Origin of the sequence: Mariprofundus ferrooxydans PV-1 (assembly GCF_000153765.1) — a bacterium.
In the GTDB taxonomy this organism is placed as follows: Bacteria; Pseudomonadota; Zetaproteobacteria; order Mariprofundales; family Mariprofundaceae; genus Mariprofundus; species Mariprofundus ferrooxydans.
On record NZ_DS022294.1, the window covers coordinates 1 to 115,343 of the forward strand.

Consider the following 115,343-nt stretch of genomic DNA (forward strand, 5'->3'; position numbering starts at 1 on the left):
CAAACTCATGAACTATTTTTCAGCGCAAGTTTCCTGACAAGCGCTGATATATCCGCTCTGCCTGCTGTTTTAGCTCCATATCTATCATCCCCTCCATATTATTTTCTGACGGGTTACAGATAAACATCGTTGCATTCATTGCCTCCAACGGCAGATCTGCTACAGCAAATAAAGGGGCGAGAGTCTTCTCCGGATTTCTGCACAGTTCCTCATAGCAAACTGCAATGGCATTGATTGCATGTAAATGCTCCAGAATATAGCTGTAGGTACGCACCCATAGAGCCAGCCAGTAATTAATGTTATCCGTTTGATATCCAATGTTCAGGGGAAGGGTTGTATCACCTGAAAAACAGAAAGGTTTATGCGACGCACCGAATTCGTAGTGAGCTAACCAATCCATATAGCTACGGGAGAATCTGTCTTCGTTGTGCATGGCAAGGAATCGCCTGTGCTGGGTCAATAATGAGAATGCCTGAGCAAGTGGATTCCTGAAAGGAATGACGATCAGCGCATTTGGGAATGCGCTCCGAATAGCATGAAGCCGCAGGATATTGTTGTTGTTCTTTGATAAGTAACGCTGACCCGGGATATCGGAACTGGCCGTAACGCAGCTAATATATTTACGGAAACTGGTGATAATCTCCTCGCTCACTTCATGCGGGATTAAGCGATCCTTCAGAATATATTGGCTGCCACAGAAAGTGCGCCAGAAAACCTCCTCAAACGCTTCCGGGCTATCGAAATCAACGGACAGGCCATCACCGTGCGCCCTTTCCTGCGCCTGTTCGTGTAGATAAAAGCGACCTGAAAGCTTTTTCCACAGGTTCGGCATCAGCACAAACGGCATATTACGATAGGTCAGGGAGCAGAGTTTTCCGCTGTCGTAAAAACTCCGCATCAGTACCGTTGTACCGGCACGAGCCAAACCACAGATAAAGACATGCCTGTGATTAGTCTGGGATTCGCCACCAGAAGCAACGGATGTTTCCAGATCAAAAGAGGCCCGCCGTACCAGCGATGAGCCGAGAGCCAGGTGATGCAGTATCCTGGCGCTTACACTGTAATTATTGATCGACATACCATTTTCTGAAACAGATATAGGGAATCGATATGGCCACCATGAGAATCATGCCAGGCAGGCTGGAGATCACACTTATGGTCGTTGGCTCGACACCGGCAATCCGATCAGCAAGCCACGCAAAGCCGCCGATCATAAGCAGGCATCCGACAAGCATGAGCAACAGAATCATGCTGTTGTACATCAGTGCTCCGGCATAACGGAGCAACACTTTTTCCTTCCAATGATCGGAAATCACCGCCGATGGCAGGACGTGAGCAACTCTGTTCGATATTCGTATCACTGCCCGAATGCGGGGCAGGAACGGGAGCCGCAGAAAATACTCCATAGCCAGCAGGGTCAACAGGGCTGTAAAGATAAATGCCATCTAATCCGCAGCGTCGTTATTCCTGTCTTTTATCTTTTTGAACAGGCGTTTGATCGGATACCAGATAATAGCAACCAAAGCCAGAAATATGGAACCCAGAATACCCAGCACAGCGCCAATCGTCCCGACACCCAGGCCGGGGCCAATATATGCATATGCATTCGTGGGATATGTAAAAACTACCAGTACAGCGGCAGTCAGTATCCCACTGAAAACACACCAACGATCAGTTAGGGACATGTTGATCCCTCCAGAACCGGAATAACATTTCTGACCTGCTCTTTGGTCAAATATCGACTCCAGTGGGTCATGCTTACAAATTTGTCATTCACTTTCGATGCAAATTGCCAGACCACTTTGTCCTTAGACGCTCTCAGTATCCGCCCATAATTGGTCTCTTCAATAAACACATCGCCATTATCCAGGATTTCTCCTCGCCCTTCAGTCGATGTATGAACTTTCAAAGAGTCTAATGGTTTATTATATGGAGTTGAGACATGCCCGTCAGCAAAGTCAAAAATCATGATGTTATTATTGCCCACTTCAATATCTCCGCCTCTTTTCGATCGAAGCACATTATTATTAAAAACGCTGATTTCAGACTGCCCTACAAAATTCACATCGTGCTGATTAAGCCAGGGCCCCGTCTTTAGCCAGATAATCTTATTCGAGCTTGGCCTGTAAAGAAAAACAGTACTTCGATGCCTCAGACTAATCAGCAAATCTCCTTCTTTCCAATATTGAGTTGTATAAAGTGCGGGCTGAATGTCGTTCAAATGAATCATATCTTCGTATAAACTCACACCAAACAGCAGGCCTACGTAACCATTTTCCTCAAGGATTCTGGATACCGATTTCCTGAACAGCACCTTCCCATTGAGTGATACCTGTGTGATGGCATCATCCCGATACCTGCCCAGTTTATCCATATCATATGTAGATGGCTCGATTACCGAAGGAACCCATAAATTTCCACTTGAGTCCTGTTCGATAGAGTGATGAAAAACGCCATTGGTCACCCATTTAATGCGCGAGCATGCATCCACCTTAACCAGGGGCCCTTCCATTTTAAATACGATTGAACCATCATCCAGAAGCAGCGGATGCATAATCCGATACCTTAAGGGCTGAACATTATTGTTAGGATCATAATGTATATGCGTTTTTAACTCTTCAATACTCGGCACCCACTCATGCACTACATAATTGTCACTTATACGCACCAGCTTCACCACTGACTGACCTTTATTCTGATCATACACAGAGAGTAACAGGTACCCTTTATCGGTTGCTGCCCCCTGCTGCATTTCACCATTCTCATTGAAGTTGTCGATTTCAGGGAAGCGATTAATCAGGAGCAGCGGCGACTTTTTCTCTTTCAGCTCATCAAACGTCCTTTTCATCTGAGAAGGGAAATCGGCAATAGCTACAATCGCTGACCCATAAGATTCCAGTCGAGCATCCTGCTGTAAGGCCCTCTTAACGTACCAGCCAAACAAAACAGTAGAGCATAAGGCGAACAAAACCAACAGCAGCAACACCCAGAGAGGCACTTTTCTCATCATGAATGACTCAAGTTTCATAGATTACAAATCCTGTGCATATTAATTATGGTCAAGGTATTATTAATAAGTAGCGCATCGCAGCGATCACGCCACTTTTTCCAATCACAATGAAAATCTCTCCCCGGCTATTGAGGGTCGAATCACATATTTGAAAAACATCCGGATATGCCCTTCGCCTGGACATCGACCTTTCAGGATTTAGCATCTATGGAAGCAATCCATTGACCCACACCGGGGATTTTACCAAGTAATTTAAGCTCAATTTCAAGCCGACCAGTGGTTGCGAAAACAAACAGAATCGATATTGCACCCGACAAGTAAAGTACAGCTGCTGCCGGAGCCATATACCAGCGCGAAGAGATTACCCACGGCTCTATCAGCTGTTCCAGACCATAACACATGGCACATATGAATACTGCCGGCCACATCAGATGAAGCAATTTGTAACACGTCCCTGACATACTTCTATGATTCACGCTGTGAAAGTCATACAAATACATCAGCCCTGTAATCGATATAGCCAGAGCGGTGCCTGCTGCTGCACCCTCTTTCCCCCATATCTGGATCAATATAAGACTGAACACGACATTCATAATGATCGAAACTACCGCCAATCTCGCCATCACGGCAGTCCGGCCCATGGCCTGCACAAACAGATTCACCGGCATTGCTATCACACTGATGGCAATACCCGCTGCAAGCAGCATAAATACCCATCGGCCGTGATAACCAATCTGTCCAACCCAGGCAAACAAAAACAACGGTGAAACAGCCATGGGCAGCAGCAGCAGGAATACCGCCGACAGCGCCGCAACCCTGGTCAAGTCAAGATAGGCGGGCCAAAAGTCCTGCTTGCTTGAATATTTCTCCGTCGCAGTTGGAAGGAATGATCCCAGACCGAAACCCGGAATACTTCTCAGTGCCTGTCCTGCCCTGCTGGCGCATTCATAATGGGTAACCTGAGCCAGACCGACAAAGCCTGCGATGAGCATTTTATCAAATTGAAAATGTACGAAGTACATCATATCGCTGAACTGGAGGTTGAAGCCGTGCAAAAACATCTGCCGAATTGTCGCCCAACTGGTCAATCCGGGACGGTATGACCAGGGAACCGTCCGACGAACCCAGAGCCATGACAGGTACAGAATAATCAACTGGCTTACCCAGTAGCTTATCAGAATAAGATCGAGCCGCGGCCAGTTGTAGGCCACGATCCAGCTAACGATATTGGATATAAAAAATTGCAGCAGCGATATTAACGCATAGGCGTCATATCTTCTGACCGCACATAATGTCTGGAAACTGATCCTGAACAGCAGTGTGCCTATTACCGAAAAAAACAGGAATATAATTAGCCCACCCGGTGAAAGCAGCCGGGTATCAGGCAGGTTCAACCAGCCAGCCAAAGGCGCTGCGGCATACAAAACAGCCACACCCGCCAGAAGAAAAACAATGATAAGCAGTGAGGTGGCATTGCTGAGCACCTCACTTCGATGCAAATCACAATAACTGTCTTTTTCCGCCAGATATTTTATAACCGTGGTCGACATGCCGAATTCGAGGACATAAAATGCAAAGCTGCCGCCCAGAAGCACTGCCCAGCCACCATACATCTCGGAGCCAAGGCAACTGAGCAGGATAGGAATACCGAGCAACCCGACCATGATGCTCAAGACTCTCGATCCGATCATGATCAGTGCGGCATCAATGTGAGATACTTTTTTCATTAACGAATACCTTCGTCTTTTGACGGAAGCCCTGCAAACTTCAGGCTGTGTGCAAGTAACAGCCCCAGCAGAATATTCGCCGGAAAAAGCTCACTAACATTCATTGTCATGCTGCCCACCGAAACCAGTAGATAAAAAGGGGCAGAGTCGGGATCATGGAAGGCGGCATACGCCATGAGCCCGTAAAATAATAACAGGCCTGCCAACCCCATCTGCGCCATTAATGCAACAGGTGTCGAGTCTGAAATGAACAGTATACCGGCATCATTAGCACTCGCCAGTTGGGCAGGAAATAGTGAGAGCAGTGATATCGCTGAATTGGTGCCTGCGCCGAGCCCTTGTCCGAAAAGCAGTGTGGCCATATCCAGGTTGTTCAGATATTCCGTAAGCGGCAGGATTCTTCCCCACAACGAATCCATAATATCCCATCGACCGCTTAAAACCGGTAGCATCAAAATCAGCGGTACAACTCCGACCATTCCTGCAATTCTCACCCATGATCGATAAGCAGGATTTACATACCGATACAACTCGAAAACAGCGAAAACAAAAAGTAACAACATGGCCATTGCCGAAGCACTGAAGAATACAAGAATCGCCGTCATGATAGCCATCATGGCAACATAACGACGGTTCTCTGAAAACCTCATATAAAATGCGAGACTCAATACTGCCATGAGTCCCAAACTACTTGGCTGCAACATAGTGCCGACAATCCGGTCCCCAAAATCCTGACCAAAAAAATGGGCGCTGAACAACCTTAAGCCACGCTCAAATTCAATCGGAAACAGAATGAACTGAACAGACAGAAATACCATCAAACCTTTACCCAGAAATTGTAGTTGCCTGCCCCCTGCAGCCCAAGCCCCCAACAGGGCAATGAACAGGAAGAAAAAGAAACGTAGCCCAGCCAGAGGTAAAACAAGTCCGAACCTGAAACCGGAATACGCGAATGAAACAGTCACAACCAATAATGACAAAGCCAGCGGCCATATCGGCACCGGTAGTAACCCGCGACCGAGTCGCCAGAAAATTACTGCTGATATAAAGATGAAGAGAGTTAACCACACATCTTTTATTAACTTGAAAAAAACTTCTGCACCCTGGGTGTTGTAAAATCCAACCTTTAATGCATTTTCCCATGCAATACCCGCCGCTGTTGTAGGAGGCATCTTCATACTGCTCTCAATATAGGCTGCCGCAAAATGATAATGCTGAGGTTCCAGAAACCCTACGCGCTTCAACCAGAATGCCCCCCCGTTCAACACCGCGGCTACGATCAATAGCACAAAGAGCAATTTAACCAGCCGCTCCGGCGCACGTGAATCCAACCATGCATTACAGCCGTTTTCGCTCATTCTGATGTCGGTCAACACCCGTGTTACTCAACCAGGCCGTAATAGTCGCGATACCACTGTACAAAGCGTTTTACGCCCTCCTGCACACTCATTGACGGGCGATAACCGACATCCTTTGCCAGCTCATCAACGTCGGCCCAGGTTGCCGGCACATCGCCCGCCTGCAACGGCAAAAAGTTCTTCTCCGCTGTCATGCCAAGCGCCTCTTCCAGCGCTTCGATATACGCCATCAGGCCGACCGGCACACTGTTGCCTATATTGTACACCCGCCACGGCGCCCTGCTGCTGCAGGGGTCGGGATGCGCGCCATCCCACTGCGGGTTTCCTGTAGCCTGTTGATCCAGTACGCGCACAACCCCCTCTACGATATCATCGACATAGGTAAAGTCGCGCTTCATATCGCCGTGATTGAACACATCAATCGGCTTGCTTTCCAGAATCGCCTTTGTGAACAGGAACAGGGCCATGTCAGGCCGTCCCCATGGACCGTAAACGGTAAAGAAACGCAAACCTGTCGTCGGCAAGCCGTACAGATGGCTGTAGGTATGCGCCATCAGCTCATTGGCTTTCTTTGTCGCGGCATATAACGAAATCGGGTGATCGACGTTATCATGTACGGAAAACGGCATCGATTCATTGGCACCGTATACCGATGAGGATGAGGCATAAACAAGGTGCTTAACCCCGGTATGCCTGCACCCTTCGAGGATATTGGTGAAACCGACAATATTGCTGTCGATATAGGCATGCGGATTTTTCAGCGAGTAGCGCACGCCGGCCTGTGCCGCCAGATTCACCACCGCATCAAACGATGACTCGACAAACAGCTTCTCCATTCCCGCCCTGTCGGCCAGATCCATTTTGACAAAGCTGAAGCGGTCATAGCCGGACAATTGTGCCAGCCGCGCCTCTTTCAGGCTGACATCATAGTAGTCGTTCATATTATCCAGCCCGACTACCATATCACCACGCTGCAGCAGCCTTTTGGCCAGATGCATGCCGATAAAACCGGCAGCACCGGTAATAAGTACCTTGCACGACTTGGTACCGGCTTCGCCATTCACCTTGTCCCCCAAGGCACCCTCTCTGGCTTCGCCATTCACCTTGTCCCCCAGGGCACCCTCTCTGGCTTCGCCATTCACCTTGTCCCCCAGGGCACCCTCTCTGGCTTCGCCATTCACCTTGTCCCCCGGGGGATTCGCCTTATGGTTCGCGCCAGTCATTAGCTGCGTTTTTTCATCTGCCATGCTCAGACCCTTTTCCGTAAAACGCGTGCAGGTACCCCTGCAACCACACTGTTTTCTGCGACATCCCGCGTCACAACGGCGCCTGCACCGATAACCGCTCCGCGGCCGATATTCACGCCGGGAAGGATCACCGCACGGGCACCTATCCATACATCATCAGCAATACATACCGGGGCGGATGCACAGCCCTGGGCATCGATCAATATGCCGCTTTTGATATTATGGGTGTGATCGGTGATAAACACACCGGGTGCAATCAGTACATGATCGCCGATGCTCACCTGCTTACTGACATCAATTTCAACACCCCTGCCGATAAAGCCATATTGGCCGACCTCCAGCCGGGCCTTGCTGTCAACCAGCTTCAGCCATACATCCGACTCCAGTTGTGTTCTGCTGCCTATGCTGACCCCATGCGGATAATCAACCCTGACACCCGCTCCAACCAACCCCTTGTGCAGACCCGAGCAACCCAGGCCTCTGAGCAACCAGGCGCGCAATCGCGCCGTTGCGATACGCCCGAAATCCACGAGCTTGACGATCTGCATGCTCATCCTGCCGCCCTCTTCTGCTGTTTGCGCTCAATCAGTGCCTGATAAAATGCTACCGTTTCAGCTGCAACCCGCTCCCATGAATAGTGCATGGCACTCTCTCTGGCCGATGCCCCCATGCGGCGGACCTTGTCATCATCGGAGCAGAGCTCAGCGATAGCTGATTCAAGCTGGCCGGCATTGCCGGTCTCAAACAGTATCCCGTTACGCCCGCTGTTAATCAGATCCCGCATGCCGCCCGTATCCGATGCAATCACGCACAGCCCTCTGGCCATCGCCTCAAGCGGAGCCTTGCCGAACCCCTCAAACAGGGAGGGAAACAGAAAAATACCGTGCGAATCATACAAAGCCATTAATGCATCCTGCGCCAGCGGCTGAACACGGGATACCTTCTGTTTCGCTACAGGCGAGAACAGTGCTTCGGCCTCGGCCCAATCCTGATCTGAACATACCCAGGTCAGCTTCAGCGCATCGTGGGTCTCCACCAGCCTGTTCCAGGCTTCAGCCAGAATATGAACCCCTTTCCACAGTCTGGCAGGCCCAACCATCAACAGCCGTTGAGACCTTTCAATAGACATGGCTTTCGGATCTTGCAGGTAACTGTCGGGGGCGGCCTGTGCAATGCAGGCGATCTGCCCGGTCGGCACGGCAAAACGGTTGATGAGAAAATCGCGATCTTCAGTACAGCTGACAATATGGCCGTCGGCATAGCGTGCAGCCAGCCTGCACGAACGAGCAATACCTGCATCAATCAGGTGTCCGGGCAGTGAGCGGGGAAAGCTGCGCTGCTCAATGCCCAGCTTTTTTGACCAGTGTGCAAGCGTCTCAATCGCCCTGAGTTCAAAGCCGTGGCTGCGACAGACAAAAACAGCGCGGCTTTGCCGCTTTCGATGGTTCCGTGCGGCAAGGTATGCGGCAGACTGATTGACATGCAACACATCATAATCACAGGCGTCAATGCGCGATGCAATCGCACTCCGGTAAGCACGGGGCTGCTCCAGCAGGTAATGGAGATTTCCATGGCTGATTCTATGCGACAGATCGGATGACCAGAGAGCGTCCACCTCATGCCCCGCTGCCCGTAATGCCTGAATGGTCTGGTACTCTGTGCCTGCGGCACCCGAATCCGGATCCGGCAACACATCAGCGACAAACAGAATTTTCAAGTCCGGGACCTTTTGCCTGCAGAAAATTTAGACTGAATCAGTGAAGTCCACGCCCGGCCATGCCAGGGATTATTACGAATAGCCATCCATAAGTAACCGCTCGCCCGCTTATCCCCCCTTGCCAGCAGACAGCGACCGATAAAGTAGGCCGGATTGCCTGTCTCTGTGCTGGCGGATGCAGGCCTCTTTGTACTTCTGAGCGCTGTTGCCTCGGCAAGCAGCTCTGCCTCATCCTCGCCTGCCAGGCGTACCTGATGACATGCATGCGCCAGCCGGTCGTACTCGGACTGCAGGCCGCCTCTGGTGCCACTGATACTGGAGAATGATACCCTGTACTGATAGAGGCTCTGCTGCACATAGCTCAGCTGACCCACATAGCCGAGACGAAGCCAGAGGTCGACATCCTGAGCAAAATAAAATGGTGGCCGGTAACCACCGCAGGCATCGTAACTCTTTTTTCGGAACATCACGCTGCCGTGCGCAGCCGGTCCCTGTTTGTCGCTGAGCAGGTTTTTCGTCGCAGTCTCTGCATCATCCTCTACTTTTTGTACAAACAGCAGCTCACCCTTCGGTCCGATCCAGTCGGCCCATGAGGAGACAAAGGCTATATCGGCATTATCGCGCAACAGCGCCGCCTGCAGACTCAGTCGTTCGGGCAGGGAGATATCATCGGAATCCTGGCGGGCGATAAATTCGCCACGCGCTTCGCCACAGCCGCGCACAAGCGCCCGCGTCAGGCCCGTATTCTGTTGGTGAATCACCCGCACGCGGTTGTCGCGCGCTGCAAATTCGTCAAGCATCTCCGCAGAGCGGTCCGTTGATCCATCGTTGACGATAATGAATTCAAAGTCGGCATCACGCTGGGTCAGAATACTCTCGACCGACTCGGCCAGCTCCTTTTCACCGTTGTATACACCCATCACCACGGAAATCTCCGGTGTACGCTTCATCCGTTGTCACTCCATGATAATTCTTGGGTTTGCGCGCCCGGACCGCGCCCGAGCAGCCGCTCCAGCAAGCCGGTGATCCTGCCTGCCAGTCGCCAGCCGAGAAACCGGGCCATCAAACCGTACAGGCGAAGCGTCTTGTCAGGCGCCCCGGCCGCCCGCACGGCAATGTCGAAACAGGCTTTTGCCTCGCCGGCAAGACCGGCAACCCCTGCCCTGCGCGCCTCCAGGAAGGCCCAGCGAGAGAAATGTTTCATCTCGGGGCAGTCGATATCCACCCCTGCCTTCATTGCACCGACATAGAGCGATGCCACCAGTCGTGTCATATCGCGACAGTGCGCAAAGGTGGATGAACCGGCCGTAATCCGGTCTGCACTGTGCTGGCGGGTATCGGAGAGAAACTGCGGGCAATGAACCAGCTTCACCCCAAGAGCTGCAATACGCGCCTCATACTCCCAGTCCTCGGACATCCGCATACCGCTCCACGGGCCGACAGCATCGCAGACAGAGCGCCGGAACAACGGTGTATGGGTATTCCACCAGCGATCCACCAGCAGCGCCGGAAACAGCGTATCGAATGGGCGGTCCGTCCACTTGTACGGCGCTTTGAGTATATTGCCGTCGATATCGATCAGGCGGGTGTAGCCGTAAGCGATTCCGCATTCGGGATGTTCATTCAGGGCCGCGACCTGCACGCTGAACTTTTCAGGCAGCAGCAGATCATCGCTGTCGAGATACTGGATAAACTCGCCACGGGCAGCCTTTCGCCCTGCTTCACGGGCAAGACCCGCTCCGCCATTATCGATATGTAACACACGAATCTCATCCGGATGCTGGCCGGCCAGTTTGTCGGCCTCCGCTCCCGTGGCATCGGTCGAGCCGTCGTCGACAATAATAATCTCGATCGGCCTGTAGCTCTGCGCAAGCACCGACCCGACCGCCTGCCGCAGCATCTCTACCCTGTTATAAACAGGGATAATCGTCGAAACGAGACCGGAAATTACTGGCGATGTGGCACCTGTCGGCATATCAGTTTGATTTTGCATTTAATATATGCTCACAGTTGACTCGCTAGAGTCACTTGTGAATTTCGACTTTCGTTGAAGGATGGTTATCATGCTTTTGCCTTGAAGCGAACGCGAATTAACTCGACTTTTTTGGAAACCACAGTGTCGAGCATAAATGCAAAGACAATACATGCTGCAACAGTTGCCAGCATCGGAAAACCGCGACTGATAATATCTCTGTCAAACAAAGACCCCAAAACAAAAATCACCAGTACGTGACTGATATAGATCGGATAACTCAGGTCTCCTATTTTCCCATCTAGTTTATGCATGTTCTGAAAGGTGAAAAAGAATGGCAAAGCGAAAAAAAACAAAACAAATAACATACTTATTTTTGCAATATTACCAACTCCGGCGACGTTCGGTATATATGGAAAAATGAGCAAGTAAGCGACGAATGCTAGCGTCGAAACCATTGCCGCTTTTTTCAAACGCGATTCTTCAAACCATTGCGAATACAGCTTGCTTAGAAATTGATGACTCAGTGCACCTAAGATAAAGAACAGCAACTCTGTAGGGAAGAACCTGTAGGTCCACGGATCATTTAAACCTATACCTATAGAGATCAGGTATGCCCTTAAGCTTAGGGAAAGTAGCAATAAACCAATGAGAAGTTTTCGTGAATGAAGAATAAAAGGCGCTATTAAATAAAAACTGAGTTCAAGCCCAAGAGTCCAAGCCTGCGGAACAAGAAGGCCGGCCCAAAGACTGACCTCTGAATCTTGAAAATTGGAAGCAAAAACCAGAGCTCCATTCTTGATTGCCGAGAACATCACGTAGTCCTGACCGAATAGAAAAGTGTTTGATAAAATCAGCTCCGTAGATGCCTGCCATGGCAACGAGGCGTATAGCCCAAAATATGAACTATTAATCATAAGATATGTCAGCAGTGTCAATAACGCAACAACAAAATAGACCGGGTAAAGCCTTAAATATCTGGAGAAATAAAAGTCTGATATCTTCTCATATCTTTTATTTTCTACCAGTATATAGGAAATTAAATAACCTGAAATCATGTAAAACAACTGAACAGCAAACTGTCCCCCGACAAGGGCAGCCTGATATCCAGGCACATGCACCAGAACAACACTAAGGGCCAGTAAGGTTCTTATTAGTCCCATTCAACTTCACTATAAAACATATATTTAAATACGATTTCTCTATTTATTGTTCCGACAGTAGAATTCATTGCATCCGATATGATGGAAACGGTGATAGCCCTGCGATTCCATATAACGGGAAACGGGATAGTCCGAATGGCCCGTATTGTTTTCCAGCACAACAACCTTCGGTGCGAAGCGGGCAAGATCGAACCCCTTAAGCACATCCAGCTCTCCGCCTTCCACATCGATGGTGACAAAATCGATCTGCTCAGGCGCCAGTTCATCCAAAATGGAGTCCATGGTCCTGAACGGAACCTCGACTTTCCTGATACTTTTGCCTGCCCTCGTGCAGCGCTCAATATCGGCATCATCCGGATTCACGAAGGAGAGCATTTCATCCCCTTCATCACCGGAAACGGTATGAAAAACAATTGTATCAGCCTGACCGGGCGCACCGACTGCCGTATGTACCACCGTGCTTTCCGGTCGATTCTTCCGGCATAGTTCAGCCACATCCGGGTTGGCCTCAACCAGCAAGCCCTTCCAGCCAATCGTTTCAAATGCAAAGGTGTTGCTCAATGAAACACCATCGTGAGCCCCGACCTCGATAAAATAGCCATCGGCTTTACGGCCGAAGTAGTTCCACAGGAAAATATCCTCCCCATGCTGGGCATGGAAAGGCACCTTGCCGTCCCTTTTCATGATCAGCCCGGCCAGTTCCCCGTAGATTTGACGGTGATCCTGAATGTGCTGAAGCTGGAGGTTGCTCAACTGTTTTTTCAACTGCTCGTGAGCCTGCCAGATGCCCCGTACCGCATGTCGAAAACGAAATGCCAGCAGCATGATAGCAGCGGCAAGCGCAATAAAGACCAACGTTGTAATCATATCATATCCCTTTTGTTTGGTTTCTGAATCATTTCAATCAGTTCATGCTTAACAGTCGTCGGATTGACGCTTGCACATGACCCCTTGGCTTAACCGGAGCAAGGTCGTTCAACGGTATGTCTTTGACAAGCGCATCGGTTAAACGTGCATAAATCCCTTTCAGCGTGTGCCAGTCGTTCTGTATCGCAATATCCCTGTTTTTCCTGACATACGGCAACATCTCCCGATACCGCTCCATGCTGAGGCCGCGCAGTATATCTGCAAGCTCGTCCAGCGATTCGAACAGGATCATGCCGCGCTCATCAAACAGCTCCGTGATGGCAGGACAACCCCAGTAGATCGGTACCGTATCGGTCAGCAGGCAATCAATCAGTTTTTCGCTGAAATAGAAGTCTTCCCGCACATTCTCCATGGCAATGGAAAATGCATACTTGCCCAACCCGTCGAGCTTGCTGTCGATGGGGTTGATGCCCTTGCCGTAACAATCCACATGCGAAAGCCCTATACACATCCGGGCCACATCCATGCGCAACGAATAGCCGTGAGCCGCGTTGTGATCGATACTGCCGAGAAAAGAGACCAGGCTGGTTTTATCAAAGCGCTGCCCTTCCCATGCGCCTTCCAGCCAGCTGGTGCCGTAATAGAGCAAACCATAAGGCTCCCCTGTCTCAATCAATGTCTTTCTGAGCGTATAGGTTTTCCTGAACAACGGCCGCAGTTGCTCCGCATGTTCAAACACCATCGAAATCGGACTTTCCAGCATCACGCAGATGCGGCGATGCTTCGGATATCTGGCAACACCTTTACCAAGCGCTGCATTATCCAGATACATCGCCAGCGAGAACTGCTTGCCTGCCTTCTTTTCAGGGCTGAAAATAAAGCAGTAGTCACGTCCCTGATGTGAAACGCGTATCTCATCGACAAACGACTTGCCGTAGCAGTCGATCAGGACATCACTGCTCATCAGGGAGCTCCCTGCGGGGAGCGTTTGGGCCGCCCTGTACGCCCGACTCCCTGCTGTTCAATGCGGCAATTCGATCAACTACCGGCATGTTCATTTTCTCTGCCGAGAAGGCTTCCCGCGTTACCATGCCGCTGTGCTTCTCCTTCTGCGCCGGATGCCAGAGATGCACAAAGGGCATGTAGCCGCCCGGATAGAAGTCGAGCGTCTGTGCCCGTTGCAGTATTTCGTCATCCTCTCCGCCCCAGCCGTAAAAGGATTCATCGTGACCGCCAATACGCCAGTAGGCATCCCGGTCCATCATCAACGAAATGCCACGACAATTCTGCCGCACCTCGGCAATCTGCCGGACAGCGGACAGAGAGAGATCCGCCTGAACCGCTTCGGATGTTGCCCGATCGGGATAAAATACCAGCCGCGGTATCCGCGCTGCCTGATACCCCCTGCCAACCAGCTCGCAAACGCTGGCCGCATAACCGACAGGTGCCAGCATATCGCCGTCGTGAAATATCAATATATCTGCTCGCGCATGGCGCGCACCGACATTCATCGCCCATGACTTGTTGAACGGCATATCGGCCGATACCGAGCGGGCATGAATATGACGGACACCCGGCACGCTCTCGTCATCAAGCAGCCGCTCCCGGCTCTGTTCCACCAGAATAATCTCGCAGGTCACACCCTGCTGGGCCTTTAACGTAGCAAGGCAGGCCTGTAGCTGTGGCAGCCTTTCCGTACCGCGAAAGGCGATAATAATGCTGACATCGGGCTCGGCCGATATGGCTTCGCTATCGACGGAGAATGCAATCGGCCACTGGGCCAGACAGTGATTGAGCAGTCTTGCTCCTGTTTCGGGAAACAGGCGGCAGACGGTCAGCATCGATGTATCCCGCCAGTTGCACACCCTGGAACGCCCGCCATCGGCAACCGTAATCGACTCATGCCGGTTATGCAGGTCGAGCCAGGAGAAGCCCGGCACGTTTAACGCCAACTCCGTTCGCCAGCGCTCATGCGCCCAGCAGCCCAGCAGCTGTTTCAGCGATGCCTTGCTCACGCCCGCTCGCCTATTTTAACGGCCGGGACACCGGCCACGATGTCATAAGCCTGAACATCCTTCGTCACCACGGCATTGGCACCGACCACAGCACCTGTACCGATGTTTATCCCCGGCATCACCGTAACACCGGCCCCCAGCCAAACATCGTCGCCGATTACAATGCCCAGACGCGACAGATCCGGCCCCTGCTCAAGGATCGGCTTATCCCGCCCGATTTTATGATTCGATCCGACCAGCGTGCAGAACTGCGAGATCAGACAGTGGTTGCCGATATGGATATCGCCGTCGCCGCAGGCACGCAGGTTGTTATACTGGCCGATCCATGTCCCGTCGCCGATTGAGACGCGTCCATATCCATTACTCTCATCACCGAAGGCCAGCACCGTGCCGCTGCACAGCGAGACGTGCTCACCTAGACGCAGGCGTTCCGGCTGATAAGCGGTAATCACAAGGCCATCAGCCAGCTTCGCCGTCGGCCACTGCTTGCGGATGCTTTCAAGTTCGAGCAGTTCCAGCCGTTTTTCGCCCAGAAAGCGCAGAGTTTCCGGGAAGCGCAGCAACGCCAGAGCGCGCAGCCAGGTTTTCAGCCTTCCGGCGCTCATTCCGCCGCACCCTCCGCATCCCTGCGATCGAGCTGTTCTGTCTTCGTCCAGAATGATTCATTCCCGTACTCTGTTGTGCCATGCGAATGCGGCCACTCCCCGCCCGCACCGCCGTCCGGCCCCGTGCTGCCGATCAGCGAACGCAGTGATTCGGCCTTGCCGCCGCCCAGCAATCGATCGAGGCGTCCGCTTGCCTGCTGCGTACCGATGCGGGGGGCTGACGCCAGTGACGGCTGCTCCAGCAGTGCCTTCAGGTGACGATCCCAGTTGGCAACCGATACGGCAATGGTATAACGCTCTTCAATCAGTCTGTAAGCTGCCTGCCTGAGCCTTGCAATCAGGCTGGCCTCGCACCACAGCCGCTGCAGCTGCGCAGCCGCCTGCCCTGTATCTCCGACAGGAAACATCAGCGCGTTATCGTCATCATGCAGTGCCGACTCCAGTCCCGAACCGATATAGTTGGAGGAGACCACCGCCACGCCGCTTGCCATCGCTTCCCAGATCACAATCGGGCCGGTCTCCCAGCTCGATGTCAGCAACAACACATCCACCTCCGCCAGCACCTGCCGCTGCAACTCTTCCGGTGAGATAAACCCCAGGAAGGTTATCCTGCCATCATCGACACGGCTGCCGAATTCAGCGCGTAACTGTTTCTCATCCGGACCGTTGCCTGCGATCATTAATTCGTACGGCACTCCAAGCGTTTCGAGTGCTTCGATAATTGGCGGCAGATCGAAAATCTGTTTCTGGTCCTGCTCCAGTCTCCCTACATAGGCGATCTTCAGGCATTCACCCGGTTCCGAACGAGGCGCAGGTCCGTCAAATTCAACACCGTATGGCACATGCGAGATTCTGCCTGCATCCATATTCCCCATCACTTCAGCCAGTTTGCAAGCCAGCCGATTGGTGCAGAAAACGCGATCCAGCAGATCGCCATAAGCACCGATATCTTCGTAAAGATCAGGCTGGATACCGTGCACGGTCATGGCTACCTTCAACTCAGGCCTGCCATACTGCCTGCTGCGGACTGCCCCCAGAATGGCATCGGGCATATTGACCGTAGCCACGATATCCGGATTCACAACCGATATTGCTTTTTCAACTGCGCGCAGGCGTCCCTCTTGCGTGCCGCTCTTGCAACTGATCGGGTACCAGCTGCGATGCGCATGGCCTACGATGTACTTTTCAGGACGGTGATGTCGCGGCCCTTCAACCAGCCCGATCGTTACATCCCAGCCCAGGCTGCCAAGTCCCGGCTCCATATAGTCAAGCCAGGTAGCAAGCCCGCTCAACACATAGGCGGAGGGTGCAACAAACATAACGGATGGTTTTTTGTTATTCTGCATCAATTCATTTCACCTGTGATTTGTAACTTGTGATTTGTAACTTGGGAATGGGGAGCGGTGAATGGTGAATAAACCGACAGACTAATCCCTGGCCCCTGATCCCTTGAAACTTTTCACTTTTCACTTTTCACTTTCAACCTGAGACTTTGAACTTGTAACCGATTCACCTTTCACTGCTTCACTGTTCAGGGCCTGCTCCATACTCTGTATCAACCGGGAATCGTTGCATTTGAAATGCGGCCACTCCTCACCGGCACTGGCATGGGCAATGCGTCGGTTCAACACCCTGCGGCAACGCTCCCACAGCGGTCGAGGCACCCCGGCAGGCCCTTTTGCATCCAGGCTGACCGGACGGGCCGGCAGCGGTAATGCCGGCATCTGCATGCAGCCATCCAACGCATCCGACCAGCTCCGACCGAAGACAGGCAGTGAGAAACTGCCTGCAATATGTGTCGCGGCAGCTGCTGCCATCCTGCCCAGCCTCTCCCGGTCCTGATAAAGACCGGCAACCATATCGGCTGCACGAGTGATATCCCCTACAGGGAATATCAGCGCATTGCTGCCCTCAATAACCAGCCCATCCGTATCGACGCCGCGAAAAGCCGATGTAACCGGCACTACGCCGTGGCTCATCGCCTCTGCAATCGAATAGCCCCATGCTTCGGATGGAGAGAAGTGAACCAGCACGCTCAGGGCAGGATAAAAATCCTGCTCCAGCTGGGTAGCGCTCAACTCGCCGAAATATCTGAAGTGCTCAGGGAAGTTTCCGGCAAGCTCCGTCAGCTCATCCCCGCTCTCGCCCTTGCCGGCTACCCACATCTGCGCCTCGGGACAGCGCTGATGCAGAGCCGTGAAAAACGGCAGGATATCCTCGCCTCGCTTATCACCGTCCAGACGACCGGCATAACCGACCCGGAACGGATCTACCGGAGAGCGAACATGCTGCGCAGGCACGGCCACCGCATTGGCAATGTGTTTGAGTCGCTCAGGTATAAAACCGTCAGACTGTGCCGCCATGGCACGATAGCTCAGTTTGCTGACACACACAGCCAGGTCAATCACATCGCGATTCTGCAGCAGGCAGGCTGCCTGCCCCGGCAGGTTACCATGGTTAACTGCAATCAGCCTGAATGCATGCCCTCTGTAACGCAGGCGCCTGACCGCCTCAAATGCCGAGTCGAGCACATTCACGATCACCACATCCGGGGCCACGGTCGACACCGCTCGTTCGATCGACTGGATGCGGCCTTCTTCGGTGCCGGTACGTGCATCCATGCGTATGGTTTTCAGTGCAGGCCTGAATGCCTCAACCCTGGCCGGATCATGGAATTGCGCACCCCATGCCAGCCCCACCGTCACATCCCAGCCCTGCTGCTGCAAGCCAAGCGAGAGGGCATCCACCCATGTACCGATACCACAGGCTGCGATAGATGAAGGGTAGAGCACCAGGACAGTTTTACCCTGCATCACAGGCTCTTTGACTCGCCAGAAGTCATTGAGACCATATCCGCATCAGCAATCAGATGACTGGCCTCAATGCCGATCATGGTGGCAAAACGGGTCAGGAACACCTCTGTGCTGAGCTCCTCTTGCACAGCCTCGGCCGCAGCATCGACTGCCTGCCGATAAAACTGCTCATCACAGGCCAACTGCTTCAGGCAATCGACAATCGCCGCCGCGTCCAGCGAATGACAACAGACACCGGCAGGGAAACGTGCCATAAAGGCTGTCACCGACGCGTATTCAGGACCATGAAAAAGTACCGGCTTACCCGCACCCAGATAAGTCGACATTTTACCCGGGAAAGCCAGGCGAACCTCCTGCCTGCGTGCCGGCTCAAACCAGTAGGGTAGATAGCAAATATCGACATCGGCAAGCATCTCAACCGTCTGTTCACTTGTGCGCCAGCCCATATATTCCACATGCACCGGTGCATGCGTATTGAGTAGCAGGTGCGGTCCGAAAACCCGAATCACTACCGACCTGCCGTCGATATGCCAGTTGATCCCCTGCAAGCCATGCAGCAGTGCATCCCAGGCATCGCTGGCATAGAGGTTGCCGGCAAAGCCGATCACAAAGTGCTCCTGAGCATGCTCTCTGATGCTGCCTTGCAGTGTTGCCAGTGGATGAACCCCGTAGCGTATAACCACCGGATCTATACCGTATTCAGCACGGTATTCTTCAGCCATCGCTTCGGATATCACACCACAGCGCAGGGAGTTGCGCAGCACATGAGCGAACGATGCCATCAGCCGCTTCTGCTGCCAGGGGAGCACTGCGAATGTCTCGGAAAAATGCTCCGGCACATCCCATACATGCGACACCATTGGCAGCCCCAGTCGGCTATGCACGGCCTGGGCCAGATAGATCATGATCGGACTGTCCAGAACGGCCCATATCATCCCGACATCATGCTTCCGGGCGAAGGCAACGGCCTCATCCGCCATATTGCGCACATGTTTTCGCAGCAGATATTCGCTGGCCAGCAGTGCAATCAATCGACCGGTCTTCGCCGCCAGCGAGGCATAGACATGCTCACGACGGCCCTTGCGAATCATGATCGGCAAACCGTCGAGCTCAGCGGCCGGAGAGACGGCCATAGTGCCCGGAATCAACGCAAAGCAGCAGATCTCCCCCTGCGGATAGCGTTTGCACAAATCACGCAGGTAAATCTCACCGACGTTGCCCGTTCCCGGTGCAGTGCCGGAGAGCAGCATAACGCGCGGAATATCACCGCAAGGCTTATTCATTGGCAACCGCACCTAACATATTGACGGTAGATACACTTATATTCCGAACAGCGCAGTTTACAGATGTTTTTTCCAGACATTGCGGTTGATGTAGTCGGTGTAGCTGACAATAATCCGAACCACCTTCTCCGATACATTCAGTGGCGCATAGTCGGCCACCTGACGCAGGTTTCTCTGCTCGCCCCGCTGTTGAGTCTCCAGAATCGACAGCGCCTGCAATATCTGGGCCAGATCCAGCCCCACCATCATCACGCTGCCCTCTTCCATACCTTCCGGGCGTTCATGGGCCTCCCGTATATTCAGTGCAGGGAAGTTGAGGATGGATGACTCCTCGGTGATCGTACCACTATCCGAAAGCACGGCATATGCATGCATCTGCAGGTGCACATAATCAAAGAAGCCGAGCGGCTTTAGCAACGCAACATGGCTGTGCAACTCGACACCCAGGCTCTCCAGTCGCGCCCGCGTTCTCGGGTGGGTCGACACGATAATCTTTCTGTCATACTTTTCCGCCAGACTGTTGAGCACATGTACAAAACGACGGATATTGCTGTCGGAATCAACATTCTCTTCGCGATGACAACTGACGACGAAATAGTCACCCGGACTCAGCTGCAACTGTGACAACACGGATGAATTTTCGATATTACCGCTGTAGTGGTGCAGCACCTCATGCATCGGGCTGCCGGTCTTGATGATACGGTCTGCCGGCAATCCCTCCCGGAGCAGATACTCGCGCGCATGGCTGCTGTACGGCATATTGATATCGCTTAAATGGTCGACCAGCTTCCTGTTCGACTCTTCCGGTACACGCTGGTCGAAACAGCGGTTGCCCGCCTCCATATGGAAAATCGGTATTTTTCTTTTCTTGGCCGCGATCACAGCCAGACAGCTGTTTGTATCCCCCAGCAGCAGCATCGCATCTGGCGCCTCCTGCTCCAGTACCGGATCGATCGTCTCCAGTATCCGCCCGATGGTCTGCACAGGCGATGCACCGACTGCATTGAGAAAGTAATCGGGCTTCCTGATGCCCATCTCCTGAAAAAATATCTCATTGAGCTCGTAATCATAATTTTGCCCGGTATGAACCAGCTTGTGATCCACACTGCGATCCAGACAGGCAATCACGCGGGACAGCCTGATAATTTCAGGCCGCGTTCCCACCACGGTTACAACTTTCATTCTCTTTATATCGCTCATACAACTTCCATGAATGTATCGGGATGTGCAGGGTCAAAAATCTCGTGTGACCAGAAAATCGTGACAAGCTCTTCATCCCCGGTATTGGTAATATTATGCGTATAACAGGTTGGAATATCGATATATTGCGGCAGCCCGCCATCCACATCGAAGGTATGAATCTGGCTTGAAAACATTCTGCGCAAACGAATCGTGGCTCTGCCTTTGACCACCAGAAAACGCTCAACCTTACCTGTATGGTAATGGTTACCTCTGGTGATACCCGCTTTTGTCGTGGAGAAAAAGCACTGCCCGCCATGTCGTGTTTTGACCACCTCGGTCAGTGCACCTCTGGCATCCTCATGCATTTTTAACGTCACCGGATAATGGGTCGGAAACAGGTAGGATCGATAGGTATTAAACAGCCGGAAATCGGTAGTTTCGGACATGTCGGGGAGGATATGTTCCCGATAATCACCGGCAATTTTCTGCAATCGTGCCAAAAGCTCGCTGACCTTCATAGCAGAACCCTGCAACCGCTGATCACCCGATTTCGGGGTTTGCAGCAGTTGCCAGAGCATGGCGCTCAAATCCTGGGCATGCAACAGTGACAACTCGCCATCCTGCTTTATTTCCGGCACTTCACCGTTCGCCAGCTGGTAACAGAATGTGGAAACCACGGAATTATAAAAGGGCTTACCGCCCTCCCCGTAGATATGCGGCAGGATCAGGTTGGTGAAAACGGCACCACTCTGCTCCGCCCACCGCTGCAGTAGCTCCGAGCAGTGGCGCTTTGAGCGCCCGTAGGGACTCTGGCCTGTCGCGTGCGTCGATGACGAGAAGAGCAGATGCGGGCTCTTGCCCGCAGTGGTGCAGGCTGCAATCAACTGCTCCACCAGCCGGATATTCGTGCTCTCAATTTCAGCATCATCGCCTCTGTTCATTCCGGCAAGATGTACTATCGCATCACAACCGGAGACAAAGTCACGTAACTTTTCATCACTGCTGAAGGTAGTCCGGTCCGCCCCTGTTACCTCCACATCCGGCTGCGCATGCAAATACACCCGCAAATGCCAGCCAATCAGCCCGTCTATACCGGTAATCCCAACCCGGATCATATCAGCCACTACTGGTTCAACTCTGCGGCAACTTCGGGCAGCGAGAGCAACAGCTCCTCAACTTCCGCCACGCTCAGCTGGTAAGTATTATGCGATGTATAGTCCTGCAGTGAAGCATTACCGGAGTCTCCCTCGGTGAAATACTTGTTATAGTTCAGGTCGCGATCATCCATGGATATGCGGAAGTATTCACCCATATCATCGGCCTTGCTCAACTCCTCACGGGTCGCCAGCGTTTCGTAGATTTTCTCGCCATGACGCATGCCGATAATGCGTTCCTCCACATCGGAGTGAAACAAATTCTTTAATGCGGTAACAAGGTCGGCCACCGTGCATGCGGGAGCCTTGCGAATCAGGATATCCCCCTGGCGCGCATGTTCAAAAGCAAATGCAACCAGATCGATCGCCTCACGCAGCGGCAGCAGAAAGCGGGTCATGTCAGCCACGGTGATCGTGATCGGGCTCCCCTCCCTGATCTGCTTGATAAACAGCGGAATAACAGAACCGCGAGAGCACATCACATTCCCGTAGCGTACGCAGGAAACGACGGTCTCGCCCTCTGACAATTTGCGCGACGCTGCCTGTGCCGTTTTCTCCATCAGCGCCTTGGTAATACCCATGGCATTGACAGGATAAACAGCCTTGTCCGTGCTCAGGCAGATCAACTTGTCTACGCCGTTAGCGATCGCCGATTCAATGACATGGTGGCTGCCCATCACATTGGTCTGCACCGCCTGCATCGGGAAAAATTCGCAGGAGGGAACCTGTTTGAGTGCTGCGGCATGAAAAACATAATCAACACCTTTCATCGCATTATCGACACTTTCACGACTGCGCACATCGCCAATGTAAAACTTGACCCTGTCATTCTTCAGCGCGATTCGCATCTGTTCCTGTTTCATTTCATCACGGCTGAAAATGCGTACTTCCCGGAAGCCTTCATGCATGATCCTGTCCAGGAATGCATGGCCGAAAGAGCCGGTACCGCCGGTAATGAGAATAACTTTATCCCTGAAATCACTCACAAATAAACTCCACTTGTTAATCCATATAAGCAGGAAGCATTGTCACATCTGCTTATGATGCGGGCTCTTGCCCGCTCAAAATAGTTTTTCCTTCCAGCAAGCCCGAATAAACCTGTCGCTGCCGGAGTAAATACACTTATAGATGCCCTGCTTCCTTACTCCTGCCAAACAATAGCTTGTCCAGAAACAGCGGAAGGGCAATGAGCATCGAAAACTTCATAAAGACAGCGACACGACTCAACTCCCGCGGCAGCAGGTAGCGCCATACTTCCCGAGCCTCCGCCCTGACAACAGGATCATTTCTGTTCACCATGTAGTGGAATACCAGTTTTCCCCACAGCTGCTTCTGCTCACCCACGCCTTCATAATAGCGGATGTTTCTGGACATGAAATAACGCATGCGTGGCTCGTTGCCACTGCACATGCCTGTACCCGCCTGGTTCCACTGATAGATCTTCGCCGGGGTATGCATACCTCGAAAGCCACGATCAAGCGCGCGCATCCAGAAGTCACCATCCTGAAAGTCGTACGAATAACACTGGCGATATCCGTCGATAGCCCGCCAAAGTTTTTTTCTGCACGGGCTGTGGCCAAGCATAATCCAGTTTTCAACCAATCGCTTCGGAACAAGCCAGCCATTTTTATCGCATAGTACACTGGTATCGATGATATGTCGGTTGCCTGCATCAACATCAACCCAGATATAGTTGCCAAAGACAAAATCTGCCTCGGGGTGTTTTTCAAAGGCAGCGCGAATGTCCGCAATTGCAGTTTGGGGAAACTCGTCATCCTCGTCGAGCATGGCAACAATTTCACCTTTTGCAGCCTTGATCCCGGCATTGCGGCCTGCCGACAAGCCACCATTTTTCGCTCTCCAGATCACCCGGGCAACACCCTGCTCCTCAAAACGCCTGCAAACAGCATTCGTCGTTTCGCAAGGGGAGCAATCATTGACCACAATGGTTTCAAAACCACGATCGGTTTGCCCTGCCAGGCTATCAATCGCCCGCTGCAGTAGTTCACCGCCTTTGTAAGTGCTTATAATCACGCTGATTAGCTCTGTTGAACTGGAGGGCATAACTCTTACCAAACCAACATTATATTCTGACCCACGAGTCCGGAATCAGATCACTCGTGTCAGCTGAAAAATTATTAAACCAGGCTGCAGGTGCAACCACTACCTTATCCGGATTCATATTCAGCCATGCCCCCCACCAACTAAATGAGCTGTTGGCAATAATGTGATCACGGCAATGCCTCATCAGTTCCATATCCCATTCACAGCTGTCAGCACTGTTGCATGTAACATATGTCATTGGGAACCGGCACTTCAAATGATCACGCGTCCACTCCGGGTCATCTGAAAAAACAAAGAAATGTGGATCGTCTACTTTCGATCCAATTAACGCTATTGCCTTTTCGTAATACTCAAGTCCGCATGTACCATGTGAATGATTGGTCAGCGGGTTGCTGACATAGTCACCCCTGCGAACATGCAGACTGACTGAATGGCACTGGCGTATTTTTTCCAGCATGGCGCCATTTGCCTGATCCGCCTTATCAACAAGAGAAAAGTCATCCAGCAGCTTCTGCCGGATGGGCATAAAATACTTCTCGCTTTGCCAGTACCCCTGCACATAGGTGTTACGGGGTGCTTGTAGCACACGGCTGTTATAAACCATCAGCGCCTGCTTCCCCGGTGGCTCATCCGAAACAGAGACGATCCCCCGGTATAATCCCCAACGAACCAAACGGTCGAGCAGAGGCCGATCCAGTGCAAAAATCGGGGTGTTCGTATATGCCTCGATCTCTTTTTCTGTTGCCACCTGGCCATTAACCTGAAATCGATCCAACATAAAATCGCGCAAGATATCATGCTGATAAAATGACAGGTCGAACTTCAACTCGACGTCATGCAGCAACGACAGCCTTCTGCCGAGTGCATACTGGAACATCTGGTTACCAAGCCCGCCGGTAAACTGAACAATAATCATTCAGGAAGCCTCTCTGCCCTGGTTACCTGTTTTCCCAGGTGCTCTTCTTTACAAAGATCGTGTTAATCCCTGTATCCGCATAAACCATATAGCCTCTGGCAGTCAGAAAGTCGACGATCTCGCTGTTTTTTCCGGCTATCCCTTTCATTTCAAACACAACTGTCTCGCAACAGATCACTGTCGGCGACCATGTATCAAAGTCGATACTGCGAAAAATAGGCCCCTCAAAGCCTTCGACATCAATACTGAGAAAATCCGGCAAGTGGCCACCTGGCAGGTGACGCTCGAATACCTGCTGCACAGTGGTTACCGGAATTTTCTTTATCTCCCTGATAGCATAGCCGTATTCACGCTCGATACGCTTTGCTTCCGACTCGGAGAATGTACTCAATGACGGCGGATCTATGATAAAAAAGTCCATCTCGCCGGCTTCCTCCATGATGCCGACATTCAGGTTGACATCATGCTTTCTGTACTCGAGAAACGGCGCCATCAGTAAGGGATTCGCCTCGATATTAATTCCCCTGCTGCCATGCTCATAAAACCAGGCCGTGTTACTCAACTCAAACGGATGGTGCGCCCCGATATCAATATAGGACGGATTGGAGACGCCCAGCGCATTAAAGACATGACGGATAATCATATCCTCACCGGACTGGGAGTAGGAGGTTTTAGGCGAATGCAGCACCCGTTCCATCACGACAGACAACAGATACTTACGCATCCCCGCCTTGATACCTCTCAGGTTATTCAATAACTGTTTATGAATCATATCATTCCTTGGGAGCAAACCAATATGGCCCCCGAATACAGAGTTGTGTTATTACCTTTTCCGGAAAAACCGACTGCAGCTAAAGACCGGCCTTGCGTTTATACCTGCTGAGTCGCGTTCGAAGCTGTATATAGGCCCCATAACAGGATTTCTCAAACGGCTTGAAAACCATCCACTGCATTGACTCTTTCTGTTGCCCGGAAAGAATTTGATAAAGCTGTTTTTTCTGTTTCATATCCAGATCTTCACTGACCCTGATGGTCTTGCGAAACCCGTGATAATAATTCCTCAGCAACTTATAAAGCCTTAGCTTGTTACTCAGCGCCTTATCGATTTCCTGATTACCCACCGAGTCGGGCTGCTGCGAGGTATGCGTGAGAATCACTCTCTCGATTGCCAAATTGCCTCGGCTCAACAAATAAAACACAAACAGTATATCAATCGCCCATGGCATGATTTTCCCGCTTTGTTTTCCGATCACACTGCGCCATGCAGCGAGCGCCGTTTCCCTGCTCATCAGGCCGTAAATAATATTCGCCTTGCCGTGCTCGACAGGCTGAAGCAGAAACTGCTTCAGCCGCGTGTATAAATCGTCGGACGGAAGTTCGAGCAGATAGTCGTTATACCTGTCTGTCACATTTCCCGTAGCCGTATCGTGAACATCGAAGAAAGAGAATGCAACCGAGGCACTTTCATCCTTTTCAAGCAGTTCAAGCATGGCATGGATATACTCCGGCTCCCATGCATCATCGTCCGCCGCCCACATAAAATATGCGCCTGCAGACTGCTCAAGCAGGTAACCGAAATTATTCACCGCGCCGATATTTTTTTTCTGCCGGTAGTAGCGCACTCTCGGGTCTTTCCCGATAAACTCCCGCACCACCTGTTCCGTCGCATCACCGGGGCTACAATTATCCGAAACGATAATCTCAAGATGACGATAGGTCTGTCGGGTTATGCACTCCAGAGTTCGCCGCAACCCTTCCGGACGGCTATAGCTGGGGATACCGACCGAAACCAGCGGCTGTTGTTGCATAATGCTCACTTCAAATCTTCACTGAAACAATCCGGCGCTGCTGACCTCAGGCCACCCGTTTCAGGAAGCCATCAGGTGCTACGGTGATCAGCACCTTATTTTCGATAGCCTTGTCGATCTCGAATTCGGGATGGCTCTTCAGGTATTCCCATACAGCGGTTTTCGGGTTGTCACCCTTGCCCCAGGGGCGGTCGGACGGGCACTCCTCTGCCGTGTCCTCAACAATGGTATCGTAAACAACACAATAGCTGCCCGCCGTTACCAGACCGGCATAGGCATTCAACTCAGCCAGCACATGCTCGTGCGTATGGTTCGAATCAAGGAACACCAGCACCCGCTGCTTGCCGCTTGCCATTTCGTGAATGCGCCCGACAATTTCCGGCGCAACGCTGGAACCCTCGATCATCGTAATGCGCCTGAACATCGGATGCTCCTCGATCGCCTGCCTGTTATGCGGGCGAATATCGATATCGATGCCAACAACTGCTGCATCCGGGTTACCACCGCAGGCGGCGTTCAACTCCAGCATCGAGGCGGAAAAGATCAGCGAACCGCCGTGGGCTATACCCGTTTCAATTATCAGATCCGGCTGCACATTCCAGATAATCTCCTGCATTGCCGCCATATCCTGCGGATACTGGATGATCGGTCGACCCAACCAGCTGAAGTTGTAGGAGTACTGAGGCTTCAACGATGCACGCATAAAACCGGCTGCACTGGCCTTCAATTCCTCATTATGGCCGTTTTCCTCAACACGCACTTCGACCTCTTGCTTAAAACTCATGATGATCCACCTTGATATAATGGTATTTATTTTTCGACTGCCTGACGATTTCGTCGAAATAATTCGAGTTCATAACGAACATATTCGCCGACTCCGACAACGATTCCATGGCCGCCTCGGGCGACAACACCTGTAACCCGGTAACGGCAATGTATTTATTCTGTTTGGCCGGGTTGATATCGATGATCATATCCACCGGAGAACCTGCACGTTGCATGTACAGGGCAAAGGTCACCCCTTTGGAGGCTCCGCCCCATATTGCATGCTGCCTGCCCGGTTGCTGCAGAATACGGCCGGACCAGGCATCGATATCGGCAAGAAAATCAGCAGGAAACTCGAGCGATTCGCCCCTGCCCAACTGCGGTGTCCGTAACGTAGCCAGCTCGGCTACTACATAGAGATACTGACCGCCGAATATATGCCCTGCCTCAACTACATTACCGAACATACGATAAAAATCGTCCAGACGAAAATAGTTCACATGTTCATAAAACAGATCAAACCAGGCTCGCGAGCTACATATCCAGTCAAAGCACGGAACCTCAATATAAATCAGCCCCTGCCCGCCATTGGCTTCGGCCACCTGAGCCAGAAACTCGACAGGATTAACCATATGCTCGAGAACATGGCGCAGGATAATACCATCCCCTTTAATACCGACGCCGGGTTCAAAACAGACCGGTAACACATCGGGACTATCACCTTCATAGGCCGGGTCCACACCGGTCACGCGGTGCCCCTGATGTTTCAGGTGTTCAAGAAAATAGCCTTTGCCGCAACCTACCTCAATCAGCGATTTATCATGAAAGTGGCGACCAATAATCTCCGTTACATCCTGCAGGTGATACTGAAACACACCGGAGTGTGCCTGTTCATTCTGGTAGTCACTGTCATAGACCAGTAGCGACGGGTCAAACGCGGCATTGAATATCAAGCCACTATCCATGTCCTGTACCAGCACCAGGTCGCCCGTCGGGCATGACTGTGCGGCGGCAGCCGTTGCAAACATCTTGTTCTGAAAAACCGGCAGCTTTGCTGTTCGAAAAATCTCCCGTTGACTCAAAATATCTCCAGCAGTGTATCTGGGTTTCGGCGGCCGAAATTGAGCAACCGCAGTTCGAAATCGCTCATTCGCAAATCTGCAAATGCGGTACAGCCGTCACGAAGCGCCCACCCCACTGATTGACAGCCTTATTATGCTCCATCACCTCATCGGCTATATTCCACGGTAAAATCAGAATAAAGTCCGGCTTTTGATCATGGATATGTTCCGGCGCGAGAATAGGAATATGGCTGCCGGGCATAAATTTATTCTGCTTGGCGGCAGCTGCATCGCATACAAACGGCAGCAGGTCGGGCTTGACACCTGCATAATTAAGCAATGTATTACCCTTGGCCGCAGCACCATAAGCGGCAACCGTTTTCCCCGAGCGCTTCTGCTCAATCAAAAACGACAACAAATCGTTTTTCACACGATCTGCCTTGGGCTGGAAAGCCAGGTAGACATCCAGTCCTCGCATGCCGGCAGCAAGCTCTGCAGCCAGAACGGCATGCACGGCAGCACGGACCTCGAAACCGGCATCAGCATGGCAACCGTAAACCCGCAGACTGCCTCCGTGGGTAGGCAGCTGCTCCACATCATATACAACCAAACCTGCGCGTTCAAAAATGCGCTGTACGCTATACAGCGACAGATAGGAATAGTGTTCATGGTAAACCGTATCGAACTGGTTAAGCTGAATAAGGTTGAGCAGGTGTGGAAATTCCAGTGTGATTGTGCCGCCCGGCTTCAACGCAGTTTTTAGCCCCATGGTGAAATCATTGATGTCAGGGACATGGGCATAGACATTATTGCCCAGAATCAGGTCAGCCTGCTTATCTTCGGCAACAAGATTCTCAGCCAGTGACTGACCGAAAAACTCCCTCATCACAGGGATATTCAGTTGCTCTGCTGCATCGGCAGTACTGGCTGTCGGCTCAACCCCCAGACAGGGAACGCCCGCCTCGACAAAATTGCGCAGCAGGTAGCCATCGTTTGATGCCACTTCGATCACAAAGCTCTCTTCATCCAAATGCAGTCGGTCGCTGATCATATCGCAGTAGTCGGCGGCATGTTGCATCCAGCCGGATGAGGTCGATGAGAAATAGGCGTAGTCTTTAGTAAACAGCTCATCCGAACGCGCATAATCCTCGGTCTGAACCAGCCAGCAGCTATCACAAACATGCAGCTTCAACGGAAAATAGAGCTCAGGCGCATGCAAATCCGCCGGGTTTAGATAGGCATTGGATGGCGGCGCAAATCCCAGATCGAGAAAAACATGCTGCAGTGGCAACTTACAGTGACGGCATTTCATTATAAACTATTTCCTGAAGTTCAAGTATTGGTTAGCAGGTATCATCTATTGCAGGCGGGTATGATGGTAGCATTTATCTCGGCTAACACTCGCCATCATGGGAACTGAATGGACTGACAATGTTGCTCTGCAACCGCGAATTGGCCGCAAAGCAACCTCATCTCCACACCTTCCATGGCGCACTGCCGGAAGACCACAGCTCTTCAAGTTGCGTCTTGTCGCGCAGCGTATCCATGGGCTGCCAGAAACCGTGGTGCCGGAATGCTGCCAGCTCGCCCTCTGATGCCAGCCCCTTCAGCGGTTCGAGTTCCCATGAGGTCGCATCTCCTTCGATACGTTCAAGTACTTTTGGTGAAAGCACGAAGAAGCCGCCATTGATCCATCCGCCATCGCCATGCGGTTTCTCTTCGAAACAGCCTACCTTGAGCTCATGCGTGATCTCCATGGAACCGAAACGCCCGGGTGGTTGCACAGCTGTGACCGTAGCCTGACAGCCCTGCTCCTGGTGAAAACGGATCAATTCGCTGATATCGACATCGCTGACTCCGTCGCCGTAGGTGAAACAGAACGCTTCGTCATCCAGATACTCACCGACTCGTTTCAATCGACCACCGGTCATCGAATTATCGCCAGTGTCGACAAGCGTTACTTTCCAAGGCTCGACCGCATTCTGGTGCACTTGCATCGAGTTATCATTCATATCGAAGGTTACATCCGACATATGCAGGAAATAGTTGGCAAAATACTCTTTTACCATATAACCCTTGTAACCCAGGCAGATAATGAATTCATTGATACCGTGGGCACTGAATACCTTCATGATATGCCAAAGTATTGGCTTACCTCCAATCTCAATCATTGGCTTGGGCCTAAGGTGCGTCTCCTCACTGATTCGAGTTCCCAAGCCACCTGCAAGAATAACTGCTTTCATGCTAAGGCCTTTTTCCTTGACTTACAGATGTTTCCCAAACCAGTTGAGGACGAACCACACCGGGTAAGTCCCCATGATAATCGCCTCTTGCAGAGTCCCCTGATGCATTGTCCACTACTTCAAAGGCAACCACATCCTGCTCATAAAAATGTACGCACTGCGGTTCAAACGTGGTCAGAGCCACACCTACAAGCATCGTTCCTTCAGCCAACAAGTTCCCGGGGATCCACGCCGTGCTCTTATAGCGCCCAAGCTCCTTGGGCAGGTCACAGTGTTCAGATTTGTTATCTATTGAGATAAAAGCGTATACACCCTCACTGTTAAAAAAATGACAGTTTGGCTGAAGCACATGACCTGACTTCAACACTTCGTACTCTACCTCAATGCCAACTGGCTTATGAATATCGACCCGTTCGGAGGTAATGCCGTCCTCAGAACAGACCCTGACACTTAAAAGTCGAGCCACATCATCGCCCGGAGCCGTGGCAGAATCATCCCACCGGGCCCATGCCCCGGTCCCCGTACCCTCCTGCAAATAGCTTTTAATAACGTGGTGAACTGGGCCATCGGCAACAACACCGCCCTGATTCAACAGTATTGCCCGATTACATAAGCGACTGATGGTGCCCATATTATGGGAGACAAACAGTACCGTTCGCCCCTGCTTGCCAACTTCCTGCATCTTTCCCATACACTTCTTCTGGAAAGTTGCATCACCAACGGCGAGCACTTCATCAACAATCAATATTTCCGGTTCAAGGTGCGCAGCCACGGCAAATGCAAGACGCACATACATGCCTGATGAATATCGTTTCACCGGTGTGTCGAGAAACTTCTCCACCTCGGCAAATGCAACGATCTCATCGAATTTTGACTGAATCTCCTTACGCGACATACCGAGAATAGCGCCGTTGAGATATATATTCTCTCGTCCGGTCAGTTCCGGGTTGAAGCCTGTTCCTACCTCCAGCAGGCTGGAGACGCGTCCATTGAGCTCAATTCTGCCCGTACTCGGATCAGTAATACGGGATAGAATTTTGAGAAGCGTGGACTTGCCTGCACCGTTCTTACCGATAATTCCGACTACCTCACCCTGCTGAATATCAAAACTGACATTCCGTAGGGCCCAGAACTCCTCGGCCACTTCCTCTTGCATGGAGCGTCCCGTCAGACGCTGCAATCCCCGTTTGAACGGGTTGGTCAGATTTTTTGAGCTGACGATATGTCCAAGCTGGTATTTCTTCGAAACGCCTTCAACCTTAATCATAGACATAATGGCAGCCTCCGGCTGAGTGGAAAGTTGTAAGTTGCAGGTTGAATGTTTGCAGACAATTGCGATGAGCTTTCAACTTTCAACCTATAACTTTGAACTGACCTGCTAACTTTCAACTTGTAACTACCCCTACACCACATCTGCAAAATTCTTCTCGACACGCGTAAAATAGAAAAGCCCGACCACCAAAAAGAGAATGCTGAATCCAACCGAGTAGAACAGGCTTATCCAGTTCATGGGCTGCTCAAGAAGAATCGAACGAAAACAGTTAATGTATCCATACATCGGGTTGAAATCGAGCAGCCAGCGCCATTTTTCTGATACAACTTCAGCCGGATACATAACAGGCGTCAGGTACATCCAGAACGTAGTAATATAGCTCAGTACCATGCCGAAGTCGCGAACCTTGACTATGATGGCTGAGAAAATCATACCAATGCCAACACTCAGGCAGGCAATTCCGAGCATCACAACAGGAATTAACAGCGATGACACCGAAGGATAGAATCCGTAGTACATCATTAACAAAAACAGCACAAACAATGCGATTAGAAAATCAACCATGCCGCTGCCCAAACTTGAAAGGGGAATCCATAGCCGCGGAAAATACACCTTTGTAACAATGGATTGGTTGGCCACCAAGCTGTTACCTGCCCTGCCCAATGCACCCTGGAAAAAGCTCCATGGCAGAATCCCAGCCATGACAACCAGCTGATAAGGCACATCTCCGGTCAGCGAATCAAAACCAGCCAGCTTTCCGAATATGACAGTAAATACAACCATTGACATGATCGGTTGAAGTGCCGCCCAGGAAAAGCCGAGCAGCGTCTGCTTATATCGCACCTTGATATCCCGGGAGGTAAAAGCCCACAACAAACCACGATAGTGCCACAGCTCATGCCAGCGCACAGGAATCCAGCCCGTACGGGGCCTGATTACCGTTCTGTGTTTACGTAAATCTGTTGCTGAATCGTTCAAGGAATTCACTCCGTTCATAAGTTACAGGTAATGCGGTTGAAAGTTGAAAGTAAAATGCAGTAAAGGCTCTAACTTTCTACTTTCTCGCTTGAAACTTTCAACTTTTTCATATGCCATTTCCACGCGGTTTCTATGATGGTTTCCAGAGCGCCAAGGGTCGGCTGCCAGCCCAGCTCTCTCGATATCACCGCAGCATCGCCGGCTAAAGCAGGCGCATCACCCGGGCGCCGGGGACCGTATTGAACAGGTATCTCTTTACCCGTCACGCTAGCTGCAACCTCGATAAGCTCCCTGATGGAGTAACCCTTGCCATTGCCCAGATTGTAAGCCCGGCTTTGCTCACCGCGCAACAAAGCCTGCAACGCCAGCAGGTGCGCATTCGCCAGATCGGTCACATGTATATAATCCCGTATACAGGTGCCATCAGGCGTATCGTAGTCCGTACCGTTGATCATAATTGAATCCCTGACGCCTGCTGCGGCATCCAGAACCAGCGGTATCAGATGCGTTTCAGGTTCGTGATCCTCACCAATCTCGCCATCCGGATCTGCTCCGGCCGCATTGAAGTAGCGCAAGGCTACAAAACGGAGGCCGTAGGCAGAATCATAGTCCTTGAGGATACGCTCTACCATCAGTTTGGAGGCGCCATAAGGGTTGATCGGTTGCTGAGCATGCGTTTCCGGAATCGGGATGACTTCGGCTTCGCCATAGGTGGCGCAGGTGCTGGAAAACACGATTTTATTCACGCCGTGCCTGCGCATGGCATCCAGCAGATTCAACGTACCGGCAACATTGTTGCGATAATATTTGCCCGGCTCTCCGACCGATTCTCCGACATAGGCATAGGCGGCAAAGTGCATGACAGCGGCGAAATCGTACCGGGCAAACACTTCATTCAGCCGCGTTTCATCGGCCAGATCACCGCGCTCAAACGGGCCCCACTGCACCGCCCATTCATGGCCATAAACCAGATTATCAAACACCACCGGCGTATAGCCAGCTTTTGCCAACGCTTTGCAGGCATGACTGCCGATATATCCGGCTCCGCCGGTGACTAAGACATAAGACATCAGTTGTAAGTTCCAGGTTGAAAGTTGAAAGTTGGAAATTCCAGATTGAAAGTGGAAAGTTTCAAGTTGTTAAACATGGATATTTTTCCATTGGTTACCGACATTCAATTGTTTCCCCTGATTTGCTACTTTCAACATGCTACTTTCTACTTTCAACAGGACTCTTTATTACTGCGTAGGTATCTTATCAGAGAGGCGATCATCCGGCTGATTTCAGATACTTCGCTGATCAACTTTCCAGACTGCGCCATATCAAGATAACCCTGATCGGTTGCGATATAGAGCTGACATCTGAGTTCGCCGGCCGAACCTTTGGCGATAGTCAGAAAACGCGAAAACTCTTTAGCACCGCCACGCTCAAATCCCTCAGCGATATTGGACATGATGGATACGGATGAGCGACGAATCTGATCCTTCAAACCATAATCTCTGGAAAAGTCATCCAGCCTGGTCAGCGCATATACCTCATTGGTAAGCTCACGAGCCTTTTTCCATGCATCGATATCTTCAAAGCGTTCAAAGCTGCTCATTAACTAATATTCCAAAGTTCCAGGTTGAAAGTTGAAACCTGTAAACTTGTCACTTTCAACTTTCCAGCTCGTTACCATTAATTTGCTACTTGTAACTTTGAACTTTTCAACTCCGCCTCTACCAGGCGCCGGATCAACTCTGCGAAATGAACTTCCGCTTTCCAGCCCAGACGCTCAAACGCTCTGGAAGGATCGCCTTCGCTGAACATCAGGTCCGACGGACGATAGAGCGACTCATCCACCTCAACATGTTCACGCCAGTCGAGGTCCAGTGTCTGAAATACCAGTGCGACAAACTCTTCCAGCGAATGGCTCTCGCCAGTGGCAATAACGATGTCCTCCGGTGAATCCAGCTGCAACATGCGCCACATGGCATCGGCATACTCCGGTGCCCAGCCCCAGTCGCGACGGATAGCCATATTTCCCAGCCGTAGCTTATCTTTGCTGCCGCCGGCGATACTGCACGCTGTAGCGACAATCTTACGGGTTACAAATCGGGCGGGTCTGAGCGGAGACTCGTGATTAAACAGGATACCCGAGCAGGCATGCAAGCCGTAGGCCTCCCGGTAGTTGGCCGTAGCCCAGAAGGCTGCCGCTTTGGCTGCAGCATAGGGACTTCGCGGGTGAAATGGTGTGGCCTCGTGACTGGGAGCGCCTTCGCGGACAGCACCGAAACATTCGCTGGAGCCGGCATTGTAGAGCCGTATCGGAGCATTGAGATAGCGCATTACTTCCAGTACCTGCAAGCTGCCAAGGGCAATGCTCTCCATGGTCTCCATAGGCTGCGAAAAAGAGAGACCAACCGATGTCTGCCCGGCCAGATTATATATTTCATCCGGCTCAACCTGGGTAATCACCTGCAACAGATTCCTGAAGTCGACCAGCGAGGCCGAGTGCAGTGACACCTGATCAGCAATACCTAGTTTGCCAAGGTTAGTGAATGAACGACTGTCTACATCGCGTGATGTGCCATGCACCCGGTAACCTTTTTTCAACAGCAGGTCGGCCAGATAGCAGCCGTCCTGACCGGAGATACCGAGAATCAGAGCTGTTTTCATAAATACAGTTGAAAGCTGAAAGTTGAAAGTTGAAAGTCAGCCGACTTGCAACCTGTAACTTGTAACTTGCAACTATTAACTTTCATCTTTCTTCTCCGCATCTTCGCCGTAATCGTGACTGTAGTAGCCGTATTTGCTGCCATAGCCACCGTAGCCGCCATACGTGCCGCCATATCTGCCATACTTCTTATAGCCATAGCCGCCGTAAACAGATGAAACCTTGAAGCCGTTGAATATCACACCAACCGGCTTGATATGTACGGTATTAAGCTGGGTAATGGCACGCTGCACCGCATCAATCGGCGCATGATTCGCGCGCACAACAAGGAACAGGCCATCAACCTTCGGTCCGAGCAACACGGCATCGGTTACTACCAGCACCGGCGGCACGTCAAGCAGGATCATCTCGTACTCTTCCTTGATCTCTTCAAGGAAAGCGCTCATCGATTTGGAGCCGAGCAATTCGGACGGATTGGGCGGAATCGAGCCTGAGGAAATTACGCTTAGATTTTCGACCGTTGTCGGCATCGCCAGTTCATGCCAATCCTGGCTGTGAATCAGGATATCACTCAACCCAGAATGGCGCTCCAGTCCGAAATATTCATTCACACGCGGCTTGCGCATATCGCAATCGATCAGCAACGTCTTCAAGCCGGAATTAGCCATGGTGACAGCGATATTGCAGGTCGTTGTCGTTTTGCCCTCGCCCGGCACAGCACTGGTCATAATCAGTGTTTTGATCGTTTTCTCCAGGTTGGCAAACTGGATATTGGTTCTCAAACTTCGATAGGCCTCGCTCTCCGGCGAGCGGGGCTTGGACATCGTGATCAGGCTGTTACGGTTACCCGCCTCACTCGCACTGAACGGCAGTGTACCGAATACCGCCAGACCTGACTTGCTTTCCAGCTCCGCCAGACTCTTGATCGTGCGGTCCATATTCTCACGCAGGAATGCGACACCAAGGGCGAGGGCCAAAGCAGCCAGCAACGCCTTGATTGCATCATTAAAGCGGTTGGGCAGGATCGGCCTAAACGGCACCTCAGCCGGCTCAATGACACGCACATCGGAGAGCAGGATCGCCTGATCAATGCTATCCTGCTGCTTGCTCTCAAGCACTCGTTGCAGCAGTGCCGTCAGCGCAGTCGATTGCCCCTTGCGCTCCAACGCCCTTCTCAATGCCTCGGCATTGCCGGCCTTCTGCTCCCGCTTCGTCTCCAGTAGTTCCTGATTCATGCGCTGCTTAAGAAATGCAATTTTCTGTTCAAGTGACGAATTGACCCGCTTACGCAACTCCTTGACCTGCCCCTTGAGGATATCGATTTCACGGTCGAGCTTGACCACTTCGGGAAATTTATCGGTAACCCCCCGGCGCAACAGTGTGCGTTTGGCCTGCAACTTACTGATTTTTGAACTTAATTCGCTAAACGCAGCACTCATGCTTTCAGGCACATCAAGCACCTGCATGGCTGCCTCTAGCTTGTCATCGCTGATCCCGGCCAGATAATCCAAAATAAAACGGGTCTGCTTAATTTCTCCATACGCTTCGGCCCAGCGTTTGCTTAATCCCTCAACCTGACCGAGCAACACCTCACCCTGCATATCCTGCATCAGATTGGACGAGTTGGTATTGGCATGCAATTCGTTCAGGTCGCTCTGCACCCGCTGCTGGATCTTGTCGAGAAAGTCGATTTTTTTCTGCAAGCGACCGCCTTTGAACGCGATCTCCTCATCGCCGTAAACCGAGGCCAGGGCTTTGAGTACCGCTGCAGATCTGTAACGGTCATTATCGGTAAAAGTGACGTACAACATATCGCTACTACTCTGCGAAGCGCTCAAGCGCGCACGAATACCCTTGGCTATGGGCTCCGCCGGCCGATTGCCAATGCTGTAGACAGTTCCTACAGGACCATGCCAGCTACTGATCGAGAGCTTGAAACCATCGAGTTCCACCTCTCTGCCCTGAACCGTATCCAGAGCATGACCGGTCAGCGGGTTTTCAATGCGGAAATGCCCCTCATCAAGAAAAGTAATCACCAGAGAATCATAGGCTTTGTCTGCTGGCGGTAAAAATTCGCCCAAATCAACATGGGTCAGCGGCACATCCATGCCGATGACCCCCTTGATACGATCCCGGATCTTCATCCACAGTGAGCGCCCCGCCACCAGCGTGGTAACGCGGTCCAGCTTCAACTCTTTGACAATACGCACCGCCACCGGCAACGACTTGATGACTGCAATCTTTGAATCGAGTTTGTCCTGCTGCTGAAAGCCGGGGAAGCCGCCCCTGCCCATCTTCATGCCTGCATTATTGCTCATCGCCGTATCTTCACTCTGGAACTGCACCGTCATGGCGGACATGTAAACCGGGGTCTTGGAGAGCGACCACAACATGCCTGCAACAAACACAACCAGAGTGATCGCCAGAATAACCCAGCGCTGGCGTACCGCCATATCAAGGTAGTCTTCCAAACTGCGTTCGGTCTGTGCGGAGATCATTTCATTCATCATATTCATATCGTGATCACCACAACCTGCCCTTGCCGATCGAATAGATGGCCATGGTCTGCAGCAGCGTATTCAGACTCGGCGTAATCTCTGTCAGCACATCGTTAACCTTGCCAATAAACGAGTTCGGTACATAAATAATATCGCCTGCCTGCAGCACAATGTTCTGCCGCCCGTCACCCTCTTCCAGCGCAGCCAGATCGATGGTGCGCATCATCGGGTTATTCAAGCCACCGCGAATCACCTTGATCTGGTCTTTCAGGGCTGTATTGGTGACATATCCGGCCTGGGTCAGTGCATCAACAAGGCTCAACTGCCCCTTATAAAGCGGCACAATCGTCGGAGAACCAACCTCACCCAGCACGAACACTTTCTGATCGCGATTGCTCGGCAAATAGAGGATGTCGCGGTCGGTAAGCATCACATCGGTACGCCTGTCACCCACCTCCATCAGTCGGTGGAAGTTGACATCCATAAATTTCCCATCGCGGATCATGTAGGCACCCGACCAGTTTACATTGGCTGAGAGCACATCCAGTTGCAGCATCGCTTCAAACAACGAGACCTTGCCGCGAATCGGCACAACACGGGAGATCGACTCGCCTGTATCATTCTTTGCCGCAGCAGCCAGATTGTTCACCTTGTTTGATTTCCTGCTGCCGGTCGTACTACCAATAGAGCCGCCACCAACAATGCCACCCATGCCGTAGGCACCGGCAAGGGTGCTCATTGCCGAACTCAACTGCTGCTGCGCCTGGCTATTCGCACCGAAGGATTGCGCCTTGTTACCGCTGACCATGCCTGCGCGTTGAAAGATATCGAGATCACCGATCAGGAACAGCTTCTTGCTGGCATAATCGGCAATATTCAGATCCAGCTGCGGATTGCGGATATAGGTTGAATACTTCTCTGTCAGCACCTGCTGAGCCTCAACCAGCGTCATGCCGGCCAGTTTTACATTGCCAACATAAGGAGCGAAGATCGTACCGTTTTCCTTGATCGCTGCGGTACGGGAGAGCTTGTCATAGCCCCATATAGTTACCGTAACCTCATCGCCAGGACCCAGAAGATAAGAGCCACTCGGCAGATTGGCCTTGCCAAGCATACCCCCGATCTTTTCCATATCCAGAGAGGATGATTTCTTCTGGAAAGCATCCCCGCTACGCACCATCGAGCCGTCGGGACGCTCCCAAAGAGCGGTGTCATCATCCACCGGCTTCTGCGTAGAAGCAGCTGCCACCTTCCCTGGCTGCCAACCGGTAGACATCGCAGCGCACCCGCTCATCGTAAACAGCGCCACAACGCTAAAAACAATTGTCGCAAAGCTATGACGCACTCTGCAAGCAGTTACCGGTACTTTCTGCTGGTGATTATTATTCATTCTACAACCTCTTTAATCATCGGCGCGAGAACCTTGCTTGCCGCTTCGACATGCAATGCAATCTCTTGCGCACACACATTAAAATCCTGCTGACTCTTCCTGTAGGGATCGGCGACATCTTTTCCCTTCATCGCACCCTGTGAAAAATGACTGATGAGAAACACGCGCCCGTACATATGCGGATATTTCGTTTGCAAGTGTTCCTTTTGATTCTTCTCCATGACAAAAACCATATCCGCCGCCTCCAGCTGCGGACGAAACAGCTGCCTGCCCCGGTGAGCGGAGATGTCCACCCCGTATGCTTTCGCAGCCTGCTGCATCTCTTTTGCAGCAGGATCCCCGACCAGCGCGCCCAGCCCTGCAGAATCAATGGATGCTTTCGGCAGCGCCTTAGCCAGCAGAGCCTCCGCAAAAGGCGAACGGCAGATATTACCAACACACAAAACAAGAATACGGTTAATCAGAGATCTCCCTGCCAGCAACCACGCCGCTGTCTGTCACAAATGTATCAGAAAAATAACGGATTGTTTTTTCCAGGCCCTCTTTAAGCGCAACGTTGGGCTGCCACCCCAGGCTGCTACGAGCCAACGTGATATCAGGCTGACGCTGGGTAGGGTCATCCTGCGGCAGGGGTCTCAAAACAATCGTCGAAGTTGAACCTGTCATGGCGATGATCTGCTGTGCCAGCTCAAGGATTGTGAACTCCACCGGATTACCCAGATTGACCGGGCCGGTAAAATCATTATCTGTAGCCATCAGGCGGACGAAGCCGTCAACCAGGTCATCAACAAAACAGAAGGAGCGCGTCTGGCTGCCGTCACCGTAAATGGTAATCGGCAAGCCCTGAAGGGCCTGCATAATGAAATTGGAAACGACACGCCCGTCATTCGGATGCATGCGCGGACCGTAGGTGTTGAAAATGCGAGCCACCTTGATATTCAGCCCATGCTGTCGGTGGTAGTCGAAAAACAGCGTCTCGGCACAGCGTTTACCCTCATCGTAACAGGAACGAATGCCGACCGGGTTTACGTGACCCCAGTAGCCTTCGGTCTGGGGATGCACTTTCGGATCGCCGTAGACCTCGGAGGTCGAAGCCTGAAAAATCTTTGCCTTGGTTCGCTTGGCCAGTCCCAGCATGTTGATAGCGCCGTGTACGCTGGTTTTAGTCGTCTGTACCGGATCAAACTGATAATGCACCGGTGATGCAGGACAAGCCAGGTTATAGATCTCATCGACCTCCACATAGAGAGGAAACGTAACATCGTGTCGCATCATTTCGAAATGCGGGTTTTGCATCAGATGAACAATATTATCCTTGCTGCCGGTAAAAAAATTATCCACACACAATACGTCATGGCCGTCATTTAACAGCCTCTCACACAGATGTGAGCCTAGAAAACCGGCGCCGCCGGTTACCAAAATGCGTTTTCGAATCATATCAGGCATCGGTCAGAACCTCGTGAGTGGTGAATAGTAAAGCATAAGTAGCCATTGGCGAGAACTGATCAAGTTTCACTATTCCCGGTTAATGGCATGCTCCGTCCTATTGAATAATAGGTGATGCCGTGTTTCCGCATCCGTGACGGTTCATACAGATTACGTCCATCGAATATTACAGGCTCCGACATTGAATCTCCGATCAGATCAAAATCCATCGCCCGGAAATGCTGCCATTCGGTGACGATCACCAGCGCGTCGACATCACACAAGGCCGCTTCGGCCGTCTCCATCAGAGCAAGATCAGAGCGCGATCCATAGATACGCTGACACTCCTGCATGGCCTCCGGGTCGTAGGCCTGTACCTTTGCTCCTGCAGCCCAGAGCGACTCCATCAGCACACGCGACGGCGCCTCACGCATATCATCGGTATTCGGCTTAAAACTCAGCCCCCACAGGGCAAATGTTTTGCCCACCAGCTCACCGGAAAAGTGATCGCTGATCATAGCAAACAGTTTCTCTTTCTGGCGATAGTTGACCGCTTCGACCGACTTGAGCACTTCAGGCTGATACCCGATCGCATCGGCAGTACGGATCAATGCCTGAACATCCTTGGGAAAACAGGAGCCTCCGTAACCGCAACCGGGATAAATGAACTGGTAACCGATACGACTGTCCGAGCCAATGCCAAGACGTACCGCCTCGATATCCGCACCCAGCCGCTCTGCCAAATTGGCAATTTCGTTCATAAAGCTGATCTTGGTCGCCAGCATGCAATTGGCCGCATATTTTGTCAGCTCGGCACTCCGGATATCCATGACAATCAGGCGATCATGATTGCGGTTAAACGGTGCATACAATTCACGCAGTACGTCGGCAACCGTATCGCTGTCTGTACCGACGACTATACGATCCGGCCTCCGGCAGTCAGCAACCGCCGATCCTTCCTTGAGGAATTCCGGGTTGGATACCACATTGAATGCGTATGACACTCCGCGCGATGTAAGCACCTCAGCCACCCTGGCCGAGACCTTGTCGGCCGTACCAACCGGCACTGTACTTTTATCGATGATAATTTTCGGTCCCTGCATATGAGTGGCAATCATCTCCGCCACAGCCAATACATATTGCAGGTCGGCGGAACCATCTTCATCAGGAGGCGTCCCTACGGCGATAAACTGAATCTCGCCATGATTGACGCCCGACTTCGCATCTGTGGTGAAATTCAGACGACCATTCTGATAGTTTTCAATAACGATAGGCGTCAGATCAGGCTCATAAATCGGTATAATGCCTTTCTTCAGGTTATCCACCTTCTCCTGATCGACATCAACACAGACCACATGGTGGCCTACATCCGCCAGAATCGCGGCCTGCACCAGGCCAACATAGCCAACACCAAAAAATGTTACTTTCATAAATTCTCCCTCAGCAGAAATCGCAAGATGTTATAACACCGGCAAGGTAAATAGATAACCGAGCGACAACGACAACACTTTCGCCTTCATCGTACCCTTTGCTGCCTGCATCACGCCATAAGATGCCTGCACACTGAATGCATCCGACAACCGCCAGCCAATGCCAGCATCACTCTGCCAGACCAGTCCGCCTCCTACACCCAGTCCGCCTCCTCCGGCTGCGCCAACCAGCGCATCAGCCTCAACAAACAGAGGAGTTCCCGGCACCGGCAGGTGTAGCCCCGCCCCGACCAGGCCTGTCATATATCCGCCACCCATGCCGCGATAGGCGCCAATACCCTGACCGCTCAGATAAAACCAATCATTGATAAAATAGTCGAGCTGAAAACCGAGCAGGTCGACATTCAGGTTCGCATGATGCGCCCGCCAGTTCGGCGCACCCTTCAGATAACGCTGATTAACCAACCGGATTCGGAAATGGTGCGCCTGATACCCGGCCAGATCAGCCGCATCGACGCTATCTCCCTGTACGTCAGGCGAAAAAAAGTGATACCCCATAGAGGCTGAAACCGATCGGGCTCGAAAGCTCGCCCCCGGCGACACCACATAACCAAGGCCCGCCTGAGCAAACAGATGGTCGCTTAACTTCTGCTGGAAGGCAAGCTGACCATCCAGCAATAAGCCTCCACCGGTTGCCACCGCACCACCGCCGGCAGGGCCAAGCGCGCCGGAAAATTTCAGCCAGCCACCATCCCACAATGGCAGGCGTAAACCGGCGCCAATCAGGATTTGCATATAGCCATTGCTCTTCCCCTGCATGGCTCCCTCGGACTCCACCTTCATATAGAGGTGGTCGCCCAGATAACGGTCCCACTCCACTCCGGCAAGCCCCATAGAACGGTGCTGCGGGGCCCCATTGTCGGTCAGCACACCTGCCGGAATCGAGTAACGGCGATATACCACCGAAAATTCCTGCTCCGCAATGGGCAGATTTCCGCGCGTGCCGGATTCACCGCCAGAAAAGCTGACCCAACCGGGTAACACCAGCGCCTCAAATGGGTAGCTGTAGGAGATGTAGGGTTGAAAGCTGTGAATGGCTCCGTCAGGGAAGTCGACGTAGCTAATGCCGCCGCCGATACGCCCCAGACCGTTCGTCATCAACTCTGCCCCCATATGGTAGCGTAGCATAAGCCCGCCCCCCTGCAGGGTATAGCCGCCACGACCGCCGCCAGCCCCGACAAACAACCCGGTATTGACCCGGACATGCTCACCCAACTGGCGGTGCAGCTCGGCAGCGGCACCGATCGTGATAAAACCGCCTCGCTGACCGGCAAGGGCTCCGTAACCACCGCCACCGAGAGAAAGCCAGTTATTAATATCGTACAGAAAGGTGCCGCCCATCAGCCCCATTTTCTCACCTTGCGGCAACTTCAGGGATTCATACGTTGCGCGAAACTGCGCAGGAGCTGTGGGGTAGTGGTCCGGAGTCTTTGCATCCGCATGCACCTCAGATGCTGAAGCAGAGGAGACCGCACCCATGAGCAGATAACCGGCCAAAAGCAAGTATCTCAATCGGTTAACCACAATAAAACCTATGATCCCGTTGTTCCAGCAACTCGGCTATCTCCTGTTACCATATGTTACCATGTAAGACACATGGCTATATTATTTACAACAACTGACTCTCATACAGGCACGCTACCGCCATTCAGGTGCGATGCAGCTGAATAATCCATCCCTATAATAGCCGCCTCATGTCAGACAGACATAAAGACACGGGCTGATTGTTCCTTACGCTCCCGTCATTTATTTAACAGGAAGCATACATGGCACATATGACATATTGATGGCTATCCGCAACACCAGAGGCTTTTTCACTCTGAACAGGCGTAAAACCAATCAGCAGCCCCCCCCGTGCAGCGCGGAAATCAACATAAAGCAAGTCACAGGCCAAACATGGGCGAGTGCACACTACCGCAAAACAGGCACATTGGCAGCTGAAAGCGGACTACACAGCTATCAAACTGAACGCAGCCGGAACCTCCCATTCAACAGATCAGGAAACTACCGGTTTTTCATACTGGGTTACTCCCCTCCAGAACAATGATACGATGATGGCATGTTTGCGACTTAAAGCTGTAGACCCTGCGATTTTATAGCTGGGAAGTTATAGATGAAAACCCGCGAAGTGCAAGTGGCCCCGACCAGTCATCCTCCTCAATCAGGGTTCGACGCTGACCTTGTTCATCGTATCACCCTGACGGATCTGATCGACCACATCCATGCCTTCAACCACCTGGCCGAAGATGGTGTAGTGGTGGTCAAGATGTGGCTGCGGGCCGTAACAGATATAGAACTGGCTACCGGCTGAATCGGGATCGGATGAGCGGGCCATAGCTACCGTGCCGCGTTGATGCTTGCGATCATTGAACTCGGCCTTCACCTTGTAACCCGGGCCGCCGGTGCCGTTGCCTTTCGGATCGCCGCCCTGCGCCATGAAGCCGGTGATCACACGGTGAAAGGTGAGCCCGTCATAAAAACCCTTGGCCGCCAACACCTTGAAATTGGCCACGGTATTGGGAGCATCATCAGGGTAGAGCTCAATCAGAAACGAACCGTTTTTGGTCTCGATACGGACATGATTGCCCGCCGGAATATCCTTGTCGCCCGCTTTGGGGGCCTTGCTTAATAATCCCACACTACTCTCCTCTGCCGTTGATGACTGATTGGCATTGATCAGCCCTGCTACAGCTATCAATGCCAATGAAATCACGATAATGATTCCGTTTTTTTTCTTCAGTGATTTTATTTTATCCTGCTGCTCTGTCATATATACCTCTGCTGGGCTGTTGGAAGAATGCGTGAAGGATGCAGCACCGTGCGGTGATGTCCAGATTTGAGCATGCCGGTACCGAGCAGCAGTTCACCTGCAAACACACGAACAGGCAGCTGACCATCGCCCGGATCCGGGGCTCCCGATGCGGCCTGCAACTGAATGCGCTGCCCCTGTACAAACCGGCTGGCCATATCCTGCTCAAGCGTTACGCCGGGCATCTCCCTGAGCCACTGTGCCAGCGGCAGCACGCAAGAGTCCGGTTGAGCCTGCAACTGCTCAAGCGTAACCATCATCGCTTCCGGCCAGCCGCCTGTGGAGAGACGACGCAATGCTGTCACGCAGCCGCCCATGCCGAGAGCTGCTCCGATATCGCGCGCCAGAGAGCGAATATAGGTTCCTTTGGAACAATCCACCTGCAATGTCACCAGCGGGAACTCAAAAGCAACCAGCGTGATTGCATGCACGGTAACCGGGCGGGCAGGAATATGCACAGCCTCACCCTTGCGCGCCATGGCATGCGCGCGTTTGCCATCGATACGGATGGCGGAATAGGCCGGCGGAACCTGCTCGATAAGACCTGTAAATGCAGCCAGCGCCGTTTGCACTGCCGCCTGATTCACAGCACCATCAAAACGTGCAACCACCTCGCCTTCGCAGTCGAGCGTATCGGTCTGATAAGAGAGATCAAAACTGACCCGGTAAGATTTGTCGGCACTCAGCCCCATTTCGGCATAGCGGGTGGCTTCACCCAGCAGAATCGGCAGCATACCTGTGGCCAGAGGATCCAGCGTACCGGCGTGACCTGCCTTGATGCGCTTTTCTCCCGGCTGTGTGTAGAGCCGGATCATCGCATTCACCGCCTGCCGCGATGTCCAGCCATACGGCTTGTCGAGAAAGACGACCCCGGAAATCAATGAACCCTCTTCAGAACGAAGAAAGAGAGCGGCTGACTGCTACCTGCACGCGTGCGCGCACCTCATCGAGCGTGCCGGTTAACTGGCAACCGGCAGCATGGACATGGCCGCCGCCGCCCAACTCACCGGCCAGCGCGCCCACATTCACACATGTTTTGCCGCGAAAGCTGACTTTCCAGCGCTCGGCTACAACCTCATCACTACGGATAAACACCGCCACCTCAACACCATCGATACTGCGCGCATAATCAATCAGCCCTTCGGTATCTTCGACATCGGCACCGGTTTTCCGGTAGATATCATCGGTCACATAGACCCAGGCCGAACGGCCGTCATCGCGCATCTCCAGCGTATCCAGACAGGCGGTCATAATATGCAGACCGGAGAGGGAGCGGCTTTCGTAGACCTGTACACTGATCGGCCACGGCTCGGCGCCCGCCTCCACCAGATCGGCAGCCATGCGGTAGACAGCCGGCGTAGTGCTGGCCAGTCTGAAGCTGGCCGTATCGGTCAGAGTCGCCACATAAATGCCGCTGGCACGTGCCTTGTTCAACGGCATATTCATAGCTATCAGCAGATCGAAAATCATCGCACCGGTCGAACAGTAGCGGGCATCCACAATATTGATGTCGCCGAACAGGCGGTTGCTGGCATGATGATCAATATTGATCAGCGTCGGCCCCTCGAACCACTCATCCGGCATGCCCAGGCGACCGCGCGCACCGCAGTCGAGCGCAATAATGACATCAGGCTTTGCGGCATCGGACGGCCAGTCACCCATCTGCACCTGCTCCGAGTGCTCCAGAAACGAGTAAATACGGGGAACACCGTCGCGGTTATGCATCGATATGCGACCATCACCTGCAGCAATCAGCGCATCATAGAGCGCCATCTGCGAACCGATGCCATCGCCATCGGGGTTACAATGGGTAATCAGAACGATGCTTCGGGCCTGACGCACGGCATCAATCACCGGCTGCCAGTTCACATCGGAAAACAACGTCATCGGCGCAGACATATTCAAGGGCGCTCCAGATCCCGGAGCATCTGCAACACATCGCCGCTTTTTTCGAAGTTTTTGTCCCAGCGCAGTTTCAGTTTCGGCAAGCGGTATTTCGGCAGAGCCCTGCGCAGTTCATGCTCAAAGTGCGGCGTCATTTTCTCCAGCGCCTGCATACAGGCCTGCTCATCGCAATCTCCACCGCGATAGACCCAGACCGTCATCACCTGACGGCCGGAGCGCTCCACACGGGTGATACTGACTCCGGAAAAGCGCGGATCAGCCACATCACGGATCAGCAGCGTTGATAGCAGCCTCTGCACATCGGTCAGAAATCGCTGTTGTGTGGCGGACATATTACGCATCAGTCAGCCCTACAGTGTCGCAGCCACTTCCTCGATGATATAAAACTCGAAGCTGTCGCCTTCCTTGATATCGTTGAACTTCTCAACACCAATACCGCATTCGAAGCCGGTCTTGACCTCTTTCACATCGTCACGGAAACGACGCAGTGATGCCAGCACACCATCATACACAACCACGCCGTCGCGCAGTACGCGCACATTCGAGCCGCGGGTGACATAACCGTCGGTGACATAACAACCGGCAATCGCACCGATCTTGGGCGCCTGGAAGACCTCACGTACATCGGCACTACCGGTCACCTTCTCCACCTTATCCGGTGACAACACGCCGGCCATCGCAGCCTTCATATCATCGATCGCATCGTAAATAATCTTGTAGAAGCGCACGTCGATGCCTTCCTGCTCTGCCAGACGCTTGGCCTTGGCCTCGGGACGCACATTAAAGCCGATCACAATCGCATTAGAGGCCGAAGCGAGCATAACATCAGACTCGGTAATACCACCGATACCCTTATGCACAACCTTGACCTTAACCTCGTCGGTGCCGGCCTTGGCCAGTGAGTCAGCCATTGCATCAACCGAACCGGTCACATCGCCCTTGATAACAACAGGCACCTCTTTCATACCGCTCTGCAGGTTGGCAAACAGCTCATCCATGCTGGCGCGTTTCATCGCTTCAGCGCCCTGCTCACGCTCCTTGTCCTTACGATAACGGACAATATCGCGCGCCTGTTTCTCGCTCTCGACGGTAAAGATCTCCTGTCCCGATTCCGGTACAGAGTCCAGACCCAGCAACTCAAACGGTATGGACGGCCCGGCCGTACGATGCTGTTTGGCATTTTCATCAACAATCGCACGAATGCGGCCTGTCACCGAACCGACAACCACGGTATCGCCCTGCTTGAAGGTACCGTTCTGAACCAGCACGGTAGCTACCGGACCGCGTCCGCGATCCAGACGTGATTCAATAACAATACCCTTGCCGCGACGTTTAGGGTTGGCATTGAGCTCAAGAATTTCTGTCTGCAGAGCCAGCATATCCAGCAGCTCATCCAGTCCAAGACCTGTATGTGCGGAGACCGGTACGAAAATCGTATCGCCGCCCCAATCTTCAGAGAGTACGCCATGATCGGCCAGCTGACGCATCACCTTCTCGGGATCAGCCCCTTCCTTATCCATTTTGTTCACAGCCACAATCATCGGCACACCTGCCGCCTTGGCATGATTCAGCGCTTCAATGGTCTGCGGCATCACGCCATCGTCGGCTGCAACAACCAGCACGGCCACATCGGTCATGCCTGCACCACGTGCACGCAGGCTGGTAAATGCCTCATGACCCGGTGTATCGATGAATACCACACGCTCGCCGCTCGCCAGCTTGACCATATAGGCACCGATATGCTGGGTAATGCCACCGGCTTCGCCTGCGGCCACATGCGCTTTACGCAGTGCATCCAGAATCGATGTTTTACCATGATCGACATGGCCCATCACCACCACAACCGGCGGACGTGGCTGCAAATCGGTATCATCATCTTCAGATACGTCTTCAATCAGCACATCTTCAACAGCACCTGCGTTGATGATCTTCGCCTTATGACCGAACTCTTCCACGATCAGCACGGCCGTTTCACCGTCGATGCCTTCATTAACGGTAACCATGCTGCCCATTTCAAACAATTTCTTGACCACTTCCGCACTCTTGATCGCCATACGGCTGGCCAGTTCCTGAATCATGATAGGATCGGTTACTTCCACCGTGCGAACAACGAAGTTTTCGTCATCCTTGGTAATCTGGTTCCGGCGCTTGCTACCGCGAGCAAGCCTTGCCATGCGCTCTTCCTGCTGTGGTGTCAGCACCACATTGCGCTTGGATGCATAATCGCGACGAGCCGCTTTTTCAGCCGGCGACAGACGGCGCTGTCCGCGCTGTGCACCCGGCGCCCCGCGGCGACGCTGCGGCCCGGTTGGCGCTGCCGGTGCGTCGGCAGATGGTGAAATCGCAACAGAAGGAGTACGTCGTGTCATGCCCTGATTGGCGGCTCCACCAGGTCTGGCCCCGGAAGCAGGACGCTGCTGGGTCTTGCGACGGGTCGCACGCTCTTCCGATATTTTCTGTTCAATCTGTTTCAGCGATGAACTCGGCGCTTTCGAGGCTGCAATCTGGGCAGGCGTCAGTCCGCGACGAATAGTTGTGCGCGGCCCCTTATGGCCCGGTGACTGCGCACCCTGAGCAGGCCGCCTGTCCTGAGGCGAGCGATTAGGGCCGCCGGGCGCCTGTCTTGTACGGGCCGGAGCTCCGACCTGACCCGGCCTGCCCTGAGCGGCAGCTCCGCCGGTACCCGCCGGAGTGTTTCTGGTCTGCGCAGCCCGCTGTCTTGCAACGCGTTCCTGATTCGATTTTTCCTGTGCAGCCGTGCGTGCTGCGGCAGCAGCAGCTATTTTGGAGCGTGCCACTTCAGCCGGATTCACTGCGGAGCGTCTGACCACACCCGGCGTATCGGTGGGCTTGCTTGCAACCCCGGCCTGCCTTTTGATCGGCTGTCTGGTGACCGGCGACTTGGTAGCCGTCTCCCGGCTTACAGCAGGCTGCGCTGCGACTTCCGGTTTCGATGCCGGTACTTTCGGCGCCTCTGCAGCAGCCGGTTCGCTTGCCGCGGCTTTTGCATCGGCAGCTTTCTGCTGCTCTGCAGCCGCCTTGTTTGCAGCTTCCGTCAGCTTTCTCTGCTCCACGGCAGCAGCAGCCCGTTGTGCGGGTGCCAGCGGCTTGGCTTTCGGCGCTGCAGCTGCGGGCGTCTCAACAGCATCAGCTTGCGGTGTTTGCTCCGCAACAGTCGGCTGAGCCTTCACCGGCGTGTGCCGTCGGCGAACAGACACTTCAACCGAGCGACCCCGGCCTTCCACACGACCGCCACTACGTGGCTGGCCTGCAACCATCGGCCGATTCAGCGTCAGGGTTTTACCGCCTGTCTTGGCCGGGGCGGCTTCCACCTTGCTCTGCAGAGAAGCACGGATTTTTTTCAGGTCATCGGTATCAAGGGTGCTTGTCGGCCCACTCACCACAACATTACATTGCACGGCCACGCGCTGTATTTCAGCCGCGTCCACACCAAGTTCTTTCGCCAAATCTAGAATACGCTTCGCCATCTGCCCTAATTACCCTGATACCTTCATGCGCCCAAACCAGACGCAATATTGTTTTAATTTTTCTGCCAGTGCGGAGCTATCCAGCGCCGCTACCGCAACCTGTTCCCGTCCGAGCATCCGGCCCAGCCAATCCCGGTCGCTGACAAGAACAAGTGTGTAGCCATGCCCTGCCTGTTTCCTTTTCTCTGCAGCATCCTGCACCTGTCGCGTGAGTGCATCACCTGCATCACCTGCCAGCAGCAACATTACCGGCGCATTATTCCACAGACGATGCATTACCGCATCCCTGCCTGTCGCCACGCCTCGCCGGATACGGGTAAACATCCGCTCCAGCTGCGCATCCAGCACATGCGTAATACGGCCACTGAGCACATTCCACTGCGGCAATGCAACGGAAAAATCGCGCTTCAACACCTGCAAGCGCTTGTCGTTCGTGGCCGCAAGGCAAGCCTCCGACATACAGTGCCATGCACCGCGTCCCGGCAGCTTGTGCAACAAGTCCGGCCATATCTGTCCGTCCTCATCGACAATCAGTCGCAGCATCTGCTCTGCAGGCTGCGACGCCCTGCAGATAATGCAGCGCCGCTCGGGATGACCGGATTCAGTCAAACCAGCCGCATGCCTCACGTGCTGCGATAATCAGGGCATCCGCCTCTTCGCGACTCAACCCTTCAATATCTTCAATCTCATCACCCGCCGCATCAGCAAGCGATTCCACTGTTGTCATCTCGCGCGCAGCCAGTTGTTCTGCAATCTCACGCGTCATACCCGGCAGATCAAGCAGCGTTACCGCAGAGCCTGCTTCTTCGCTACCCTGCTTCAAGGCCTGATCCAGCAACACATTGCGTGCCCGCTTCTGCAGCTCCTGAGCAATCTCGGCATCCAGCCCTTCAATAGCTGCAATGTCTTCGGCAGCACAGTATGCCAGCTCCTCAAGACTGAAGAACCCTTCATCCACCAGCACGGTAGCGAAAGCCTCATCAACATCGAGTCCTTCCTGGAATACGGTACGTGCCTTGACCACCTCTTCATGCCGGCGCTCTTTCTCTTCACCGGTACTCATCAGCTCGATGTGCCAGCCGGACAAGTCGGAAGCCAGACGCACATTCTGTCCGCGACGACCGATGGCGATAGCAAGATTCTCTTCGCTGACCGCAGCCTCAATGGTGTTGGTAGCTTCATCTACCATCACGCGTTCGATTTCCGCCGGCGCCAGCGCGTTAACTACAAAGGCTGCCGGGTCATCCGTCCACTCAATAATATCAATCTTTTCACCGTGCAGCTCATTCACGACAGCCTGCACACGAGCGCCGCGCATACCGACACATGCGCCCACCGGATCCACCGACGGATCGGTTGAGATCACGGCAATCTTGCTGCGCGAGCCGGGATCACGGGCAATCGCTGAATGGTAACAGTACCATCTTCAATCTCCGGCACTTCCTGCTCAAACAGACGCAGCACCATGCCTGCATCAGAACGGGATACAAACACCACCGGTCCTTTCGGCTGATTTCTTACTTCACGCAGATAGGCGCGCACACGATCACCCTGACGGAATGTTTCGCGCGGCAACAGATCTTCGCGATACATCACTGCTTCACCACGTCCCAGGTCAACATAGACATTACCGCGCTCAACACGCTTGACGATACCGGTGATCAACTCGCCCACACGCGGCTCATACTCGGCAATCACGCGCTCACGCTCGGCCTCGCGGATTTTCTGGTTAATCACCTGCTTGGCCGTCTGGGCAGCAATTCGTCCCAGTTCAATCGGCGCCAGCGCCGTGCGGAATTCACTGCCCAACACGGCATCGTCACGCAACGCCTGCGCCTCTTCCACGGTCAGTTCATTGTCCTGATCTTCAACTTCCTCAACGGCGACACGCACGTGAAACAGACGAATCTCTCCGGTATCCCGGTCAATTTCAGCTTCCACGTTCAAGCCGGGGTAGGTTCGACGCGCCGCAGTTTTCAGCGCCTGCTCCATAGCCTCCAGAACCAGCTCTCGATCCACTGATTTTTCACGCGCAACCGCGTCAGCAACCTGTAACATTTCTACATTCATGACCGCATTCTCACCTGTCCGTATAATTGGAAACCATAGCTTCGTTTCCTTATTTACTTTGTCCGGGACACTTCTTTCCAGTTAATGGCCCGCACCACCTTATTCACATCTGCCATTTCAATAACCTGTTCCTGATCCTTCACTCTCTTGCTACCTTCTACCAGCAACATGAAAGCATGATCGGAAACAGGACCGAGATTCCGTCCTTCCTGGCTACTGCCATCGGCAAACATCACCTTTAACCATTCACCCCGATAACGCTCAAAATCGGCGTTGGTAGTCAACGGCCAGTCCAGCCCCGGCGTTGTAACCTCCAGACGAAAAGCGCTCTTGATCAGATCCTCGACATCCAGCTGCAGTGCCAGTCCCCGACTAATCCGCTCCAGCATGCCTGAATCCACACCACCGGCTTTGTCCACAACCACCTTCAGCAACGGGTTATGCCCGCCGCCACCAAGACTGATTTTGATGATCTCAACACCCAGCTCATCGACAATCGGTCTGAGCAACGATTCAATCTTCGATTCCAATACGCTTTACCCGCCTTGCAAAAAACAAAAAAAGCGAGCCGCAGCTCACTTTCAACATGGCGAACCATAGGGAGTCGAGCATTAGAAAGCAACAGACGGCACAATAGATATGTATTATATAATCACACATGCGGGTGTGCGTGTTATGCCCACAATTTGCAAAACCCTTACCTGAGTAAAACAATCGGTTATTATTCGCTTCATTGATACCAATTCAAAGGAGCAACCATGAAAATCTTATCGAACCATAAACTGACTATCATTGCCGGCTTTGTGCTGACAGCAGTGCTAATCGGCATCGCCACTGCTACCGGCGGCGGCCTCACGGGAGACCAACTGCTCGGCGCTGCAGCACGCTGGGGCCATTTCCTGGCAGGCATCACCTGGATCGGTTTGCTGTACTATTTCAATTTCGTACAGGTCCCATCACTTGGTGGCGTATCCGCCGAAACCAAGGCCGACCTGTTCAAGGAGGGCAGCATTGTCCGCCGCGCCCTGTTCTGGTTCCGTTTTGCAGCCATGTTCACCGTATTCTTCGGCCTGCTGCTGCTCTACGGCCTGTGGAGTCAGGGCGGCGCTCGTGCCATAAGCCCGGACATCATGATCGGCGCCACCTTCGGCATCATCATGTGGATCAACGTTGCCTTCATCATCTGGCCAAACCAGAAAAAGGTGATCGGCATCGTTCAGGCCAGCAGCGATGAGAAAGCTGCCGCCGGCAAGAAAGCCCTGATTGCCAGCCGCATCAACACCATGCTCTCCATTCCGATGCTGTTTTTCATGGCATCGAGCGCACACTTTCAGGTATTTGCATCATAACAACTAACAACCTGACAACAGCAGGGGCGCAGCAATGCGCCCCTTTTTTTTAACTCACCACAGAGTACACGAAGGACACAGAGGAAAGACGAAATATCTTTTTGTGATCTATTGGCCGGGACAATGGCGAATATTTTGACTAAGCCGCCACTAACATGCCGCTTCTACCCAACTGGTTTTCCTCTGTGTCCTTTTTCAAAAACAAAAACCTCTATCGCGCGCCGGGAGTGCCGGCACTTGCTCCTCTGTGGTAAAAAAGATTCTGAATCAGCTACCGATTACTTAACAGGAAGATATCCGGATGCACTGAGAATTTTCTGACCCTCTGCAGAGAGCAGGAAGGCGATGAAGTCGCGGGCATAGTCCGGCACCTTCTTTTTATGCAACACATACAGGGAGCGTGAAAGCGGATAGGAACCATCGCGCACATGAGCCGCATCCGGAAAAAACAGACGCCCCTGATCCATCAACCCGATAGCATGAAGATGCCTGTCCGTTCCACCAAACGGTAAAAATCCGATTGCCTGATCACTGATCTGCACCAGCGTTTCCATCTCCCCGTTCGAGTCGACAATCACCGAATCCGTTGCCCAGGCTGCATGAGGATCACTAAGAACATAGTTTACGAACACATATCTGGTACCACTATGCTTCACCTTGTCGACAGTGATAATCCGCCGGTCCGGCCCGCCGACAGCCTGCCAGTTACGCACCTCTCCGCGATAAATCGCAGCAACATCGCCTCTGCTCAACGCATGCCCCGGCAGACTGCGATAAACGGCAGAGGAGACCACTACGGCCACCGCATCATAGCCCACCCGCACACGTTCAATACCATGCATGCGAGCCAGCTCAGGCTCTTCCGGCTCGCGCGACATCATCCCGAGCATCGCACGGCCATCCATGACAGATGCCGCCCCTGCCCCGGAACCACCGCCGCGTATATTGATAGTCACTTCCGGGTGCATTCGGCGATAGGCCTGCGCCGCAGGCTCCATAAAAGCCATCACCGTAGTAGAACCGGCAATATCGATAATCTGGGCATAGAGCGGCTGAGCTAAAAACAGCAGTGCCGGCAGCAACAACAATGTACGCATCACTCGTCCCCTACTGCGGCATGTATCACCTGCTTCAGGCGCGCCGGCGATACCGGTTTCTGAACAAACCCCGCCAGCTTCTTGCCGGTAAATGTCTGAATGGCATCCTGCTCGCTATAGCCACTGGAGAGCACCACCCTGACATCCGGATTGATACGCCGAAGTTCCCGGAAACACTCCTCACCGCCCATCTTCGGCATGGTCAGATCCATCAGCACCACAGCGATCTCCTTCTGCCGACTGCGATACAGGGCCAGCGCCTCCAGGCCGTTGACTGCGCCTACGGCAGTAAACCCCATATCTTCGAGCATCATCATGGCCGTTTCGCGCACGGTCTCTTCATCATCCACCACCAGCACCAGACGACCGTCTCCCCGCCACTGATCTTCCAGCTCCAGCGCCTCATGCTCACCCGTTGCCAGTTCATCGCTGGCCGGAATCAAATATTTAAATGTCGTCCCCTTGCCCGGTTCAGAGTAGAGCTTCAAAGCACCATGATGCCCGCGCACAATGCCAAGCACGGCACTCATGCCCAATCCGCGACCTGTAAACTTGGTGGTAAAAAAGGGATCAAAGATCTTCTGTCGGGTCTCTGCATCCATACCACAGCCGGTATCGCTGACCTCGACATAGGTATAGCGACCCGCCACCGGGATGTCGCCGTAGCAATCCATCAGGTATTCGGCATCAGCATGCATCACGCCGGTGGTAATTGAGATCACACCGCTCTTGCCGCCGATCGCCTCATTGGCATTGGTGACCAGATTCATGATCAGCTGCTGCATCTGCGCTTCATCAGCCTCAACCAAAGGCAGCGTAACAGCCAGCGAATACTTGATTACCACGCCCTTATCCAGAGAAACCTCCAACAGATGGGTAATCTCTTCCACCATCGACGAGAGGTTGATCTGGCGAATAACAAATTTGCCCTTGCCCGAATAGGCCAGCATCTGACGACACAAGACAGAGGCCCGGTCACAGCACTGGACCACACTCTCCATCCTCTCTCGTGCATCCAGAGGGTCACTGATCACCTTGCGACTGGCCAGTGCGGCATTACCAAGAATGGCCGAAAGAATATTATTGAAGTCGTGCGCAATACCGCCGGCCAGCACACCCAGACTCTCCAGCCGCTGCGTATGCTGTATCTGTTTTTCAATACGGTTACGCTGGGCCTCGGCCTTGCGCAACTCCGATATATCCCAGAAGGTGACCACGCAACCAACTACTTCACCACCATCATCAAACAGCGGGTGCGACCAGAACTCCACCGGGAATGAGCTGCCATCACGACGCCAGAACACCTCCTCCCGACAATGCATACGGGTTTTATTACGCAGGGAGCTGAAAATCCTGCTCTGCTGTTCATCGTAGCTCGTTCCGTCGGCATGCGAATGTTGCGCCAGAAGGTGCATATTCCGGCCATACAGATCGTCTGCCGCCTCGTAACCCAACATGCGCACACAGGCCTTGTTGGCAAACGAGCAGCGTCCTTGCAGATCCAGCCCGTAAATCGCTTCGGCGGTAGACTCCAGCAACAGGTTACGCAATTCATTGGACTCACGCTCTTGCCTGCGCCGGTAGCGCGCATAGCTGCGGGCAACAATCAGCCCGGCCAACAGTAAACCGGCCAGCAGCATCAGAATCAGATTCCGTGTCTGCACATAGCCCGCCAGCGCCTCATCCACATCCATCTCCGAGATAATGGCAGCATCAAACAGACGGTCCCACTGCCAGACACCGATCACCGGCACGCCACGATAATCCGGATAAGGAGTAATACTCATCCCGTCCGGTCCATCGAGCATATGCGCCACAGCCAGGGTCGGTTGATTCGAGCCGGACACGTGGACTAACATATTCAGCTCGCTATTCTGGCCCTCTTTCAAACGACCGTTCGCGATCAACTGATTTTCAAAACGACTGGCTGTCAGCATGCGCCCCTGTCGATCCACCAGATAGGTTTCCGTAGATGCGCCGAACTGCCCCAGCCCCGTGGTTTCGTCGAAATGACGCTGCTTATCCAGAACGACTGCAAACACGCCGGCAGCTATCCCCCCCTGATCATAGACAGGCACCATCATCCACATCTGCACATCATGATCACCGATCAATACAGGGTGAGTAATCAACCCTTCACCATGTAGCACATCGCCCAGCGTATCCAGTACCCCCTGAGCGACCACCTTGCCCAGATCCGCATCCCGAAAGCCTGCCCTGATACGACCCTCCGGGCCCAACAGGTAAAAATCCCGAAAATCATGTGAAACCAGCCAGGCTGCAAGACGCAGGCGCAAGGCATAGCGGGAAGCAGGCACATCTGTTCCGGTACCGAGTAACGCAAGCATCAGTTCATGTACCGGCGCATTGGTGGAAAGCGAGGTCGCCTCGGCAATGGCTTCGGTACTTTGCTTTTGCAATACGCGGGCTGTCAGCGTATTGACACCCTGCAATGATCTCGCAGCCGTCAGCAACTCGTGCTGACGAATCTGACCCAGGCTGACCCATGAAACCAGACCTGCCAGCAGAAAAAACAGGGTTGCAATAACCCTGCCCGTATGCGCTGACAATCGATCTTGTATCCGCCCGAACGGCATAGCGCCCCTCCCCGCCAGCTACGATGACCTTGTTAAAAAGTCATCAACGCGCCCGGGAACGGGCGCAAAAGTCAAAAAAGCCATGGGTGGACTTCATACGACTTCAATCAACTGATAAACCCGAACCATACCCGAGGGCCGCTGGCACTGGCAATTGCCCGAAAAGGAGATGAATCAACGCCTAAAGAAAACTAGCACGCTTCTTGCTTACCGACGATAGCACTGCCTTGCAGCGGCAGTTCATACCACCATAAGGATCGGGAGGCCCCCCGTGGATATAGCAACAATCATCGGCATACTCGTTGCATTTGGACTTGTCGTATCAGCCATTGGCGGCGGCATCTCCAGTTTTATCGATCCGCCATCCATGCTCATTGTAATCGGCGGCACCGTCGGCGTATTGCTGGTGGGCTATCCGCTGAAGACCGCCCTGAGTGTTATCGGAATCGTGATGAAAACGTTCTTGTACAAGGTCGACTCAGGCAGCGAAGTCATTGCCAAACTGGTCGAGCTGGCTCAGACAGTGCGCAAGGACGGCATTCTGGCACTGGAGGGCGAAGTAGGAAATATCGACAACAAATTCATGGCCAAGGGGTTACAGATGGCCATTGATGGGCAGGAACCGAGTGTCATTGAGGATATATTGTACAAGGAGATGGACAAGGTAGCTGAGCGCCACGCCTTAGGCGCCGATATGTTTACATCGCTGGGCACCTACGCTCCCTCCATGGGCATGATCGGCACGCTGGTGGGCCTGGTGTTGATGCTACAAAACATGTCCGACCCGTCATCGATCGGACCATCCATGTCCATTGCCCTGCTGACCACTTTTTACGGCGCCCTGATGGCCAATATTCTCTTCCTGCCGATGTCAGGCAAACTGAAAAATCGCAGCAAGCAGGAGATGCTGGTACATGAAATCATTCTGGTCGGTGTGCAGTCGCTGGTAATTGGTGAGAATCCGCGCATCATGGAACAGAAGCTGCTCGGTTACCTGCCTCCGAAAGAGCGCAAATCCTCTTTTGATTAACCCATCGCTCAGATAATTAAAATGGCCAAACGCGATAAAAAACCGGCACCGCTACCGTTTCCCTCCGATCCGGGTGCCGCTCTGTTTCTTGAGTTAATGATGCAGATGCTGGCCTTTTTCATTCTATTGACCTCTTATGCAGTTATTGTGGATGACAAGCGTCTGGCCGCCATCGGCTCATTGGCCGGCACATTCAGTCCTATGCCCCGCGGAGCCAACCTGGATGAAGGAAAGGGACCGGCTCTGCCGACACGCTCCATTGTCGATGGATCAACCGCGCCAAAACGTACTGCCAAAGAATTGACGGATATAGCCAAAGAGCTCGGACAAGGTGACGCCATTGAGATTATGCCGCTGGACAAGAGTAGCCTGCGTATCCGCTTTCCAGAACACATCGCTTTTGCCGCTGGTCATGTAGACCTCTCACCAAAGGCACGGACACTCATCGACAAGCTGGCCATCATTTTTCAAAAGCCGGAAGTCACTGAAATTCAGATAGAAGGTCATACCGATGCAACACCCACCAAAAACAGCGATTATCCGTCCAACTGGGAGCTTTCAGCGGCTCGTGCCATGGCTGTATTTCATGAGCTTGCAGAACAGGGCGTACCCAGAGGCCGCATGATTGCTGCCGGCATGGGTGATCAGCACCCGATCAAGGGGCACCCGGAACTCTCCCGACGGGTGGATATCACACTTAAGTTCCGTCCGGTCACCGATGATGTCAATTATGAAAGCAAAGGCGGCCCTATCCAGACTCACCACCGCCCCGTGGTTGCACTACCGGAGCATCCGTAATGGCCATCAAGAAAAAATGGCCGGTTGAGTACCAGGCGAACACCGAAGCATGGATGACCACATTTGCCGACTTGGTCAGCCTGATGCTTACCTTCTTCATTCTGCTCATCTCCATGTCCACGATGGACAAGACCGGCCTCGCCGATATTGAAGCATCCTTTCGAAAAGCGGTATCCGTACTCAACTCAGGTACAAAAACCGAACTACAGATCATCCCGCCGCTCCAGATGCAGAAATTGATTTCTCCGCGCGAGTTAATGCTGGCGATGCGTCAGAACAGTCGGGCAATCATGAAAAACAGCATCATGGACCATAAGGTGCGAGGTGTGATTCTCAATGACCGCCTCTATCTGCGCATTCCTGATGCCATCCTGTTTGACCGGGGCAGTGCGGTCCTAAAACCGGAAAGCGTCAAGACGCTGGTTAAACTGGCCCAAATGCTGGCCATGTCGCCGGGGAACATCCGTGTACAGGGCCACACCAATGCCAATATCGACCTGGATAACAGTGCGTTTGATGACCCATGGAGCCTGTCTCTGGCCAGAGCGGCATCAGTCTTGCATATACTTGAAGATGAGGGCGTCAGTCCTACCCGGTTATCACTGGCCGGCTATGGCCCGTCTCAACCCATATCAACCGAAGCCACCCCCTTCGGACGCAGTAAAAACCGGCGGGTGGAGATTATGGTTTACCAGTAAGGCAAGCGAGCCCTGTGAATCGCATGGGCTCGACATAAAGACTAATAAAATGTACCACCCGGAGAGTAGTAATGGCTGACGAAGAAAAAGAAGAAAAAGGAAATGGCAAATCCTCCGGTGGCCTGCTGCCGATCATCAACCTTGTACTTCTGCTACTCGTACTGGCAGTGGGCGGCTTCATAGCCTGGAAAATGATGAGTATTGAGCAGCCTGCAACCGACAGCGACAAGCAGGCCGTAGCTCAGACAGAGGATACCACCATTCCCGAAGCCGAGGATGAGAACACGGGGCCGCCGATCATGATCGACATCGATGATATTACCGTCAACCTGGCCGATGCCGATGAAAGCCGTTTTTTGCGCGCTAAAATCAAACTGGAAGTGCGTAACGACGATGCGAAAGTCAAAGTCACCGAGAATATGGTTAAGGTGAACGATCTGATTATTACGGTGCTGGCCAGTAAAAAGTTCTCGGATATTCGTACTCCGCAAGGCAAATATGCACTGAAAGAGGACCTGGTCTATCGCCTGAACCGAATTGTCGGCGGAAAACCGATTAAAAACCTCTATTTCACCGACTTTGTATCCCAATAAACGCGGAGCAGGCAATGAGTGAACCGATACTGGCACCGGAAGAGATTGAGGCACTGATGGCCGAGGTGGCACCTGCCGAACAAACCGATGCGATGTTTGCCTCGCTCCCTCCTGTGGTGCAGCCAGAACATGTCGAAGTCTACCGCTTTAATGTCAACGATGAGGATAGCCCTGAACGGTATCCGATGTTTGTTAATCTGCAGGAGCGACTAATCGAAATGTTTGATGAGCAGTGGCATGAACTGTTCAAGCGGGATGTTTCGGTGCAGGTCAGCAGTCTGGAAAGCCTGTTCTACAAGGATATTGTCTCCGTGGATGCGCCACAGGTTTATTTTGTCTTTGAAGCCGATGGTTACGGGCGCATGCTGGTCAGCTTCGACACCGCCCTGATTGTAGCCTTTGTCGATGCCATGCTCGGCGGCGATGGCGATGCGGACGATAATCCGCAGACACTCTCGGCGGTAGAGTTGCGCCTGTCCGAGCGGATTGCCGATAAAATCAGCAAAACCTTGGGCGACTTATGGCAACCTGTGTATCCGCTTGATTTCTCCCTGCATAAACTGGATTACGACCCGCAATTTCTTGCTGTGACCGGAGCCATGGAGAAATGTTTTTCCACGTTTTTCGACATCAAGCTGAATGATGAACTCAATGGTCAAATGGGCATCTATTATCCGCGCTCTTTTCTGGAACCGATGCTGGATGTGTTGCGCGTGACGGTCACCGATGAGTCAGGTGATACCGACATGGAGTGGACAAACGGTCTGATGCAACGGCTTTCCCAAACACCTGCAGCGCTACGCTTCGAGTTGGGACGCTGTCAGATCGATATCGGCGCATTTCTGAAAATGATGCCGGGAGATTTTCTGCCCATCAGCACACGCGCCAATGATCCCTGTTCCCTATGGATTGATGAAATACCCCTGTTCCAGGCCACTCCCGGAGAGAAAAATGGCGGGCTGGCCGCAGAAATTACCGAACCCGTACAACCCGGAGGCATATCATGAGTGACACAGCAACGGCTACCGAGCATCCACAAACAGCCAACCTCGAGGCCATTATGCATGTGCCGCTGGAGATAAGCGTGGAGCTTGGTCGCATCAAATTGCCATTGCATACCATCGCACGGCTGAACCGCGGCATGGTCATCGAAATGAACAAGGAAGCCAACGCCGAAGTGCAAATTCTCGCCAATGGCAGCATATTCGCCAAAGGCGAAGTCGTTTCCACCGGCGACAAGCTGGGAGTACGTATCACAGAGATTGTGCCGGCTTCAGCCCGTATCAGCAGCCTCTCCTGATCACTATGGAACACAGTATGTTCGCCATGGTATTGCAATCAATACTGGGTCTGGCCTTCGTGCTCGGGCTGTTTGCCCTGATTGTATGGGGCATGCGTCGCATGCAGGGGCGTCAAATCAACGGTCCGGCTGATTTTCGCATCGTGCAAAAAATTCACATCGACAATCGCAACAGCCTTGTCGAAATCCGGCATCATGGCAGATGCTACCTGCTTGCCCTGTCGCCCGGCGGCATCACCCAGCTGCGCGCGGATCACAGTCAGCCGGAGACAACAACAGTAGTAAACAAGCAGGCAGCAGCCTTATGAACAAGCGATTCGCGTTACTGATGCTGGGCCTTGCGGCTCTGACGCTACCCCAACTGGTGCAGGCTGCTGATATTCCTACCCTGTCACTGAGTCTGGGCAATGGCGACGACCCTGACGCATGGTTCACCGGCCTGAAGATACTGGCCATGCTGACCATACTGACGCTGGCCCCCTCGATTCTGGTGATGATGACCTCATTCACACGCATATTGATTGTTTTTGCCTTCCTGCGCCAGGCGCTGGGCACACAACAGGCGCCACCCAATCAGATATTGATCGGCCTCTCCCTGTTTCTGACGCTGTTCATCATGATGCCCGTATGGCAAAAAATTGACACCACTGCACTGACCCCTTATCTCAATGAGGAGATCAACCAATCCGTCGCCTTTGAGCGTGGCATTGCGCCGCTACGGGACTTCATGCTCAAGCAGACACGCGAAGATGACCTGCTACTCTTTCTCAATGCAGCCAAACTGAAGAAACCGGCCAAGGCTGAAGATATGCCCATGCATGTACTGATTCCATCGTTTGTCATCTCCGAGCTGAGGACGGCCTTTGAAATCGGTTTTCTGATCTATATTCCCTTTATCGTACTTGACCTGATTGTCGCCAGCGTACTGATGAGCATGGGTATGATGATGCTGCCGCCGGTCATGATTTCACTACCGCTGAAAATCATCCTGTTCGTACTGGTTGATGGCTGGCACTTGATCACAGCCAACTTAATCGCCAGCTTCAAGGTCTGATGACTGTATAAAGGTCTGACTGCATATCCCGGCTGGAACAAAATCAACACGACAACGGCCCCACGATGGAGCGTATGGACGAGCAAGCGATGAATGACAAGATGGGCATCATGGCGACTGTTAACCGGCAAATGTCTACCTCCATCGTAGTTTCCGTACTGATTGCAGCCATGCTGGCTGCTGCATTGTGGCCTCACACCGCAACTGCGCCTCTCGCCTGGTGGCTGGTCAGTCTGTGTGTGCTCTCCCTTCTCCGCCTGGCCAGTCTGAGCCCTCAGCTACCATTTAGCCGCAACAGGCACCTGCAAACCATATTGACAGCTGCCGCCGGAGTGACCTGGGGCACCTCGGCCCCTCTGTTTCTCCCCACACTGGATCCACACCACCAGATGTTGGTTATCCTTGTACTGATCGGCATTGTTGCCAGCAGCAGCAACGCCTATGCCGGCCGTATGGAGCTATTTTATGCCTTTACGCTGCCGCTACTGATACTGCCCTGTATCTGGTTTTTTGCCCAGAACACAGAGGTTTATATGACTCTGGGCGGCATGGACCTGTTGTACATCCTGTCGCTAAGTATTTTTGCACGTCGAAATACCCGTCTGCTACAGCTGAGCATGGCAAAAAATGAACAGCTTGAGACAGAAATCGGACAACGTGAAGCACATGAATATACGCTTGGTCTGCAGCGCGCCATTCTGGATGCCATTGCCCGCCATAGTGGAAACCTCAATGCATTACTGACAACGATCACACAACAGGTAGAGAGCGAGCGCCCGGGAATGTTCGCGTCGGTACTGCTGCTCGATGAAACCGGTAAACGGCTGCAGACCGGGGCTGCGCCAAGCCTGCCGGATGCATGGAACGCAGCAGTTGATGGCGAAGAGATCGGGCCAAAAGCGGGCTCCTGCGGAACTGCAGCCTTCCTCAATGAAAGAGTTATCGTCACCGATATTGCCATCGACCCACTTTGGGAGAGCTATCGCGAGGCAGCCCGCGCTTTTAATCTGAGCGCCTGCTGGTCAGAACCTGTACGCGATGCTGCAGGGGAGGTGCTGGGCACATTTGCCATGTATTATAACGAACCGCGCTGCCCGACTAAAACGGATATTGATCTGATCGAGAATATTGCCAGTCTGACCAGCATCGCTATAGAAAACTGTCGCAAAAAAGATCAGCTGGCAGCCAGCCGCCAGCATGAGTCGGAGTTGGCCGCCATGGTCGAGCACAGCTCCGACATGATTTATGCACATGATCTGGGCGGCACTATCATCACCGCCAATACGACATGCACACGCAACTTCGGCGGCGATATCATCGGCCGAAACATCAACACAATCATCGTGCCGGAAGAGGCGGAGAAAGTGCGCTCGATGATGGCGCAAAAAGCAGAACAGGGCGGCAGTACCGTCTATGAGTTGACGGTCATGGATAGCGAGGGAAATCGCCACATACTGGAAATCAACTCCAACCTGATCCTGCGCAACGACAAACCGGTTGCCGTGCAGGGCGTGGCACGCGATATTACCCGTCGCAAACAGGCTGAAGCAATGATGACTCTGCTGGAGCAAGCTATTCACGCCAGCGATGAGAGCATCATGATCCTGGATGCTCAGGGACGCATTGAATTTGCCAACCCTGCGGCAGCATCCCTGTACAAATATCCGGCCACAGAGCTGATCGGAACCTCTATCGCCAGATTACGCGGCGGCTATGAGGGCGATGATACCTACCGTGCCATCGTATCAGCCATCGCCTCCGGAGAAAACTGGGCCGGAGAGATGTCATTCCACCCTGCCGGCGGTCTCAAAACAGTAATAGCCCGTCGCGTTTCCCCAATCATGGATGAGATGGGCCATGTGCATCACCAGATCTGTATTGATCGCGATATTACGGCTGAAAAGAAGCAGAACGAACAGCTGGAGCATACCCAACGTTTGGAAAGTCTCGGCATTCTGGCGGGCGGTATCGCGCACGACTTCAACAACCTGCTCACCGCCATCATGGGCAATGCGGCCATCGCCGAGCGCAAGATGGATAATTCGGTATCGGCAAAACCATATCTGGCACGTATTGAGGAATCCAGCCAGCGAGCAGCGGACCTGTGCAAACAGATGCTGGCCTATTCGGGCAAGGGTCGCTTTATCGTCAAACCGGTAAATCTGAGTCACCTGATTGAGGAGATGACACGGCTGATGGAAGTCTCCATCGAAAAAAACATCGTTATCCGCTATGAACTGAACGACCAGCTGCCGCTGATTGATGCCGACAGAGCCCAGATACAGCAGGTTATTCTAAACCTCATTACCAATGCCAATGAAGCCATTGGTGAGAAGAGAGGTATGATCAGTTTTGTCACCGGCACCATGCATGTCGATCGTGCCTATCTGGAGAGTACGATAAACAATGATACCCTGAGTGAGGGCGAATATGTCTATATGGAGGTCTCCGACAATGGCTGTGGCATGAATGCCGCAACCATGGAGAAGATGTTCGATCCGTTTTTTACCACCAAATTTACCGGCAGGGGGCTCGGCATGAGCGCCATGCTCGGCATTATACGCGGCCATCATGGCGCCATTCGTGTCTACAGTGAGCCGGGCCAGGGCACCACCTTCAAGGTACTGCTACCGACAAGCTCCTGTCAGCTTGTGCCGGGGCAGAATCCGTCAGGCGTCGATCCCGACTGGCAAGGTCGTGGCACAGTACTTGTGGTCGATGATGAGGCAACGATCCGCGAAGTCGCCACCGCTATGCTCGAAGAGATGGGATTTGACACCATCTCCGCCACCGACGGTGAAGAAGCGGTAGACCTGTACCGTCGCCACGGACAAAAAATAGTGCTGGTGCTGCTGGATTTAACGATGCCGAAAATGGATGGTAAAGCATGCCTGGCCGAATTACTGTGCATTAATCCCGATGTCAAAGTCATCCTGTCCAGCGGCTACAATGAAGAGGAAACCGGTGAACAGTTCGCCTTCGGTATTCTTGCCGGCTTTATCCAGAAACCCTATAGCCCGGAAGCCCTGCAACAAGTCATACGTCACTCCCTGACCGACTAAAAGCAATCGCTACAACGTTTCGCCAAACAACACCTTGGAGGTGAAGTGACGGGTTGGCCTGTCATGGTTGCTGCCCGAGCCCGGTAGCGGCGCAACAGCGTGAATCACGCCTCCCTCCTGTACTTATCATACAGTAAAACAAGCTTGCCGACATCATTGGCACGGGGGTTGCTGAATAGTGGATATGACTCCTGATTCCGTTATTCAAATTGGCAGTGAAGCACTCAAGGTAGTATTGATGATTTCCCTGCCCATGCTGGGCGTTGCTCTGGTCGTCGGCATCGCCATTTCGCTGTTTCAGGCTGTCACCCAGATTCAGGAAATGACGCTGACATTCGTTCCCAAAATTATTGCTGTCTTTGTAGCCATGATTCTTGCCGCACCGTGGATGAGCGATCAGATGATCTCATTTACCCGTGAACTGTTCTCGATGATTCCTACCCTGACGCGGTAACAACAGTGGATGTACCATGGCCTGACATTGAGCAGATCATTATCGGCCTGCTGGTGATGTTGCGCGTCAGCGCCCTGATCATGATGCTGCCGATTCTCGGTCATCAACTGGTCCCCGCACAGATCAAAAGAGGTCTGATTGTATTGCTGACGATCCTGATCTTTCCGCTGGTCGCAGACAAGGTGGCCGCCATACCGCTGAAACCCGTTGCGTTTGTCATCGTCGCTATCCATGAAATCCTGGTTGCTGCCGCTATTGCCCTGTTCGCCCAATTGATCTTTGCCGCTATCCAGCTTGCCGGACAACTGATCAGTTTCCAGATGGGCATGAGTGTTGCCAACGTCTTTGATCCCATGACCCATTCCCAGCAATCGGTTGTCTCACAACTGGCCGTGACACTGGCTATGCTGCTGTGGATATCGGTCGGGGCGCACCACATGTTTATTACCGCTCTGATCGAATCATTCACGCTGTTTCCGATTCATCAGGCCATTTACTTCCCGGCCCTGTCAACATTGACCGATGCTGCCGCAACAATGTTTGTGCTGGCGCTGAAAATCGCCGCACCGCTGATGGTACTGATGACGCTGGTGTATGTGGCACTTGGTCTGTTATCGCGCGCGGTACCACAAATTCAGGTGTTTTTTGTCAGCTTCCCCCTTACCGTCGGTCTTGGCCTGCTTACTTTCGCCCTCGGCATGCCTGCCTTTGTCTACCTGGTCAGCGATGCCTTCTCCACCCTGCCCAATCAAATCCCCCTCTTTTTGCGGCACATGAGCGGCGTGTAAAGCATGGCTGACGAACAGGATAAGAGCCAACAAACCGAAGAGGCGACCCCGAAGCGGGAAGAAGACGCGCGCAAGAAGGGGCAAATTGCTACCAGCAAGGAGCCATCCACGGCCATTGCCTTCACCGTCATCAGCCTGATCGTCATCACCGGCCTTGGCAGCTGGTTCGGTGAACAGATGCAGCACATGCTTACGAACTATTTGTCCGGAGCCGTACATATCAAGGCGACCGGCGAAGGTATGCAGAAGTTGCTTATCTCTGCAGTTACCGACATGGCCATGGTTGTACTACCCATTGCCGTACCCATTATGCTGCTGGGCCTACTGGTAACTTTCATGGTCAGCGGCCCTGTATTCACCTTTGAAACCATGATACCCAAATTTGAAAAAATCAGTCCCCTGAAAGGGATCAAACGCCTGTTCTCCACCAAGGCGCTGGCTGAATTTATCAAATCCGTGTTGAAACTTGTCCTGATTTCCGTGGCATGCGCGACCATCGTCAGCGGCATGTTTTCCGAAATTCTGCATACCGCCCTGAAAGACCCGGCGGATATTGCCGCCCTGACCCTTTTCGGAAGCGTCAAAATCACAACGCTAGTGGCTGTTATTTTTGTCGTCATCGCACTGGCAGATGTACTTTATCAACGATGGGAGCACGCAAAATCACTGCGCATGTCAAAGAAAGAACAGCGCGATGAACACAAGGACAGTGAAGGCGACCCACAGCTGAAAGCTAAAATTCGTCAGATTCAGATGCAGCAGGCACAGAACCGCATGATGTCCGATGTGCCTGATGCAGATGTGATTATTACCAATCCAACCCATATCTCCATTGCCCTGGCCTACGATCCTTTAAGCCCGGGTGCTCCGCGCGTACTGGCAAAGGGTAAGGGACATCTTGCTGCGAAAATCAGGGAGATCGCGCGCGAGCACCATATTCCGATGCGCGAAAACAAACCTTTGGCAAGGTCCTTGTTTAAGCAGGTCAAGGTCGGCGATGAAATACCGGAAGTACTGTTTGAAGCGATCGCCATCATTCTGGCCGAAATATTCCGCTTGAAGCAGCGATAACAGTCGAACAAGGCAAGGAGCGACACAAAACAATGCAACAAGCTGCCGTTATGACACTACAGCGCATCGGGAAACAGCCGGATATTCTGCTGGCAATCAGCGTGCTCGCCGTGCTGCTGGTCATGATGGTGCCACTGCCTACATGGCTGATGGATGTGATGCTTGCCGCCAATATCACCGTCGGCGTTCTGATTCTGCTCACCGCATTGTATGTGCTTAAACCGCTTGAGTTTTCAGTATTTCCGTCCCTGCTGCTGCTAACCACACTGTTTCGTCTCTCGCTGAATGTGGCCACCACCCGCCTGATTCTGTTGAACGGTCAGGATGGACCTGCGGCAGCCGGCCATGTTATCGAAGGGTTCGGTCAGTTTGTGGTCGGCGGCAATACCCTTGTCGGCGTGATTATTTTCATCATTCTGGTGCTGATTAACTTTGTCGTCATCAGTAAGGGCTCCACCCGTATTGCCGAAGTGGCTGCCCGCTTCACACTGGATGCCATGCCCGGCAAGCAGATGGCTATCGATGCGGATATGAATGCAGGTCTGATCAATGAAGCCGAAGCCAGAGTTCGCCGTGAAAATGTGGCGCGCGAAGCGGAATTCTACGGTGCCATGGATGGTGCTTCCAAATTTGTACGCGGTGATGCGGTAGCCGGCCTGATCATCACGGTCATCAACCTCGTTGGCGGCCTGATCATCGGCGTGATGCAGCATGGCATGTCGGTCACCGATGCCATGTCCGTGTTCAGCCTGCTAACGGTCGGTGACGGCCTGGTCTCACAGATTCCGGCTCTGGTGATCTCCACCGCAGCCGGCATTATCATCACCCGCGCCAGCAGCAACAAATCGCTGCCTATTGAGCTCAAGGCGCAGTTCACCGCTCACCCCAAAGTACACTGGGTCGCTGCCGGCGCACTGTTCCTGATGAGTCTCGTCCCCGGTCTGCCCTTCATCCCCTTCCTGATCCTCTCCCTTGGCCTGGGTGCCAGCGGCTATTATCTGCAGCTGGGACAGCAGCAGAAAGGTCTGGAAACCATCGCCGAAGATGTCACCCCGCTGGCCGAACCGATGGGCGAAGAGGAGCTCGATGATCTGCTGGTGGAAGATCCGATCCGACTGGAAATCGGCTATGGCCTGATCGACATGGTGGAAGGCGGTCGCGAAGGCAACCTGCTCGACCGGATGAAAAAAGTGCGGCGACAGATCACCCAGGAGATCGGCTTCGTGCTGCCTCCGGTACATATCAAGGATAACCTGCAACTGGGAGTAAGCGATTATCAGATTCTCATTCGCGGCGCTATTGTCGGCAAGGGTGAAATCCGGCCACGCAATCTGCTGGCACTGGAAAGCCAGATCAGCGGCCCGCCCGTAGAAGGTATCGCCACACAGGAACCTGCTTTCGGACTGCCGGCGGTATGGATTTCTGAAGATAAACGGCAACAAGCCGAGCTTTCCGGTTATACGGTGGTCGAGCCGACAACTGTGATTATCACCCATCTGACCGAGCTGTTGCGTGGCCAGGCGGCCGAAATGCTGGATCGTACTCAGGTCCATGACCTGCTGGAGAAATTTGCTCAGCGTCACCCGAAAGTGGTCGAGGAGATCGTGCCGTCACAGGTGCCTGTCGGCCTGCTACAAAATGTATTGCAGCGGTTGCTGGTTGAATGGGTACCGATTCGAGACCTGATGCTGATTCTCGAGGCGCTCTCCGATCATGCCGGAGAACATCTGAGCATTGATGATCTGGTTGAGAAAGTGCGCACACGGCTTGGTCGCACCATTACCCAACGCTACCTGAACGCACAGGGTGAACTGGCTGTATTCATGCTCGATGGAGAGCTCGAACAACGTATGAGCGAGCGCATGAGCCAGCAACAGGGCTGGGCACTGCCGCTGGATATGCCCGAATGGCAGCGCTTCATCTCCCGGGTTAATGAAATCTCCTCGCATTTTGATGTGGATATTCCGGTGCTGCTGACAACGCCGCAATTGCGCGGTCACCTGACCCGGGCCCTGCGCAAGGTGATGACCCGCATCGCTGTCTTATCGATTGCCGAGATTCCTCCCCAAACCAATATTCAGTCATTGGCCAAAGTGAGCCTGTACGATGCGAATTAAGGTATTTACAGCGCCGCACCTGCATGAGGCTCTGGCCAAAGTGCGCAAGGACATGGGACCGGAGGCACTGATTCTGGATCGCCAGCAGTCCAAGGATGCCAGCGGCTCAAGCCTGTGGCATGTGCATGCGGCACTGGACAACAGCAACCCCGTTGAAACGGCAAAACCGACTGTCAAAGAGGTCAAACCCGCTGATACAAGGACGCAAGCATCCCCCCATGTCGATGCCACCATCAGGCGTCTGGAGCGCCTGGTTGAAGGGCTGGGCAACAGGGAGAGTGACAGCCTGCGTCAGGCACTGACCGATAACGCTGAACAGCTGGCCTTCGATCATCTGAGCAAGCTGGGAATCGCTGCCAGTCATGCTTTTGACATGGCTGGCGATTTTGCACAAAGAAAACCGACAGGCAGCAAGACCATTCGTTGGAGCAGGCGTATCAACCCCGGCCAACAACAGCACACCGTACTTTTCAGCGGCCCTGCCGGCTGTGGTAAAAGCACATTGATTGCCAAGCTGGCAGCCCATTACAGCATGAAAGGTATTCGTATCGCACTGATCTCCACCGATACCGAGCGCATGGGCGGGCTGGACAGCCTGAAGGCGTATGCCAGCACACTCGGCGTACCCTTTTTCCCGCTGAACAAGCTATCGGATGCCGCCAATATACTGCGCCAGACACAATCGGCACAACTCCTGCTAATAGACTCTGAAGGCTGGAGTCCGCGACGCGATATCGGGTTGCGGCGGCAAACCGGATTATGGGATGCCATGCAATGCACCGAACGTTTTCTGGTGTTACCTGCCAACATGGATGAGGAGGATGGCATGCAATTACTGGCACATCATACAGCATCGGCCATGACACATCTGGCATTTTCCAAGCTGGATGAAACACAGAAGCCGGGGAAAATTGTCAACTGGTCGATTGCGGCCGGGATGCCTTTGGGATATTGCAGTTTCGGACCGGAAGTGCCGGAGCAGATGGGCTGGCTGACTGATCAGGCACTCACCGCCATGTTAAGTAAAGCCAGCCGGGATGTTACCGCGTGAGCACTCCGGCTACCGTCTCCGCAGCAACAGCTGAAACAAACATTATGACTACGCGCTCTCCCCGTGTTATTTCCATCAGCAGCGGTAAAGGCGGCGTAGGAAAAACCTTTGTCTCCGTCAATCTGGCCGCGCATGCAGCAGCCCAAGGTCATAAAGTACTGCTTATTGATGCCGATCTGGGACTGGCTAATGTTGATGTCATGCTTGGCCTGCAGACATCCGGAAGTATCCGCGACCTGCTCACGGAAGGCACGAGCCTGGAAGAGCTGATTGTACCCTGCAAACAGGGTTTTGATGTATTGCCGGGTGGCAGCGGCCTGCATGAGTTGACCAACCTGAATGTCCGCGAGCAACAGACCATTCTCGACACACTGCGTGAGACCGGTCGTGATTATGACCTGATCCTTATCGATACGGCAGCCGGCATCGGTGAAAATGTGCTCTATTTCGCCTCCGCATCGGAAACCGCGCTGGTCGTATTAACGCCTGACCCGACCGCCCTGACGGATGCCTATGCACTGATCAAGGTCATGTCGCAGCAGCGTGGTGTGCGCCGCTTTATGGTGCTCGTCAATCAAACCGATGAAATTGACGGCCAGATTACCTTCAAGCGTTTGTTATCGGTCAGCGACCGCTATCTTGATATTTATCTGGACTATATCGGCTATGTCCCGCAACACACCGATGTGCGCAAAGCCATTCAACGCCAAAAACCACTAATCCATAATGGCACCGATCTCTCCCGCCATCTGGAAAAGCTGTTTGACAGCCTGCTGGATCGCCCGCGCGACAGTTCCCGCTCGGCCGGCTTGCAGTTCTTCTGGGAGCACAGTCTGGCCGCTTCTCTGGGTGATGATGATGCCCTGAACACCACTGCCTTACAGGCAGAAGGAAAACTGCAGTGAAACCTGTCCATGCCGCTCTTACCGGCAGCCTGACAGGCTTGCTCTTCGGCCTCGCTGTCTGCCTGATTCAGAATATCCCGATCTCTGATGCACTATTGCGTATGCTCACGCTGACATTTGCCGGCGGCTGGATGGGCGTGCTGCTGGCATGGCTGAATCTGCTGCTTCCGACCCACCATGACCGGAACTCAGGAACACAGGATTCCGGTGCATGAATACCATGCCTAACTACAGCATCACACCGACACCGGATGAATTATTGGAGGAGTACCTGCCTCTGGTGCGCTACCATGCAGACCAATTGATGCGGCGCACTCCCGACTCCATAGAGTTTGATGATCTGATCAATGCCGGTGTGCTCGGCCTGCTCGATGGGGCCCAGCGCTTCGATCATAGTCGCGACGTCCAGTTTAAAACCTTTGTATCCTACCGGGTTCGCGGTGCCATGATCGACTATCTGCGGGCATTTGACTGGATGCCGCGCGGCCTGCGCGATCATGCCAAGGAGATGCAGACTGCCTTTCAACAACTGGAACAGGTCTATGGACGCCCGGCAGAAGAGACCGAAATCGCCAAACACCTTAATATTTCGCTGGATGAATACCGGACGCGCCTGACTAATGTGCGCAGCATGTCGATTATTCACTTTGATGATCTGCCGGTGAACAATGATTTTGACGATGAGATAAGCATACTGGAAACACTGGCAGGAGATCCGGCCGATACGCCTGAGGCGCAGAATTCGCTGATGCAATTTGTACAACAGCTGGCCGACGGCATTAGTCGCCTGCCGGCACGCGAACAGGTTCTGGTCACGCTCTATTATTATGAAGAACTGACGATGAAAGAAATAGCTCTGATTCTCGGTCTCACTGAATCCCGCGTATCACAGCTGCATTCGCAAATGGTAGTGCGCCTGCGCGGCCTTATGGGGCTGGATTAACAGCTATGGAAGCTATCATTCCCGGACTGAGCCTCTCCGGCAGAGAGTGGCTAAGCCTCTGCATCGACCTGACCCTGCTGATCGGTATTTTCATGCTGTGGCTGACCTGGTATCGCAATGGCAAACGCCAACAGGCGATGGAGCAACTGTTGGCTACAACGGCCGCACAACTGGACGAGGCAACCCGACACCTGGCCGAGGCAACCCACAGTATGCAGCAACTGAAATCCCGACAGGAGCAGAGTCAAGCACCCGGACGGCCTGTAGAAAAGCAGGCTACAGCACAGCGCGTACAGAGCCGGACAGATAGCCCCCGACCAACGTTCAACGACGCTCCTCCGCCCCAGAACAGTACCCAGGCAACCATGATTTTACGCATGCACCGGGAGGGAGACAGGCCGGAAACCATCGCCGATCGACTCGACATGCCGTTGGCACAGGTCAAACTGATGCTGAAACTGCACGCCTCCTCCACGGCAACCGCTGCACGCTAACAGGCTGCTCTCACTACCGTTTTCACTTGTTTTACAGTTCGTATCCAATGATGAATTTCAGCATCCCTTTATCGGTCACCGGTGTCAGACCGAACAGATAACCGATCTCATAACTGAAACCGCCATGCAATTTTCCAAGCAGTACAATACCGGCCTGCTGAGACTGTCTGGATGGTACGAGCGTTTGAGAAACATCTCCCAGCCCGCCGTACAGCTCGATGGCCGGCTCTATCTCCCGCCGCCAACGCCATTTACTCCGCCACGCGTAGCCTGCAATGACGTGAGGGAGCGCGTTGCGACCCAGCTCTTTCGTCAGAATCAGGTTGGCAGTGTGCGTCAGACCGCCACTCTCTTTCTCCAACAGCAGCTTGAATTCCAGTGCATCGGGTAAATTCAGTCCGGCTCGCGGCCTGAAATATTCCAGATATAACCCTGCATCGAGCCACTGCTCTCCCGGTTTGGTCAGCACATAGACGTTTTCCCATTTCACCCCCTGCCAGGTGAACTTCTGTCCCGGATTCTTGCGAAAGTCACCATAGACAGCAGTCAACCAACGATCCGTGACTCCCAGTTCGTACTCAAACTGATGCCGTGCTCCGGCATTTCTGGCCGGATCGGTGTTGACGCTGTAGTCCAGTAAATATCCGATTTCTGCCTCTCCCTTCTCAACCGCAGGGGAGTACACCTTTCGTGCCAGTGCATCAGCCGGCAACATGAAGTTAGTTAAACCGGCCAGTATAACGATTACAGCAACGCTTATTGATGCAGACTGCTTGCGTGCATGCATTAGCAGCCGTTTTGATCCCGGTGCCAGCCCCGTGAACAGCTTCCCTGCCCTGATCATTGAAACGGTTTCAGAATATGCCCTCATGACCACCTCGCTGGGTGTGAATGATAATCATTATCATTAATCAGTCAATGATAATGATTATCACTACTCGCTGCATCGGACAAAGTAACAGGTCACCCTTTTTTCCGCCCTGACATAGGTTAGCCTGCCAGCCATTATCGGCGCATCAGGAGTTCATATGCATATAGAGGACAACAGTATCGTCACCATTCACTACACGCTGACAAAACCGAATGGCGATATAATTGAATCATCACGCGACGGCGAGCCACTGGATTACACTCACGGCACCGACGCACTGGTACCAGGCCTGGAACAGGCGTTGAAAGGCAAAAAGGCCGGCGACCGTGTTACCGTCAGCGTGCAACCGGAACAGGGGTATGGCGAATGCAGCGAGCAGTTGCTCCAGCAGGTTCCGCGAGACATTTTTCAGTTTGACGGCCCTATCGAACCCGGTATGCGATTTCAGGCCGATACCGGTCACGGCATCGAACTGGTCACCGTGATCGGAGCCGATGAGACTTCGGTCACCGTCGATGCCAACCACCCGCTGGCCGGCGAAGTACTGAATTTTGATGTTGATATTATCGCCGTCCGCGCACCTGCAGAGGCTGAAGCTTAACCACCCCGACAGCTGATGACTATAATTACCCCCCTGTTCGGGTCTGCTTCAGATATACTGATTCGATGCGCAAAAAAAAAGGCCGCATATGCAGCCCCTTTCGATGGATTAGTGTTGTAGCAACCTAGTTTTTCAGCCCCAGCATATCCTGCATATCATACCAGCCGACAGACTGAGCGGAGAGCCAGCCTGCAGCACGCACAGCGCCACGGGCAAAGACCATACGATCCGATGCCATATGGTTGATCTCAATGCGCTCTTCATCGGCGATGAACATCGCCTGATGTTCACCCACGATATTACCGCCACGCACAACTGAAAAACCGATACTGCCGGGTTTACGAACGCCGGTGATGCCTTCGCGTGACAAGACCGCTACATCATCCAGCTCCACACCTCGACCTGACGCCAGCGCCTTGCCCATAGCCAGCGCCGTACCGCTTGGCGCATCCACCTTGTGCTTGTGATGCGCTTCAAATATTTCGGCATCGTAGTCGTCGCCCAGCACCTGTGCCGCCCGCTCAATCAGGCTCAGTGCCAGATTCACGCCGACCGAATAGTTGGCCGCCATGACAACCGGCGAATCGGCCAGGATATCTCGCAACTGCTGCATTTGCCCTGCATCAAAGCCGGTCGTACCAATCACCATGCCCATACCGCGCTCGGCGACAAAGGCTGCATGCTTCAGTGTCGCAGCCGGTGCTGTGAAATCGATCAGCACATCGGCAGCAGGACACTGCTGAATATCATCAATAATACGCACAGCCAATGTCTCCACACCGGCCATCTCACCGGCGTCGCGGCCCAAAAACTCCGAGCCCGAACGCTCGGTAGCGCCGACCAGGTCGCAGCGGCTGCTTTCCGCTACCGCACGTACCAGCATACGCCCCATGCGCCCGGAAGCTCCGACGACGACAACCCTGACGCCACTCATGGCTTGGCATCCCCGGACAACTCATCCCACAGATCTTTCACCTTGCCGAGGAAGGAAGAACGCTCGGGATAAATCTCATCTCCAGCCTCTGCAGCGAACTGGCGTAACAACTCTTCCTGCCGTCCGCTCATCTTCTTCGGTACGGCAATCTGAACGCGTACATAGAGATCACCCTTGTGGCCGGATGCGCGAATATCCGGCACACCGTGACCGCGCAAACGGAATACCCGGCCGCCTTCGGTGCCGGCAGGAATTTTGATCTTCACCCGGCCATCGAGCGTCGGCGCATCCACCTCGGCGCCCAGTGATGCCTGTGGAAAAGTGACCGGCATCGTGCAGTGCAGATCCGCACCATCACGCTCAAAAATGGAGTGTTTCTTCAGCGAAATCACAATATAGAGATCGCCCGGTGCCGTACCCTGTTGGCCGGCTTCGCCTTCACCGGTAACACGCACCTGTGCGCCGTCATAGACGCCTGCCGGAACCTTGACCTTCAGCTTCTTGCTGGTCTTCACACGGCCTGCGCCACCACAATTGATACAAGGCGAATCAATTCGCGTACCGCTGCCATGACAGGCGGGACAGGTACGCCGTACAGCGAAAAATCCCTGTTGCATCTGTACCTGACCATGACCACCACAGGTCGAACAGGGTACCGGATTCGTGCCGGGACGCGCGCCGCTGCCGTGACAGGTATCGCAACCGACATGCTTGGGGATCTCGAGTTCGACCTCCTTGCCATTGGCGGCCTCTTCCAGCGACAAACTCAGGTTGTATCGCAGATCCGCACCACGGGAGGCACGCTGACCACCGCCATTGAACACATCACCGAAGACGTCGCCAAACAGATCGCCGAAGTCACGGAACGCATGCGAATCCTGGAAGCCGCCAGCACTGCCACCGCGCCAGAAATCCTGCATTTGGTCATCCACACCGGCATGACCATATTGATCATAACGGGCACGCTTGGCTGAGTCGGACAATACTTCGTACGCTTCAGTCACTTCGCGAAAGTTTTCCGCAGCCTTTTTATCATCCGGATTGCGGTCCGGATGAAATTTCATAGCCAGTTTACGATACGCCCGCTTGATAGTGTTTTCATCGGCATCCTTGGCCACACCCAGCACTTCATAATAATCGCGATTGGTCACTGTCACTCCCTGCTTTCAAATCAAATCTATTTTTACCACGGAGCAAGACAGCTATTCCAGCAGTGCGTGTTATTCGCCCGGCACATCCACGGCCAAACCATCCACCCTGCAGAGTTTCTCTCCATGTTCACCCTGTCTACTCTGTGGTGCATCTCTGTTTTAACTATTAAAACCATTCTTTAAAACGTGAAAAGGAGCGGGGAGTTTACACTCTCCGCTCCCTACACTACAGCTTACAGCTTACTTCTTGTCTTTTTCATCGACAACTTCGGCATCCACCACATCGGCATCGGTTGCAGAACCGGATGACGCATCGGTTGCTCCTTCTGCAGCCGATTCACCACCGTCTGCCTGCTCGCTCTGCATATGCTGATAGATCGCTTCACCCAGCTTCTGCGACTTCTCGGCCAGCTTCTGCTCGCCTGCGCTGATCGCTTCCACATCACCGCCTTCAATTGCTGTCTTCAGCTCTGCCAGTGCTTCCTCGATACTCTTGCGGGTATCCTCATCCACCTTGTCGCCATGCTCCTTGAGCGATTTCTCCGTCGAGTAGACCAGAGCGTCGGCACGATTCTTCGTCTCGATCTGCTCTTTCTGCTTCTTGTCCTCTTCGGCATGCGCCTCGGCATCCTTCTGCATGCTTTCAATCTCTTCCTTGGACAGACCGGAGCCGGACTCAATGCGAATCGAGGTCTCCTTGCCGGTACCCTTGTCCTTGGCGTGCACATGAATAATACCGTTGGAGTCGATATCGAAGGTCACTTCAACCTGCGGCATACCGCGCGGTGCCGGCGCAATCCCTTCCAGGTTGAACAGGCCCATCTGCTTGTTGGCCGAGAAGATTTCACGCTCGCCCTGTGCAACCTTGATGGTTACAGCCGTCTGATTGTCTGCAGCCGTGGTATAGGTCTGGCTCTTCTTGGTTGGGATCGTGGTGTTCTTTTCAATAATCTTGTTGAACAGACCACCTTCAACTTCGATACCGAGTGAGAGCGGCGTAACGTCCAGCAGCAACACGTCGGTCACATCACCGGTCAGCACAGCGCCCTGAATTGCAGCACCAATCGCCACCACTTCATCCGGATTCACACCCTTATGCGGCTCGCGACCGAAGAATGACTTCACCTTCTCCTGTACCAGCGGCATACGGGTCTGACCACCGACCAGCACAACCTCATGGATATCGGATGCCTTCACGCCCGCATCTTTCAATGCCTGCTTGCATGGCGCCAGCGAACGCTCAACCAGATCACCGACCAGACTTTCGAACTTGGCGCGTGTTACCTTGATCAGCAGATGCTTCGGACCGGAGGCATCGGCCGTGATAAACGGCAGGTTCACTTCTGTCTGCTGACTGCTGGAGAGCTCAATCTTGGCCTTTTCAGCCGCTTCCTTCAGGCGCTGCAGTGCCAGTTTGTCGGCCATCAGATCAACGCCGTGCTCTTTCTTGAACTCTTCGGCCAGATATTTAATCAGCACCTGATCAAAATCTTCACCACCGAGGAAGGTGTCGCCGTTGGTGGATTTCACTTCAAATACGCCATCACCAATTTCCAGCACCGAGATATCAAACGTACCGCCACCCAGATCGTAAACGGCAATCAGATGGTTCTCTTCGGTCTTGTCCAGACCATAGGCCAGTGCGGAAGCAGTCGGCTCGTTGACAATACGCAACACGTTCAGACCGGCAATAGCGCCTGCATCCTTGGTCGCCTGACGCTGGGAGTCGTTAAAATAGGCCGGTACGGTAATCACCGCATCCTTGACCTCTTCACCGAGATACTCTTCGGCTGTCTTTTTCATCTTCTGCAGCACAATGGCACTGACTTCCTGCGGGCTCATCTTCTTGCCATCCACTTCAACCCAGGCATCTCCGTTATCCGCCTTGACGACAGGATAAGCGACCAGCTCACGATGATGTTTGGCTTCAGCAGCCTCATACTTGCGACCGATCAGACGCTTTACCGCGTAAAAGGTTTTATCGGGGTTGGTGACCATCTGACGCTTGGCGGAAGCACCGACAAGACGCTCGCCATCTTTGGTGAATGCCACAACCGACGGCGTGGTGTTATCACCTTCACTGTTGGGAATTACTTTGGCCTTGCCGCCTTCCATCACGGCAACACATGAATTGGTTGTGCCGAGATCGATACCGATTACTTTTGCCATTTTGTTTACACTCCTGTTGTGCATGCAATGATGCGAAATTAAAATATCTGTAGATGCTTTATGGGGAGAGCGAAAAGCGAATTCAACCCCTGTCTGCTGTTTACCTTCTTACAGGGAAACGATCGATTCCCTGCTCCTGGCTTTATTTCTGCTATTTCTGCGGACCACTGGAAACCAAAACCTTGGCGGGCCGTATCAAACGCCCGTGCAGGCTGTATCCGGCCACATGCTGGGCGACCACGGTACCTTCCGGCTCATCGCTGGGCATCTGCGTCAGTGCTTCATGCCAGTTCGGATCAAACTGCTGACCGACCGCATCAATACGTTCAACGTGGAAGCGTTTCATCAGGTCATGCCAGCTGTTGAGAGTCAGTTGCACCCCTTCGCGTAGCGCCTCCTCGTTTCCTGCTTCCACTTCCAGCGCCCGCTCCATATTATCAGCCACATCCAGCAGCGCCGAGGCAAACTTCTCGATGCCGAATTTGTGTGCATCGGCCACCTGTCGCTCACTACGTTTGCGCAGATTTTCCATCTCCGCATGTGTGCGCAGCAGCCGGTCTTTCAGCTCATTATTCTCCTGCTGTAGCTGCTCAAGCGGATCCACTGCATCGTCCACCGTAACTTCATCAACATCAACGGCCGCATCCAACTCCTGCGACTCTTTCTGCTTACCGGATTCCTTACGCTTGTCGCTCAAACCATCCTCCTCAAATTCACTATGCGGGGATTATCCCTGCTCCATCTCTCACTTATGATTCCTGCAAGACCGCCCCTGTGTAGGGACATTAAACTGCGCTTTCAAGTGCGTTCGCCCACAAAAGATCATCCTTAGGATATCAGAAGGACTCATACGCATAGTCTCATAAGCACTCTGTCGATTGATTTCCCCCTCAACACTCACGAGGTGCAGTCGGACAACCGGCGAGGTAGATTACCGGCATGATCGAGATCCGCATCGCCGAACAGCAGCTTCACCATCGCCGAGCTACCGGCGTGTGGTATAGTTATCCGATATCTACCGCAGCCCGGGGTACAGGCAATCAGCGGGACAGCCTGCAAACACCACTCGGCCACCATCGCATTGCAGCCATGATTGGAGCCGATGCGCCGATATTCACCGCTTTTAAGGCACGCAAACCATTTACCATCTTCGACCCGTTACATGACGACCCGGAGCGCGACTGGATACTCTCCCGTATTCTCTGGCTTGGCGGCTGCGAAACCGGCAAAAACCGGCGCGGAGCAGTTGATACACTCTCCCGCTATATCTATATCCACGGCACCCACGCCGAAGCGCTGGCAGGTACCCCCGCCTCCCACGGCTGCATCCGCATGCGTAACGCTGATATCATTGAACTCTTCGCACATGTACGCATAAATGAAAGGGTCAACATTCGCCCCTGAACCAGGGCAATCGCATTAAAACGACTCTTTATTCATTGTGCTTAATATTCAATCCGTAGCCATGCTGCAGCTGGTCGGAATATTGCAAGTAAGGACTTGTATCAGCCATGGACTGTTGGTGTTGTTTAACAAATCCTCCTTTTAGATCTGCCTCGGCATGAATATTTTAGCGGAGTAGAGCGGCGGAGCCGTGGCCGTTAAAATGTTTATGCCGAGGGCACCCGAAGGGCAGAGATAGCGGAGGCGGCTTTCTTTCGTCCTTTCTTTGCCGCCAAAGAAAGGACAAATATATCTCATATACATTGCGCCAGCCTGGGGGCACCCATCTATTCAATATTGCTTGACTACAATATTTTAATGGATTGTCCTGCCGCCCAGACATCGTGCCTTATCCCCGTGCTGCCGGGCTGTCGGGATGAGCCCCGGTTTGCCCGAACAGGCCTCTGACGCTATGATCCACCCCCCAATTGAAGGAGTTCGTCTTTGTTTAAACGTATTCTGGTAGCCAACCGTGGTGAGTGTGCCATTCGAATTATCCGTTCATGTCGTGAGCTGGGTATCGAATCGGTTGCCATCTATTCTGAAGCTGATGCCCATGCCCTGCATGTGAAAAAAGCCGATCGCGCTGTGATGATCGGTCCTGATCCGGTCAAGAGCTATCTGAACATTCACAGGATAGTCGGCGTCGCACTGGACTCCGGTTGCGATGCTGTACATCCGGGCTACGGCTTCCTCTCTGAAAACGATGAATTTGCGCGGGCGATTATCGATGCAGGACTGACCTATATCGGCCCCTCCCCCGACGCAATCCGTGATATGGGTAGCAAGACCAAGGCACGCGAATCGATGATTGCCGCCGGCGTTCCGGTGATTCCCGGTTCGGACGGAGCTCTCAACAATGTCGATGAGGCGCTGGAGCTGGCGCATAAAATGGGTTACCCGGTCATGCTCAAGGCGGCGGCCGGCGGCGGCGGACGCGGCATTCGTCGCTGCGACAGCGATGCTCAACTGCGCGAAAATTATGTCGTAACCCAGCGCGAAGCGATGGCTGCATTCGGCTCCGATATCCTGTTCATGGAAAAATGCATTGTCGAACCGCATCATATTGAATTCCAGGTTCTGGCCGACAGTCATGGCAATACCGTGCACCTGTTTGAACGCGACTGCTCAATTCAGCGACGTAACCAGAAGCTGATCGAAATTGCCCCGAGCAACTTTCTCACCCCCAAGCTGCGTGAGAGCATGGGCGCCATTGCGGTCAAGGCAGCTCAGGCTGTGGGCTATGTCAATGCCGGTACCGTCGAATTTCTGGTCGACAAGGACAGAAACTTCTGGTTCATGGAGATGAACACCCGCCTGCAGGTGGAGCATACCATCACCGAAACCATTACCGGCGTCGATATTGTCGCCCAGCAGATCTCGATTGCAGCAGGTGAAGCCCTTCCCTTCACGCAGGCGGATCTGAGCTTCCGTGGCTTTGCCATCGAGTTTCGCATCAATGCCGAAGATCCGAAAAACAACTTCCTGCCGATGCCCGGTCGTATTACCCGCTATATATCTCCCGGCGGCATGGGTGTGCGCGTGGATGGCTGCGTCTATGCCGGCTACGAAATCCCGCCCTACTACGATTCGATGTGTGCCAAACTGACGGTATCCGGTCTGAACTGGCATAACACCGTCATGCGGGCCCAGCGTGCACTCGGCGAATACGATATTCGCGGCATGAAAACCACGCTACCGTTTTACCGTACTATCGCCTCATCGGAAGTGTTCATGCAGGGTGAATTCAACACCGGCTTTATGGATCAGCATCCGGAGCTGCTGGATTACAACGATAATGAGCGGCGTGAAGATATCGCTGCTGCGGTGGCGATGGCCATCGCCGTGCATGCCGGCCTGTAATCGGGTCGGGAAGGTTAACGTCGCTGGCACGCCCGTGTGCCAACATGCGGATAAGCAAACACAACATCGCGTAAAAAAGGTATAGAGATATGACTGACACAAAGAAAAAACTGGCAATTACCGAACTGGCTCTGCGTGACGGACATCAGTCGCTGCTGGCTACGCGTATGCGGCTCGACGACATGCTGCCGATTTGCGAGAAGCTCGATACTATCGGCTACTGGTCGATTGAAGCGTGGGGCGGCGCGACCTTCGATACCTGCCTGCGCTACCTGAAAGAGGGTCCGTGGGTACGCTTGCGTGAGCTGAACAAGGCGCTGCCGAACACACCCATCCAGATGCTGCTGCGCGGCCAGAACCTGCTTGGCTACCGTCATTATGCCGACGATGTGGTGAAGAAGTTTGTCGATATGGCTGCCGCCAACGGCGTTGACGTATTCCGTGTATTCGATGCAATGAATGACCTGCGCAATGTGCGTACGGCCGTGAATCAGGTCAAAGCCAACGACAAGCACGCCGAGGGCACCATCTGCTACACCACCAGCCCGGTACATACGCTGGAATACTTTATCGATCTGGGTAAGGGCTTCGAAGATATGGGCTGCGACACGCTGGCGATCAAGGATATGGCGGGACTGCTTACGCCGACGGCTACGCGTGAACTGATCCTGGCCCTGAAACAGTCTGTCTCCATCCCGCTGCATCTGCACTCCCACGCAACAGCCGGCGTGGCCGAGATGGTACAGTGGGAAGCGGTGCATGCCGGTTGCGACATCATCGATACCGCCATCAGCCCGCTGGCCGGCGGCACCAGCCATCCACCGACAGAAGCCATGGTCGCGGCCTTTGCCGGTACTGAATACGACACAGGTCTGAATCTGGTAGCGTTGCAGGAAATCGCCGCCTACTTCAAGGAAGTGCGTAAAAAATATGCCCGTTTTGAATCCGATTCAACCGGCGTGGACACCCGCGTATTCGTCAACCAGATCCCTGGCGGCATGATCTCCAATCTGGCCAATCAGCTACGTGATCAGGGCGCACAGGATAAGATGGACGCCGTGCTCGATGAAATTCCACGCGTCCGCAAGGATTTCGGCTACCCGCCACTGGTCACACCAACCAGCCAGATTGTCGGCACCCAGGCCGTGCTCAATGTCATGTCCGGCAAGAAATACAAGGTCATTACCAACGAGACGCGCGACTACCTGAAAGGCTTGTATGGCCGTGCACTCGGCGAAATCAATGAAGAGGTGCGCAAGCTGGCCATCGGCGATGAAGAGCCGATTGATATCCGTCCTGCCGACCTGCTGGTGCCTGAGCTCGATGCCCTGACCCGTGAAGTCGGTGATCGGGCTACTTCGGTGGAGGATGTACTCTCCTATGCCCTGTTCCCGACCATTGCTCTGGAGTTTTTCGAAGAGCGGGCCAGCGGTCAGTTCAAACCTGAATCACTGGACACGCCTCTGGAAGCCAGTTCCACACCTGAGGTTGTTACCGCACCGTCCCTGGCGCCTACCGAATTCAACATCATCATTCATGGTGAAGAATACCATATCAAGATCGAAGGTTCCGGTCACAAGAGCGATGATGTGCGTCCGTTTTATGTCAAGGTGGATAATGTACTGGAAGAGGTCACCGTTGAGACGCTGACCGAGGTCGTACCTACCCATAACGGCAATTTTGATGTCAGCAAGGCATCCAAGGGTTCACGCAGGCCGAAAGCAACCAGCGACAGCGATGTAACAACGGCCATGCCGGGTCGTATCGTGGCGATCAATGTCGCCATCGGCGACCAGGTAGAAGCCGGCACCACCGTCCTGACCGTGGAAGCGATGAAGATGGAAAATCAGGTGCATGCACCGGTTTCCGGTACGGTCACCGCCATCAATGTCGCAGTCGGCGATAGCGTCAATCCCGATGAGTGCCTGATGCAGATCGACTGATTCCTGATACCTGTTTCACCACGAAGAGTATGCATTCCGGGTAACCTCTTTCTTCGCGCCCTTCGTGGTGAAACGGATTTTCAAATCTCCAATCACGCGCTCGCTTGACGCGCGGACAGGTTTAATTGCTCCCGACAGACTGCAGGGAATCAAGACATTGATACAAAGCCCGGAAATCGATCGGTTTTTCAAACAGCGTTGCGTTGCAGGCTTCAATCTCGATGACCAGATCCGGATCGGCGTAACCGCTCACTACAATGATCGGCAGACACTGATCCTGCCTGCGAATCTCACGTATCAAATCACATCCGTTCATCTCCGGCATGCATATATCCGTCATCAGCAGGTCAAAACCACCGGCTGCATGTCGGTACAGCTCCAGCGCCCTTTTGCCATCCTCCGCATCCGTCACGTCGAACCCTTTTTTCGTCATTATCTTGACCAACAACTTGCGAACTGCAGTGTCGTCATCGGCAATCAGTACGCGTCTGTTTTGAAGCGCTTCTGTTATATAATCACTCATACGCCGCACCTCTCCCGCCTCTCTAAAAGACCGGGGGCAATGCCGGCCGCCATGCCGCGGCTGGTATCGATATCATGACTGTCATTGGCCAGATAAAAATAGCCGCGGCATCCGCCCAGATCACGCGCCAGTTTTTTCCGGTACCCGTCATCAATCGGGGTAACCGCATAGGTTTCAATCGATCGATCATGATGGTGACAGTATGACAGTACGCCCAGTCCTCCCAGATCCACGCCATCAATGTCGGCAATCACTGCATCGATATTTTCCCGCAGCATCCGCTCATAGGCCTCACGATCACTGTGCACCTGAGAGATTTTCCACCCATGCGACTCCAGCAACATGGCAAGCTGCTCCCCTGTGTGGGCATCTCCGGTCAGGATCAGACATTTTTTCCATCGTTTTTGCCTCTGATCGTTCATCGGTGAAAACATCAGGCCTGGTTGAGCAGCAAGCGGTTAATTTCATCCTCGGCCGCCAGCCAGTCCAGCATCGCATCTCCCCCGTTAAAGCCCCGCGCCAGCGCACGGTAATAGGCCGATTCCGCGATCATCTGCTCGCGCATATCAGCATTCAGACGGCCGACGTTGTGTTGCACCCTGTTGCCGGGCTTCCTGCGATTTACACCTTTCTCTTTCGTCGTACTGCGCATCCTCTCTCCCTACTACTGTCCATAAAAAAATAACAGCAAGGCTGTCAATGCTTTTACGTCGATATCAATCAATGGTGACACTGCGTCGTTCGCTCTTTTCATCACCTTCAGGGGATTCGGCCATGGTGTCATCTCCTTTGGCGTGCAGCTTGTCGGTATGCACCTTATCTGCAGGTACATTCTCCCGACTCGACGGCTGATTGTAGATTAGCTTTGCAGCGATCAGTATCGGAATAATTCTGATCTTTTCTGAACGTGGATGTCGCTACAGGAAAATCAGCCTGAAAGAGAGTACCTGAGCCGGACAAGATGGCTCACTACTGCATGGAAATGGTCGGCCCAACCGTAATGCATCAAAGATAGACAGAAGCAGACAGGCATTCGTGTGCCCGCCAAGGAAAGAAAGCCGTTATTTTACCCGCTTAGCAGGCAAAACAGAGGCGTCTCGCGCCCTTTAGCAGCGTCTGGAAGTCCGTGCCGCCTACCCGCACCAGCTCAACATGATCGCCTGCTTCAAAATAGATGTCGGGCTCATCCAGCAGACTGACTTCGAGCGCCACCTCCAACTGGTATGCCCCGCCGACCGGCGGCACTGCGCCCGCATCGCAGTCGGGAAACAGTGAGGCGATTTCATCTTCATCGACCAGCTCAAGATTCCGGTCGAGCTGTTCGTTGAGCGTCTCAACAACAATATGCAGCGGCGATGGCAATACCGCCAGCAGGTAGCCCAGATCATCACGGAGCAGAACCCCTTTGGCGAGTCTGTGTCCGGGAACATGTGCAACTTCCGCGATCAACTGACTGGAGACCGAGAAGGGATGCGGCACGGTTTCATAAGCAATGCATGATTGATCCAGATAACGCTTGAGTGTGTTGGCGATAGACATCAAAGACCTCCTGTTTATCTCTTCTGGGGCCATAAAAAAGCCGATCATGCAGGTAATCGCTGCTGATAAAGCTCCAGCTCACTATAGCAATATTTTTGCAAATCTGCAGCAAGTCCAGTCCATCAATCCGGGCGGACTCAACCGCCAGAGAGGATGCCCATGCGTGTAGCGACCTGTACCAGTTCGGCCATCGTCGCCACGCCCAGTTTTTCCATAATGTGCTGACGATGGGAATAGACGGTCTTCTCGCTCAGATGCAGAGCTGCAGCGATATCGCTCACGCTTCGCCCATCGGTGAGCAGCAAGCATACCTCCAACTCGCGCCGGGTCAGCGATGATGGCAGCGGCTTGAGCGTTTCGGAGGCTGAGTGTAGCAAAGGCAGTTGCACGCCCGTTTCATCATCGAGATAGCGTCTGCCTGCCATCACCTCGTGAATGGCTGAGATGAGTAATCTGGCGCCGCTACGCTTGCAGACGAATCCACGCGCGCCCATCTGCATGGCGCGCTCGGCCACCATGCCGCTATGCATACTCAGCATCAGAATACGTGCCTCGGGATGTGCCAACAGGATGCGGCGCATGACTTCAAGCCCGCTAATATCAGGCAGGGAGATGTCCATAATCACGATGTCCGGCAGCCATTTTTCATAATCCCGACAGGCCTGTTTGCCGCTGGCCGATTCGGCCACCACCTGCATCAGGTCGTCTGCTTCCAGCAGATAGCGAAACCCGATACGCACGACTTCATGATCGTCCACAAGCTGCACGGTAATGGCCCGCGAGCCGCTCATCCCCCGCTATCCTCGCTGTGATCCAGCGGCAGCATGGCCTTGATACGCACGCCATCCTCAGGCACATGCGTCAGCATGAAGGTGCCGCCCAGCGCATGTACGCGCTCGCGCATACCGATCACCCCCATCCCCGTAGGTGTTCTATCCGCCTCTGCGTGCACTCCCTTGCCGTTATCACTGATCTCGACCTGCAGCTGTCCATCACGCCCGGCATGTGCAGGCAGCGCCCTGATGATCACATTCACACAATCCGCTTTGCCATGGCGAAAGGCATTGGTCAGTCCCTCCTGTACCAGCCGGTAGATCGCGATAGCCCGCATATCATCCAGAGCATCAATATCCCCGTCGATACGCAGCGAGCAGACGATACCGGCCTGCTTTTGCCTCTCTCCTGTCAGCTCGGTCAGAGCCGCTGTCAGCCCCAGCGTATCAAGCGTAGCCGGCCTCAAGCGCAATAGCGAGGCATGGCTGGCGTTAAACGAAGCACTGGTACTACGCACAATCTCTTCACCCATGATGCGCACTTCGGAGTCGATGGCATGCATGGTGATATACTCCCCACGCGTCTGGATTCCGGTTAGCAGCTGCCCCAGTTCATCATGCAGGTCGCGGGCCAGCGTGCGCCGTTCATCCTCCTGCACCTGCATCAACTGTCGCATCAGTGCGCGATTCTCCTGCAACAGTCTCGCCTGATCCGCCTCAGCCTGTTTACGTCTGGTGGCATCTCGCTCAACCGAATAGATCATGCTGCTGTCGCCGATCGACACATATCTGGCAACTGCATCCGCCCAAAAGGTGCTGCCATCGCTGCATGTATGCTTCGTCTCGAAGTAGACCGGATCACCCGATTGAAGCAGGCGCACTCTCTCCGCCACTGCCTCAGGAGATATGTTGGTATCAATGAATGTAATCGGTTTGCCAATCAGATCGTCGGCAGCATAACCGTGCTTTTCAAAAGCGGCCTGATTGGCATCAACAATGACCGGCACCGCATCAGTGCGGGGCTCCATGACAAGCACGTAATCTGACGTCTGCTCAAACAGTACCCGGTAACGTGCCTCACTCAGGCGCAGCTGCTCCTCCACCTGCTTGCGTACGGTGATATTGCGCAGTATGCCTTCAATAGCGACCGGTTTACCCGCCTCATCGCACAGCAATGTGCAGCTCGCCGATGCAATGCGCGGCGTCCCGTTCTTATGCGCAAGCATCAGCTCAAAATCATTCACCTTCCCTTTCCGCAACAGTGCGCTGAGCAGCTGGTCCCGCTGCGCCGGGTCGATATAAAACTCCATCACCCGCCGCCCCAGCAACTCTGCCTGCGTATAGCCTGTCTGAGCCAGACACGACGGGCTGACAACCTCGATGCGGCCATCCATATCGGTTTTGTAATAGATATCCACCATATTTTCGAATAGAGAGCGACACTGTTCCTCGTATCGCCTGTTTTCTCTCTCTATTCTCCTGCGCTCACTGATATCCACAAGCGTGATACGGATGGTCTTGCTTTCCTCTGTGCATACGGACAGACAATGGAGCTGGGCGTAACAGATCGAGCCGTCCTCACAGTTGAGCGCCAGCTCGGTCTGTTGACGCGAATTGAGTCTGAACAGCGTGACGGTCAACAGATACCATGCATCGCAATCCTGCGGCACGATAAACTGGGAGAATCGCTGCCCGATCAGTCTGTTGCGCTCCAGGCCGAGCATGCCGGCCAATATCAGGTTAGCCTGCGTAATCATCCCTTTATCGTTAATAGTGGCATAACCGACCGGAGCAAAATCGAAAAAATCGGAGAAACGATCGCGCGACTCGATCAGTTCATGCTCCGCCCGATGCAGCCCTTCGTTCTGCATCTCCAGCTCAGTCATATGCATACGCAGTTCGTGAATTAGCCCCTGTAAATCTGCTGTCTTGCTCGCCTCTGCAGATTCATCCATGCCAGCCAAGCGGGCTTCGATACGCTTGCGCCGCTCATCTACCGACAAGTTACGACCCTCTTCCATAAGCCATTCGTGGAGAAATCATTGCCTCCCCTCCTTCAGCTCTCTGATTAAAGTCACTAGTACTGCAAAAGTACAGTCTTGTGACAATCTGGAGTCGGGAATAACTCAGCCAGCGAGCATTTTCGCCACATTTTCAGCATCGCTTTGTAGGACAGAAACCCAGAACTATCGTTGCCTGAGCGGTTTCTCTGAATCAAAAAAAGAATGAAAAAGCCAACTACTGCTGCTGTAAAATCCAGCAGCCGATATCACGATACAACGGTAAGGGATCAAACGGTTCACGCCGTCTGAACGGATTCAACCAGATATTCAGCGACATCAGTTCAAAATGATCGGCCGGAACGACCGAAACAAGATCACCCCATGCGGCCGACTGCCTTGATACCTGGGAATCATTGTCACCTTCCGCTTGCTCAATGATGCGGGCATAACGACGCATCAGCCAGGGCAACTGAGCAAGTGGCCGCGCGCCCGCATAACTGCGATAGATAACACCATCATGATCGGGGGTATCTGCATTAAACTGCCGCATGGCTATTGTGGTCAGCGCGTGGACGCCGGCAAACAGGCGGAATGGAGAAAGGGTTGAACAGACATGATCGGCGACCGGTGAGCCGTGGTGCGGTGTGCCCAGCGTCGTCAGGCTGGCCACTTTAGCCCCGCCACCCAGGTGCGTGATCCAGTAGCGGGCATCCACACCACCCATCGAGTGAGCGATCAGATGCAGAGGCCCCGGCTGTGTAGCCAGTTGCTCGGCCAGTGCGCTGGCGCGCTGCTTGATTGTGCCGGCCCATGGCAGCTTCGGTACGATAACACGCATGCCCATCTGCCCGTAGAGTGAACGGGCCTGACGAAAATACTCCAGCCACAGCAGACGATCAAAGCCGAAGAGGCCGTGAATCAGAACGACCGTCGGCTGTGCGGACACTATTCGCTGCGGCGACTGTGAAAGTGCAGCAGGGAGAGCTGAGGGGAGCGCTTGCCTTCAACCGGCACCGGATAATCACCGGAAAAGCAGGCATCACAATGGAGGGAGCGCTGCTTGCCAACAGCCCGATACATGCCTTCAAAACTGACAAAGGCCAGCGAATCGGCACCAATCGCCTTGCACATTTCATCCAGATTCATCTTGTTCGCCATTAACTCATTGGCATCGGGCGTATCCACCCCGTAAAAGCAGGAGTGCTTTGTCGGCGGACTGGAGATACGCATATGAATCTCTTTGGCACCGGCTGCGCGCACCATCTCAACGATCTTGCGACTGGTTGTACCGCGTACAATCGAGTCATCCACCAGAATCACCCGCTTGCCCTTGATCAGTTCCCTGTTCGGGTTGAGCTTCAGCTTCACGCCAAAATTGCGAATTGACTGTTTCGGTTCGATAAAGGTGCGTCCGACATAATGATTACGGATAAGCCCCATCTGAAACGGAATACATGAGGCCTCGGCGTAACCCATCGCCGGCGGCACGCCGGAGTCCGGCACAGGAATCACCAGATCCGCCTCTACAGGCGACTCTTTAGCCAGTTCCACGCCGATCCGGTAACGGGCCTGATACACATTGACCCCTTCCAGCGTGGAGTCCGGACGGGCAAAATAGACATACTCGAACACACAGAACTTGCCGGCTGATTCCGAAAACGGGTGCAGACTCTGCAGGCCATGCTCATCAATCACGACCATTTCACCCGGTTCGACATCACGTACAAAGGTGGCTCCAATCAGGTCAAAGGCACAGGTTTCGGAGGCCAGCACCCAGGCTCCGTCGAGTTGACCCAGCACCAGCGGTCGGATGCCGTTCTGATCACGTACGCCAACCAGTCGCTTCTCTACCAGCACCAACAATGAAAAACCACCGGAGAGGCGGTTGACAGCTTCAGCAAGACGATCCTGCATCGTAGCACCCGGACTTCTTGCCACCAGATGAATCAGCACTTCGGTATCCGAGGTGGACTGGAAGATCGAACCTTTCTTCTCCAGCTCATCACGCAATTCCGGGGCATTGACGATATTGCCATTGTGACACATGGCAATGCCGCCATGTGCGTACTGATAACAGAACGGCTGACAGTTGCGCAGACCCGAATCGCCCGAAGTGGAGTAACGCACATGTCCGATGCTGTGGCGACCGGTCAACTCCTTGATAGCCGATTTCTGAAAAATATCGGCGACCAGTCCCATGCCGCGATGGGTATTGAACTGCTTGCCGTCGGTACTGACGATACCGGCCGACTCCTGTCCGCGATGCTGCTGCGCATACAAGCCAAGGTAAGTCAGATTTGCCGCTTCAGTATGGTCGAAGACACCAAACACGCCACATTCGTCGTGAAAATGATCCGCCTTATCAGACTCTGGTATCATACCACCCTCATTTACTGCTATTCTGGATTATTGATTTCAGCGCCTGCCGGTCTTTCACGGGAATCAGGTTCTGCATACGTTCGTTGTTCGTTTGCGGAGAGACATATTGTGCTGCCGCACCCTGTCTTGAAAATGGATACCCCTCAGGAATCATCCGACCCAGCATATCGCCGAGGTTGATGGCATAAGGTACCAGTCGGCTCTCTTTCAACCAGCTGGCGTCGGGTTTGGTGTACGATGTGTAAACCAGAAAGCAGAGGGCGATCAGCAGCATACCGCGGGCTGCGCCAAAAAAGATACCCAGCGTACGATCGGTCGCCGTCAGAGCCGCCAGATCGACCAGCCGACAAATCAGCGCACCAATCAGACCAACCACAATCATGACAACAATAAAGATCAGCGCAAAACCGGCGATATCGGCCACAGTTCCATTGGTAATCCACTGACCCAGAAAATCACCGGTCTGACCGGAGAGACGGCTGGCCAGCAAAAAGGCGGCGACCAGACCAATTAACGAAATCACTTCACGGACAAAACCGCGCCATAGCGATAGCACCATCGACAAACCCACGACAGCAATAAGAATGTAATCTACAAAGTTCAAATCAGCCCTCTATCCATTACGACCTGTTATTCATATCAGGTTCGGATGCGTTTCAAGTCAATAGCGTCTGAGCCGCTTCCGACAAATGCCTTACCGGCATCAGCGCAAGCGGTGTCCGTGTGTCGGTGCGCATATTAGCAATGATATTCGCCTTCTGCACCCTCTCGTGATTTTCCTTCGGCATCAGGATGCGGGCAAAGCCCAGATTGGCTGCCTCCCTCGCCCTCGCCTCAGGCTGTCCAACCGGACGCACTTCACCGGTCAGCCCCACCTCTCCGAACACAGCAATATCAGCGGCTACCGGCTTTTCCTGGAAGGCCGACAACATGGCCAGCAACACAGCCAAGTCCACGGCCGGTTCGGCAATACGGGCGCCACCGGCTATATTGATATAGACATCGTACTGACTCAGCGGCAGGCCCATTCGCCGCTCCAGTACCGCAGTCAGCATGGCCACGCGGCCGCCATCGACACCGACAGCCGAGCGTTTGGGCGTGGCATAGACCGTAGGCGCAATCAATGCCTGCACTTCCACCAGCAACGGGCGCGTACCCTCCATGCAGGCCAATACCACCGAACCCGGCACATCCTTGGCCCGCTCGGCCAGGAACATGCGCGATGCATCGCGAATACCGACCAGACCGGCATCCGACATCTCAAACACGCCTATCTCTCCTGCCGGGCCGAAGCGATTCTTGACCGCGCGCAGAATACGGTGCGCATGACCGCGATCACCTTCAAAATAGATCACCGCATCCACCATATGTTCGAGCACGCGGGGACCAGCCAGCGCCCCGTCCTTGGTGACATGGCCGACAAGAATCAGTGCATGGCCGACCGCCTTGGCCTGCTGGATCAGGGCAGCCGAGCAGTCCCTGACCTGCGATACCGTACCCGGTGCACTGGTCAGACGATTACTCACCGTGGTCTGGATGGAATCAATAATCACCGTTGAGGGACGGGTTTTATCGATGGTCGCAAGCATGGACTCCAGCTCGCAGGCGGAGGCCAGCTGCAACGATGCATGCATCGCGCCAATACGCTGACCGCGCAGGTTCACCTGCTGCATCGATTCTTCACCGGTAATATAGAGCACAGCGCCGCCGCTGTTTTCGGCAAGCTTTGCAGCCGCCTGTAACAAGAGTGTGGACTTGCCGATGCCCGGATCACCGCCAATCAGTACCGCCGAACCCGGCACCAGTCCACCGCCAAGTACGCGATCGAGCTCCTCAATACAGGTGGAACGGCGAGGACTGTTTTCGCTGCTGATCTCGGTAATCGCCGATGTCGCCAGCGCCTTGCCCTTACCTGCAGCCCGTATGGATGCAGCTTCAATCACCTGTTCGGCAATCGAGTTCCAGGCGCCACAATCGGGGCACTGGCCCATCCACTTGCGATGTTCAGCGCCGCAGCTCTGACAGACAAACAGGGACTTGGCCACCTAGCCGCGCCCCGGATATGGCAGCATCAACAACACCTACTTAATTCACCTGTTCCAGCCAGCAACCGCTCAGTTGCAGTGTTGCACAGATTGAGGTCATCGCCGCATTCGCAGCCGCCTTGTCATCATAGATCCCCATACGCACCCGGTGGACCACTTTTCCGCCTACGCTTGTATCGGCGACAGACGGGGTGCGGCCGCCTGACGACACCTGCATGCCTGCAACCATCCTCTCGGCTGCTTCTTTTGAGTCGAAGGAGGCCAGATTAATCACCCATGCAGAGGCAGGTGACGGCTGTTTATGTGCGGCCAACCGCCTGTCGATCGCGCGTCCGAGGCTCAGGTTGCGCCCTCCCTCGCTGAGTATCAGCCATGGATCGCCCGGCCGTGCACGCACCAGATAGAGCTTCTTGAGACTGTTGGCCGAATAGTTACTCGATTCATATTTCTGGGTAAATGCCACCAGCACCGCTTCACCCTGTGCAACCTGTATCGGTCCGCCAACGATTCTGAGGTTCGAAATATTGATGTGGATATAGGTTTTATTGCCGTTCACCCGTCGCTTGTAGGCTGACCAGGCTGCCAGATCGCGGCCGCCGGCAGAAAACTGCGCATGATAATGCGCGAGATAGGCGTCGGTATTAAGCGACGCCCAGTCCCTGCGCCAACGCTCAACCGACTGACGTACGCTCTGCAACAGTGATACGGATGCAGCAGCCGGCACGGCCGCTGCAGGTGCTGTCACTGTTCGAGCAACCGGAGACGGCTTTGCTACTGCAACACGCTGCGGCGCGTGAGCACTGCTAACCTGATCAATAAAAGCCTGCAAACGCAAGGTAGCTGATTCCAGTTCAATCCCTGCATGCTCCAGTTTGCCGATATCCGCCGACACCGCATGTGCATATTTTCCAGCCCGTATCGCCGCCTGTATCGACTGCCGGCGATACGCCTCCGCCCGCAGACGGGCCGCAACCGGATCCTTGCCGACGTTCGGACTGCTGAGTAACTCGATCGCCTCACTGCTGCGGTTATTTTCCAGCGCCACGGTGGCCATCAGGATCTCCCGCTCTCCCTGAGGCAGGCTGCGCACAAGCGGAGCACTGTCCTTCTTCAGCATCTGATACGCCTGCTCATGACTGATCTTCGCAGCAGACGCCGCCAAAGCCGGGGCGATTATGGACAGATGACAGACGATAAGCGCTAATAACAGCGATAAAAAATTCATTAACCCTCTCAGTTGTTTCAATGAACAGGCTTGCCGTTCCCGATGACCTGCGTACCCGAACCGGCAGGTGACTGAAGATCGCTGTCAACCTGCGTCGTCACAGCATTCTCATTTACTGCCGCAGGCGGCGCCTTTTCCGGCCGCACCATTGAACCCGTTAATGCCTGAGCAATTTCATCGAATCGGGCCTGTGCCTCGATCGTACTCTGTTTGGGTATATTCCGGCGCAGCCAGCGCACCAGGTCCACCCACATGGTACTGACCTGCTCATTCGACGGCATGATGCCCGCATAGGGCAATTCGACGGTAATCACCGGAATATGGTGCTGCACGCCGGCACAGTTACCCAACGACCCCGGATAGGTACCAATCAGTTTCAGATGCAGAAATCCCAGGTCACTCGGCCCCACCGGAGGCCCGTCAAAATCGAGTACGCCAAAGGGTGCATGCACCGATACAATGGCATCCGGTTTGAATTGTCGGATCTGTTCATACAGCCAGCTGCTCTCCGGCTCACTCAATGGAGCCGTGCCCGGATAGCGCCGTGGGTCCTTGCCTGTACTCTGCCAGTATTCCCTGCTTTTCACGTACCAGTCGGGCGTAGGCATATTGCGGTTCAGATCCACGCCGTGTGCGTTCAGGCGTTGTGAATGTTTCTGCAACAGGCCATCCGGATTCAGCAACGGTGTAACATGCCAGTGAAACAGACCCGAGTGATAGCGATCCAGCGTTTCCATCCAGCGGAAGACAATACTGACGGCCGAATACTCATCGCCGTGGGTGCCGCCAATCAACAGAATGCGTCCGATCGGTTTACGACCGGGCAACGGCGGATACTCCTTCATCATGATCGCCTGACCATTCACCGAGCGGCTGCCCGTGTCAGAGAGGTGGCGGTCCAGACAATCGGCCAGACTGACGCTGCCGAGTTTATGACCGATGCGCGTGCATTCATCGATCACCGGTTGCGTATTTGATGATGCCGCGGCAGTTACTGCTGCGGCCGCAGCACTCTGGCCGGCCAACAGCAACATAACAGTTGCAGGCAACAGGGCAAAAATCAACTTGTCACGGACGGAGGCAAGACGCATGCGGCCAACGATAGCTGTCGCATGTGCCCGTGCCAATCGATTCAAAACGGGCATGCCTGAAGTATCAATCATTGTCGCGATCAGAGCTGATTAGTGGCTGCTGAAATGACGATCAGCCAGCAGGTTCAACCCGTCGAGCGTCAGGTATGGCAGGTGATGATTGATGCAGGGCAAATCCCCGATCAGTAACGGCACAAGACCGCCGGTGGCCACAACCGGTGCCTGTTCATAGCCCGGCTGACTGCGCAGGCGCGCGATCAGGCCCGTCAGCGCATCCACTGTTGCCCAGTAACTGCCCGCCTGCATGCTGGTGGCAGTATCGCGCCCGATCAGCGTTGCTGTTCGGGCCAGCGTCACTTCCGGCAACTTGGCTGCTCTCAGACACAATGCCGCCAGCGCCACATCGGGACCGGGAACAATCAAACCGCCGGCATAATGACCTGCCGCCGAAACCACATCGAATGTGGTTGCCGTGCCGCAATCCATGACAATCACCGGTGAGCCGAATCTCTCGCGTGCTGCAACCGCATTGACAATCCGGTCCGCCCCCACTTCGCGCGGGTTTTTATAATCCACGGCCATGCCGGTTTTTACTTCCGGATCACCGACAAAGACCGGACGAAGGCCGCAGATACGTTCACAGGCGCCGGCAAGCGGCGTGTCCAGATGCGGTACAACGCTGGCCACCATAATGCCGGTAACCGCAGTTGCCGCATAACCGGACTGTACGAACATGCCATGCAGCTGCCAGGCCAGTTCATCCGGCGTATTATCGCGAGCGCTGGACAAACGCCAGTGCGCCAGCAGCGAAGTGTCGTCATAAAGGCCGAACACCATATGCGTATTGCCGACATCGGCGACCAGCATCAGTTTATCGGTTCGATTCAAATCCGTCGTCATAGTATTTCCAACTCACCTGCGATAATCCGTCGCATCCCCTCTTCCGTCTCCAGCAGCAGCGCACCGTCATGATCCAGCCCCCTTGCCATACCATGGAGATAACCCCTGCCATCGTGTACCCGCACAGCCTGATCACTGGCTGCATGCGCTTGCCACCACGCTTCCCGCACCGGATCAAACCCCTGTCGCAAATAGCGATCATACCAGGCATCCAGCACATTGAGCACGCCTGCCACCACCTCCAGACGCGACATAGAGCGTCCGGCAGCCGTGGCAAGGTCGATAGCCGGCTGCGTAATATCCGCCGGCCAACCATCTGCCGGAGGATTCAGATTAATGCCAAAACCAAGGACAACTGCGTGTACACTTCCCGGCTCCGCCCGCATCTCGGTCAAAATACCGGCCAGTTTGCCACCATGGCACATCAGGTCATTGGGCCATTTGATGCGCAGCGCCGGCACATAAACCTGCAGAGCTTCATGCAATGCCACCGCAGTCAGCAACGAGAGTTGCGGCACCTTCTCCGGCGGCAAGGCCGGGCGCAACAACACACTGACAGCCAGTGACTCTGGCACCGTATGCCACCGACGCCCCAGGCGACCACGGCCCGTGGTCTGCCGTTTGGCAATCATCACCAGCCCGTCAGGCTCGCCATGCTCAGCCAGCCGCATGACATCCTGATTGGTGGAACCGGTCTCATCAACCAACAGCAACCGATGCCCCAGATGGGTTGTCGACAGGCGCGCCTGCAACTGTGCGGCCGTCAATACCGGAGCAGGCAACATATAACCCTTGCCGGGATATGCCTCGATTGCCTCACCACCTTTTTTCAGCGCCTGAATATGCTTCCAGACAGCAGCACGAGAGAGGCCCAGCTCGGCCGCTATTGCATCACCGGAAACAGGCGACTGACTGAGGCTTAAACGATTGAGAATATGCTCGCGTACGTTATGCATCGGCCGTAGCCGGGGATGGCAGGATACGCATGGAGAGATCCAGCACCGGTGCGGAATGGGTAATCGCACCAATCGCGATCCTGTCCACGCCGGTTTCGGCATAGTCACGCGCATTGAGCAGCGTGATATTGCCGCTGGCCTCCAGCAGGATCGAAGACGGCACCATCACCCGCGCCTGCGCCACCACGGCCGGATCCATATTATCCAGCAGAATGATATCCGGACAGACATCCACCGCTTCTCTTACCTCTTCCAGCGTTTCGCACTCGACCTCAACCCATACCGCATGGCCGGCCCGGTAGCAGGCCTGCACAGCCGCAGAGATCGAGCCGCATGCCTCAATATGATTTTCCTTGATCAACATGCCGCTCTGCAGGTCCATGCGGTGATTAACGCCGCCGCCATGCAGCACCGCCTGCTTCTCCAGCAATCGAAAACCAGGCGTAGTCTTGCGCGTATCGGCAACCCGGCAACCTGTGCCCTCCACCGCATCGACAAAGGCACGCGTCGCCGTGGCAATGCCGGAGAGATGCTGCAGAAAATTCAGCGCTGTGCGTTCAGCCGCCAGTAACGAGACCACCGGCCCGGCCAGTTCACACACAATATCGCCGCAATGTACCCGATCACCATCATGAGCCAGCCATTTACGCTCAATCGTCGAATCCAGTGCGGTAAATACAGCATCCGCCATCTCCACGCCGGAGAGTACGCCGTCCGCCTTGGCACTGATACGCGCCACCGCCGAACTCTCTGTCGGCATCGTCGCCAACGCGGTCAGGTCATGCGCTGCCGCATCCTCCAGCAAGGCTTGACGTATTAGTATATGCTGCCACTCATCCATGCCACGAACACTAGCCATATTGCCTTCCGTTGATAAGGGGATGGGCATTCAGGCCCTGCCCGCATCACTGTAGGGATGCGCAGATATATTCGCCCTGCACTTGCTCCACACTATTTATCCGGCAGCTGTCGGCGTAAATACAAAAACCGGTCAGAACTGATGGTAAAAGTTCAGGGAGATTTGATCGCCGGTATAGGCTGGAATAAACATGGTGCTTGGTGCCGTTGCTGCATCCTCAGCATTGTCGGCAACCACACCGCCGATCACCGTTCCGATCAGGGCGCCGGCCACCATATCGGAGACCCAGTGGCGATGGCCCTTTATATCGGATGCAAGCAGGGCTGCAGCAACGCCATAAGGTATCAGATAATTATCGTACACCTCGGCGTAAACCCGCGCCACGGCAAAATACTGTGTGAAATGATATGATGGCATCGAACTGCCACCGGCAAAAGAACCCAGACGTGGCTTGCTGAAATGGCCAAATGCGTAGGGGTTGGTGGTAAACGGCGGCTGATCGCCGGTCGCCGTCCTCAAATTCGATACCGGCCTCTGCCTACCGGTAATCGTCTTCAGCAAGAGGTGAGAGATCATGATTGAGTAAGCAGTAGCCTTGCCGGCCAACAACGCTGCTTTTTGCGATTTCTCATCATTGAAGGCGACACCCAACGCATACGAACCGGCTATACCGAGTACCAGGTAGCTGTCGGCTCCGTTTAAACCCAACCCTTTTGCAGCAGCAGGGGTTTTCAATGCATAGCCGTTAAAGATGGGTTCAACTTTATCCTGATAGTAACGTGTTACCGGCTTGTCTGCGGCCACCAGAGCCCCGATACCTCCCAGAAAAAAAAGGGTCTCTCGGGGGTGTTCAAACGGATAGAGAGCCATTCCCTTAAAGTCGTCATCAATGTTGAAAAAAGCTTCGCCAATCAGCCTGGATGACTTCTGAACGCGCCCTTCATCCTGTACCGGAGAAGCCGCTGCATCATTCAGCTCTGAGGCCAATGGCGCAGAGAGATGTGTAAAACTGAAAAACAGCATGACCAACAATAAACGGAGCATTTCCCCTCCCAGGGAGCAATTACACCCAGGAGCCAGTGACGGGCTTAGCGTGATCACAGCCGGGCAGGAACATACCTTTGACTCCATACTCGCCGAGCAAGCAGCACTTATAAGCCCGATTGACTCCTGATCGGTGCATTCGGCCAAAGTACAGGCCTGTGTATCCGGCGTCAATCGAAGTCACTTATGTTCTGCCATTGCTCTGTCGGGGCAATATGCGCTTCGTGCAGCCGTTGCAACTCCGGCCGATCCTTCCCGCCTGCAATAGCGCGGAACAGGCAGGCTCTTCAGCCGGCAGAAAATCAGGCCGACACCAACAGACGTCGTCACCATACACAATTCACTTTCAGGGTTAACAGCCGCCCTTCCCATCGCTGCCGCGTCATTCCGCACTTGCATAGTCTCATAAAAACAGTCTAATTGCTTTTAATCATAATCAAGGAAGGAAAGCCGATGACAGACCATAACGTGCAGGATGCTGATACTGACGCACCTGCTTTCAGCTTGCAGAAAATATACGTAAAGGACATCTCGTTTGAGAATCCGAATGCACCGGGCATCTATACCCTCCCGGCCAGTCAGCCTAAATTTGAGATCAACATGGGCGTGGCCCACAAGCAGGTTGATGCTGATCACTGGGAAGTATCGTTAAAGATTTCAATCACGTCTCACGAGAGCCAGAACGAACAGTTGCTGTTTGAAATAGAAATTGAACATGCAGCAGTATTTTATATCAGGCATATTGACGAAGAACAGATGCCGATACTGCTTGGCGTAGAGTGCCCCACGATTATTTTCCCTTATGCTCGCCAGCTCATCAGTCAATTGACAATTGATGGCGGTTTCATGCCCCTGTTACTTGAACCGGTGAATTTCAGGGCGCTATTTGAAAACAGCCGCGCACAGGCCGAACACCAGGTTCACTAAGCAATATGAACAACGAACAAGCTACAGTCCTGGTTGTTGATGATACACCGGAAAATATCGATGTGCTGCGCGGTATCCTGAAAGGCACATACAAGGTCAAGGTTGCCATCAACGGCATGCAGGCGCTGAAACTGTGCGCCACCGATACGCCGCCGGATCTGATACTGCTGGATGTAATGATGCCCGGCATGGACGGGTACGAGGTTTGCCGGAAGCTGAAGGAAGATCCGCGCAGCGAAGGCATCCCGGTCATCTTTGTCACCGCGAAAAATGAAACACGCGATGAGATTCTCGGTTTCGAAGTCGGCGGCGTGGATTATATTAGCAAGCCGGTAACGCCTGCAGTGGTACTGGCGCGGGTTGCCACACATTTGAAGTTGCGTTCGGCCTACCGGTTTATCCGCGAGACGTTCGGTCGCTATCTGTCGGAAGATATCGTCAATGCGCTGATTGATACCCCGCACGGCCTGAAACTGGGCGGGGAAAAGCGCAAGGTCACCATCATGATGGCCGACCTGCGCGGGTTCACATCCATTGGCGAGCGACTGCCGGCTGAAACGGTTGTTGAGATGATCAATATCTTTCTCGCCACGATGACCGATGTGATCCAGCAGCATCAGGGCACCATCGATGAATTTATCGGCGATGCGATCCTCGTCATCTTCGGTGCCCCGCTGCAGCGGGCCGATGATAGCCTGCGTGCCATCCGCTGCGCCATTGATATGCAGGTGGCCATGAAAGAGGTTAATCGACAATTCCGGCAACGCGGTTATCCGGAGGTGGAGATGGGCGTTGGGCTGCATACCGGCGAAGTCATCGTCGGCAATATCGGTTCTCACAAACGCAGCAAATACGGCGTAGTCGGTCGCGTTGTCAACACAGCCTCCCGTATCGAGTCCTATACCATCGGTGGTCAGATCCTGATTTCGGAAAGCACACTGGCCGATTGCGGGGCAGAACTGCGTATTGACGGAAAAATGTCGGTGATGCCCAAGGGTATCTCCCATGAAATGACCCTTTACGATATTGGCGGTATTATCGACCGCGATGCCGCCGCTCACCTCCCCGAAAAGGTCGATGGAGTACTGACCGAGATGACACCACCTCTGTCGATCAGGATTATGCAACTGACCGAAAAGCATGGAACCGAATCTGTTTCCGGAGTCATCCTGCGCGCAGGCAGACGGGATATGCATATCAGGGCGGATCAGCCATGTGACGACTTCAGCAATATCCGCATCAGCCTTACCGGCATATCATCACAAAACAGCGACGCATCATTCTATGCCAAGGTTACCGGTCAACTTGACGATCAGTCGGGCCCCGCCTTTCAGGCTCATGCAACCAGTATTTCCGGAGACCTCTCCGCCCGGCTGCGTCAACTCGCAGAAAAAGCAGCAGGTAACAGGTCATGAGCCTGCAACTGCTGCATATCAGCGATTCACACCTTTACAGCGATCCTGCCAGCCTGCTCAAGGGTATCCGCCCCCACGACAGTTTCACTGCTGTTCTCGCCGATGCCTACCGCAGTTTTCCTGTCGTGGATGCTGTCATTCTGGGCGGCGACATGGCTCAGGATGAGCAGCCGGAAACCTATCACCGGCTTGTTTCCATGCTGCCCGACTGGCAGGCACCCATGATGCTGACACCGGGCAATCACGCCGCATTGGGTTACCTGAGCGGCACACTGATCCCCGCCCTGAGAGCGCGCGGGGCGTACAGCGACCGGCTACTGTCCGGACGCTGGCAGATCATCACACTGAACTCGCATCATCCCGGACACATATCCGGCCTGCTGCCCGCATCCGAGCTGGAGAGACTGCAGCAACTGCTATCGGTATCGGCCGGAATCCATACCCTGATCGCACTACATCACCACCCCATTCCCATCGGCAGCCGCTGGCTCGATGAGATCGATCTGGTAAACAGGGATGCACTGTGGGAAATCGTTCACAAGCACTCACATGTGCGTGCTCTGTTGTGTGGCCATATTCATCAGTCCTTCGATACCATACATGATGGCGTGCGCGTGTTAGGCAGCCCCTCCACCTGCGTACAGTTCACTCCCGGCACAGACAACTTCGCGCTTGCCGACATCTCGCCCGGCTACCGCTGGCTGGAACTGCTGGATGATGGAAACATCAGTACAACGGTTCACAGAATTACCGGCTTCATTCCGCCCGACCTGCTTAATAACGACCCCTATTAAACTGTTTGAAGCTTTTGGGGGAGCACGTAGCATACCTGCACTATGAAGATACCTGTAGCCATTCTTGGCGCGACCGGTTACACCGGCGCAGAACTGATCCGGCTGATCGACGGCCACCCCCATTTCACCATTGCCCATCTGGCTGCACATTCGCAGGCCGGCAAAGCAGCCGGTGCCGTATTGCCCGGCTGTGGCGGACGCACCGCTGACATGACACTGGCTGCCGCCGATGCGCCGTTGCCGGAAGCTGTGCAGCTGGTCTTTACCGCCCTGCCGCATGCCGCAGCCGCAACCAGCGTGGCCAACGCCCTGTCTCAGGGAAAAAAAGTCGTGGATCTGTCAGCGGATTTTCGCCATCAGTCAGCGGCAGTTTATCAGCAGGCTTATGCAGTGGAGCACCCCTGCCCGGAGCTGTTCCAGCAGGCTGTCTACGGACTGTGCGAACACGCCCGTGACCGGGTCGCCGCCACTTCACTGGTCGCCAACCCCGGCTGTTACCCTACATCAACACTGCTGCCGCTGATTCCGCTGCTCAAAGCCGGACTACTGGATACCGACGGTATTATTGTGGATTCCAAATCAGGCGCATCGGGGGCCGGACGCAGCGCCAAAACAGATCTGCTCTATTGTGAAATCAACGAATCGGTAAAAGCCTATGGCATGCCCCGGCACAGACATGCATGGGAGATGGAGGAGTGGGCTGAGGGTTTTACCGGCTCCCCCGTCCGCATCCGCTTTGTCCCGCATATTCTGCCGATGACTCGCGGTATGCTGACCACCCTGCATCTCTCAGGGAAGCAGGTGGATCGCTGGCATGCTATCCTGCAGGAAGCTTACAGCGACGAGCCGTTTGTGCGCGTTCTGGCGGCAGGCGAACTGCCCTCTACAGGCGGCGTATGCGGCAGCAATCGCTGTGACATCGGCATCTCGGTAGTTGGTGAGCATGAAGTTGTCATTGTCAGCTGTATCGACAACCTGCTCAAGGGCGCTGCAGGGCAGGCCGTACAGAATGCAAATTTGATGTTCTCGCTGGATGAAGGTGCCGGGCTGAGTGTACATGCAACCTGGCCATAAGCCAGGCCGCGCGAAACATGCGTCAAAGCCACTGGTTCCCCCTTTCGGTAAAGCCTCGGACCGTAAAGACAGCAGGTCTTTCAGTGCTCACCCGGCGACCGTACTACTGGCCGCTGCCGCCCTCGCCGGTATTGCCCTGTATGCCGGATTCCATTTGGGAGTCACCAGACAGGAGGAAGGAGTTGTCCGGCAGACCAACACCCTGAAAGCGGCACAACAGAAACTGCAATCTCAACTTGCCAGCGCAGAAGCCGAAATCTCACTGCGGGATAGTCAGATCAGCGGCTTGAAGCAGCAAATCCATCAGGATATCAGAGACCGCCAACTGATCCGGCAACGCCTCTCCATGTTTGATGATGTGCTGGCGGCTCGGACCGTACGCGGTGTGCATGTACTCCATCCCGAAGCGCAGTGGCAAAAAGATAAAGGGGTCATTGAATATCAGCTGGTGCTGGTCAAGGGAGAGAATTACCCGCGCTGGGCACTGGGACACCTGCAGTTTTCCACCCGCATGCCCGACGGGACGATTCTTAGCCTGACCGACCCGCATGGTAAAACGGATATCAAATATGAGATGACCACGCATTTGTTTATGGAGGGTACGCTGTTATGGCATGAGAACACACCACCATCGGCACTGCATGTTACGCTTATCAATCATCTGGATAAAAAAATACGCGAAGCCGAGTTTCCTGTTGTCACCCTCGCCGTCGCCCCCACTCAGGAGCAACCATGATCAAGCCCTATCTGCACTGGCAACCTGAGATAGCCGCATCCGTATTTATCGCAAACTCGGCCGATGTCATCGGGCGGGTCCGTATCGGCAAAGACTCCAGCATCTGGTACCAGAGTGTGCTGCGTGGCGATGTGGGCGACATCAGCATAGGCGAGCGCAGTAATATCCAGGATCACTGTATGCTGCATACCAGTACCGGCGTAAGCGATTGTATCATCGGTAATGATGTCACCATCGGTCATCGGGTTCTCCTGCATGGTTGTGAGATTCAGGATGGCTCTCTGGTAGGCATGGGTTCGATTATTATGGACCAGGCCGTACTGGAAGCAGGCTGCCTGCTGGCCGCAGGCTCCCTGGTGACCGAGCGCAAGATACTGCGCGGCGGCTATCTGTACGCCGGCAGCCCGGCCACAGAAAGGCGCGAACTCAGCGAGGAAGAGAAACTGTTTCTGCAGCGCTCCGCCAGCCATTATGTCGAGGTAGCAAGAGATCATATGTATGACTAAGCGTTTCGCCGCCATTGATATCGGCTCCAACACATTCCGCATGCTCATCGGTGAAACAACCGCCACCAACCACCATACGCCGTGGCGCACGGTATATTATACCCACCGCATTATCCGTCTCGGCGAAGGACTGCATCATAGCGGCCGGCTGGCCGACGCTGCCATGAGCCGCGCAATGACGGCCTTTGCTGAATTCGCAGAAATCCTCAGCCAGCATCAGGTGTCTGCCGAAAATACGCTGGCAGTCGCCACCGCCGCCATGCGCGAAGCGGCCAATGGCGTAGCCTTTCGCGACCGGGTGCAGACTGAAACAGGCATCGCCATCCGCATCATCGACGGGGACAGCGAAGCCTGCATGTCACTGTCCGGCGCAGGCGCCGTGCTCAAACCGGCAACGCGTGCAGATATGCTGCTATTTGATATAGGCGGCGGCAGTACCGAGTTTATCCGTGCAAATAATCACCACTGCCGGGATGCGATCAGCACAAGAATGGGTGTTGTCCGTCTGGTTGAAGCACACCTGAACTCCGATCCGCCATCAGCAAGCGATTACCAGGCGATGCTTGCTGCCGCCAACCTGCATCTGGCCGATGTCGAGGCGCACTGGGGCATCGTTGCACCGCCCCGGCATCTGGTTGGTACTGCCGGCACCGTAACAACGCTGGCTGCCACCGAGCTGGATCTCTGCCCCTATAATGCAGACACCATCAACAATCACTGGATGAGTCTGACTGCATTTGAATCACTGCGTGAGCGGCTGCTGTCTATGGACCATACCGAGCGGCAAGTCATCCGCACCATTGAGCCCGGTCGAGCCGATTTGATTATCGCAGGTCTTGCCATTGTTGAAACGGTACTCACTCGCTGGGGTTATGCAGGCATGTATGTTGTCGATGCCGGCCTGCTCGAAGGCGCCTGGCTGGAGATCAGTCATTCCTGAAGACCAGTGACTCACAAACAGAGAGCGTGATTAACACTGTCTATAAACGAATCTTAAAATGTGCTTTCTTATTATTGCTTATCTTTTCAGGAGGCAGTTTTTCCTCCATTTCAGAAACAAGCAGGTCGATATCTTCGTATTTCGGCATTTCTTCCGTCATACCTTTCCCTCTGTCTATGATTATGCATCGAATTTCTTCGCCTTCCCACTCAATAGTAACGCTTTGTATAGCTGAAAATTTAAGCCTGCTTGCAGTCCCGTCATTGAGATAAATTAAAGATTCCTCTTCAACTTTAAGCCTGTGTTTTTGCTCCCAGGGAAGCTCAATGCGAAAAATGAGCCATAACATAGGAGCCAGAGCTCCCGTAAGCACAATAAATATTATTGCACGAAGAAATACGGATGAAACAACGTAAAACATTGACACCCCGAGAATCAAAGCCATGGCTATCATGAAATAGCCCTTTCTTTTAATACGATTCAGTTGCATATCAGAGATACGGTATTCCATATTCACTCCAGCTTTAATCCTACGCTCTTGGAGTTGATATTTGAAACCCCGGCTGAGAGATTTAATACACCTATTGCATCAATCAGTTGAACTGAAAACAGACAGCCCTTAACCCTGTATTACAAGGACAATTCGTGACTGCTCTCTCACATAGCAAGATTTATGTTCATCATATGATTATCAATATTGAACACCCTGTGCTGATCACACTCCCTGCCTTCAGTCTTGATCGAAAAAACTGTCCGCTGTTTGTTGTGCATCATCCATCGCCTGTTGAACGCGCCTGAGCGCATCGTCCATATCATCGCCTTCTGATACACTGACCGGATCGCCCATAACAAATACGCCCCTGGAAAACGGCTGCGGGATATAAAAACGGTCCCATGAATTCACACGCCAGTGACGCTTTGTGGCGTAGCAGACCGGCACAACAGGTAACCCGGCTTTCATGGCCAGCTGAACGGTCCCCTTCTGCACCACTTCGCGCGGCCCCTTCGGGCCATCGGGCGTGATTGCCAGATGCCGGTTCTCATCCCTGACCGCCCTGAGCATTTTCAGCATGGCACGTGCGCCTCCGCGCGTGGTTGATCCACGCACCGTGTCGATCCCCAGCAGATGCATGGTATCGGCAATATATCCGCCGTCCCGATGCTCGGAAATCAACATGTAACCGTGCCACGCACGATTTCTCGATATACGCGGAATCATAAGCATACGCGCATGCCAGAAGGCATAGAGGTATCGTTTCGGATCTTGACGGGAATAAGGTTCGCCAACCACCTGCCAGCGTATTGTATTGACCAGAAACAGAAAAATAAGTCGGATCAGGCGCGGAATAAGCCAGGTAACAAAGCGATCTTTCACCCGCCGTTCTCTCCGTCCACCCCCCTGTCAGGTACCTCACGCGCCTCGAACTGCAGATGATAGAGCTCGGCATAGAGGCCGCCGGCACTCAAGAGCTCTTCGTGACAGCCCATCTGGGCAATATGTCCATCCTCAAGCACGACAATGCGGTCGGCATTGCGAATCGTGGAGAGGCGATGGGCAATCACGATCACTGTGCGCCCCTGCATTAATCGATCAATAGCCTGCTGTACCAGTCGCTCGGATTCGGTATCCAGCGCACTGGTTGCTTCATCCAGAATCAGAATCGGCGCATCCTTGAGCAGGGCTCGCGCCAGAGAGATGCGCTGACGCTGGCCGCCGGAGAGAATAACCCCCCGCTCGCCCACCATCGTGTCATACCCTTGCGGCAGCTTGCAAATAAACTCGTGTGCGTTTGCTGCCCGGGCAATCTCTTCAACTCTGTCCCGGTCAATCGGATCGTGGCCGTAAGCAATATTATTCAGGATGGTATCGTTAAACAGGATGATCTCCTGCGTCACCAAAGCAATCTGGTTACGTAGCGATTGCTGACTGAGCTCACGCACATCCACACCATCAATCAACACGCTACCGGCGCTGACATCCATAAAGCGCGGCACCAGATTAACCAGCGATGTTTTGCCTGCGCCACTGCGCCCTACCAGCGCCACCACTTCACCTGCCGCCACATCAAAGCTGACATCATTGAGCACGGACTTCTCTGTCCCGGCATAACGCAAGTCGACATGGTTAAAGGAAACACACTGTGAAAAGGGCGCGGCGCTTAGCGCGTCAGGCTTGTCCTCTACATCAACCGGTTCATCAATCACCTCAAACACGCGCTCGCCGGCAGCCAGCCCCTGCTGTATATCATTATTAGCCCGTGACAGGCGCTTGACCGGCTCATAAAGCATAATCACCGCCGCCAGAAAGGATACCAGCGTACCGGCGGTGGTTTCACCTGAGGCCACGCGCATACCGCCGTAAAACAGTACTCCGGCAATGCCGAAACCGGCCAATAGCTCCATAATCGGAAAAGAGAGTGCATTGACACGAAATACACGCAATTGATGCACCAGAAAATCACCGGTAAAGCGGCGAAAACGCGAGCGCTCATACTCTTCCATACCAAAAGCCTTAACCACGCGAATACCGCTGACCGTCTCCTCCAGCAGGCTGGTCAAATCCCCCATCGCAGCCTGTCCATCCAGTGTTGCATGGCGCATTTTCCGGCCGAAACGGGCAATTGGATAGATCACGGCAGGAAACACCAGCATGGCAATCAGTGCCAGCAACCAGTCCTGCACAAATACGACACCAAGCAGAAACACAATGGATATTGCATCACGCATCAGCGCTGTCACGGCGGTACTGACCGCAGCCTGCACCAGCGACACATCATAGGAGAGGCGTGCCAGTAACTCACCGGTCTTGCGATGAGCAAAAAATGACAGCGACTGGGCCGTCAAACGTTGATACAGCAGGTTACGCATATCAAAGATGACATGCTGGCCGATATAACCCATCAGATAAGCCTGACCAAAATAAGCTGCTCCCTTGATCAGGTAGAGACCGATAATCAACAGAGGAATCAGGTAGATCAGGTGCGTATTCTTGCCGGTTAATGCCTCATCGAGTACCGGCTTAAGCATCCACGCCATTGCAGCCGTACAGGCGGCCAGCACAACCATACAACAGATCGCAGTAATCAACCGCCCCTTGTAGGGCATCAAAAAACCCAGCAGGCGCCGGTATAAACCCATTGATGAACGTGTCACTCAGACTCCCGTTGGAAATATATTATAACGAAGCATAAGGGGAACGTACCGACGACTGATCTCTGGCTGATGTTTTCAGACGTCCCATCTTCTCAAAGAAACCGACGCTGCCATCCAGCAGAGCTTCCGCCAGCGCCTTCTGATGCTTGCTGCTTCTGAGCTGCCTTTCGCGTGACGGATTGGAGATATAATCCAGCTCAACCAGCACGCTGGGAATTTCCATGGCCAGCAACACGACAAAACGGGCACGTTTGGGCGATGAGTATTTGATCGGCCCGGCTTTTTTCAGCCTGTGCAACATCTCTTCAGCCAGCATCTGTGAACTATTGAGACTGTCACGCCGGAACATATCGCCAAGAATCCGGCTCACCAGAGGGTCAGACACCTGATCCAGCGGCGTCACACCACCCACCTCATCGGCGGCATTTTCCTTGGCAGCCAGCGCTCTGGCTGCCCTATCCTGCGTCGCACCGCGATCGGAGAGCATGTACACACTGGCTCCTTTCACGTCTCTTTGACGCACTGAATCAGCATGGATGCTGATCATCATGTCGGCATGCGCTTTTCTGGCCAGTGCTACCCGGCGCTTTAACGGCACAAAGTAGTCACCCTTACGCGTCAGTACAGCACTCATTCCGGGCATCTTGTTAATAGCAGCAGCCAGTTTTTTCGCCACCGCAAGTGTGACATCCTTCTCCATCACCCTGTGTGGCCCGATTGCACCCGGATCTTCACCACCGTGCCCTGCATCCACCGCAACGATAATTCCTTTTTTCGAGCGACTGCTTGCAGCCACGGCATCCCTCTGTGTCTGCTCCGGCCGCATCAGATCCAGCACCAGCCGGTATGGCTTTCCCTGCATAGGTTTAAGGAGAAAGGAGCGCGGCTGCACCTTCTCCTTTACATCCAACACCAGACGCAAAACGCCTTTTTCAGGTTTGCCATGACGAATGGACTTCAACACCGGATCCGGCAGCGCCAGTTTACCCAGACTCGCCTGCATTGTTGTGTGCATCATATCAATGACAATGCGTTCCGGTTTATGCAGGCGAAACAGTTTGTAGGAAATTTGACCACTGAGATCCAATACCAGCCGGCTATGATCGGGAGCCGTCCACAAACGGATATCCCGCACAGCACTGCCGGCATATGCAGCGGATGCATTCAATAGCGCCAGTAGTATACCGATGCTAATCATGAAACGATTCAGGCTCATCAGGACATACTCGCGAGGCGAACTGCCATTGCAAGTGCATATTGCATCAGCAGCGAATCAATAAACGTCTATTTTTTCCTACCGTAACTGTCCTCAAAGCGTTCGATATCATCTTCACCGAGGTAATCTCCCACCTGCACCTCAATCAACTGCAACGGCATCTTGCCGCGGTTTTCCAACCGGTGCACTTCACCGATAGGGATATAGGTACCGCCATTCTTAGGTACGGTACGGGTCAAATCACCACATGTAATGGTGGCCGTACCGGAAACAACGACCCAGTGCTCGGCACGATGTTGATGCGACTGCAGGCTAAGGCGCCCTCCCGGCAACACATCAATGCGTTTAAGCTTGTAACCCTGTCCCGAATTTTCCAGTACCGTATAACTACCCCACGGCCGGCGCACAGTCACATGCTCCAGATGCAGCGTCCCCTTGGTTTTCACCAGTTCGCCAACAATTTCCTTCACCCGCTGACTCTGACCTGCCCTGGCCAGCAGGATGGCATCCGGCGTTTCCACCGCGATAATATCTTCCAGACCGATTGCCGCCAGCAAGCGACCTTCGCTACGCAGCAGTGAGTTTTTGCAATCGATTGCCAGCACATTACCGCTGATTTCATTGCCGTCTTCATCGTGTTTGGCCATTTCATGCACGGCATCCCAGCTGCCGACATCTGACCAGCCGATATCAGCTGCTACCAGCGACACCCTCTTTGATTTTTCCATCACGCCATAATCAATGGAGACATCAGGCATATCGGCAAATGAGTCCCGAACAACCTCCTGCCACGGCTCTCCAGTCTGCCAGCGGGCACGCATGCGCTCCAACACTGTCCACAGGCTGGGCAGATACTGTTTAACTTCTTCCAGGATTACCGAACACTTCCAGACAAACATGCCCGAGTTCCAGTAATAACCGCCCTCCTCCAGCATCTGCTCAGCGGCAGCAATATTCGGCTTTTCAACAAAACGGAGTACCTTGTGAATCGCACCCTCTTCCGGCTCGGCCTGCACATAACCGAAGCCTGTTTCCGGCGCATCCGGAACCAGCCCGAAGGTAACCAGCTGGTCTGTCATCGCCACCTCAATAGCCTGCTTCAGACACTTCTGAAAAGCCTCTTTTTTGGTGATCAGGTGGTCTGATGGCAACACGATCATCACAGGGTCATCTTTATTGAAGTCGAGCATAACAGCAGCTGCTACAGCAATCGCAGGTGCCGTATTACGGCCACACGGCTCCAAAATCAGATGCAAACCATCCAGCTCCGAAAATGCCTCACCTGTGGCATGCTTTTCACCGGTGATGACCCAGGCGTCACTACGCTCCACCAACGGTGAGAGTCGGGATATTGTCGCTCCCAGCATACTCTCGTCTCCATTGAGTTTGAGAAACTGCTTGGGCAACTGCTGGCGTGACAGCGGCCACAAACGGGTACCGGAACCCCCGGCAAGTACTACTGCTTTGATACTATTATAATTCATATCCTCACCCTTGTTTGTGATCATCAATGATCATCTTTTTTCATATAATCGTAGTCGCCCCGGTATCATCACTCTCCGGAGTTCAAATTCCTGGCATAGCCATGTTCCGAAGCCTGCTCGGAACGATATTTAAACTTGCGGCTAACCCTGATCGTCACCAGTAACCATAACAGGCACAGACCGATATTGGTGCCGACGAGATACATCGTTGGCAACCCCATGATGTGAACCACCAGATAAATAATACCACCCTGAATCAGGTCGCCAAAGCGCGTAAAAAAGGTATTGATCGCCTGCATCCCCTCATAGCGTGTAAAACGATCCAGCGGCAGAAATAAAATCTGTTTGGTCGTATTGGCTACGGAGTAATCAATACTGTTATCTGCCATCTTCACGATGGCAAACCAGGCCAGAACAGGGAAGAACAGTACCGAAAGATACATCGACAGGTTGATCACAGCCAGACTGATCAGTGCGCCGCCGACGCCTATAACCTGATATAGCGGGCGCACAATAAATGCCTGTAACAACAGTGCAGCAATATTCACATAGAGATAGAATGTCGCGTAGAACTCACCTATTTGAGCGCCATGTTTTTCCGCTGTGACAAAGTCTGCCAGAACAAATTCGCCGGTGGAGTTAATCAGATTCAGCAGCACCACTGATGCTGCAATCCAGCGCAGATATGGTACATCCATAACACGCTTGAGACCGCCAAGCAGATGCTGGATCGACTCCGAACTTGATTCCTGACTCTCCCGCTTCATGGCGATATTGGCGCCTGGCATCATCACAGCCAGCAGTAACATTCCGATAGCCACCAGCATCAAGCCATAAGTGCCCAGCTGCAAAAACATAAACTTGGCCATCATCGCACCAAACATCGCACCCAGCGAACCACCTATCGCAATATATGATGTAAGCTGCTTGCCTTTCTCAACGCAGTGATAATCACTGACCATGGTCCAGAACTGGGAGATCTGAACCACTGAGAAAATACCCAGCCAGATGAAAAAAATCACGCCAATGTGCAACCCGTATAAACCGGCGATGTAAAACAGCAGAATATTTCCGGCAAGAAATACCGTAACCCAGTGAAACAGCCTGTCTCCATGAAGATGGCGAATAAGTACACTGTAAAAGGGCACCAGCAACAGTAATAAAGCCGCCTGACCGGCAAGCGCATAGCTCCTGATTTCGGCGCTGCCACCGACAAGAATCAACGCCTCACGAACAGGCTTTAACAGATAATATGCAAACAGGATCAGAAACAGCCGCAGGGCAAACATAAAGGTTGCCTTGCCTTCCGGCCCTCTCATGTTGTCCCAGACACCATGCATCAGCTGTGTAATTTTCATTATCGTCGTGTTCCACCCTCTGTTTTAATCGAACGCATCATGACAGAACGAACTACCGATACGTTTTCCACCATGATATACAGGAGCGATTCGGGCTGCCTGCAGAAAACCGGAACTGTTGTTACACCTGCAACTTCACAGGCGGGCATATTAGCAGCAACTCAAGTCGAATGCATGAGAGCAGACTGGTCGGCCCCGGTTTCCTGTTGAACACAACTTCTTTCCGGATAAAGCTAGAACGGGCTACAGGCAACAAAGCGTTTGGCTTCTCCGTATTTCATATCGATATCTCTGGCCATCAATGTATTGGAGTACTGATTCACATCAGTCTTTAAAGGCTTCCAGCGATTACCGTCAAGCAACCATAATTCCAGCAAATCCTCATGCAGCGTCTGCGGTACCTCGGTGCGCCTTGAGTTCTCCTGTATATATTCGAACATCACATCACCATGTACGTCTGCACCGGGAGTCTCGGCAGAGACAACCCATGATCTCTGGATGCATTGACTGGCCGACTTCGTCGGAGGCAGATACCTGGGCGCAGCCCCGCCCTCAACCATCACCTTGAATGCAGTATCTTTTTTCAACGGCTTATCCAGGTTCAAATCAGCCACAAAATAGCCCCAGCCCGTATCAACCATATGAGTCTGGCTCGTACCTGCCTTAATGACGCCCTGACCGACAAGCTCTTTCGGCAACGGCCAGTCAATCAGAGGTGGATTGGGCTGGTCCGGCTGCCAGTCGAATCTGCCAAACAACTTGTATTTGAGAAAGTAATCGTGTGCCTTTGTGTAATGCATCAGCGATTCATAGGTTTTGGTAAAATCCTCTTTTCCATAAGAGAGGAATGTATCCTTACTGACTTCCTTGCCGATCACTGAAGCAAGATTACCGATCCTCGCCTCCATCACTGTCGGTGAAAACCAGCCGAATGTGTCTGCCGGACCATTGGGTTCCAGGCCAATCAGATGCTTGATCTTCGCATCAATACGCGCACGCAGTACGGGGTTACGCAGCGCCTTGTCTTTGAGCGGGTTACCTGCACCGACATCGGGCGCGTAATAATACTGAAAGT

The 115,343-nt window shown here is 53.6% G+C and carries 109 protein-coding genes and 1 pseudogene (1 of these 110 running past the window's edge); 30 read left to right on the plus strand and 80 right to left on the minus strand.

Annotated features, from left to right (window positions below; genetic code table 11):
- Nucleotides 1-19: 19 nt before the first annotated feature.
- The 50 genes and pseudogenes from SPV1_RS00005 to SPV1_RS00245 form a co-directional block, all read right to left on the minus strand.
- Nucleotides 20-1,078 carry a sulfotransferase family protein gene (locus SPV1_RS00005; protein WP_009849006.1) on the minus strand — a complete coding sequence of 353 codons (1,059 nt, stop codon included), beginning with the start codon at nt 1,076-1,078 and terminating at the stop codon, nt 20-22.
- Nucleotides 1,065-1,445: a hypothetical protein gene (locus SPV1_RS00010; protein ID WP_009849007.1), complete on the minus strand. Its 381-nt coding sequence runs from the start codon at nt 1,443-1,445 to the stop codon at nt 1,065-1,067. The genes SPV1_RS00005 and SPV1_RS00010 overlap by 14 nt, the downstream gene beginning before the upstream one ends.
- Nucleotides 1,446-1,685, minus strand: coding sequence for a hypothetical protein (locus SPV1_RS00015; protein WP_009849008.1), 240 nt, complete (start codon nt 1,683-1,685; stop codon nt 1,446-1,448).
- Complete coding sequence (locus SPV1_RS00020; RefSeq protein ID WP_009849009.1) at nt 1,676-3,028, minus strand: arylsulfotransferase family protein; 1,353 nt, start codon at nt 3,026-3,028, stop codon at nt 1,676-1,678. Before SPV1_RS00020 ends, SPV1_RS00015 begins: the two co-directional genes overlap by 10 nt.
- A 173-nt stretch (nt 3,029-3,201) precedes the next feature.
- On the minus strand, nt 3,202-4,737 hold the full coding sequence (locus tag SPV1_RS00025) for an oligosaccharide flippase family protein (RefSeq protein WP_009849010.1): 1,536 nt from the start codon (nt 4,735-4,737) through the stop codon (nt 3,202-3,204).
- Nucleotides 4,737-6,095 (minus strand): hypothetical protein, encoded by a 1,359-nt coding sequence (locus tag SPV1_RS00030; RefSeq protein WP_009849011.1) that lies wholly within the window; start codon nt 6,093-6,095, stop codon nt 4,737-4,739. The genes SPV1_RS00025 and SPV1_RS00030 overlap by 1 nt, the downstream gene beginning before the upstream one ends.
- A gap of 23 nt (nt 6,096-6,118) precedes the next feature.
- On the minus strand, nt 6,119-7,342 hold the full coding sequence (locus SPV1_RS00035; RefSeq protein ID WP_009849012.1) for an NAD-dependent epimerase: 1,224 nt from the start codon (nt 7,340-7,342) through the stop codon (nt 6,119-6,121).
- A gap of 8 nt (nt 7,343-7,350) precedes the next feature.
- Nucleotides 7,351-7,506: pseudogene (locus SPV1_RS14745) on the minus strand (DapH/DapD/GlmU-related protein); the annotation flags it as partial.
- A gap of 386 nt (nt 7,507-7,892) precedes the next feature.
- Entirely contained in the window at nt 7,893-9,059 is a 1,167-nt protein-coding gene (locus SPV1_RS00045; RefSeq protein WP_009849014.1) for a glycosyltransferase family 4 protein, read from the minus strand.
- Nucleotides 9,056-10,009, minus strand: coding sequence for a glycosyltransferase family 2 protein (locus tag SPV1_RS00050; RefSeq protein WP_009849015.1), 954 nt, complete (start codon nt 10,007-10,009; stop codon nt 9,056-9,058). Before SPV1_RS00050 ends, SPV1_RS00045 begins: the two co-directional genes overlap by 4 nt.
- Complete coding sequence (locus SPV1_RS13855) at nt 10,006-11,052, minus strand: glycosyltransferase family 2 protein (RefSeq protein ID WP_009849016.1); 1,047 nt, start codon at nt 11,050-11,052, stop codon at nt 10,006-10,008. Before SPV1_RS13855 ends, SPV1_RS00050 begins: the two co-directional genes overlap by 4 nt.
- A gap of 68 nt (nt 11,053-11,120) precedes the next feature.
- Entirely contained in the window at nt 11,121-12,194 is a 1,074-nt protein-coding gene (locus SPV1_RS00060; protein ID WP_009849017.1) for an acyltransferase family protein, read from the minus strand.
- A gap of 39 nt (nt 12,195-12,233) precedes the next feature.
- Nucleotides 12,234-13,061: an FkbM family methyltransferase gene (locus tag SPV1_RS13860; RefSeq protein ID WP_009849018.1), complete on the minus strand. Its 828-nt coding sequence runs from the start codon at nt 13,059-13,061 to the stop codon at nt 12,234-12,236.
- A gap of 37 nt (nt 13,062-13,098) precedes the next feature.
- Nucleotides 13,099-14,025: a glycosyltransferase family 10 domain-containing protein gene (locus SPV1_RS13865; protein ID WP_009849019.1), complete on the minus strand. Its 927-nt coding sequence runs from the start codon at nt 14,023-14,025 to the stop codon at nt 13,099-13,101.
- Nucleotides 14,015-15,076: a galactosyltransferase-related protein gene (locus SPV1_RS00075; RefSeq protein WP_009849020.1), complete on the minus strand. Its 1,062-nt coding sequence runs from the start codon at nt 15,074-15,076 to the stop codon at nt 14,015-14,017. Before SPV1_RS00075 ends, SPV1_RS13865 begins: the two co-directional genes overlap by 11 nt.
- Nucleotides 15,073-15,681, minus strand: a complete 609-nt coding sequence (locus SPV1_RS14675; RefSeq protein WP_009849021.1) for an acyltransferase — start codon at nt 15,679-15,681, stop codon at nt 15,073-15,075. The genes SPV1_RS00075 and SPV1_RS14675 overlap by 4 nt, the downstream gene beginning before the upstream one ends.
- Nucleotides 15,678-17,027 (minus strand): glycosyltransferase family 4 protein, encoded by a 1,350-nt coding sequence (locus SPV1_RS00085; RefSeq protein WP_009849022.1) that lies wholly within the window; start codon nt 17,025-17,027, stop codon nt 15,678-15,680. Before SPV1_RS00085 ends, SPV1_RS14675 begins: the two co-directional genes overlap by 4 nt.
- 120 nt (nt 17,028-17,147) lie before the next feature.
- Complete coding sequence (locus SPV1_RS00090) at nt 17,148-18,494, minus strand: glycosyltransferase family 4 protein (protein ID WP_009849023.1); 1,347 nt, start codon at nt 18,492-18,494, stop codon at nt 17,148-17,150.
- A complete protein-coding gene (locus SPV1_RS00095; RefSeq protein ID WP_009849024.1) occupies nt 18,494-19,777 on the minus strand; it encodes a glycosyltransferase family protein in 1,284 nt (427 codons plus the stop codon). Before SPV1_RS00095 ends, SPV1_RS00090 begins: the two co-directional genes overlap by 1 nt.
- A 57-nt stretch (nt 19,778-19,834) precedes the next feature.
- Nucleotides 19,835-20,968 (minus strand): non-hydrolyzing UDP-N-acetylglucosamine 2-epimerase, encoded by a 1,134-nt coding sequence (wecB, locus tag SPV1_RS00100; protein ID WP_040881551.1) that lies wholly within the window; start codon nt 20,966-20,968, stop codon nt 19,835-19,837.
- 5 nt (nt 20,969-20,973) lie between these two features.
- Nucleotides 20,974-22,074, minus strand: coding sequence for a polysaccharide biosynthesis C-terminal domain-containing protein (locus tag SPV1_RS00105; RefSeq protein ID WP_040881552.1), 1,101 nt, complete (start codon nt 22,072-22,074; stop codon nt 20,974-20,976).
- An 8-nt stretch (nt 22,075-22,082) separates the two neighbouring features.
- On the minus strand, nt 22,083-23,099 hold the full coding sequence (locus SPV1_RS00110) for an SDR family NAD(P)-dependent oxidoreductase (protein ID WP_009849027.1): 1,017 nt from the start codon (nt 23,097-23,099) through the stop codon (nt 22,083-22,085).
- Nucleotides 23,100-23,235: 136 nt separating this feature from the next.
- Nucleotides 23,236-24,189 (minus strand): glycosyltransferase family 2 protein, encoded by a 954-nt coding sequence (locus tag SPV1_RS13870; RefSeq protein WP_152909236.1) that lies wholly within the window; start codon nt 24,187-24,189, stop codon nt 23,236-23,238.
- A 7-nt stretch (nt 24,190-24,196) separates the two neighbouring features.
- Complete coding sequence (locus tag SPV1_RS00120; RefSeq protein ID WP_009849029.1) at nt 24,197-25,093, minus strand: alpha-1,2-fucosyltransferase; 897 nt, start codon at nt 25,091-25,093, stop codon at nt 24,197-24,199.
- A gap of 22 nt (nt 25,094-25,115) precedes the next feature.
- Complete coding sequence (locus SPV1_RS00125) at nt 25,116-25,865, minus strand: FkbM family methyltransferase (RefSeq protein WP_009849030.1); 750 nt, start codon at nt 25,863-25,865, stop codon at nt 25,116-25,118.
- A 79-nt stretch (nt 25,866-25,944) separates the two neighbouring features.
- Entirely contained in the window at nt 25,945-26,901 is a 957-nt protein-coding gene (locus SPV1_RS13875) for a glycosyltransferase family 2 protein (protein WP_009849031.1), read from the minus strand.
- 46 nt (nt 26,902-26,947) lie between these two features.
- Nucleotides 26,948-27,685, minus strand: a complete 738-nt coding sequence (locus tag SPV1_RS00135) for a cephalosporin hydroxylase family protein (RefSeq protein ID WP_009849032.1) — start codon at nt 27,683-27,685, stop codon at nt 26,948-26,950.
- Entirely contained in the window at nt 27,675-28,748 is a 1,074-nt protein-coding gene (locus tag SPV1_RS00140) for a class I SAM-dependent methyltransferase (protein ID WP_009849033.1), read from the minus strand. The genes SPV1_RS00135 and SPV1_RS00140 overlap by 11 nt, the downstream gene beginning before the upstream one ends.
- A 64-nt stretch (nt 28,749-28,812) precedes the next feature.
- On the minus strand, nt 28,813-30,039 hold the full coding sequence (locus tag SPV1_RS00145; RefSeq protein ID WP_009849035.1) for a class I SAM-dependent methyltransferase: 1,227 nt from the start codon (nt 30,037-30,039) through the stop codon (nt 28,813-28,815).
- Nucleotides 30,040-30,196: 157 nt separating this feature from the next.
- Nucleotides 30,197-30,970 (minus strand): glucose-1-phosphate cytidylyltransferase, encoded by a 774-nt coding sequence (gene rfbF / locus SPV1_RS00150; RefSeq protein ID WP_009849036.1) that lies wholly within the window; start codon nt 30,968-30,970, stop codon nt 30,197-30,199.
- 1 nt (nt 30,971) lies between these two features.
- Complete coding sequence (locus SPV1_RS00155) at nt 30,972-32,237, minus strand: ABC transporter ATP-binding protein (RefSeq protein WP_009849037.1); 1,266 nt, start codon at nt 32,235-32,237, stop codon at nt 30,972-30,974.
- A 135-nt stretch (nt 32,238-32,372) separates the two neighbouring features.
- Nucleotides 32,373-33,221 carry an ABC transporter permease gene (locus SPV1_RS00160; protein WP_050754695.1) on the minus strand — a complete coding sequence of 283 codons (849 nt, stop codon included), beginning with the start codon at nt 33,219-33,221 and terminating at the stop codon, nt 32,373-32,375.
- A gap of 68 nt (nt 33,222-33,289) precedes the next feature.
- Nucleotides 33,290-34,291, minus strand: coding sequence for a UDP-glucose 4-epimerase GalE (gene galE, locus SPV1_RS00165; RefSeq protein ID WP_009849039.1), 1,002 nt, complete (start codon nt 34,289-34,291; stop codon nt 33,290-33,292).
- 152 nt (nt 34,292-34,443) lie between these two features.
- A complete protein-coding gene (locus tag SPV1_RS00170; RefSeq protein WP_009849040.1) occupies nt 34,444-34,821 on the minus strand; it encodes a four helix bundle protein in 378 nt (125 codons plus the stop codon).
- A gap of 77 nt (nt 34,822-34,898) precedes the next feature.
- Complete coding sequence (locus SPV1_RS00175; RefSeq protein WP_009849041.1) at nt 34,899-35,879, minus strand: GDP-mannose 4,6-dehydratase; 981 nt, start codon at nt 35,877-35,879, stop codon at nt 34,899-34,901.
- A 75-nt stretch (nt 35,880-35,954) separates the two neighbouring features.
- Entirely contained in the window at nt 35,955-38,393 is a 2,439-nt protein-coding gene (locus SPV1_RS00180) for a polysaccharide biosynthesis tyrosine autokinase (RefSeq protein ID WP_009849042.1), read from the minus strand.
- Nucleotides 38,394-38,400: 7 nt separating this feature from the next.
- Nucleotides 38,401-39,651, minus strand: coding sequence for a polysaccharide biosynthesis/export family protein (locus tag SPV1_RS00185; protein WP_196795084.1), 1,251 nt, complete (start codon nt 39,649-39,651; stop codon nt 38,401-38,403).
- 110 nt (nt 39,652-39,761) lie between these two features.
- Nucleotides 39,762-40,208 carry a low molecular weight protein-tyrosine-phosphatase gene (locus SPV1_RS00190; RefSeq protein WP_009849044.1) on the minus strand — a complete coding sequence of 149 codons (447 nt, stop codon included), beginning with the start codon at nt 40,206-40,208 and terminating at the stop codon, nt 39,762-39,764.
- 13 nt (nt 40,209-40,221) lie between these two features.
- On the minus strand, nt 40,222-41,202 hold the full coding sequence (locus SPV1_RS00195) for a UDP-glucuronic acid decarboxylase family protein (protein ID WP_050754717.1): 981 nt from the start codon (nt 41,200-41,202) through the stop codon (nt 40,222-40,224).
- A 68-nt stretch (nt 41,203-41,270) separates the two neighbouring features.
- Nucleotides 41,271-42,620 carry a UDP-glucose dehydrogenase family protein gene (locus SPV1_RS00200; protein ID WP_009849046.1) on the minus strand — a complete coding sequence of 450 codons (1,350 nt, stop codon included), beginning with the start codon at nt 42,618-42,620 and terminating at the stop codon, nt 41,271-41,273.
- Between the two features lie 30 nt (nt 42,621-42,650).
- Nucleotides 42,651-44,192 (minus strand): hypothetical protein, encoded by a 1,542-nt coding sequence (locus SPV1_RS00205; RefSeq protein WP_152909235.1) that lies wholly within the window; start codon nt 44,190-44,192, stop codon nt 42,651-42,653.
- Nucleotides 44,193-44,841: 649 nt separating this feature from the next.
- Complete coding sequence (locus SPV1_RS00210; protein ID WP_009849048.1) at nt 44,842-45,450, minus strand: peptidylprolyl isomerase; 609 nt, start codon at nt 45,448-45,450, stop codon at nt 44,842-44,844.
- On the minus strand, nt 45,447-46,370 hold the full coding sequence (gene truB / locus SPV1_RS00215) for a tRNA pseudouridine(55) synthase TruB (RefSeq protein WP_009849049.1): 924 nt from the start codon (nt 46,368-46,370) through the stop codon (nt 45,447-45,449). Before truB ends, SPV1_RS00210 begins: the two co-directional genes overlap by 4 nt.
- A gap of 10 nt (nt 46,371-46,380) precedes the next feature.
- Entirely contained in the window at nt 46,381-47,388 is a 1,008-nt protein-coding gene (locus tag SPV1_RS00220) for a DHH family phosphoesterase (protein ID WP_009849050.1), read from the minus strand.
- Between the two features lie 2 nt (nt 47,389-47,390).
- Entirely contained in the window at nt 47,391-47,735 is a 345-nt protein-coding gene (locus tag SPV1_RS00225; protein WP_009849051.1) for a ribosome-binding factor A, read from the minus strand.
- A gap of 9 nt (nt 47,736-47,744) precedes the next feature.
- Nucleotides 47,745-50,861, minus strand: a complete 3,117-nt coding sequence (gene infB, locus SPV1_RS00230; RefSeq protein ID WP_231288211.1) for a translation initiation factor IF-2 — start codon at nt 50,859-50,861, stop codon at nt 47,745-47,747.
- A gap of 30 nt (nt 50,862-50,891) precedes the next feature.
- A complete protein-coding gene (locus SPV1_RS00235) occupies nt 50,892-51,509 on the minus strand; it encodes a YlxR family protein (protein ID WP_269146626.1) in 618 nt (205 codons plus the stop codon).
- Entirely contained in the window at nt 51,484-52,248 is a 765-nt protein-coding gene (gene nusA, locus SPV1_RS14420) for a transcription termination/antitermination protein NusA (protein ID WP_009849054.1), read from the minus strand. Before nusA (SPV1_RS14420) ends, SPV1_RS00235 begins: the two co-directional genes overlap by 26 nt.
- A complete protein-coding gene (gene nusA, locus SPV1_RS14425; RefSeq protein WP_009849055.1) occupies nt 52,245-52,952 on the minus strand; it encodes a transcription termination/antitermination protein NusA in 708 nt (235 codons plus the stop codon). Before nusA (SPV1_RS14425) ends, nusA (SPV1_RS14420) begins: the two co-directional genes overlap by 4 nt.
- Nucleotides 52,953-53,005: 53 nt before the next feature.
- Nucleotides 53,006-53,482, minus strand: coding sequence for a ribosome maturation factor RimP (locus SPV1_RS00245; RefSeq protein ID WP_009849056.1), 477 nt, complete (start codon nt 53,480-53,482; stop codon nt 53,006-53,008).
- A gap of 228 nt (nt 53,483-53,710) precedes the next feature.
- On the opposite strand from SPV1_RS00245, the gene SPV1_RS00250 reads away from it, so the two are divergent.
- The gene (locus SPV1_RS00250) at nt 53,711-54,301 is read left to right on the plus strand and encodes a urate hydroxylase PuuD (protein WP_009849057.1); all 591 of its coding nucleotides are present in this window, start codon (nt 53,711-53,713) and stop codon (nt 54,299-54,301) included.
- Nucleotides 54,302-54,579: 278 nt separating this feature from the next.
- Here SPV1_RS00250 and SPV1_RS00255 read toward each other — a convergent pair whose 3' ends face one another.
- Together SPV1_RS00255 and SPV1_RS00260 are read right to left on the minus strand one after the other, a co-directional pair.
- Nucleotides 54,580-55,398: a substrate-binding domain-containing protein gene (locus tag SPV1_RS00255; RefSeq protein WP_009849058.1), complete on the minus strand. Its 819-nt coding sequence runs from the start codon at nt 55,396-55,398 to the stop codon at nt 54,580-54,582.
- Nucleotides 55,398-57,968 carry a hybrid sensor histidine kinase/response regulator gene (locus SPV1_RS00260; protein ID WP_231288213.1) on the minus strand — a complete coding sequence of 857 codons (2,571 nt, stop codon included), beginning with the start codon at nt 57,966-57,968 and terminating at the stop codon, nt 55,398-55,400. Before SPV1_RS00260 ends, SPV1_RS00255 begins: the two co-directional genes overlap by 1 nt.
- A 298-nt stretch (nt 57,969-58,266) precedes the next feature.
- Here SPV1_RS00260 and SPV1_RS00265 point away from each other — a divergent pair, with 298 nt between their 5' ends.
- From SPV1_RS00265 to SPV1_RS00350, 18 genes are all read left to right on the plus strand, one after another.
- Entirely contained in the window at nt 58,267-59,025 is a 759-nt protein-coding gene (locus SPV1_RS00265; protein ID WP_009849060.1) for a motility protein A, read from the plus strand.
- 21 nt (nt 59,026-59,046) lie between these two features.
- Complete coding sequence (locus SPV1_RS00270; protein ID WP_009849061.1) at nt 59,047-59,823, plus strand: OmpA family protein; 777 nt, start codon at nt 59,047-59,049, stop codon at nt 59,821-59,823.
- Complete coding sequence (locus SPV1_RS00275; RefSeq protein WP_009849062.1) at nt 59,823-60,521, plus strand: OmpA/MotB family protein; 699 nt, start codon at nt 59,823-59,825, stop codon at nt 60,519-60,521. Before SPV1_RS00270 ends, SPV1_RS00275 begins: the two co-directional genes overlap by 1 nt.
- A gap of 71 nt (nt 60,522-60,592) precedes the next feature.
- Nucleotides 60,593-61,114, plus strand: coding sequence for a flagellar basal body-associated FliL family protein (locus SPV1_RS00280; protein ID WP_009849063.1), 522 nt, complete (start codon nt 60,593-60,595; stop codon nt 61,112-61,114).
- A 14-nt stretch (nt 61,115-61,128) separates the two neighbouring features.
- Nucleotides 61,129-62,121 (plus strand): flagellar motor switch protein FliM, encoded by a 993-nt coding sequence (locus tag SPV1_RS00285; protein ID WP_009849064.1) that lies wholly within the window; start codon nt 61,129-61,131, stop codon nt 62,119-62,121.
- The gene (locus SPV1_RS00290; RefSeq protein WP_009849065.1) at nt 62,118-62,414 is read left to right on the plus strand and encodes a FliM/FliN family flagellar motor switch protein; all 297 of its coding nucleotides are present in this window, start codon (nt 62,118-62,120) and stop codon (nt 62,412-62,414) included. Before SPV1_RS00285 ends, SPV1_RS00290 begins: the two co-directional genes overlap by 4 nt.
- 5 nt (nt 62,415-62,419) lie before the next feature.
- The gene (locus SPV1_RS00295; RefSeq protein ID WP_009849066.1) at nt 62,420-62,722 is read left to right on the plus strand and encodes a FliO/MopB family protein; all 303 of its coding nucleotides are present in this window, start codon (nt 62,420-62,422) and stop codon (nt 62,720-62,722) included.
- Nucleotides 62,719-63,468 (plus strand): flagellar type III secretion system pore protein FliP, encoded by a 750-nt coding sequence (gene fliP / locus SPV1_RS00300; protein WP_009849067.1) that lies wholly within the window; start codon nt 62,719-62,721, stop codon nt 63,466-63,468. Before SPV1_RS00295 ends, fliP begins: the two co-directional genes overlap by 4 nt.
- 74 nt (nt 63,469-63,542) lie before the next feature.
- Complete coding sequence (locus SPV1_RS00305; protein ID WP_152909234.1) at nt 63,543-66,530, plus strand: hybrid sensor histidine kinase/response regulator; 2,988 nt, start codon at nt 63,543-63,545, stop codon at nt 66,528-66,530.
- A 184-nt stretch (nt 66,531-66,714) separates the two neighbouring features.
- On the plus strand, nt 66,715-66,984 hold the full coding sequence (fliQ, locus tag SPV1_RS00310) for a flagellar biosynthesis protein FliQ (protein ID WP_009849069.1): 270 nt from the start codon (nt 66,715-66,717) through the stop codon (nt 66,982-66,984).
- A gap of 5 nt (nt 66,985-66,989) precedes the next feature.
- The gene (gene fliR / locus SPV1_RS00315) at nt 66,990-67,772 is read left to right on the plus strand and encodes a flagellar biosynthetic protein FliR (RefSeq protein WP_009849070.1); all 783 of its coding nucleotides are present in this window, start codon (nt 66,990-66,992) and stop codon (nt 67,770-67,772) included.
- A 3-nt stretch (nt 67,773-67,775) separates the two neighbouring features.
- Nucleotides 67,776-68,843, plus strand: coding sequence for a flagellar biosynthesis protein FlhB (gene flhB, locus SPV1_RS00320; protein ID WP_009849071.1), 1,068 nt, complete (start codon nt 67,776-67,778; stop codon nt 68,841-68,843).
- Nucleotides 68,844-68,893: 50 nt separating this feature from the next.
- Complete coding sequence (gene flhA, locus SPV1_RS00325) at nt 68,894-70,960, plus strand: flagellar biosynthesis protein FlhA (RefSeq protein WP_231288214.1); 2,067 nt, start codon at nt 68,894-68,896, stop codon at nt 70,958-70,960.
- Nucleotides 70,950-72,011, plus strand: coding sequence for a flagellar biosynthesis protein FlhF (locus SPV1_RS00330; protein WP_009849073.1), 1,062 nt, complete (start codon nt 70,950-70,952; stop codon nt 72,009-72,011). Before flhA ends, SPV1_RS00330 begins: the two co-directional genes overlap by 11 nt.
- Nucleotides 72,008-72,916, plus strand: a complete 909-nt coding sequence (locus SPV1_RS00335) for a MinD/ParA family protein (protein ID WP_009849074.1) — start codon at nt 72,008-72,010, stop codon at nt 72,914-72,916. Before SPV1_RS00330 ends, SPV1_RS00335 begins: the two co-directional genes overlap by 4 nt.
- Entirely contained in the window at nt 72,913-73,131 is a 219-nt protein-coding gene (locus SPV1_RS00340; protein WP_009849075.1) for a hypothetical protein, read from the plus strand. Before SPV1_RS00335 ends, SPV1_RS00340 begins: the two co-directional genes overlap by 4 nt.
- Nucleotides 73,128-73,859, plus strand: a complete 732-nt coding sequence (locus SPV1_RS00345) for a FliA/WhiG family RNA polymerase sigma factor (RefSeq protein WP_009849076.1) — start codon at nt 73,128-73,130, stop codon at nt 73,857-73,859. Before SPV1_RS00340 ends, SPV1_RS00345 begins: the two co-directional genes overlap by 4 nt.
- 5 nt (nt 73,860-73,864) lie before the next feature.
- Complete coding sequence (locus SPV1_RS00350; protein WP_009849077.1) at nt 73,865-74,353, plus strand: DUF6115 domain-containing protein; 489 nt, start codon at nt 73,865-73,867, stop codon at nt 74,351-74,353.
- A gap of 31 nt (nt 74,354-74,384) precedes the next feature.
- Here SPV1_RS00350 and SPV1_RS00355 read toward each other — a convergent pair whose 3' ends face one another.
- Entirely contained in the window at nt 74,385-75,197 is an 813-nt protein-coding gene (locus tag SPV1_RS00355; protein ID WP_231288215.1) for a hypothetical protein, read from the minus strand.
- 184 nt (nt 75,198-75,381) lie between these two features.
- On the opposite strand from SPV1_RS00355, the gene SPV1_RS00365 reads away from it, so the two are divergent.
- Entirely contained in the window at nt 75,382-75,825 is a 444-nt protein-coding gene (locus tag SPV1_RS00365) for an FKBP-type peptidyl-prolyl cis-trans isomerase (RefSeq protein ID WP_009849080.1), read from the plus strand.
- Nucleotides 75,826-75,949: 124 nt separating this feature from the next.
- Here the strand turns inward: SPV1_RS00365 and dapB are convergent, their stop codons facing one another.
- The 4 genes from dapB to SPV1_RS00385 all read right to left on the minus strand — a co-directional run bounded on the left by dapB (nt 75,950) and on the right by SPV1_RS00385 (nt 80,776).
- Nucleotides 75,950-76,759 carry a 4-hydroxy-tetrahydrodipicolinate reductase gene (dapB, locus tag SPV1_RS00370; RefSeq protein WP_009849081.1) on the minus strand — a complete coding sequence of 270 codons (810 nt, stop codon included), beginning with the start codon at nt 76,757-76,759 and terminating at the stop codon, nt 75,950-75,952.
- The gene (dnaJ, locus tag SPV1_RS00375; protein ID WP_009849082.1) at nt 76,756-77,910 is read right to left on the minus strand and encodes a molecular chaperone DnaJ; all 1,155 of its coding nucleotides are present in this window, start codon (nt 77,908-77,910) and stop codon (nt 76,756-76,758) included. Before dnaJ ends, dapB begins: the two co-directional genes overlap by 4 nt.
- Nucleotides 77,911-78,150: 240 nt before the next feature.
- Nucleotides 78,151-80,079 (minus strand): molecular chaperone DnaK, encoded by a 1,929-nt coding sequence (dnaK, locus tag SPV1_RS00380; protein WP_009849083.1) that lies wholly within the window; start codon nt 80,077-80,079, stop codon nt 78,151-78,153.
- Nucleotides 80,080-80,230: 151 nt separating this feature from the next.
- On the minus strand, nt 80,231-80,776 hold the full coding sequence (locus tag SPV1_RS00385) for a nucleotide exchange factor GrpE (protein WP_009849084.1): 546 nt from the start codon (nt 80,774-80,776) through the stop codon (nt 80,231-80,233).
- 242 nt (nt 80,777-81,018) lie between these two features.
- On the opposite strand from SPV1_RS00385, the gene SPV1_RS00390 reads away from it, so the two are divergent.
- From SPV1_RS00390 to oadA, 3 genes are all read left to right on the plus strand, one after another.
- Nucleotides 81,019-81,483 (plus strand): L,D-transpeptidase, encoded by a 465-nt coding sequence (locus SPV1_RS00390; protein WP_009849085.1) that lies wholly within the window; start codon nt 81,019-81,021, stop codon nt 81,481-81,483.
- Between the two features lie 483 nt (nt 81,484-81,966).
- The gene (gene accC / locus SPV1_RS00395) at nt 81,967-83,385 is read left to right on the plus strand and encodes an acetyl-CoA carboxylase biotin carboxylase subunit (protein WP_009849086.1); all 1,419 of its coding nucleotides are present in this window, start codon (nt 81,967-81,969) and stop codon (nt 83,383-83,385) included.
- An 89-nt stretch (nt 83,386-83,474) separates the two neighbouring features.
- Nucleotides 83,475-85,328, plus strand: a complete 1,854-nt coding sequence (gene oadA / locus SPV1_RS00400; RefSeq protein WP_009849087.1) for a sodium-extruding oxaloacetate decarboxylase subunit alpha — start codon at nt 83,475-83,477, stop codon at nt 85,326-85,328.
- Between the two features lie 121 nt (nt 85,329-85,449).
- Here the strand turns inward: oadA and SPV1_RS00405 are convergent, their stop codons facing one another.
- From SPV1_RS00405 to SPV1_RS00480, 16 genes are all read right to left on the minus strand, one after another.
- Nucleotides 85,450-85,851 (minus strand): response regulator, encoded by a 402-nt coding sequence (locus SPV1_RS00405; protein WP_009849088.1) that lies wholly within the window; start codon nt 85,849-85,851, stop codon nt 85,450-85,452.
- Nucleotides 85,848-86,273 (minus strand): DNA-binding response regulator, encoded by a 426-nt coding sequence (locus tag SPV1_RS00410; RefSeq protein ID WP_231288216.1) that lies wholly within the window; start codon nt 86,271-86,273, stop codon nt 85,848-85,850. Before SPV1_RS00410 ends, SPV1_RS00405 begins: the two co-directional genes overlap by 4 nt.
- A gap of 11 nt (nt 86,274-86,284) precedes the next feature.
- Nucleotides 86,285-86,503, minus strand: a complete 219-nt coding sequence (locus tag SPV1_RS00415; protein WP_009849090.1) for a DUF2934 domain-containing protein — start codon at nt 86,501-86,503, stop codon at nt 86,285-86,287.
- A 422-nt stretch (nt 86,504-86,925) separates the two neighbouring features.
- On the minus strand, nt 86,926-87,390 hold the full coding sequence (locus SPV1_RS00420; protein WP_009849092.1) for an aminoacyl-tRNA deacylase: 465 nt from the start codon (nt 87,388-87,390) through the stop codon (nt 86,926-86,928).
- Between the two features lie 137 nt (nt 87,391-87,527).
- Nucleotides 87,528-88,181, minus strand: a complete 654-nt coding sequence (locus SPV1_RS00425) for a response regulator (protein WP_009849093.1) — start codon at nt 88,179-88,181, stop codon at nt 87,528-87,530.
- Nucleotides 88,178-90,184, minus strand: a complete 2,007-nt coding sequence (locus SPV1_RS00430) for a PAS domain S-box protein (RefSeq protein ID WP_009849094.1) — start codon at nt 90,182-90,184, stop codon at nt 88,178-88,180. Before SPV1_RS00430 ends, SPV1_RS00425 begins: the two co-directional genes overlap by 4 nt.
- A 217-nt stretch (nt 90,185-90,401) precedes the next feature.
- Nucleotides 90,402-91,112: a lipase family alpha/beta hydrolase gene (locus SPV1_RS00435; RefSeq protein WP_009849095.1), complete on the minus strand. Its 711-nt coding sequence runs from the start codon at nt 91,110-91,112 to the stop codon at nt 90,402-90,404.
- On the minus strand, nt 91,112-92,545 hold the full coding sequence (purF, locus tag SPV1_RS00440) for an amidophosphoribosyltransferase (RefSeq protein WP_009849096.1): 1,434 nt from the start codon (nt 92,543-92,545) through the stop codon (nt 91,112-91,114). The genes SPV1_RS00435 and purF overlap by 1 nt, the downstream gene beginning before the upstream one ends.
- A 7-nt stretch (nt 92,546-92,552) precedes the next feature.
- On the minus strand, nt 92,553-93,149 hold the full coding sequence (locus tag SPV1_RS00445) for a CvpA family protein (RefSeq protein ID WP_018294728.1): 597 nt from the start codon (nt 93,147-93,149) through the stop codon (nt 92,553-92,555).
- 52 nt (nt 93,150-93,201) lie between these two features.
- Complete coding sequence (gene radA, locus SPV1_RS00450; RefSeq protein ID WP_009849098.1) at nt 93,202-94,590, minus strand: DNA repair protein RadA; 1,389 nt, start codon at nt 94,588-94,590, stop codon at nt 93,202-93,204.
- Nucleotides 94,591-94,630: 40 nt separating this feature from the next.
- The gene (locus tag SPV1_RS00455; protein ID WP_009849099.1) at nt 94,631-95,815 is read right to left on the minus strand and encodes an SPOR domain-containing protein; all 1,185 of its coding nucleotides are present in this window, start codon (nt 95,813-95,815) and stop codon (nt 94,631-94,633) included.
- Between the two features lie 17 nt (nt 95,816-95,832).
- Nucleotides 95,833-96,960, minus strand: coding sequence for a M14 family murein peptide amidase A (locus SPV1_RS00460; RefSeq protein ID WP_231288217.1), 1,128 nt, complete (start codon nt 96,958-96,960; stop codon nt 95,833-95,835).
- A 36-nt stretch (nt 96,961-96,996) separates the two neighbouring features.
- Nucleotides 96,997-97,806 carry a type III pantothenate kinase gene (locus tag SPV1_RS00465; RefSeq protein ID WP_009849101.1) on the minus strand — a complete coding sequence of 270 codons (810 nt, stop codon included), beginning with the start codon at nt 97,804-97,806 and terminating at the stop codon, nt 96,997-96,999.
- On the minus strand, nt 97,803-98,762 hold the full coding sequence (locus tag SPV1_RS00470; RefSeq protein ID WP_009849102.1) for a biotin--[acetyl-CoA-carboxylase] ligase: 960 nt from the start codon (nt 98,760-98,762) through the stop codon (nt 97,803-97,805). The genes SPV1_RS00465 and SPV1_RS00470 overlap by 4 nt, the downstream gene beginning before the upstream one ends.
- Entirely contained in the window at nt 98,755-99,621 is an 867-nt protein-coding gene (nadC, locus tag SPV1_RS00475; protein WP_018294726.1) for a carboxylating nicotinate-nucleotide diphosphorylase, read from the minus strand. The genes SPV1_RS00470 and nadC overlap by 8 nt, the downstream gene beginning before the upstream one ends.
- A 132-nt stretch (nt 99,622-99,753) precedes the next feature.
- Nucleotides 99,754-100,665 carry a phosphatase PAP2 family protein gene (locus SPV1_RS00480; RefSeq protein WP_009849104.1) on the minus strand — a complete coding sequence of 304 codons (912 nt, stop codon included), beginning with the start codon at nt 100,663-100,665 and terminating at the stop codon, nt 99,754-99,756.
- A gap of 468 nt (nt 100,666-101,133) precedes the next feature.
- On the opposite strand from SPV1_RS00480, the gene secB reads away from it, so the two are divergent.
- The 7 genes from secB to SPV1_RS00515 are packed head-to-tail and all read left to right on the plus strand — an operon-like array spanning nt 101,134 to nt 107,057.
- Nucleotides 101,134-101,592, plus strand: coding sequence for a protein-export chaperone SecB (gene secB / locus SPV1_RS00485; RefSeq protein WP_231288218.1), 459 nt, complete (start codon nt 101,134-101,136; stop codon nt 101,590-101,592).
- 5 nt (nt 101,593-101,597) lie between these two features.
- Complete coding sequence (locus SPV1_RS00490; protein ID WP_009849106.1) at nt 101,598-103,007, plus strand: adenylate/guanylate cyclase domain-containing protein; 1,410 nt, start codon at nt 101,598-101,600, stop codon at nt 103,005-103,007.
- Complete coding sequence (locus tag SPV1_RS00495; RefSeq protein WP_009849107.1) at nt 103,004-103,801, plus strand: metallophosphoesterase; 798 nt, start codon at nt 103,004-103,006, stop codon at nt 103,799-103,801. The genes SPV1_RS00490 and SPV1_RS00495 overlap by 4 nt, the downstream gene beginning before the upstream one ends.
- A gap of 42 nt (nt 103,802-103,843) precedes the next feature.
- Nucleotides 103,844-104,875: an N-acetyl-gamma-glutamyl-phosphate reductase gene (gene argC, locus SPV1_RS00500; RefSeq protein ID WP_009849108.1), complete on the plus strand. Its 1,032-nt coding sequence runs from the start codon at nt 103,844-103,846 to the stop codon at nt 104,873-104,875.
- Nucleotides 104,859-105,611 carry a hypothetical protein gene (locus tag SPV1_RS00505; RefSeq protein ID WP_009849109.1) on the plus strand — a complete coding sequence of 251 codons (753 nt, stop codon included), beginning with the start codon at nt 104,859-104,861 and terminating at the stop codon, nt 105,609-105,611. The genes argC and SPV1_RS00505 overlap by 17 nt, the downstream gene beginning before the upstream one ends.
- Nucleotides 105,608-106,117, plus strand: coding sequence for a gamma carbonic anhydrase family protein (locus SPV1_RS00510; RefSeq protein ID WP_009849110.1), 510 nt, complete (start codon nt 105,608-105,610; stop codon nt 106,115-106,117). Before SPV1_RS00505 ends, SPV1_RS00510 begins: the two co-directional genes overlap by 4 nt.
- Nucleotides 106,110-107,057 (plus strand): Ppx/GppA phosphatase family protein, encoded by a 948-nt coding sequence (locus SPV1_RS00515; protein WP_009849111.1) that lies wholly within the window; start codon nt 106,110-106,112, stop codon nt 107,055-107,057. The genes SPV1_RS00510 and SPV1_RS00515 overlap by 8 nt, the downstream gene beginning before the upstream one ends.
- Nucleotides 107,058-107,097: 40 nt before the next feature.
- On the opposite strand, the gene SPV1_RS00520 is transcribed toward SPV1_RS00515, so the two are convergent.
- The 7 genes from SPV1_RS00520 to SPV1_RS00550 all read right to left on the minus strand — a co-directional run.
- The gene (locus SPV1_RS00520; RefSeq protein ID WP_009849112.1) at nt 107,098-107,568 is read right to left on the minus strand and encodes a hypothetical protein; all 471 of its coding nucleotides are present in this window, start codon (nt 107,566-107,568) and stop codon (nt 107,098-107,100) included.
- Between the two features lie 219 nt (nt 107,569-107,787).
- Complete coding sequence (locus tag SPV1_RS00525; RefSeq protein WP_009849113.1) at nt 107,788-108,432, minus strand: lysophospholipid acyltransferase family protein; 645 nt, start codon at nt 108,430-108,432, stop codon at nt 107,788-107,790.
- Entirely contained in the window at nt 108,429-110,195 is a 1,767-nt protein-coding gene (msbA, locus tag SPV1_RS00530; RefSeq protein WP_009849114.1) for a lipid A export permease/ATP-binding protein MsbA, read from the minus strand. Before msbA ends, SPV1_RS00525 begins: the two co-directional genes overlap by 4 nt.
- Before the next feature lie 37 nt (nt 110,196-110,232).
- Entirely contained in the window at nt 110,233-111,426 is a 1,194-nt protein-coding gene (locus tag SPV1_RS00535) for an N-acetylmuramoyl-L-alanine amidase (RefSeq protein WP_009849115.1), read from the minus strand.
- 68 nt (nt 111,427-111,494) lie between these two features.
- Complete coding sequence (locus SPV1_RS00540; protein ID WP_009849116.1) at nt 111,495-112,934, minus strand: mannose-1-phosphate guanylyltransferase/mannose-6-phosphate isomerase; 1,440 nt, start codon at nt 112,932-112,934, stop codon at nt 111,495-111,497.
- Nucleotides 112,935-112,978: 44 nt separating this feature from the next.
- Complete coding sequence (locus tag SPV1_RS00545; RefSeq protein WP_009849117.1) at nt 112,979-114,268, minus strand: NTP/NDP exchange transporter; 1,290 nt, start codon at nt 114,266-114,268, stop codon at nt 112,979-112,981.
- Between the two features lie 233 nt (nt 114,269-114,501).
- A protein-coding gene (locus SPV1_RS00550; RefSeq protein WP_009849118.1) for a CotH kinase family protein crosses the window boundary here: on the minus strand, nt 114,502-115,343 show its 3' portion. The gene runs 3,937 nt beyond the window's last position; 842 of the gene's 4,779 nt are visible here — the last part of the coding sequence; its start codon lies off the right edge, out of view; it ends in the stop codon at nt 114,502-114,504.

What these genes read in the sequence shown, in the direction of transcription:
- SPV1_RS00005 (WP_009849006.1), bottom strand. Translation starts at nt 1,078, where the DNA reads ATGTCGATCAATAATTACAGTGTAAGCGCCAGGATACTGCATCACCTG.
- SPV1_RS00010 (WP_009849007.1), bottom strand. Translation starts at nt 1,445, where the DNA reads ATGGCATTTATCTTTACAGCCCTGTTGACCCTGCTGGCTATGGAGTAT.
- SPV1_RS00015 (WP_009849008.1), bottom strand. Translation starts at nt 1,685, where the DNA reads ATGTCCCTAACTGATCGTTGGTGTGTTTTCAGTGGGATACTGACTGCC.
- SPV1_RS00020 (WP_009849009.1), bottom strand. Translation starts at nt 3,028, where the DNA reads ATGAAACTTGAGTCATTCATGATGAGAAAAGTGCCTCTCTGGGTGTTG.
- SPV1_RS00025 (WP_009849010.1), bottom strand. Translation starts at nt 4,737, where the DNA reads ATGAAAAAAGTATCTCACATTGATGCCGCACTGATCATGATCGGATCG.
- SPV1_RS00030 (WP_009849011.1), bottom strand. Translation starts at nt 6,095, where the DNA reads ATGAGCGAAAACGGCTGTAATGCATGGTTGGATTCACGTGCGCCGGAG.
- SPV1_RS00035 (WP_009849012.1), bottom strand. Translation starts at nt 7,342, where the DNA reads ATGGCAGATGAAAAAACGCAGCTAATGACTGGCGCGAACCATAAGGCG.
- SPV1_RS00050 (WP_009849015.1), bottom strand. Translation starts at nt 10,009, where the DNA reads ATGAAGCGTACACCGGAGATTTCCGTGGTGATGGGTGTATACAACGGT.
- SPV1_RS13855 (WP_009849016.1), bottom strand. Translation starts at nt 11,052, where the DNA reads ATGCAAAATCAAACTGATATGCCGACAGGTGCCACATCGCCAGTAATT.
- SPV1_RS00060 (WP_009849017.1), bottom strand. Translation starts at nt 12,194, where the DNA reads ATGGGACTAATAAGAACCTTACTGGCCCTTAGTGTTGTTCTGGTGCAT.
- SPV1_RS13860 (WP_009849018.1), bottom strand. Translation starts at nt 13,061, where the DNA reads ATGATTACAACGTTGGTCTTTATTGCGCTTGCCGCTGCTATCATGCTG.
- SPV1_RS13865 (WP_009849019.1), bottom strand. Translation starts at nt 14,025, where the DNA reads ATGAGCAGTGATGTCCTGATCGACTGCTACGGCAAGTCGTTTGTCGAT.
- SPV1_RS14675 (WP_009849021.1), bottom strand. Translation starts at nt 15,681, where the DNA reads ATGAGCGCCGGAAGGCTGAAAACCTGGCTGCGCGCTCTGGCGTTGCTG.
- SPV1_RS00085 (WP_009849022.1), bottom strand. Translation starts at nt 17,027, where the DNA reads ATGCAGAATAACAAAAAACCATCCGTTATGTTTGTTGCACCCTCCGCC.
- SPV1_RS00090 (WP_009849023.1), bottom strand. Translation starts at nt 18,494, where the DNA reads ATGCAGGGTAAAACTGTCCTGGTGCTCTACCCTTCATCTATCGCAGCC.
- SPV1_RS00095 (WP_009849024.1), bottom strand. Translation starts at nt 19,777, where the DNA reads ATGAATAAGCCTTGCGGTGATATTCCGCGCGTTATGCTGCTCTCCGGC.
- SPV1_RS00105 (WP_040881552.1), bottom strand. Translation starts at nt 22,074, where the DNA reads ATGATCCGGGTTGGGATTACCGGTATAGACGGGCTGATTGGCTGGCAT.
- SPV1_RS00120 (WP_009849029.1), bottom strand. Translation starts at nt 25,093, where the DNA reads ATGATTATTGTTCAGTTTACCGGCGGGCTTGGTAACCAGATGTTCCAG.
- SPV1_RS00125 (WP_009849030.1), bottom strand. Translation starts at nt 25,865, where the DNA reads ATGATTCATAAACAGTTATTGAATAACCTGAGAGGTATCAAGGCGGGG.
- SPV1_RS13875 (WP_009849031.1), bottom strand. Translation starts at nt 26,901, where the DNA reads ATGCAACAACAGCCGCTGGTTTCGGTCGGTATCCCCAGCTATAGCCGT.
- SPV1_RS00135 (WP_009849032.1), bottom strand. Translation starts at nt 27,685, where the DNA reads ATGAGTTTTAAGCAAGAGGTCGAAGTGCGTGTTGAGGAAAACGGCCAT.
- SPV1_RS00145 (WP_009849035.1), bottom strand. Translation starts at nt 30,039, where the DNA reads ATGAAATGCCGTCACTGTAAGTTGCCACTGCAGCATGTTTTTCTCGAT.
- rfbF (WP_009849036.1), bottom strand. Translation starts at nt 30,970, where the DNA reads ATGAAAGCAGTTATTCTTGCAGGTGGCTTGGGAACTCGAATCAGTGAG.
- SPV1_RS00155 (WP_009849037.1), bottom strand. Translation starts at nt 32,237, where the DNA reads ATGATTAAGGTTGAAGGCGTTTCGAAGAAATACCAGCTTGGACATATC.
- galE (WP_009849039.1), bottom strand. Translation starts at nt 34,291, where the DNA reads ATGTCTTATGTCTTAGTCACCGGCGGAGCCGGATATATCGGCAGTCAT.
- SPV1_RS00170 (WP_009849040.1), bottom strand. Translation starts at nt 34,821, where the DNA reads ATGAGCAGCTTTGAACGCTTTGAAGATATCGATGCATGGAAAAAGGCT.
- SPV1_RS00175 (WP_009849041.1), bottom strand. Translation starts at nt 35,879, where the DNA reads ATGAAAACAGCTCTGATTCTCGGTATCTCCGGTCAGGACGGCTGCTAT.
- SPV1_RS00180 (WP_009849042.1), bottom strand. Translation starts at nt 38,393, where the DNA reads ATGAATATGATGAATGAAATGATCTCCGCACAGACCGAACGCAGTTTG.
- SPV1_RS00185 (WP_196795084.1), bottom strand. Translation starts at nt 39,651, where the DNA reads ATGTCTACCGGTTGGCAGCCAGGGAAGGTGGCAGCTGCTTCTACGCAG.
- SPV1_RS00195 (WP_050754717.1), bottom strand. Translation starts at nt 41,202, where the DNA reads ATGATTCGAAAACGCATTTTGGTAACCGGCGGCGCCGGTTTTCTAGGC.
- SPV1_RS00200 (WP_009849046.1), bottom strand. Translation starts at nt 42,620, where the DNA reads ATGAAAGTAACATTTTTTGGTGTTGGCTATGTTGGCCTGGTGCAGGCC.
- SPV1_RS00210 (WP_009849048.1), bottom strand. Translation starts at nt 45,450, where the DNA reads ATGACAGAGCAGCAGGATAAAATAAAATCACTGAAGAAAAAAAACGGA.
- SPV1_RS00220 (WP_009849050.1), bottom strand. Translation starts at nt 47,388, where the DNA reads ATGTCTGCGCCGATGACGTTGTTTTCCGATGTGAACTGGCAGCCGGTG.
- SPV1_RS00225 (WP_009849051.1), bottom strand. Translation starts at nt 47,735, where the DNA reads ATGCGTAATATGTCCGCCACACAACAGCGATTTCTGACCGATGTGCAG.
- nusA (WP_009849055.1), bottom strand. Translation starts at nt 52,952, where the DNA reads ATGAATGTAGAAATGTTACAGGTTGCTGACGCGGTTGCGCGTGAAAAA.
- SPV1_RS00250 (WP_009849057.1), top strand. Translation starts at nt 53,711, where the DNA reads ATGAAAATCTTATCGAACCATAAACTGACTATCATTGCCGGCTTTGTG.
- SPV1_RS00255 (WP_009849058.1), bottom strand. Translation starts at nt 55,398, where the DNA reads ATGCGTACATTGTTGTTGCTGCCGGCACTGCTGTTTTTAGCTCAGCCG.
- SPV1_RS00270 (WP_009849061.1), top strand. Translation starts at nt 59,047, where the DNA reads ATGGCCAAACGCGATAAAAAACCGGCACCGCTACCGTTTCCCTCCGAT.
- SPV1_RS00275 (WP_009849062.1), top strand. Translation starts at nt 59,823, where the DNA reads ATGGCCATCAAGAAAAAATGGCCGGTTGAGTACCAGGCGAACACCGAA.
- SPV1_RS00280 (WP_009849063.1), top strand. Translation starts at nt 60,593, where the DNA reads ATGGCTGACGAAGAAAAAGAAGAAAAAGGAAATGGCAAATCCTCCGGT.
- SPV1_RS00285 (WP_009849064.1), top strand. Translation starts at nt 61,129, where the DNA reads ATGAGTGAACCGATACTGGCACCGGAAGAGATTGAGGCACTGATGGCC.
- SPV1_RS00290 (WP_009849065.1), top strand. Translation starts at nt 62,118, where the DNA reads ATGAGTGACACAGCAACGGCTACCGAGCATCCACAAACAGCCAACCTC.
- SPV1_RS00295 (WP_009849066.1), top strand. Translation starts at nt 62,420, where the DNA reads ATGGAACACAGTATGTTCGCCATGGTATTGCAATCAATACTGGGTCTG.
- fliP (WP_009849067.1), top strand. Translation starts at nt 62,719, where the DNA reads ATGAACAAGCGATTCGCGTTACTGATGCTGGGCCTTGCGGCTCTGACG.
- SPV1_RS00305 (WP_152909234.1), top strand. Translation starts at nt 63,543, where the DNA reads ATGGACGAGCAAGCGATGAATGACAAGATGGGCATCATGGCGACTGTT.
- fliQ (WP_009849069.1), top strand. Translation starts at nt 66,715, where the DNA reads ATGACTCCTGATTCCGTTATTCAAATTGGCAGTGAAGCACTCAAGGTA.
- flhB (WP_009849071.1), top strand. Translation starts at nt 67,776, where the DNA reads ATGGCTGACGAACAGGATAAGAGCCAACAAACCGAAGAGGCGACCCCG.
- flhA (WP_231288214.1), top strand. Translation starts at nt 68,894, where the DNA reads ATGACACTACAGCGCATCGGGAAACAGCCGGATATTCTGCTGGCAATC.
- SPV1_RS00330 (WP_009849073.1), top strand. Translation starts at nt 70,950, where the DNA reads ATGCGAATTAAGGTATTTACAGCGCCGCACCTGCATGAGGCTCTGGCC.
- SPV1_RS00345 (WP_009849076.1), top strand. Translation starts at nt 73,128, where the DNA reads ATGAATACCATGCCTAACTACAGCATCACACCGACACCGGATGAATTA.
- SPV1_RS00350 (WP_009849077.1), top strand. Translation starts at nt 73,865, where the DNA reads ATGGAAGCTATCATTCCCGGACTGAGCCTCTCCGGCAGAGAGTGGCTA.
- SPV1_RS00355 (WP_231288215.1), bottom strand. Translation starts at nt 75,197, where the DNA reads ATGATCAGGGCAGGGAAGCTGTTCACGGGGCTGGCACCGGGATCAAAA.
- SPV1_RS00365 (WP_009849080.1), top strand. Translation starts at nt 75,382, where the DNA reads ATGCATATAGAGGACAACAGTATCGTCACCATTCACTACACGCTGACA.
- dapB (WP_009849081.1), bottom strand. Translation starts at nt 76,759, where the DNA reads ATGAGTGGCGTCAGGGTTGTCGTCGTCGGAGCTTCCGGGCGCATGGGG.
- dnaK (WP_009849083.1), bottom strand. Translation starts at nt 80,079, where the DNA reads ATGGCAAAAGTAATCGGTATCGATCTCGGCACAACCAATTCATGTGTT.
- SPV1_RS00390 (WP_009849085.1), top strand. Translation starts at nt 81,019, where the DNA reads ATGATCGAGATCCGCATCGCCGAACAGCAGCTTCACCATCGCCGAGCT.
- oadA (WP_009849087.1), top strand. Translation starts at nt 83,475, where the DNA reads ATGACTGACACAAAGAAAAAACTGGCAATTACCGAACTGGCTCTGCGT.
- SPV1_RS00405 (WP_009849088.1), bottom strand. Translation starts at nt 85,851, where the DNA reads ATGAGTGATTATATAACAGAAGCGCTTCAAAACAGACGCGTACTGATT.
- SPV1_RS00410 (WP_231288216.1), bottom strand. Translation starts at nt 86,273, where the DNA reads ATGAACGATCAGAGGCAAAAACGATGGAAAAAATGTCTGATCCTGACC.
- SPV1_RS00415 (WP_009849090.1), bottom strand. Translation starts at nt 86,503, where the DNA reads ATGCGCAGTACGACGAAAGAGAAAGGTGTAAATCGCAGGAAGCCCGGC.
- SPV1_RS00420 (WP_009849092.1), bottom strand. Translation starts at nt 87,390, where the DNA reads ATGTCTATCGCCAACACACTCAAGCGTTATCTGGATCAATCATGCATT.
- SPV1_RS00425 (WP_009849093.1), bottom strand. Translation starts at nt 88,181, where the DNA reads ATGAGCGGCTCGCGGGCCATTACCGTGCAGCTTGTGGACGATCATGAA.
- SPV1_RS00430 (WP_009849094.1), bottom strand. Translation starts at nt 90,184, where the DNA reads ATGGAAGAGGGTCGTAACTTGTCGGTAGATGAGCGGCGCAAGCGTATC.
- purF (WP_009849096.1), bottom strand. Translation starts at nt 92,545, where the DNA reads ATGATACCAGAGTCTGATAAGGCGGATCATTTTCACGACGAATGTGGC.
- SPV1_RS00455 (WP_009849099.1), bottom strand. Translation starts at nt 95,815, where the DNA reads ATGAATTTTTTATCGCTGTTATTAGCGCTTATCGTCTGTCATCTGTCC.
- SPV1_RS00460 (WP_231288217.1), bottom strand. Translation starts at nt 96,960, where the DNA reads ATGCCCGTTTTGAATCGATTGGCACGGGCACATGCGACAGCTATCGTT.
- SPV1_RS00465 (WP_009849101.1), bottom strand. Translation starts at nt 97,806, where the DNA reads ATGACGACGGATTTGAATCGAACCGATAAACTGATGCTGGTCGCCGAT.
- SPV1_RS00470 (WP_009849102.1), bottom strand. Translation starts at nt 98,762, where the DNA reads ATGCATAACGTACGCGAGCATATTCTCAATCGTTTAAGCCTCAGTCAG.
- nadC (WP_018294726.1), bottom strand. Translation starts at nt 99,621, where the DNA reads ATGGCTAGTGTTCGTGGCATGGATGAGTGGCAGCATATACTAATACGT.
- SPV1_RS00480 (WP_009849104.1), bottom strand. Translation starts at nt 100,665, where the DNA reads ATGCTCCGTTTATTGTTGGTCATGCTGTTTTTCAGTTTTACACATCTC.
- SPV1_RS00490 (WP_009849106.1), top strand. Translation starts at nt 101,598, where the DNA reads ATGAACAACGAACAAGCTACAGTCCTGGTTGTTGATGATACACCGGAA.
- SPV1_RS00495 (WP_009849107.1), top strand. Translation starts at nt 103,004, where the DNA reads ATGAGCCTGCAACTGCTGCATATCAGCGATTCACACCTTTACAGCGAT.
- argC (WP_009849108.1), top strand. Translation starts at nt 103,844, where the DNA reads ATGAAGATACCTGTAGCCATTCTTGGCGCGACCGGTTACACCGGCGCA.
- SPV1_RS00505 (WP_009849109.1), top strand. Translation starts at nt 104,859, where the DNA reads ATGCAACCTGGCCATAAGCCAGGCCGCGCGAAACATGCGTCAAAGCCA.
- SPV1_RS00510 (WP_009849110.1), top strand. Translation starts at nt 105,608, where the DNA reads ATGATCAAGCCCTATCTGCACTGGCAACCTGAGATAGCCGCATCCGTA.
- SPV1_RS00515 (WP_009849111.1), top strand. Translation starts at nt 106,110, where the DNA reads ATGACTAAGCGTTTCGCCGCCATTGATATCGGCTCCAACACATTCCGC.
- SPV1_RS00520 (WP_009849112.1), bottom strand. Translation starts at nt 107,568, where the DNA reads ATGGAATACCGTATCTCTGATATGCAACTGAATCGTATTAAAAGAAAG.
- msbA (WP_009849114.1), bottom strand. Translation starts at nt 110,195, where the DNA reads ATGGGTTTATACCGGCGCCTGCTGGGTTTTTTGATGCCCTACAAGGGG.
- SPV1_RS00535 (WP_009849115.1), bottom strand. Translation starts at nt 111,426, where the DNA reads ATGAGCCTGAATCGTTTCATGATTAGCATCGGTATACTACTGGCGCTA.
- SPV1_RS00540 (WP_009849116.1), bottom strand. Translation starts at nt 112,934, where the DNA reads ATGATCACAAACAAGGGTGAGGATATGAATTATAATAGTATCAAAGCA.
- SPV1_RS00545 (WP_009849117.1), bottom strand. Translation starts at nt 114,268, where the DNA reads ATGAAAATTACACAGCTGATGCATGGTGTCTGGGACAACATGAGAGGG.